We start from the raw sequence: 89,621 nt of genomic DNA on the forward strand, positions 1-89,621 counted from the left end.
ATTATTTGATTATGTAAATTGGTATAACAATCACAGAATACACGGGTCATTAGATTACCTTAGCCCTATAGAATATAGGTTATTGATGTCCGACAAAAAAGTGTCCTAAAAAGTGTTGACAATCCAACTTCTGAAACTCCCTACGGTCAGACACAGAAGTTTTTTGACGTATATTTCAACGTCACAATTTAAGTTCCATAGGAAAAAGTCAACAAAAAAGTAGCTAACATTTAAATAAACTATATTTTTAGTATGGTGTTTAAGAATAGAATAATTAGCTTATTGAAATACAATTATTTATTAAATATTTTATAAAAATATAAGAGGGTGAGATTATGAAAAGAATGAGTAGATTTTTATGTAGTTTGGTAACTGTAATGATTTTAATAACTAATATTGCATTTGCTGATGATTTTGTTAAGAATGAAGAATTTTTTAATGCTGTTAAGAAGTATGTAATGAACAATTATGCTGGTGAGATTACTGAGGATGAGCTTTATGATGCTGCTATTAAGGGTATGTTTGAGAACTTAGATAAGCACAGTATTTATATGGACAAGGAGACTAATGAGAGTTTTAGTGAGTCTGTTAATGGAAAGATGTATGGAATAGGTGCTTTAATAAATGTTAGAGATGGCAAGCTTAATATTGTAGAGCCTATGGAGGATTCACCTGCTCAAAAGTCTGGTCTTATCGCTGGTGATGTTATAGTTGCCATAGGAGATGAAAGACTTGGAGAAATTAAGGATATTAAAGAGGTTATTAATAAGATAAAGGGAGATAAGGGAACTAATGTAAACCTTACTATATCTAGAAGTGGCAAAGAATTTAAAGTAGATATAAAAAGAGATGAGATAAAGATAAAATCTGTTAAGTATAGAGTAATAGAAGGAGATATTGGTTATATTAAGATATCTCAGTTTACAACTGAAGTTGAAGATGAAGTAGAAGTTGCAGTTAATGAGCTTAAGAAGCAAGGTATCAACAAGGCTGTTCTTGATTTAAGAGGGAATCCAGGAGGAAGTTTATCTGCTGTTGTTGAAGTATCTAAGCACTTTGTTCCAAAGGGTAAGGTTGTTATAGTACGTGATGCAAAAGACAAAGTTATCAACCATTATTCAAAGGGTGAGGTTGCATTTGATAAATTAACAGTTCTAGTAGATGAGAATTCAGCATCAGCATCTGAGTTATTATCTGGAGCTATACAAGATACGAAGTCTGGAACTTTAATAGGTAAGACTACATATGGTAAGGGAACTGTTCAAACTGTTCTTCCTTTAAAGAATGGAGAGAGCATTAAGCTGACAATAGCAAAATACTATCTTCCTTCTGATAGAAGTATAGATGGTACAGGTGTTACTCCTGATATAGATTGTGATAGATATGATATAGATATTGATAAGTTTATAGAACTTAATATAGATAATAAGTTGTCTAAAGGGGATGCTGGGCTTGATGTGTTGGCAGTTCAGCAAAGATTAGGTGCCATGGGATATAATATAGATGATCCTAAAGGAGTATATCAAGATTCTACATTTAAGGCTGTAGAGAAGTTCCAAAAGGATACTGGACTTTATGCATATGGATCAGCAGATCTAACAACTTTAAATAAAATTAATGAAGAATTTGCAAAATATATGACTTTAGATAAAATGGACAAACAATTAAAAAAATCTATTGAAATATTGAAAAAGTGATGATACACTAGAATAGTTATTTTAAAAAAGAAAACTTAAAAGCCGGACCCTAAAAGGGTGGTTTCTAATAAATGGTAGGTCGCCCTTTCCTAGGGCGACCTACCCCTTTTTTAAGGAAAAAATTAAAATTCAAATAAATATAAACATATAAGGAGGAACAAAATGGCAACTAAGTATATATTCGTAACTGGTGGGGTTGTATCTTCATTAGGAAAAGGAATAACAGCAGCATCACTTGGAAGACTTTTAAAATCTAGAGGACTTAATGTAACAATTCAAAAGTTCGATCCATACATCAACATAGATCCAGGAACTATGTCACCTTACCAACATGGAGAGGTATTTGTAACTGAAGATGGAGCAGAGACAGATCTTGATCTTGGACACTATGAGAGATTTGTAGATATTAACTTAGGTAAGCATTCAAGTGTTACAACAGGAAAGATATACTGGTCAGTTCTTAACAAGGAAAGAAGAGGAGATTATCTTGGAGCTACAGTTCAAGTTATACCTCATATAACTAATGCAATTAAAGATAGAGCATATAAATTAGGAAAAGAAGGAAACTTCGATGTAGTTATAACTGAAATTGGAGGAACAGTAGGAGATATAGAGTCACTTCCATTCCTTGAAGCTATAAGACAGGTTAAGTATGATGCAGGTGAAGACAATGTTATGTACATCCATGTAACATTAATTCCTTACCTTGCTAAATCAGGAGAGTTAAAGACTAAACCTACACAACACTCAGTTAAAGAGCTTAGAAGTATAGGTATTCAACCAGATTTATTAGTATGTAGATCAGAAAGACCTATATCAGAAGAGATGAAAGAGAAGATAGGATTATTCTGTAATGTAAAGCCAGAGTACGTTATTCAGAACTTAGATGCCGAGACTTTATACAGCATTCCTTTAATGCTTAAAGAAGAAGGACTTGATCAATTAGTAGTAGACAAGCTTAAGCTTGATGCTAAAGATCATGATCTTACTAATTGGATTGAGATAGTTGAGAAAGAAAAACAACTTCAAAAGACTGTTAAGATAGCTTTAGTAGGAAAGTATGTAGAACTTCAAGATGCATATATATCTGTAGCTGAATCTTTAAAGCATGCTGGAATACACAATGATGCTAAGATTGAGATAGATTGGATAAATGCAGAAGATGTAACTGTTGATAATGCAGCTGATATACTTAAGGATGCTGACGGAGTGTTGGTTCCAGGAGGATTCGGAGATAGAGGAGTAGAAGGAAAGATAGCTGCAGCAAAGTATGCTAGAGAGAACAAGGTTCCTTTCTTTGGAATATGTCTTGGAATGCAATTATCAGTAGTAGACTTTGCAAGACATGTTGCAGGTTTAGATGGAGCTCATTCATCAGAGCTTAACCCAGATACTAAATATCCTGTTATAGCTTTAATGGAAGATCAAGAGGATATTGAAGATATGGGTGGAACTATGAGACTTGGAGTTTATCCATGTAAGATATACAAAGGAACTAAAGCTCATGAAGCTTATGGAGAAGATTTAGTTTATGAAAGACATAGACATAGATATGAGTTCAATAATGAGTATAAAGATTTATTAACTAAGGCAGGACTTATAATATCTGGAATATCTCCAGATGAGAGATTGGTTGAAATAGTAGAGCATAAAGATCATCCTTGGTTCGTTGCTGGACAATTCCATCCAGAATTCAAATCAAGACCGACAAGACCACATCCTTTATTTAGAGAGTTTATAAAGGCTGCTGCAAAGTAAGATATATTTAAGAGCTATATATAATAGAGATTAATCTCTATTATATATAGCTCTTTTTTACTCTATTAGGAAACTATAATATTTTTGTTTTGTCGATAACATTGATTAAAGAGCTATACTTACAACTATTTTTGAGCAACGGAGACCGTTAGGGCTCGTTGGCGATATGAGTCACTGCGTTAGCGAGTAGACGAATTTTTTTATGCATAAATATATGATAAATTCACCAAGGAATAAATATCCTCAAAACTAGTAATTACAACCTTCATAAGAAAAATATAACAAATATATTACAAAACAACTCTATTTTGTAATATATTTGTAATGGATTTTTTTCATAAATTAACATATAATTACTGTTGTAAGGTAATAAGAAAATTTATCCATATAAAATACAGTTAAATATTTATAATGTTACAAAAAAGTTACTTATTGTTACAAAATTATTACAAAGTAGCTTTGATTATTGACTGGAAAAATTTACAGTGGTATAATTTTCATGTATAAGATAATTAATACTATTTTTATAAAAAAATAGGAATGATACATAAATTAAGGGAGGAATATAAGAATGAAGAATACTAAAAAAGTTCTTTCAGTAGCATTAGCTGGTGCTTTAGCATTCGGATCTATGGGTGCAGCTTTCGCAGCAGCTCCAGAGATGGATAAAAATACAGATAAGAAGGTTACAGAAGCAGTTGAGAGATTAAATGCTTTTGGAATCGTTAACGGTATGGAAGATGGAAAATACCATGAAGAAATGAAAGTTACAAGAGAGCAATTCGCTAAGATATTAGTTGAAGCTTTAGGTCTTGGTGGAGCAGCTGATGCAGCTAAAGGAGCAACTAAGTTCTCTGATGTTGAAGCTTCAAGATGGTCTGCAGGATACATCAATGTAGCTCAAGGACAAGGATTATTATCTGGATACCCAGATGGAACATTCCAACCAGCTAAAGAAGTTTCTTATGCTGAAGCTGTAACTATGCTTGTTAGAGCATTAGGATACAAAGATGAGTTTTTACCAGGAAGCTGGCCAGGAAACTATGTAGCAAAAGCTGCAGATACTGGAATAACTGATGGAGCTAAATTCTCAGATGCAACTGGAACAGCTGATAGAGGAACAGTAGCTGTACTTGTGGATAACGCTTTAGATTCTAATGTTGTTAAAGTAAGTGAATATGTAAATGGCGAAATTAAGTATGCAGTAGATGAAAATAAAACTTTATTAGATGATAAATTAGATATTACGAAATACGAAGATGTAAGATTAGTTAAGAATGAAAGATTAGATGATGGTTTGAATTCTGAAGAAGCTTCTTTTGTTGCTACAAATGATAACACAGAATTCGTTGGAAACAGTGATTTTGATTTAGCGGATGGAGAAATAAAAGTAGATACAGTTAAAGGTATTAACACAGACGAGTTAATGGGATTAAAAGTAAAAGTATATGTAAATGATGACGATGAAGTAATTTATATGCAAAGAGATGGAAATGAAACAGTTGCTACTGATGTAATAACTAAAGTTACTACAGATAGCGGAAAATTAAAAGAAGTAGAATTATATAAATTAGATGATGAATATTCTTTTGATAAGGATGGAACTACAGCGTATGTAACTGGCTTAAATGACAAAGTTACTGCATATGATAAAACTGAATTAGATGATACAACAGGAGATTTAGGTGGAGACTTAGAAGCTGGAATGTTCGGTAGATTTGTTATAGAAAATAATAAAGTAGTATTTGCTGATATAATGAAAGCTGATGAAGCTAACGGATTAATAGTAACTAAAGTTGATACTGATAGTAAAGAAATTACAGGTATTGAAGGAAATGATGAGGACTCTGTTGTAAACTTAGAAGATGATTATGATAAAGTTATAATAATGGATACTACAGGAAAAACTTTAGAACTTAAAGACATAAAAGCTAATAACGTGGTTTATGTTTCTAAAACTGAAGTAGATGGAGATGATTATGCTGTAGTAACTGTAGTTAAAGATAACGAAATAAAAGGAAAATTCACAAAAGCTAAATCAGACGAAATTGAAATTGCTGATAAATCATATGATTTAGTTAAAAACAATCCAGATAAAGCTGTAGATGGAACAGTTGGTGAAGCTGTTGGAGCTTACTTCTCTGTAAATAAAGGAGAAGATATATATGCATACTCATTAAGTGAGAATAAATTAGAAGATGTTGATGAAGAAGAAGTACTTGCTATAACTGATATGGCAGGAAGAGTATTATACTTCTCAACAGATGTTAAATCAACTTCAGATGATATTTATGGAGTTGTAACTAAGATATATGATGCAGGAGAAAGAGTTAAAGTTTATAACCCAACTACAGATGATGAAATAACTTATACTCTTGAAGAAGATGCAGATGCAACTGGTTTAGTTGTAGGAGACTTCATTAAATTCTCTTTAAACAAAGATGGAGAAATAGCAGATGGAGAATTAGAAAAATCAACTACAACAATAACTACTAGTGGTGAATTTGGAAAAGATTCTATAATAACAGGATCAAAAACTTACTCAGTTTCTAAAGATACAGTAATGATGACTGAAGAAGTAAATAACTCATCAGTTATTAGTATTGACGATTTAGCACCAGTTAAATGGGCTGATATTTCAGAAGATGATATAACAGGAACTATAACTGCTCAAATATTTGCAAATGACAAAGAAGAATTAGATGCTGTATTCTTCTTAGATGATGGAGTTTCTTCGGCTGCTAATGATGAGCAAGCTGCTTACGTAATCGAAGCTTGGAAAAAAGGAAGCGACGATATGGTTAAAGTTGCATTAGATAATGGTGACGTTAAAGAATATGAATTAAATTCAGGAACTGCTAGTGAAGAAAATGCATATGTAGTAAAATTAAAATCTAATGGTAAATTAGAATTAATTTCTAAATCTGTAGGAACAGTTACTGGAACTGATTTTGAAATAGTAACTGGAACTGTTTATGATAAAGATGGAGATTACATCAAGTTATTTACAGATACAGATGGAGACGGAAAATGGGATACAGGAGAAGCTGTTGGTACTATATTCTACAGAACAGATAGCAATACTGTAATCTATGATGAAAAGACTAAGAAGAAAATACACAACGTAACAAAAGGAACAAAAGTTGATATCGTAGTAGAAGACAGCAAAGACGCTAGAGTAATAGAAATTAAATAATTAAATTTCAAATAAAAAAGCTGATGGATACCCATCGGCTTTTTTTATTTTACAAAATCAATTGAATTTAAACCTTGTTTAATATAAAATAAAAATGTATATAATTAGCAGTTGGAGGGGATTACTTTGGAGGCTCAAATGAAAAATGAAAGAAAGATAAATAAAATATTATACATATATGGTTTCGTTTTATTTATGTTACCTTTTTTCAAAGGGTTATACTTTGAAAAAGATATGTATATTGCGGCTTTAATAATAGGAGTATTGTCATTAATATCTTTAATTAGAAATGTAAAAAAAGAAGATGGAATAATATTATTTTCGGGACTTCAGTATTCTTCTATTTCATTTATAACGCTATATATAATAACTTGTTTTTTTGCGTTTAACAAAGATTTAGCTACGTATGAAGCAACTAAGAACTTGACGTATTTTTTACTCTTTATATCAATTAGTTATGAAATAAAAAATACATTTGATATAAGTTTTTTAAGTATTTCATTAATATTGAGTGGAGTAGTTGTAAGTATGATAGGATTTGGATGTGCTTTTGGGTCGTTTACATATGAAGGAGCATTTCAAGCTGGAATGATTAACTCAACTTTTCAGTATCACAATACATTTGGTGCATATATGCTTGGAATATTGTTTTTAACAATGAGTGAAATTTGTGATAAAGAAGGAGTAATAAAGAATATATTAAATGGGATAGGTTATTTAATATTTTTAGGATTTATATTTTCTTATTCAAGAGGAGCATGGGTATTGCTTCCAGTGTGTGGATTCATAATGCTAGTTTTATTAAGAAATAAAGGGTTTAAAAATGTTATATTAAGCACAATATCAATATTAATATCATTTGGAATTACATTTTCCAATATATACAATAATATATCAACACCATCTTCAAAAGGTTGGATATTTATACTTATAGGTATAGTAGTTTCTTTTATAGTATCTTTATTATTGGACAAGTTATTTTCTAATATTGAATTCAACAAAAAAATCATAATATCTATACTGGTATGTATAGCGTTTTTAGGCGCGATATCTTTATTTACTGGAGCTTTAAGCAAGTTCTTACCAGAAAATATATCTCAAAGAATACAGTCTATTAATGCTAAAAGTTTTACAGTTGTGGAAAGAGGAGTATTCTATAAAGACGGATTGAAAATGGTAAAAGAACACCCTGTATTAGGAGCTGGAGGAGGAGCTTGGGCATCTCTGTATAATCAGTATAAGACGTATGAATATACTACACAACAAGCTCATAACTATATAATGCAGGTATGGACTGATATAGGAACCTTAGGGTTGATTTCGTTGATTGGAATATATCTATCTTTGGTTATAGCTACTTATAAATCGTATATAAAAATTGAAGATAGTAGATTGAAGAATAGATTGGTGTGTATATTTACCGCAGCAATAGCCCTTATAGCGCATAGTTTTATAGATTTTGATATGTCTTTGGGAGCTTATGCAGTTATTCTTTGGATAATACTTGGAATAATACTTTCTTTACAAAAGGAATATTGTTATGAAGAACCTAAGAAAAAGAAAGAGATAATTAGTATTCCGAAAGTTTTACTTGTTGTACTTACAGTTATAGTTATGGCATCATCGCTAGGAAATAGGCTTGCATTTGTATATTCACAAAAGGCTATAGACATAGTGAGTAAAGATGAATTAAAAGCTGAAGACTATAGGAAGGTTGCAAAGTATTTTAAAACAGCCTCTACCTTAGACCCATTTAAAGCAACTTACAAATTTGATTTAGGTAACACTCAACTTTATATGGCAGAAGAGGATGAATCTAAAAAAGTGCTCGAAGAATCTAAATTAAATGTAGAGAAATCATTAAAACTTGATGAGACTAATTATAAAGTATTAACCAATGCTGCACAGTACTATTTTAGAATTGGAGAAACAGATAAGGCATTACAAGTAGTTGAAAAATTAGAAGAATACCATCCGTTAAATGATTACACATACACAAATGTTATAGGAGTAAACTATAGTATAGCCGGAGAATATTTAAATAACAAAGAATTTGATAAAGCTAAACCGTATCTTCAAAAAATAGTTGATACAGAAGAAACAGTATTGAGAATAAATAATGAATTAAATAAGAAAAAAGAAGATTTATTAAAAGGAGTAAAAGACCTACCTGAAGGTTATGTAGAAGACAGGTTTAACATAAAACTTACACAAGTCGATATAGATAAAATAAATGCATCTAAAGAGATACTTAATTCTATAGATTAAATAATATAAAAACGCAAAAACTACCTTACATTAATTGGGTGGTTTTTGTGCTTTTATAAGCTATTTCATTGAATATAGTTGAATTTTAATATACAATGTAATAGAATGAAAATTTTATGAATACATAGATTTTTAAATAGATGGAGGTAAATATGAAGGGAATAGTACTGGCGGGAGGGTCAGGTACGAGGCTTTACCCTATAACAAAATCAATATCAAAGCAATTATTACCTATATATGATAAACCTATGATATATTACCCTATATCTGTACTTATGCTTGCAGGTATAAAGGAAATACTTATAATTTCGACACCTAGAGATTTACCTATGTATAAAGAACTTCTAGGTGATGGGTCGAATTTAGGTATGTCATTTGAATATAAGGCTCAAGAAAAGCCAAACGGTTTAGCTGAGGCATTTATAATAGGAGAAGAATTCATAGGAGATGAGAATGTAGCCTTAGTTTTAGGAGACAATATATTCTATGGACAAAGCTTTAGTGAAATACTTAAAAGAGCATCCTCTTTAGAAGATGGTGCTATTATATTTGGATATTATGTTAAAAACCCAACGGCTTTTGGAGTTGTAGATTTTGATGATAAAGGAAATGTATTATCAATAGAAGAAAAACCGGACAAGCCTAAGTCAAATTATGCTGTTCCAGGTCTATATTTTTATGATAATGATGTTATTGAAATAGCTAAGACTGTTAAGCCATCATATAGAGGAGAACTTGAAATAACTAGCATAAATAATGAATATTTAAGAAGAAAAAATCTTAAAGTGGAATTATTTGGTAGAGGAATGGCTTGGCTTGATACAGGGACACATAGTGGACTTTTGGAAGCCAGTAATTTTGTGGAAGCAGTTCAAAAAAGACAAGGCCTATATATAGCATGCCTGGAAGAAATAGGGTACAGAATGGGATATATAGATAAAGATAAGTTACTAGAGCTTTCTAAATCACTTGTAAAAACCGATTACGGTAAGTATTTAGAAGATATAGCTAATGGAGTTTTTTAGGAGAGTTATTATGGGAAAATTTAACTTTATAAAGACAAGCATAGAGAATCTATATATAATAGAACCTAAAGTATTTGGAGATAATAGAGGATACTTCATGGAGACGTACAATAAAAAGGATTTCAATGAAATAGGACTTAATATGGAATTCGTGCAAGATAATGAATCCAAGTCTTCAAAAGGGGTTTTAAGAGGACTTCACTTTCAGACTAAGCATACTCAAGGAAAATTAGTTAGAGTAACTAAAGGAGAGGTTTTTGATGTTGCAGTTGATTTAAGAAAAAGCTCTTCTACATATGGAAAGTGGGAAGGTGTAATTCTGAGTGAAGACAATAAAAGGCAGTTTTATGTTCCTGAAGGGTTTGCGCATGGATTCTTAGTTTTATCAGATGAAGCTGTGTTTAATTATAAATGTACAGACTATTATCATCCAGAATACGAATGTGGGATAATTTGGAATGATGATTTTCTTAATATAAATTGGCCGATTGACAATATAGAATATGTGATACTCTCTGATAAGGATAAAAATTGGAAATCTTTAAAGGAAACTAAAATAGATTTTTAAAGATCGATTTTGGAGGAAAATAAATGAAAAAAATATTAGTTACTGGTGGAGCAGGTTTTATAGGGAGCAATTTTATAAAATACATGTTAGATAAGTATAATGATTATTATATAGTTAATTTAGATTTACTCACTTATGCAGGTAATTTAGACAATCTCAAGGATGTTGAGAACAATCCTAATTATGAATTTGTCAAAGGAGATATATGTGATTTTGAGTTGGTAGACAAGATAGTATCTCAAGATATAGACTATATAATCAACTTTGCAGCAGAGTCTCATGTAGATAATAGTATACTAAATCCTGGAGTATTTGTAAGAACTAATGTTATGGGAACTCAAGTACTTTTAGATGCTGCTAAAAGGTATGATATAGAGAAATATATACAGATATCAACAGATGAAGTTTATGGAAGTTTAGGTGATGAAGGATATTTTACAGAAGAAACGCCGCTTGCGCCTAATAGTCCGTATTCAGCATCAAAGGCAGCATCGGATATGTTAGTGAGGTCTTATTATAAGACTTATAACTTACCCGTTAATATTACAAGATGCTCTAATAACTATGGACCTAATCAACACAAGGAAAAGTTGATACCTAAGATCATACACAATGCTTTAAATGACCAAAAAATTCCTGTATATGGAGATGGACTCAATGTAAGAGATTGGCTTTATGTAGAGGATCATTGTAGTGCAATAGACTTAGTTCTTCATAAAGGCAAAGTTGGACAAGTTTATAATATAGGTGGAAATAATGAAGTTAGAAATATAGATTTAGTAAAGATGATACTAGATAAGCTTGGAAAGAACTATGATTTGATAGAGTTTGTTGAGGATAGATTGGGACATGATAGAAGATACGCTATAGATTCAAGTAAAACACAAAATGACCTTGGATGGTTACCTAAGTATATATTTAAAATAGGAAGTGAAGAAACTATTAATTGCTACTTAAATAATAAATAGTTGTAGAAAATAATCAGTAATAGAGAATACATAGATTTATACAAGACTAAATAATAAATTTAAAAGAAAGGTGAATATATTGAAAGCATACATTCAAAATTTTTTAAAGTATAGATATCTTTTAAAAGAATTAGTAGTAAAAGATGTTAAATTAAAATATAGAAGATCTTTTTTAGGGATAATATGGAGTATACTTAACCCTTTATTAATGATGATAGTACTATCGATAGTATTTTCTACTGTGTTTAAAAGAAATATTCCTAATTTTACAGTATATCTTCTAACTGGAAGAGTATTATTTGAATTTTTTTCACAAGCAACTAATTCCTCTATGAGAGCTGTAATTTCAAATAGTTCTCTTATTAAAAAGGTGTATATTCCAAAGTACATTTTCCCTTTAGCGAGCTGTTTATCTTCTTTTGTTAATCTTCTTTTTTCACTTGTAGCAATAATAATTATGTTAGTGATTACAAAAGTAAAGATTACATGGTCTATTATATTATTTCCTCTGCCTTTAATATATGTGTTACTTTTTTCTACTGGAGTAGGTATGATTCTTTCTGCTTACGGAGTATTTTTTAGAGATATTGTGCATCTTTATGGAGTACTATTAACGGCTTTGATGTATTTTACACCATTGTTTTATCCAGTTGATATTATACCACCTAAATATCAATTTATTATAAAATTAAATCCTTTATATTATAATATTGAGTGTTTTAGGCAAATTGTGTTGTATGGTGTATCTCCGTCATTACAGCTGCATTTAACTTGCTTTTTTATAGGGATTATTACGCTGCTTGTAGGGATGTTTTTATTTTATAGAAAACAAGATAAATTTATTTTGTATTTATAAATGGAGGATTTATTATGTATCAAGAAAATGTAGTTGAAATTAAAAATGTATCTATGAGATTTAATATGAGTAAAGAAAAAGTTGATAGTTTTAAAGAATATTTTATAAAACTTTTAAAAAAAGAACTTCTTTTTGAAGAGTTTATTGCATTAAAGGATGTATCTTTTTCAGTAAAAAAAGGAGAAATATTTGGGCTTATTGGTTTAAATGGTGCAGGAAAAAGTACGCTACTAAAAATTATTGCGGGAGTATTAAAGCCTACTGAAGGAAATGCAAAGGTTAGAGGAAGTATGGCTCCTCTTATTGAATTAGGTGCTGGCTTTGATCAAAATTTAACAGGAAGAGAAAATGTGTTTTTAAATGGAGCAGTCTTAGGATATTCTAAAGAGTTTATGCAACAAAAGTTAGATGAAATCATAGAATTTTCTGAGTTACATAATTTTATGGATACTCCTTTGAAAAATTATTCCTCTGGAATGAAAGCTCGTTTAGGTTTTTCTGTAGCCACATTAATAAATCCAAAGATATTAATAATAGATGAGGTATTAGCAGTAGGAGATTTTAAATTTCAGAAAAAATGTGAAAAGAGAATGCAAGAGTTACTAAGTAATGGAACAACAGTACTTTTTGTATCACATTCTATTGGACAAGTAGAAAAAATGTGTGATAGAGTTTTGTGGTTAGAAAAAGGAAGAGTAAAGATGATTGGAGATACAAAGGAAGTTTGTGAATTGTATAAAAAAAGTTGATAAAACTATATTTCTAGGTTATGAAGAGAGGAATTGCTTAGTATGGAGAAAATATTAGATAGAATTAATGATGCTTATTATGGGGGTATGGGTGAAGTTATGATGAGAAAAACCCATAAAAGAGCTAATTGGATTTGTAAACAAGTACAAGGAAATAAAATATTAGATATTGGATGTAGTCAAGGAATAGTACCTATATTACTTGGTAGAGAAGGATTTGAAGTGACAGGTATAGATATTTCTAAAAAATCAATTGAATATGCTAACGAAGCATTAAAAGAGGAAGAAATTGTAACTCAAAAAAATATTGATTTTATTAATGAAAATTTTATGATGATGGATTTTGAAGATAAAAAATTTGACACAATAATTTTATCTGAAGTAATTGAACATCTTAATCAGCCACAACGTTTTCTTAAAAGAGCATGGGAAGTCCTTGAAGATAATGGGCAAATTATTATTACAGTTCCTTTTGGAATTAATGATTTTATAGATCATAAAAAAACATATTATTTATTAGATTTATTAAAAGAGGTGACCCCTTATTTTAAAGTTGAGAAAGTAGATATTTTAGAAAAGTGGATAGGTGTTATTGGAGTAAAAAAAGAGAAAGTTGAGTCTAATGCTGAAATAAATATTTCATTGACTATGATTAAAGATATAGAGAACGCTTTTTATGATATTGAAAGACAACTGATAGATAGCAATAAAAATATACAAAATAGTATTAATACAGTAAATAAAAAATACAGAGAAGTTACTGATCAAAATATGAATTTAAAAAAACAAGTTAAGTTATTAAAAGAAGTAGAAGAAGAAAAAGAGAAAGCAAGTAAAGAAAAAGAAAAGCTATTAAAAGAAATAGAATCTTTAAGTAAAGAGAATAATAGGAAAAATAATGAATTAAAAGAAGCTATAGAAGCAGTACTTTCTCACATTTCTGATAAAGAAAAGTATTTGAAAGAAATTGAATATTTATTAAATATTAACAAGATGTTAATTAATAAAAATAATAAATTGGAGAAAACGAAAACAGGAAAACTATTTTTAAAATATTGGAAAATAAAAGATAGAATAAGTAAAAGATTAAAAAAATAAGGAGATATATATATGGTAAGTAGAGGTGAGTTAAATACCAAAAAAAAACAGTTAAATATAGATAAAAAGAAATGGGAAGATAAATATTTAAACTTATTAAATGATTTAGATAAAAAACATAATAATATAATAAATAATTGTAGTGTAAAATCTAAAAAAACTATATATGATTTAAATATTGCTTGTATATTTGATGAATTCACAATGGAATGTTTTAAACCTGAATCGAATTTAATTACATTTACACCAGATAATTGGAAGGAAATTTTAACGAAGAAGAAACCAGATATGTTAATTGTTGAATCTGCATGGCAAGGAAATGATGGTACATGGACTAGAAAAGTAGCTAGATATTCTCAAGATGAAAGAAAAGAGATATTCGATTTAATTAAATTCTGTAATGATAATAATATACCTACGATTTTTTGGAATAAAGAAGACCCTGTACATTTTAATGCTTTTATAGATACTGCAGTTTTTTTTGATTATATTTTTACTACAGATGCAGATTCAGTAAAAAAATACAAAAAAATATCGAATAATGACAATATCTATCCGATGCCATTTGCAGCACAACCTAAAATTCATAATCCTATAGAAATATATAAAAGAAAAGAAAAAATTTGTTTTGCAGGTTCTTATTATGCAACTAAATATGAAGAACGAAAAAGAGATTTAAGTATGTTATTTGATGAGTCAATTAAATATGGACTCGATATATTTGATAGACATTATAATGACGATTTAGAACAGTTTATGTTTCCGGAAGAGTATCAAAACTATATTAGAGGAAATTTGAAAGCTACGGAAATTCAGAAAGCATACAAAGGATATAATGTATCGATTAATGTGAATAGTGTTAAGTATTCACCTACAATGTTTTCAAGAAGAGTATTTGAACTATTAGCATCAAATACACCAGTTATAAGTTCATACTCAAAAGGCATTAAAAATATTTTTGGAGGTTTAGTTATATCTAGTGACGATTTTGAAATTATTGAAACAGGTTTATCTAAATTATTTAATGATAAATTATATTACGAAAAATATAGATTATTAGGTTTAAGAGAAGTACTTAGGCATCACACATATAATGAAAGATTAAAATATATTTGTAATATAATTGGTATAAATATAATAGATGATAATGACAAAATATCTGTTATATTTGTTCCTCAAAATCAAGAAGAATTAGATAAAATGATAAAACAATATGAAAAACAAACATATTCTATAAAAGAGTTAGTTATTTTATTAAATCCAGATGTTGATTTTAATAAAACAAGTAATAAAGATATAAGATATTATAATTTACGAGAAAAGACGAATAACAAAATATTAGATATAATCGAGGGCGATTATGTAGCTTTTTTTAATAGTAATGATTTTTATGGTGAAAATTATTTACAAGATCTAATTTTGGCAACTCAATATACTGATTGTCCTATAATTGGTAAAGCAGCTTATTATTCATATCAAAATGATGATATTCAATTAAATAACTCAGAGAATGAATATAAGTTTGTAAAAAAATTAGAATATTATAACTCTTTAATAGATGTAGATATAATAAAAAATCAAAATATAAATGAAATTATTAGTTTATTGAATGATAATTTTGATTTAAGCAAATATGTTAATGATAGTCATTGTATGTTTAGTATAGATAAGTTTAATTACTTTAAAGGATTTGAAAAATTAAATGATAAACAAAAAAATGAAGGACTTAAAAAAGTTGAAGATATAAAAGGGTTGAATATTAATTATAAAATTAATAATTTTAATGAAAAAGAGAATATAAGAGAAATAGAGGTTTCAAAGAATAATATAAACATTAGTTTAAATAAAGATAAGTGGCTAAAAAAACCTTCAAGTATTGTGAAAATTTCAAATGATAAAAATAGCTTATTATTAAATATTGAAGAGAACAAAGAAAATAATTTCGAATATATTAAATATGAACAGATTAAGAGTTTTGAAGTAGCACCTAAAGAATCAGCTTTTGAATTTAACAAGAATAAAGCTTATTTAGTAGAAATTTTAGGTGCATCTAATAAAGTATATGCTCAGCTTTTTATATTAGGATATGCTGAAGATAAAAAAATTCAAGTAGAAAGTTTTAATTTAAACCGTGAAAAAATATTTATTCCAAAATCTAATGTGGACAAAATAAGATTAGCAATTAGATTATCTGGAGATGGAATTTGTAAAATTAATAAGATAATGTTAACTCCTATATCGGATAAAGATAATATGATTGACAATATTACTATTGAAAAATTGGATGGCAAAGAAAAATATTTAGTACTTACAAATATTTATCCAAGTGATACAGATTTATATAGAAACGGATTTGTACATAGTAGAGTTAGAGCATATCAAGAAAAAGGATTAGATGTAGATGTATTTTCATTTAATTTAAATAATAAAAACTTTGAAAAATATATTTTTGAAAATGTTAATGTATATAAGGGTAATAAAAAGCATCTAATTAGTTTTTTGAAAAAAACTAATTATAGAAAAATATTAATTCATTTTGTAAATAGAGATATGATAGAAGCTATTGATGAAGGAGCACCAAATATTCCATTAGTTATATGGGTTCATGGATTTGAGTCAGAGAAATGGTGGAGAAGATGGTTTAATTTTGAGATAAATAAGCATTTATTCAAAAAATTAAGAAATGCAATTAAAGCAAGTAATAAAAGAATTGAATTTATGCAAGAACTATATTCAAGAAATGATAAAGATATAGAGTTCATATTTGTATCAGAATATAAAAAGGGTACAGCAGAAAAAGATGCAAAGACTAATGTGAGTCGATATTCAATAATACCTAATATTATAGATGAAGAAATATTTAAATATACAGAAAAGGATTCGGAAAAAAGAAAAAAAATACTTAGTATAAGACCATATACTGCAAGAAACTATGCAAATGATTTAGCTGTAAAAGCTATTTTAGAGTTGTCAAAAGAAGAATTTTTTAATGACTTAGAGTTTACTTTTTATGGAAAGGGAAGATTGTTCGATAAAACACTAGAACCTCTTAGAAAATTTTCAAATGTTCATATTCATAAAAGTTTCTTAACGCATCATCAGATTGCAAAATTACATCGAGAACATGGAATTTTTTTATGTCCAACTAGATTAGATTCTCAAGGAGTTTCCATAGGAGAAGCTATGTCTAGTGGGTTAGTACCTATTACAAATGGAGTAACAGCTATACCTGAATTTGTAGATGAAAAATGTGGGATTTTGGCTCCTAAAAATTCATATAAAGGATTAGCTGAAGGAATAAAGGAATTGTATTATAACTCAGATAAGTATTTAGAGATGCATAATAATGCATCTAGTAAGAGTCAAAATCAATGTGGAAAAAATATTGTTATTCCTAAGGAAATTGAGGTTATAGAAAGATAAGTAAAACTTAGTTTGGGGAGTGAAATTATAATGAAAATTTGTACAGTGGGATTAGGATATATTGGATTACCAACATCGGCGATGTTTGCTAATTTTGGAGCTGAGGTTGTTGGAGTTGATATTAGCAAACATGTTGTGGATACTATTAATGAAGGAAATATACATATTGAAGAACCCGGTCTTGAAGAAATGGTAAATCAATCTGTAAAAAAAGGAAATTTAAGAGCAAGTTTAAAGCCAGAGAAATCAGATGTTTTTATAATTGCTGTTCCAACTCCAAATCAGGATGATGAGTATAAATCTTGTGATTTAAGTTATGTATTAAGTGCTACAAAAGCTGTATTACCATATATTAGAAAAGAGAATGTTATTATTGTTGAATCAACAATTGAGCCAAGAACAATGGATGATTATATAAAACCATTAGTTGAAGAATATGGATTTAAAATTGGACAAGATGTTTATTTAGCTCACTGTCCTGAGCGTGTATTACCAGGACAAATATTACATGAGTTGATTTATAATAATCGTATAGTTGGAGGAGTTACTCCGGAATGTACTAAGGCAGCAGCCAATGTGTACCGTACATTTGTAAAAGGAGAAATAGTAGAAACAGAAGCTAAGACTGCTGAAATGTCTAAATTGATGGAAAATACATTTAGAGATGTAAATATTGCTTTAGCAAATGAACTTGCAAAAGTTTGTAATCAATTAGAAATTAATGTTCTTGATGTAATTCAAATGGCAAATAAGCATCCACGTGTAAATATACATCAACCAGGCCCAGGAGTAGGTGGACATTGTTTAGCTGTAGATCCGTATTTTATTGTAGCAAAAGCACCAGAATTAGCTGGAATTATTAATTTGAGTCGTCAAACAAATTCAAGTATGCCAAATTATGTTTTAGAAAGTGTGAAGAAATTACTAAAAGGTATAAAAAATCCCAAAATTGCAGCCTTAGGGGTTACTTATAAAGGAAATGTCGATGATATGAGAGAAAGTCCAGCCGTAGAAATTATTGAAATGTTAAAATATGAAGGGTTTGAGGTAGCAGTTCATGATCCTCATGTGAAAAATGAAATATTAGATCATGTTCATGATGAAGTTGCTGTAGAAAGTGAAATGTTAAATTTTATTAGTATAGAAGAAGCGGCTAAAGATGCTGATATATTATTAATTCTAACGGATCATAATGAATTTAAAGAATATGACTATGATAAACTTGCAGATATTATGAGAACTCCACAAATTTTTGATACTAAAAATATAGTTAAGGATATTTGTTATAAAAATAGTGATATGAAAATTATTAATTATGGGAACTTATTTGAATCTATGTAGTTTTAAAGCTAATAAAACATTTTGAAATTCACAAAGAGATTTTCTGATATGAAAAATTTATACATTCATAAGCATTGTTATTAAGAAATAGATTATTTTATAATGTAATCATTAATATCTATAGACTTAATATATAAGGAATATAGTGAATATGTTTAGACATAAATTTTATAAAAGTAAGGGGAAGGAAAATGGTATCTACCAAAAGTGTGGAAAAAATTAAATCTCAATTAAACAAGGTGTCATCACCATCAGATGCTATTGGTATTTTTTGGAAAGGAATAAGCATTATAAGTAAAACTGTATTTTTTGCAGCCATTGTAATAGGTTTATTGTCTCATTTATATTTTTTCGTTCATAAATTTGCAAATGAAGACGATATAGCTCACTTGAATACAGCATTGTTTTATACAAAAACAAGCGGAAGATGGTTTTTAGGATATATAACGCAATTGAGAGGGTTTTATAGTTTACCGGTTATAATTGGAGCAATTTCAATATTTTTCTGTGCAATTTCAGCTGTTTTAACGGCTAAACTACTAAGAACAAAAAAGACAGTAACAGCTTTTATTATTGGTGCATTAATGGCTTCGTTCCCTGTTTTATCATACAGCTTTTGTTATTTATTTATGGCTGATGCATATATGTATGCTTTGTTCTTTGCTGTTTTAGCAGTTTTTCTGACAAATAAATATAAATTTGGATTTATACTTGGAGGTATTTCTCTTTCGTTATCTCTTGGAATATATCAATCTTACATAGGTTATGCAATCGGTCTGGTTCTGATTATTCTGATTAATTTGCTTATTGATAATGAATTAGATTTAAAAAAAATAGGACTTGAAATATTAAAATATTTTACAATGGGCGTTTTAGGGGCAATATTCTACTTTGTGTCTTTGAAAATCAACTTATATTTGACAGGAAGTACATTATTATCATATAAAGGCATTGATAAAATGGGTCATATTGATTTGTATAAACTACCATCGTTAGTTTTACGTTCGTATAAAAACTTTTTTAATTCATTTGCAGGAAAATATTATCCAGTATCTGGTACCCTTCATAGTTTATATATTGTTGAATTGATTATTGGAATAGTCGCAATAATGTTTTTAATATTTAAGAATAATATTTATAAAAAAACATTGCATTTAATATTATTGATTTGTGGAATTGCACTTTTACCTCCTGGATTGAATATCGTAGATGTAATGGCACCTGAAACTCAAAGTGCAACTTTAAATATATATCAATTTGTTCTTATATTTATATTTGTTGCTACTTTAGTAGAAAAAATTGAGTTTAATTTTGCCAATTTAATTAAATGGTGTTCTTTTATTTGTTTAGGTTTAATTATTTTTAACTTTATTTTGTTAAACAATACATATTACCTTAAAGCAGAGATATATTTCAATAGAACGTTTTCTTTAACTTCAAGAATGTTAGATAGAATAGAACAACTACCTGAATTTGAAAAAACAAACAAAGTAGCACTTATAGGGAAGTTACCTAATTCTTTTTATAAAGATAGTAGTATTATGTTTTCAGAAACAGACAATCAAGGATTTTGGGGGCAATATGTAGGTTTTAACTCTTCTAATAATGAAGATAATACTAGGAAATTTATTGCAAATGCTAATATTTTTCACGGAGCAAGATTTATACGAGCAAATAAAGAAGAAATGAAAACGGCAGTAGATGATGCTATTAACATGCCAATTTGGCCACAACAAGGTTCAATTGATTGTAAAAATGGAGTAATAATAGTACATTTAAGTAATGTTTTTAAAGTTGAAACTCATAATATAGGTAAAGATAAATACCACTTTGAGTTTTTAACTACACCAAATAGTAATTATACTTACGCGTGGTATGTTTATAAAGATGACACAAAAGTTGATGTTATATGGTATAAACCAGAAAACTATTTTGATTACACATTCGTAGAAAATGGTAAATATAAAATTCAAGGCTTTTACAAAGATGCCAAAGGCATAGACAAGGGTTCTGCTTTTAGTCAAACAATAACAGTTAAAGGTATAAATTATTAAGGTATTTAACTTTCATAATGGGAAAAGATTAACTTTTCCTGTTGTGATTTCTGTATATTTTTACGTTAAGAGTTTCCTTAGTTATTTAATCTAAATATTTGTAAATCCATTGATTTAAAGGAACGCTAATTTTAAGATTGATAGTTCTAATTTCTTAATTATATTAAAAAATTAGTTATAGTAAAAATAGAGTCATGGGTTTATTTTTATATTTTGTTCTATTTAAAATATAGAGAATTAACTTAAATGTGTGGTTAGGTAGGTGCAGATAATATGAAAAGCATTAATGAGAGTAGTTTACTATCCATTGTTGTTCCTGCATATAATGAAGGTCAGGGATTAACTAATTTCTATAATCATTTAAAAGATATTATTGATCAATTAGAAGTTAGGACAGAAGTAATATTTATAAATGATGGAAGCAAAGATTGTACTTTAGAAGTAATAACAGAATTAAAGGCTTTAGATGATAGGATAGGATGTATTAATTTTAGTCGTAATTTTGGTAAAGAAAGTGCAATGAAAGCTGGTTTAGATTTTGCTAATGGAGATGTCATTATTATAATGGATGCTGACCTTGAACATCCTCCGGAACTTATTCTCGATATGGTTAATGAATGGCAAAAGGGATATGAAGTGGTATATACTAAGAGTGTTAATAGAACAGGACAAAATAGGATTAGAAAATTTTTATCTGCCTCATTTTATAGTGTATTAGATAGACTGGCAGGAAAAGAAGTAGTATTTGAAGATGGACAAAAAGATTATATACTTCTAAGTAGAAAAGCTTTGGATGCGTTATTAACTTTAGGAGAATATAATCGATTTTCGAAAGGACTATTTAAATGGATTGGGTTTAGGAGTACAGAAGTTTTATTTGAAGTTGGAACCCGTTCAGAAGGGGCTAGTAAATGGGGTATAAAAAGCTTATTACGATATTCGTTGGATGCAATAACATCTTTTTCTTTTCTTCCTCTAAGAATTTCGAGCTTTTTAGGGTTGGTAGTTTCAGTTAGTTCATTTATTTATATGATTTATATAATTTTTGATACTTTGGCTAATGGAAGTCCTGTAGCTGGATATCCAACACTGGTTACACTCATTTTATTTTTAGGTGGTCTTAATCTAATATCACTTGGGATTATTGGGGAATATTTAGCAAGAATTTTTATTGAGGTAAAACAGAGACCACTATACATCATTAGTGATTATGAACCAAGTAAAGAGGTAAAGTATGAAAAAGTTTGTTAAAAAATTTAATAATCAGTTTATGCGATTTGTGATTGTTGGAGGAATTAATACTTTTAATTTTTATGTATTATATTATTTATTATTATTAAATATAAATTATAAGATTTCATATATAGTAGCATATATTCTAAGTATGATAGGATCTTACTTTTTAAATACATATTTTGTATATAAGCAAGCACCATCATGGGCGAAATTTTTTCAATTTCCGTTGGTATATATAGTGCAATTAATTTTGAACTTTGTTTTTGTATATGTTTGTGTAGAATGGTTATTTATATCAAAAGAGTGGGCTCCTATTATCTTAATCCCAATTTCGGTACCAATAACTTTTTTCATCTCTAGATATATTATTGCAAGAAATGCCAATGCTAAGGCGTAGGATATTACAAATATAAAAATTATTTAAGATTGACTTTAAATATTAGTTTTATGAAATAAATAATAGATACATATCAATTTAAAATAAAAGTATATGAGAGTGTGTATATTGTACAATATAGGAATATATTAAGTATCTGTAAGGGGGTATAATGAAAAAATTAAAAATTGCATGTATTTTAGATGAGTTTTCTTATAAATGTTTTTCTTATGAAAGTAATTTTATAAATTTAAAAGCTTATAACTGGAAAGAGATTTTAAGAGAATATTCTCCGGATTTTTTATTTGTAGAATCTGTTTGGTTAGGTGCAGATGAAAGTTGGAAGGGAAAGATTGTTACAGATTATGGAAGATTTAACAAAGCGTTTTTTAAGACTTTAGTAAGAAGGCATAAAAAAAGAGAGCTTAGAAAATTAGTCTATTGGTGCAAAAAGCATAATATACCTACTGTATTTTGGAACAAAGAAGACCCTGTACACTTTGATAAATTTATAGATAGTGCTAAGTTATTTGACTATGTTTTTACTACTGATGCAGATATGATTCAAAGATATAAAAAAGAATTAAGTCATGATCGAGTATATTGTTTGCCTTTTGCTGCTCAACCTAAAATGCATAACCCCATAAAACTAGATTTTGATAGGAAAAATAAATTGTGCTTTGCAGGTGCATATTATCAGAGCCATGAAGAACGAAAAAAGGATATGAAAGAGATACTTGACATTGCAGTAGATTATGGAATCGATATTTATGATAGATTCCATAATCTAGACACTAGAAATAAATTTCCTGATAAGTATAAACCTTGTATTGTAGGTAATATAAATTATGATGATATTCATTTGGCATATAAAGGATACAAGGGTTTAATTAACCTTAATACAGTAAAAAAATCCCCAACAATGTTTTCAAGAAGAGTTTTTGAAGTTTTGGTTTCTGGAACTCCTGTAATAAGTAATTATGCAAAAGGAATAAAAGACCTTTTAGGTAACGATATAGTTCTTATGGGAAAGAATAAAGAAGAACATGAAAAAAATATTCAAAGGATTTTAAGTGATGAAGAGTATTGGAATGAAATTTCAGTAAAAGGGGTTAGAAAAGTTTTATCAGAACATACATATAGGCATAGATTATTGTATATTTTACAAAAGATAGGATATGAGATTGAAGAGGAAAAACCAACAGTATCTATTGTTGCATATGCTAATAAAGTAGATGAGGTAAAAAAATCAATTGAATTTTTTAATGATCAAGTTTTTGAAAATAAAGAGTTAAATATAATTGTTTCTAGTAAAGCGTTAAAAGAAGATTTAAGAAATAAAAATATTAAATTTTTTGAAGAAGAAGAAATAAACGAAATAGACATTAAAGATTATATAGGCTATGTTAACGTAAATAGCAATTACGATGAACATTACTTAGTAGATTTAATATTATCATTATATTATACAGATGCTAAAGTAATAGGAAAAAGTAAAGATATTCAATATTCATATGTCCATCAATTAAATACACATTTATGCATTATAAAAAAAGAAGTTTTGTGTGGATTATCGAATAAAGAGATATTAGATACGTTAAAATATGGTTATATTTCATCAATAGATTTTGATCCCAAAATCAAATTATTTTCTGTAAATAAATAGCTTTTAGTAAGTAAAGGTGGTATTGAGTGTGAAGCCTAAAATAAGTATGATATTACCAATTTATAATGTAGAAGAATATATAGAAGAAGCTTTAGAGTCAATCATTAATCAAACTATGGGTATAGAAAATTTAGAAGTTATAATGGTAAACGATGGTTCGGCTGATAATAGTAGATTAATTATAGATGAATATGCTGGAAAATATAAGAATTTTAAAAGCTTTCACTTTGATAAGCCTAGTGGAGCAGCAGGGAGTCCCAGAAATTTTGGAATACAAAAAGCAATAGGTGAATATATAATGTTTCTAGATCCTGATGATTTGTATACATCAAATGCATGTGAGTTATTGTATAATACTGCTAAAAAATATGATAGTGATATTGTAATGGGAACCTTTGAACTTTTTAATTCAAAAAAACAATGGCAACATCCATTATTTATAAAGTCATCAAATAAAATGTTTCCTAATAAATTAATTGAACCAAAAATTAATTTAAAAATAGAAGAAAGTCCAGAGTTATTAATGGCACCGGCAATAGCAGTAACAAAGATATTTAAATCTGATTTTATCAAAGATAAAGATATAAATTTCCCAGAGGGGATGGTTTCTGAGGATGCAGTTTTTGCGGTAGAGAGTTTTTTATTAGCGGAAAAAATAAGCTTTATACCACACACTGTATATAGATATCGTCAAAGAGAAAATGATAGAAATCCATCAATCACACAAAAACCTAAGTTGAAATTTTTTCAAGATTTTAGTGAATCAAGAAAAATAATTATAAGTTTATATGAAGAACACTCAATTTTAAAGTATAAACAAGTTAGATATTTATTAGATTTAGAACATTTAATTTTCAAATTATCACAAACTAATTATCTATCATATGAAAGAAGAGTAGATATTTTAGATACAGTGTATTGGTTTATATACAAAAGTAAAGATTTTGAATTAGCCCCTAATGATATAGGAACAAAATATATATTAGATTTTATTATAGATAAAAAATATAATCGAGCATTCAAATTAATATATATAAAGAGAAGCAAAATGTATCGTATAATAAATAAAATAGTTAATTATTTACCAACTACAAAAAAGTAAAGGTGGAGTAAATAAAAAATATGAAGCAGATATTTAAAGATTTTATTTTAAAATATGTTGGATATGGAGAATCATATATATTTGCTCAAAATATATATGAGAAGCTTAAAAATATTTCTGTTTATTTTAAAAAATATAAAAAAAAGTGTATTAATAGTTTAGATATATTTATAAGAATATTGGTACTATATAAAGAAAATAGTACAAGTGAATGTAATGAAAGCGAGATAAAAACATTAGCTAGAAGAATAGCTGTACCTATTACAAATAAAAATACACCATTAGTGAGTATAATTATACCTAATAAAGATGGATTAAAATATTTGAAGGTATTAATATCTTCTTTAAAAATGAATACTATATATAGGAACTATGAAGTAATCATAGTTAACAATAAGAGTAGTAATAAATTGCAAAAATATTTTAAGAAGGTTAATTTTAATAATTTAAAATGTGTTTATAGTTATGAAAATTTAGATTTTTTTGACAGCATTAATTTAGGAGTTCAAAATTCAAAAGGAGAATATTTGGTTTTTCTTGATAATCGAACTATTCCTCTTTATGGTTGGTTAAGCGAAATGGTTAGGACTTTTGAGAATCAATCAAATTGCGGAATTGTAGGATCTAAGTTAATGTATAATTGCATAGGAAAAAGATGCATACAATATGAAGGTATTAAATTTAACACATATAAAGAAGATATAAATTCTTATAATTTAGAAAACTATACATCTTATTCTCATGATAATTATGATGAATACGAAAAGGAAGTACCAGCTATAAATAGTTATTGTATGTTTACTAATAGAGAAATTTTTAAACAAGTGAATGGTTTTGATACAAGACTTTACTTTGAAAAAGAGGATATAAATTACTGTTTGAAAGTACAAGCTATTAATAAAAAGGTTTTTATAAGTAAGAAATCTTTAGTACTTTGTAAAGGTTTTTTAACCGAAATAAAAACAAATAATAATGAATTAAAAATGAAAAATAATGATAAATATATATACGCTAAAGATTTAGGAAAACAACTTAGACAAGACATTTGGGAAGAAAAATTAAATGGTAAAGAATTTTTCTGGACAGAATCAACTCTAAATATTGGTTTCTTAGTTACAGAGTATTCTCCATATACAACTGCTGGAGATTTATTTTCGGCAAATGGACTCGGAGAAGAGTTAGAAAAAATATTTGGATATAAAACTTTTTATTTTCCAAGAATGCCTATTTATGAATGGGATAAAATTCCTCAATCTATAGATGTAATAATTTCTATGAGACATGATTTTGATATTAGAATTTCTGATATATCTTCTAGAACTCTAAAGCTTGCCTGGATTAGAGGTTCTATTAAAGACTGGTTAAATAAACCATGGATTTACAATTATGATGGTATTATTACTTCATCAAATATTGCTTTGAAAGAAGCAAGAAAAGTAGTTGGAGATGATAAGTGCTGGGGGGTAGTTCCTTTAGCTGTTCCTCCAGATACTTTAAAAGAAAAGATAGATATAGAACGAGATATAGATATAAGTTTTGTAGGAAATATTTTTGAAGTACCTAGAGATATAGTAAGAAATCTTAATTTAGATAAAGGGTTTAATTTTCACTTTTATGGAAGGCTTGAAGGTGGAATGAATCATCCTTGGGAACTTTATCATAAAGGTGTAGTTAAGCATAAAGATTTATATAAAATTTATAGTAGAAGTAAAATTGTTATAGAAGATACAGCATCCTTTAATAAAGGAACTGTAAATCTAAGAGTTTTTGAGGCAGCAGCATGTGGAGCACTTGTAATTGCAAATGAAACTCCTGGAATAGAGGAGTTATTTGGAGAAAATATTATTATATATAAAAATAAAGAAGATTTAACACAAAAAATACAATATTACTTAGAAAATGAAGAAGAGAGAGTAAAACAAGCAGAAAAAGTAAGGGAAATAGTTGTTAATAATCATACTTTTAATCATAGAGCTAAAGAATTTAAAGATATAATTGATTCGGTTGTTTTAAATGAGAAAAAAACTATTTAATTTAGCAAATAATAATCATTGTAATTTGTATAAAATCTATAACAAATTACAATGATTATATAGCTGAATAAAATGCTAAGGAGTGATCTATATTAGAAAAGTGTCAGTAATTGGTTCAGGATATGTAGGACTTGTTGCTGGAACATGTCTTGCTGACTTTGGACTTAATGTAATATGTGTTGATAATGATGAATATAAAATAGAAGGATTAAAAAAAGGAATATTACCTATATATGAACCAGGACTTGATAATTTAGTAAAGAGAAATATGCATTATAAAAGACTTCATTTTACAACTGATATAAAAAAAGCAGTAGAGGAAAGTGAAGTAATATTTATAGCAGTAGGCACTCCTCCAAAAGATGATGGAAGTGCGGACCTTAAATATGTACTTAAGGTGGCTGAAGATATAGCTAAATATATGAATGGATATAAAGTTATAGTGGACAAATCTACAGTACCTATAGGGACTGGTCAAAAAGTTAAAAAAGTAGTCACTGATATTCTTAAGGAAAGAGTAGTAGATTACAAATTTGATGTGGTGTCTAATCCTGAGTTTTTAAGGGAAGGATCAGCTATACATGACTTTACTCATCCAGATAGAGTTGTAATAGGCAGTGATACAAAAAAGGCTGCTAGTATAATGAAAGACGTATATAGAGTACTGTATTTAAATGAAACACCATTTGTAGAAACTAATATAGAAACAGCAGAAATGATAAAATATGCTTCGAATGCATTTTTAGCTATGAAGATAACGTACATAAATGAAGTTGCTAATCTATGTGAAAAAGTAGGAGCCAATGTACAACATGTTGCAAAAGCAATGGGTAGAGATGGTAGAATAAGCCCTAAGTTTTTACATGCAGGTCCTGGATATGGAGGTTCTTGTTTTCCTAAGGATACGAGAGCTTTAGCTAATATAGCAAGAGAATATGGTGAAACAATATCCTTAATAGAAGAAACTGTAAAAGCTAATGAAAGACAAAAGTTTAAAATGGTAGAAAAAATAAGGAGTGCTATAGGAAGTTTAGAAGGAAAAACTTTAGGAATACTAGGTATAACTTTTAAGCCTAAGACTGATGATATGAGAGAATCCCCTTCATTAGTAATATTAACAGAACTTGCAAAACTTGGGGCTAAAATGAAGATATTTGATCCAGAAGCTAAAAAAGAATCTGAATGGAGATTAGAACATATAAAAGATTGCATAGAGTTTTGTGAAGATGAGTATGAAGCAAATATTAATACAGATGCATTAGTTATAATAACAGAGTGGCATCAGTTTAGAAATATGGATTTAGATAGATTAAAAGAAACTATGAAAGATAACTATTTTTTTGATTTAAGAAATATATATGAAAAAGAAATAGTAGAAGAAAAAGGTTTTAAGTATTTTGGAGTAGGAGTTTAATATTAATATGAAAATATCTATAGTCATTCCAAATTATAATGGGAAAAATTATTTAAAAGAGTGCTTAAATTCTTTATTAAAACAATCTTTTGACAAATTTGAAATAATAATAATAGATAATGATTCAAAAGATGGAAGTATAGAATACTTAAAAGATAACTATAAAAATATAATAGTAAAGAAATTAAAAAAAAATTATGGATTTTCTAAGGCTGTAAATGAAGGGATAAAAATATCTAAAGGAGAATATGTTGTACTTTTAAATAACGATACAGAAGTTGATGAATATTGGCTTGAAAATTTATATGGATGTATAAAAAATGATAAGAATATATTTTCTGTTTCATCTAAAATGATTCAATATTATAATAAAAATTTAATAGATGATGCGGGTGATGAGTATACGTTACTTGGATGGACTTTAAAAACTGGGGACGGAAAATCTGCAAATAAATATGATAAAAAAAGAGAAATATTTAGTTCATGTGCAGGCGCTGCTATATATAGGAAAAAAATATTTGATGAAATAGGATATTTTGATGAGAATTTCTTTGCATATATGGAAGATGTTGACATGGGATATAGATCTAAAATTTATGGATATAAAAACATATACTGTCCAGATGCTATAGTTTATCATATAGGAAGTGGAACGACTGGGAGTAGGTATAATGAGTTTAAAGTAAAACTTTCAGCAAGAAATAATATATATGTTCCATATAAAAATATTCCTGTTTTACAACTAATCATTAATTTCCCGTTTTTAATATTAGGTTTTTTGATTAAATATTTATTTTTCACTAAAAAAGGATTTGGAAAAATATACCTAAATGGATTAAAAGAAGGACTTACTACTTTAAATAAAATAGAAAAAATAAAATATAAAAATAAAAACTTTTTGAATTATTTATTAATAGAGTTGAATTTAATAGAAAATACTTCGAAATATTTCATTCAAAAAATATTAAAGTTTTAGATTAATAGGAGGAAGCTGAAAATGATAAAAATAATGACTATATTTGGGACAAGACCAGAAGCAATAAAAATGGCTCCACTTGTTAAAGAATTAGAAAAAAGAGAAGAAATACAATCTATAGTCTGTGTAACTGCACAACATAGAGAAATGCTTGATCAAGTTTTAGAGTTATTTAATATAAGTCCGGATTATGATTTAGATATAATGAAATCAGGGCAAACTATAACAGGAATAACTAATAGAGTGCTATCTGGTCTTGAAGAAGTACTAGTAAAAGAAAAGCCAGATATGGTATTAGTACATGGAGATACTACAACTACTTTTGCAGGATCTTTGGCAGCATTTTATAACCAAATTGAAATAGGTCATGTAGAGGCTGGACTTAGAAGTCATAATATTTACTCTCCGTATCCTGAAGAAATGAATAGAAGTTTAGTGGGAAGAATTACAAACATACATTTTGCACCTACAAAGAAAAATAAATCAAACTTAATATCAGAAAATATAAAAGAAGAAAATATAGTTATGACTGGAAATACAGTTATAGATGCGTTATTAGAAGTTGTTGAAAATAATTATAAATTTAAAGATGAAAATGTACATAAAGTTGATTTTAAAAATAAAAAAGTAATTCTATTAACTTCACATAGAAGAGAAAATCTAGGAAAACCTATGGAAAATATATTTACAGCAGTAAAAAGTTTAGTACAAGAGAATGAAAATATAGAAGTAGTATTTCCGGTACATTTAAATCCAAAGGTTAGAGAAATATCTAATAAAATTCTTTCTGGACATAATAGAATTCATTTAATAGAACCTATGGATTATAAACCTTTTGCTAATTTAATTAATAAAGTAGATATAGTAATGACAGATTCGGGTGGGATTCAAGAAGAAGCTCCAGCGTTGGGAAAACCAGTTGTAGTTTTAAGATCTGAAACAGAGAGACCAGAAGCAGTAGAAGCTGGGACAGTTAAAGTTGTAGGAACAGAAATAGACTGTATATATCAAACTGTAAATAAATTAATAAATAATGAAGAAGAGTATAACAAGATGGCAAATGCAGTAAACCCATATGGAGATGGGAAAGCTTGTAGGAGAATTGTTGATTCAATATTATATAAATTCAATAAATCAAAAATTAAACCTACAGAATTTAATATATAAATATATATTAAAAATAAAAAGAATCCATTTAATATAAAATCATATATTATTTTGTGTTAAAATAATATATGATTTTATATTTTGAGGAGAAATGATATGAAAAATATAGATGTATCTATAATAATAGTAAATTTTAAGACATATGAGCTTACAAAACAGACTGTAAACTCTATATTATCTAAAAATCACTATATTAATTACGAGATAATACTTGTGGATAATAATTCTAGTGATGAAAGTATAGAAAAATTGGAAGTTGATTTTAAACAACAAATAGAAAACAGATTAATAAAGACAATAAAAAACGATTCCAATTTAGGATTTTCGAAGGCTAATAATATAGGTATACGTAAATCAGAAGGAGAGTATGTATTAATACTAAATTCAGATACTGTAGTTGTAGAAGATTGCCTTGATAGATGTATAGAGTACATAAAAAAAGACTCTAATATTGGGGCTTTAGGGAGTAAGGTAGTTTTACCAGATGGTAATTTAGATAAGCCTTGTAAAAGAGGATTTCCAACTCCAAAAGCATCTTTATGTTATATGTTGAAGCTAGATAAGTTATATCCAAATAAAAAAAGTTTTGGAGAATATAACTTAACATATTTATCTGAAGATGACATAAATGAAGTAGATTCTTTAGTTGGTGCATTTATGATAATACCAAGACGAGTTATAGATGAAGTTGGAATGCTAGATGAAGATTTTTTTATGTACGGAGAAGATATAGATTGGTGCTATAGAATAAAAAAAGCTGGATATAAGATAATATATTATCCAAAATCTCAAATAATACATTATAAAGGATCTAGTGCAAAGAAGAAGAGATTTAAGACTATATATGAATTTCATAGAGCTATGTACTTATTTTATAATAAGCATTATAAATCGAAGTATAGTATACTTACTACATTGCTTGTGTATTCAGGTATAAGCTTTAGATTAATTCTTACACTACTTATTAATTTATTCAAAAAATAAGGGACTGATTGATATGATAAAACAAAATCAAAAACATTTAAATATTTTATTGGTATTAATAGATTCTATTTCTATATTTATATCTTTTCTTATATCTTGGTATATAAGATTTCAAAGTGGTTTTATGAAAGTAGCTAGCGGACATTTAACATTAGAAGAGTATATGAAACCTATTTTGATTATAATACCTGTGTATCTTATTATATATAGCATGTTTAGTCTTTACGTTCCACATAGATTTAAGAATATATTTCATGAGTTTTTTAACATATTAAAATCAAATGTATTTGGACTTCTGATACTTATAAACATGCTGTATGTATATAAAGAAGTTCACTATTCAAGATACCTATTACTTATATTCGTAATTACTACTACCACGGTGACTATAGGTGAAAGAGGTTGTATAAGATTAATTCTTAGAAATATGCGTAAAAAAGGATATAACTTGAAACATTCTTTAGTAATAGGTTGTAGTGAGTTGACTACGGAATTTTTAAAAAGAGTTAGAAAAAATAAACATTGGGGATACAATATAATTGGGATATTTGATGATAATAAAGATATAGATTCTAAATTTGAAGAATTAAATGTTATAGGTCGAAATTATGACCTTGAAGGGTATATTGCTACTCATCATATAGATGAGGTGATTATAACTTTAGACATAAGTGAGTATGAAAAATTAAAATGGGTTATAGGAGTATGTGAAAAAAGTGGAGTTAGAACTCAAATCATACCTGGCTATTATAAATATATACCGGCAAGACCATATGTTGAGGAGATAGAAGGTCTTCCTATTATAAACATAAGGCATGTACCACTTGATAATTTAGTGAATAAATTCGTTAAGAGAGTTCTTGATATATTAGGAGCTTCTATAGCTATAATACTATTCTCACCTATAATGATAATAACTGTTATAGGTATAAAGATTACATCTCCAGGGCCTATTATATTTAATCAAGAAAGAATCGGGCTTAACAGAAAAAAATTCAACATGTACAAGTTCAGATCTATGAATGTTCAAAAAGATGAAGAAGAAAAAGTACAGTGGACTACTAAAAATGATCCACGTAAAACAAAATTTGGATCTTTCATAAGAAAGACAAGTATAGATGAACTTCCTCAGTTATTTAATGTTTTAAAAGGGGATATGAGCCTTATAGGACCAAGACCAGAAAGACCTTATTTTGTAGATAAATTTAAGGAAGAAATACCAAAATATATGATAAAGCATCAAGTAAGGCCTGGAATTACGGGTTGGGCTCAAATCAGTGGATGGAGAGGAGATACATCTATTGAAAAGAGAATAGAGTATGATCTTTATTATATAGAAAATTGGAATATTATATTCGATATTAAGATACTTTTTTATACAGTGTTTAAAGGTTTTGTAAATAAGAATGCATATTAAGGGGGATATAGATGGCGATACTAGTTACAGGGGGAGCAGGCTATATAGGAAGTCACGCTATAAAGTATATTTTAGAAGAAAACGAAGAAATAATAGTTGCGGACAATTTTTCAACAGGACATAAAGAAGCTTTATTCGGAGGAAAGCTTTATGAGGGAGATATAAGGGATGAACAGTTCTTAGATAAGGTATTTAAAGAAAATAGCATAGAAGGCGTCATACACTTTGCAGCGAGTTCATTAGTTGGAGAAAGTATGATTGACCCGTATAAGTATTATGATAATAATGTTAGTGGAACACTTTGCTTATTAAAGAAGATGAATGAGTACAATGTAAATAAGATAGTGTTCTCATCGACAGCTGCAACTTATGGAGAGCCTAATAATATACCTATACTTGAAGCAGAGGATACATATCCCACTAATACTTACGGAGAAACTAAGCTATCTATGGAGAAGATGATGAAGTGGTTTGATAAAGCCTATGGGATAAAATACATATCCCTAAGATACTTCAATGCAGCAGGAGCTCATGAAAGTGCAAAAATAGGAGAAAACCACAAAGTAGAAACTCATTTAATACCATTAATACTTCAAGTACCTCTTGGAAAAAGAGAGCATATATATATTTTTGGTGATGATTACAATACGGAAGATGGAACTTGTATAAGAGATTATATACACGTTATGGACTTAGCATCAGCTCATTATTTAGCTTTTGAACATCTAAGAAAAGGAAATGATAGTGATATATTCAACTTAGGAAATGGAAAAGGTTTTTCAGTTAAAGAAGTTATAGAAACAGCTAGAAAAGTTACAAATCATTTAATACCAGCAGTTATTGAAGGAAGAAGAGCAGGAGACCCAGCCGTTTTAATAGCATCTAGCGATAAAGCTAGAAAAGTGCTTGGATGGGAGCCTAAGTACGATGATTTAGAATATATAATAAGGACTGCTTGGAATTGGCATAAAAATTAGAAACTAACCAATGGTTTGAAGGTTATTGTTTTTTGTTCTATCCCCCGATAGTGAAATTTTAAAGTTAAGATACACATTTGAAAATATTTCTATAAAAATATAAACAATTGCTTTTAAATATTTTGCTTAGAAACTTAGTCTTTGACGTTTAATAATAAGTTAAGAAGTTTCGTTGTTTGACCGTAGGGAGTTCAGAAACTTTAGGATTATTAATAAGACAAGGACTTAGTTTCTTCAAAATTTTATGAAATTGTGTTATTTTTCTAGAAATATTTTTCGGAAAGGAGCAAAAATAAAATGAACAAAATACTTGTTACAGGGGCTAAAGGACAGTTAGGTATAGATGTTGTGAATTATCTATCTAAAAGTTACGAGGTTATTGGATTAGATAAGGATGATTTGGATATAACTAACTTAGAAAGTGTTTTAAATTGCATAAATGAAGTAAATCCAGATGTAGTAATCAACTGTGCTGCATATACTAATGTTGATGGGTGTGAGGAGAATCAGGATTTAGCTTATAAGATAAATGGTATAGGTGCTAGGAATTTAGCTATAGCATCTAATCATAATGCTATAAAGCTGGTTCATATATCTACGGATTTTGTATTCGATGGAGAGACTGATAGTGTTTATACTGAGTTTGATGGAACTAATCCTATTAGCGTATATGGAAAGAGTAAGAAAGCTGGGGAGGATTTTATAAAGAAGATGAGTTCTAAGTATTTTATACTTAGAACAGCATGGCTGTACGGTAAGAATGGAAATAATTTTGTAAAAACTATGCTGAGATTAGCAGAAACTAATGATACATTAAAGATAGTAGATGATCAGGTTGGGACGCCTACATTTACGGAGGATTTGGTAGAAGTTATAGCCATGGTTATAAAGACTGAAAAATACGGAACATACCATGTATCTAACGATGGGAAATGCAGTTGGTATGAATTTGCAAAAAAGATATTTGAACTAGCTAATGTAGATATTGAAGTACTATCGATAACAACAGAAGAATTAGGAAGACCAGCAAAACGACCTAAATACTCAGTTATGAGAAACTATATGTTAGAACTAGAATTTGATTATCACATAAGATCGTGGGAATCAGCCCTTGAAAAATATTTTAAATAGAGGAGGTTATTATGGTGTATTTAAAAATATATGAAGAATGGATTAATGACCCTTATTTTAAAGATGTTAAAGATGAACTTCTAAATATAAAAGATGATAATAATGAAATAGAAGATAGATTTTACAAAAATTTAGAGTTTGGAACGGCAGGGCTTAGAGGTATAATAGGTGCTGGTACTAATAGAATGAACAAATACACCGTAAGACGTGCTACTTTTGCTCTTAGTAATAAGATAATCAATGAAGGAGATAGCGCAAAAGATAGAGGAGTAGTAATAGCACACGACAATAGACATAAGTCTAGAGAGTTTTGTATAGAAACTGCTAAGACTTTAGCTGCTTGTGGCATAAAAGCTTACATATTCGATGATTTAAGGACTACGCCTGAGCTTTCTTTCGCTATTAGATATCTAAATGCTATATCTGGTATTGTTATAACTGCAAGCCATAATCCACCTGAATATAACGGATATAAGGTATATTGGGAGGATGGAGCTCAGATACTTCCTGATGTTGCAAAAGAGATAATAAATGAGGTTGAGAAGATACAAGACTATAGTATTATACCTAGTATAGATTATCATGAAGCTATAGACAAAAAACTTATAATAGAGTTATCTGATGAAGTAGATACAGCGTTTATAGAGGCTATTAAAAAACAATCTTTAAGATCAGATGTTATACATAAAGTTTCTGATGATTTTAAGATAGTATTTACACCTCTTCATGGAACCGGAAATATACCTGTTAGAAGAGTTTTAAAGGAACTTGGATTTGAAAATGTAATGGTCGTTAAAGAACAAGAGATGCCGGACGCTGACTTTAGTACCGTTGAATATCCAAATCCTGAGGAAAAAGAGGCTTTAAAGCTTGGAATAGAGCTTGCTAAAAAAGAAAATGCAAATTTAGTTATAGGAACAGACCCTGATTGTGATAGAGTAGGAATAGCTGTTAAAAATAATGATGAATATGTATGTCTTAGTGGAAATCAAGTTGGAGCATTAATGACTAAGTATATTCTAGATAATTTAAGTAAAGACAACAAACTTCCTAACAATAGTGTAATTATAAATACTATAGTTACGTCTGATCTTGGAGAAAAAATAGCTAAATCTTATGGTGTTGAGACTTTAAAAACTTTAACTGGATTCAAATTTATAGGAGAGAAAATAAAGGAATTTGAACAAAATAAAGATAAAAACTTTGTAATAGGATATGAGGAAAGCTATGGATATTTAGTTGGAACTCATGCAAGAGACAAGGATGCAGTTGTAGCATCTATGCTTATATGTGAAATGGCAGCTTATTATTATTCTAAAGGGTTAAATTTATGCGATGAGCTAAAAGAGATATACAAGGAATATGGATATTATAAAGAAGGATTAAAATCCATAACCTTAAAAGGTAAATCTGGAAATGATAAAATACAAAATATAATAAAGTTCTTTAGAGAAAATAGTATGGAAAGCATAGGAAGCTTTAAGATATCTGATATAAAAGATTATCAAAACGGAATAGATAGTTTACCAAAGTCTAATGTATTAAAGTATATACTAGATGATAATTCTTGGTTTACAATAAGACCTTCTGGGACTGAGCCTAAGATTAAATTCTATTTTTCTGTTGATTCAGATTCACAAAAAGAATCAGATGATAAGCTAAATAATTTAATCAAAATTGTAATGAAAAAAATAGAAGAAATATAATATCTTTATATGGAAACAATAATCCTAAGTGAGTTTGCTTAGGATTATTTACTTACTAGGAAATTATATAACTTTCAATTTGAGGATAACGTTGATTGAATTACTAAATTTGCAACTATTTTAAGCAACGGAGACCGTAGGGATTGTTGGCGATATGAGTCAGTGCGTAAGCAACTAGACGAATTTTTGTTTAAAAATAGGTATTAATGCCAAAATAATGAATAATAAACTTTAAAAGTTGAAAAATTAATGATAAAATGGAATTTGTGAAATAATAATGTATAAATGCTACTAGGAGGAAAATGTATGATAGATTTTTTAGGCGGCTTAATAAATCCTCACGATAGAAAAATAAATCAAATTAGAAAAAGAGTAGATAATATATTATCTATGGAAGATAGTCTTTCTAATTTAAGTGATGAAGAATTAAAGAATAAAACTGAAGAGTTTAAAAATAGATTAAGAAATGAAGAGACACTAGACATGATACTAGAAGAGGCTTTTGCTGTAGTTAGAGAAGCATCTCATAGAGCTCTTGGAATGAAGCACTTCCCTGTTCAATTAATGGGAGGAATTGTTCTTCACGAAGGAAACATATCGGAAATGAAAACAGGTGAAGGAAAAACGCTTGTTGCAACTCTTCCAACATATCTTAATGCATTAACAGAAAAAGGCGTATTCGTTATAACTGTAAATGAATATCTTGCTCAAAGAGATAAAGAACAAATGGGTAAAATTCATGAATTTTTAGGTCTATCTGTAGGCTTTATAAAAAGACAAATGGATTTTAAGCAGAAAAAGCAGGCTTATGAGTGTGATATAGTATACGGAACTAACTCAGAGTTTGGATTTGATTATTTAAGAGATAATATGGCTATACTTAAAGAACAAATAGTTCAAAGAGAATTGAACTACGCTATAATAGATGAAATTGATTCTATACTTATAGACGAAGCTAGAACACCGCTTATAATGACAGATGAAGCGGCTAGACCATCTCAATATTATATAACAGTAGATAAATTTGCAAAATCATTAAACAAAGAAGATTATGAAAAAGATAATGAAAAAGGAACTATAAATCTTACTGAAAAGGGAATGGATAAGGCAGAGAGAATATTCTCACTTGAAAATATAGTGGATTCAAAAAATGCAGAATTACTACATCATATAAGACAAGCGCTTAGTGCTAATTATGTAATCGAAAAGGATAAGGATTATGTAGTTGATAATGGAGAAGTAGTAATAGTAGATAAATTTACAGGAAGATTAATGCAAGGAAGAAGATTTAGCAATGGACTGCATCAAGCTCTTGAAGCAAAAGAAAATCTTGAAATAAAAAAAGAATCTAAGACAGTTGCTATGATTACATATCAAAACTATTTTAGAATGTTTAATAAAATATCTGGTATGACTGGAACTGCTTATACTGAAAAGTCAGAGTTCAAAGAAACTTATGGAATGGATGTTGTATGTATACCCACTAATAAGCCAGTTAAAAGAGAAGACAAAGAAGACTTAGTATTTAAAACTAAAGAAGCCAAGTTTAAAGCTTTAGTGGATGAAGTTAAGATGAGAAATAATAATAAACAACCCGTTTTAATAGGGACTATATTTATAGATGAATCAGAAGAAATAGCAGAATTACTTGATAAAAGCGGTTTAAAATACAATCTATTAAATGCTAAACAAGATCAAGACGAGGCCCAAATCATAGAAAATGCTGGACAAATAGGAGCTATAACTATAGCTACCAATATGGCTGGTCGTGGAACGGATATTAAATTAAGTAATGAAGTACAAGAACTTGGAGGTCTTTGTGTAATAGGTACTGAAAGGCATGACTCAAGAAGGATAGATAATCAGTTAAGAGGTCGTTCTGGAAGACAAGGAGATCCTGGAGTGTCTCAATTTTATGTATCTTTAGAGGATTCTCTATTCAATAAAGTAAAGCCTGAAATTATGAATACAGTAAAAAAACTTATAGATAAAATGGGTCTTAAAGATGAAGAAGCAATACAGGATAAGATGGTATCTCAATCTATAGAAGGAGTTCAAAAAAATGTAGAAATAAATAATTATAATGCTAGAAAATCTACACTTGAATTCGACCAAATACTTAACAAACAAAGAGAGACTATATATGCAGAAAGAAACAAAATATTAAATGGTGAAGATATGAGCGAGTTTATAAAGGGTATAATATCTGATTTTATAAATGAGAACGTAGATAATTACACTAATATGAGTGAATATGCTGAAGAGTGGGATCTTGAGAAACTTAAATTATATATACAGAATACCATGCATTTAGATATAGACAATTTAATTCCTAAAGACGAACAAGAACTTCAGGACCTAGATAAAGACGATTTAAAAGAAGATATAATAAAAAGAGCTCTTGAAATTTATTCTCAAAAAGAAGAAGAATTAGGACTAGAACAATTAAGATATCTTGAAAGACTAACGCTTATGAAGTCTATAGATGAAAAATGGACTGATCATTTGGATATAGTAGACCAACTAAGACAGGGTATAGGATTCCAACATATTGGAGGTCAAAATCCTATAAGAGTATTTAATAAAGAGGCATTTGAGTTATTTGAAGCTATGATGAGTCAAGTAAAAGAGCTGACTATAAAATCCCTATTCTTACTGGCAAATATCAATTCAAAAGCTAACAATGAAAAGCAGAATTTAGTTCAATTAGAAGATAAGTATAATATTAATAGAAAAAATATGACGAAAATACCAGCTAATACTCCTAGAATTAAGTTTAATATAGATATAAATGCAAGAGAAGAAGTAGCAGCTAATATAGGGATATATTATATGGAAGATGGAAATGAAGAAAATATAGAGGAGTACAACAAAAGTGTCAATATAAAAGGAATATTCTCCATAGAATTTGAAAAACCTAAAGATAGAGACTGGAAAATGGGGTGGCATCAAGTAAAAGTTTTAGTATCAGGTCAAGAAGCTACCATTGTAAATTTCTTGGTTACAGAAGCTGAGCAAAAGCCTAACAACAACGTTCAAGAAATTAAGTTCTTCTCGGAATTATCAGATGAAGTATCATTCTCATTGTCTCTAAAAGGATATAAAGAAGATACTATAAATGCAGGTCTTATGGTTAATGGAAATAAGGAGAATATAATACCGTTGAAGTTTCCAGTACAGGATGAAAAGGTAAAAGTTGCTATATCAAGACCAGACAAAGGATGGGGAGATTCTATATATGAACTTATATTGTTGTTCGAAAATAATAATATAATACTTCCTTTTATAATGGTTGAAGAATTTAGTCAAGATGAAGAAGAACTGAGAATCAAAGTAGATTTAAACATAAAAACTGAAGAAAACATAGAAATGATAGCTCAGTTGATCTATTTAGAAGAAAATGAAGTTATAAAAGAATTACCAGTGACAATGAGTAAATCCGGAAGTTATTTAATTGGTCTTAAAAAAGATCAAATATGGAAGTGTGGAAGATATGAATTTAGAATGAATGCTTTTAAGCAAGTGGCGTTTAAAAAATATTTATTGATAAGCTAAGGATAAGAAGGGAGACAATTTATGAATAAAGGAATAAATATCACAAAATTGATGCAAGAATATATGTGGTTTAGGTACTTACCAGAGACAACTTATAAAACATATATTATGATAGGTCGTTTGCAAAATGAAGACTTAAGAGGAGAAGAAGCTAGTAAAGAATTGTTGACTAAGCAATTCGATATAGAGCATGAAGTGGGACCTTTAAAAGTAGAAAAAGTAAAGGTATTAGAAAAATTAGGACATAAATATCCTACAAATAGATTAGAAGATTTAGAACTGCTTTTAAGCTACAAACTTGTTAAAGTAGTTAAAGATGAAAATGAGAGTTTAGTTTATTTATATAATCTTCCTATGCCAAAGCCAGAAGAAGTTTTAAATTTAGACGAAGAAGAAAAGCAAATTTTAAATAATATAAAATTTGAAATTAAATATCAAAATGAATTTAATAATATTTTGACATTACTAATAAATAGTAATGGAAATTTATTAACTACATTAGATAATATTAAGAATATAACTAAAGTTAAGCATTCCGATATAAAAGAAGTTTTAAATTATTTAGTAGAAGAAGGCTCTATAAAAATAAAAGCAGATAAAGATGTAAAACAACTTAGAAAAAATGATAAAGTTTATATAAGTATTAATAAAGAAATATTTGAACAAAAAAGATTTGTTATAGATTAAAAAAGACCTAAAATTTAGGTCTTTTTTTATTGTAATCAATTTTTAATATATAATTAAATAATTTGTAACACAATTGTAATTGAAATTGTATCAAAAAATGTATATAATTAAGGTTGTCGAATGATGTTGTCGAAAAAAATAGAAAATAACACAGTTTAAGACAAATCAAGATAAATAAGACAAAAAATGACATCTAATTAAATTTAAACCATTTAATAAAATGGAAATTATTATTTAATTTCAAGGAGGAGTACATAATGAAAAATACTAAAAAAGTTCTTTCTTTAGCATTAGCTGGAGCAGTTGTATTCGGATCAATGGGTACATCTTTTGCAGCAGCGCCAGAAATGGGACAAGATACAGATAAAAAAGTTATAGAGGCTGTAGAAAGATTATCAGCTTTTGGAATAGTTAATGGTATGGATGATGGAAAATACCATGAAGAAATGAAAGTTACAAGAGAGCAATTCGCTAAAATATTAGTTGAAGCTTTAGGCCTTGGAAATGCAGCAGCTGCAGCTAATGGAGCTACTAACTTCAATGATGTTGAATCTTCAAGATGGTCTTCGGGATACATAAACGTAGCTGTAGGACAAGGACTAATCAAAGGATATCCAGATGGAACTTTCCAACCAGCATCAGAAGTATCTTATGCAGAAGCTGTAACAATGTTAGTTAGAGGATTAGGATACAAAGATGAGTTCTTGACAGGAAGCTGGCCAGGAAACTACGTAGCAAAAGCTGCTGACGTAAAGATAACTGATGATGTTAAATTTGCAAGTGCAACAGGAAAAGCTGATAGAGGAGCTGTAGCTTTATTAGTAGATAATACTTTAGATGCTAAAGTAGTTAAAGTTTCAAGTTACGAAGATGGAAATGTTAAGTACTATGAGTCTGATGAGTCTTTATTAGCAGATAAATTAGAGATAAAAGAAAAGAAAGATTTAAGATTAGTAGGAAACCAAACTTTGAATTCGAACATAGATTCTGATGAATTAAGATTTGTAGAAACTGAAGGATCTACTCCTGAAACATTAGATTTAGATATGGTTAATGGAGTTAATTCAGATGAATTAATGGGACTTAAAGTTAAAGTATATGTAAATGATGATGATGAAGTTATGTTCATGCAAAGAGATGGAAATGAAGATGTTGTTGTTGATGCTATATCAGATAAAACTGCAGATGATATCACATTGCTTGAAAAAGACGATACATACAAGACAGCAAATACTACTACATATGTTGTAGGAGATTCGAACGTATTAGCAAACAACTTAGTAGGTAAATTCGTAATTGAAGGAAATGAAGTTGTATTCGCTAATTTAATAAAGCCAGAAACTACAATGGTAGTTAAGTCTATAGATGCTGATACTAAAGAGATTAAAGGATCTATAGAAACATCGGAAGAAGAAACTGTGAACCTAAAAGATGATTTCGATAAGTTCCAAATTAAAGATGTTGATGGAAAAGAATTGAAATTAGAAGATATAAAAGCTAACGATGTTGTTTATGTAGCTAAGACTACAATTGAAGGTGACGATGTAGCTGTTGTGACTGTTGTTCAAAATAACACTGTTAAAGGAAAATTAACTAAAGTTAAGTCTGATAAAATAGAAATAGATGACAAAGAGTACGATTTAGCTGCAGGATATGCTAATGCTACTTTCTCTGTGGATAAAGGAGAAGAAATAAATCTGTATGATATAACGGATACAAAGTTAGAGGATGCAGATGATGCTACTATAGTGGCTGTTAAAGATATGATTGGAAGAGTACTATATTTCTCAACTGATGTTAAATCAACTTCGGATGATATATATGCAGTAGTAACTAGAACGTATACTGATGGAGATAGAGTTAAACTTTATATACCAGCTAAAGATGAAGAGGTAACTTATGTTCCAGAGGAAGAAGCAGATATTGCTTCATTAAGTAATGGAGATTTCATAAAGTTCTCACTAAACTCAGATGGAGAAATAGCAGATGGAACTGTAGACAATTCAGCTGAAGATGTAACACTTAAAGCTGGAGATTTAGGAAAGAGCTCTATCGAATTATCTGATAATACTGTATTATCAGTATCAGACTCATCTATATTAATATCTGAAGAAGATGCTACAGCTGGAATAACTACTGATACAGATGATATATCTATAGTTAAGTGGGAAGATATTAAAGAAGATACAGTTGGAGCAGTAGATGCTAAAGTATTCAAGAATGATAAAGGTGAAATAGAAGCTATAATATTCTTAAACAATGGAATATCAACAGCATCTGATTCTAAAGAAGCAGCTTACGTAATAGATACTTGGAAAAAAGGCGATAAGTCATATGCTGAGGTTGCATTTGCAGGTGGAGAAGTTAAAGAATATGAATTAGATACAGCTGTAACTGATGAGAATGGATATGTTGTAGAAATTAAATCAAACGGAACATTAGCAACTACTACAGATTCTAAATTTGCTTCAGTAGCTGGAAGAGTATATGAAAAAGATGGAGATTATATCAAAGTTTATACAGATTCAGATGGAAATGGAGAGTGGAGTACAGGAGAAACTATAAACTCTATTTACTACAGAGTTAATAATGACACTGTAATCTACGAAGATTCAGATAAGAAGAGATATTCTAACATAACTAAGAATGCTGATATCGAAATGATAGTAGAAAGCGGAAAAGAAGTTAGAGTTATAGAAATAAACTAATTATATAAATTATTGAAACCGATGGATTAATCCATCGGTTTTTTTGTGTGTAATACATTTGTAACGATAGTGTAAACCTTGTGTAATTGTAATTAAGGCTATAGGGCTATATAATGGGTAATGTAGACGAGGCAATATAAAATAACTTAAAAGAAGAAAAAACTCTGAATCATAAAAAAAATGACAACTAAGTTTGAGGAGGAATATATAAATGAATAATACTAAAAAAGTTTTATCAGTAGCTTTAGCAGGAGCGTTAGCTTTTGGATCAATGGGAGCGGCTTTTGCTGCAATGCCAGAGATGAAAGAAGATACAGATAAAAAGGTATCAGAAGCTGTAGAGAGATTATCAGCTTTTGGGATAGTAAATGGTATGGACGATGGAAAATATCATGAAGAAATGAAAGTTACAAGAGAGCAGTTTGCTAAGTTATTAGTAGAGACATTAGGGCTTGGAAATGCAGCAAATGCAGCTAATGGTTCAACTCAATTTGCAGATGTTGAATCTTCAAGATGGTCATCAGGATATATCAATGTAGCAGTAGGACAAGGACTAATTAAAGGATATCCAGACGGAACATTCAAACCAGCTCAAGAAGTATCTTATGCAGAAGCTGCGACAATGTTAGTTAGAGCATTAGGATATAAAGATGAGTATTTGCCAGGAAGCTGGCCAGGAAACTATGTAGCTAAAGCTGCAGCAGTTAAAATAACTGATGATGTTAAATTCTCAAATGTATCAGGAACAGCTGATAGAGGAGAAGTAGCATTACTTGTAGATAACACATTAGATGCAAATGTAATAAAGGTTTCAAGTTATGAAGGCGGAACAGTTAAGTACTATGAATCAGATGAATCTTTATTAAATGACAAACTAGATATAACTGAAAAAACTGATTTAAGATTAGTTGGAGATCAATTATTAGATTCAAGTATAGATAAAGATGAATTAAGATTTAAAGATACAGAAGATAATTCAACAAAAGAATTAGATGTAGCTCAAGATGTTAATGCAGATGCTTTAATGGGACTTAAAGTAAAAGTATATGTAAATGCAGATGATGAAGTAATATTTATGCAAAGAGATGGAAATGAAGATGTAGTTGTTGATGCGGTAGCTAGCAAAACTGCTAACGATGTTACATTAGTTGAAGAAGATGAAACTTATGATACTGATAATGCAACAGTATATACATTGGGAGATAGCTCAAATGAATTAGCTTCAAACATGTTAGGTAGATTCATAATAGAAGGAGACGAAGTTGTATTTGCAAATGTAATAAAGCCAGAAGTAAATGCAATGGTAGTTAAATCAGTAGATAAAGATACTAAAGAAATAACAGGATCTATAGAAACATCTGAAGATGAAACAGTAAACTTAGCAGATGATTATGATAAGTTTGAAATAAAAGATGTAAATGGAAAGAAATTAAGCTTAGAAGATATAAAAGCTAACAACGTAGTATATGTAACTAAAACTACAATAGAAGGTGACGACGTAGCTGTTGTAACAGTAGTTCAAAACAATACTATAGAAGGAAAATTAACTAAAATCAAAAGTGATAAAATAGAAATAACTGACAAAGAATACAAAGTATCTGATGTATATGCAAATGCTACATTCTCAGTAGATAATGGAGATGAAATAAAAGATTATTCAGATGCATACACTAATGGAGATACAGATTTAGAAGATGCAGATGATGCAGATATAGTAGCAGTTAAGGATATGTTAGGAAGAGTATTATACTTTGCAACAGATATAGAGTCTACATCAGATGATATATATGGTGTAGTAACAAGAACTTATGCTGACAATGATAGAGTTAAGATATACGTACCAGCTACTGGAGAAGAAGTAACATACAATCCAGAAGAAGAAGCTGATATAGCTACGCTAGTAGCAGGAGATTTCATTAAGTTCTCATTAAACAAAGATGGAGAAATAGCAGATGGAACTATAGACAAATCAGCTCAAGATGTAACTCTTGCAACAGGTGATTTAGGATCAAGCTCTATTAAACTAGATGATGGAACAGTATTATCAGTATCAGATTCATCTATCTTAATATCAGAAGAAGATGCGGCAGCAGGAATTTCAACAGATACAGACGATATATCTTTAATTAAGTGGGATGATATCAAAGAAGATACAGTTGGAGCAGTAGATGCTAAAGTATTCAAGAATGATAAAGGTGAAATAGAAGCTATAATATTCTTAAACAATGGAATATCAACAGCATCTGATTCAAAAGAAGCAGCATATATAATAGATTCTTGGAAAAAAGGTTCAGACACTTATGTTAAAGTAGCTTTAACAAATGGAGAAATTAAAGAGTATAAATTAGATGGAACTTCTATAGTTGACGAAAAAGGATATGTAGTAGAGTTCAAATCAAATGGAGAAATAGCAGTATCAACTGATACTAAATACACAAGTGTATCAGGAAAAGTATATGAGAAAGATGGAGATTACATCAGACTATACACAGATGCAAATGACAACGGAGTTTACGATGCTGGAGATACTTTAGGAAGCACTTACTACAGAGTAGGTAGCGACACTTTAATATACGATGAGGCAGATAAGAAGAGAATATCTAACGTAACTAAGAACACAGATGTAGAAATAATAGTTGAAGATGGAAAAGAAATAAAAGTAATAGATATGAACTAATTAAATAAAAGTTTAGAGGATAAAGGGGTTATGTATTTTACATAACCCCTTATTTTTTAATTATTAGTAAAATTATAATGATTTGAAACATTATGAAGCAAATTTTTTATATTCAATGAAACTATATAATTTGGAATATGTAGATAACATTGATTAGATATCTATACTTGCAACTAGACAAATTTTATGTAATACATTTGTAACGATAGTGTAAACCTTGTGTAATTGTAATTAAGGCTATAGGGCTATATAATGGGTAATGTAGACGAGGCAATATAAAATAACTTAAAAGAAGAAAAAACTCTGAATCATAAAAAAAATGACAACTAAGTTTGAGGAGGAATATATAAATGAATAATACTAAAAAAGTTTTATCAGTAGCTTTAGCAGGAGCGTTAGCTTTTGGATCAATGGGAGCGGCTTTTGCTGCAATGCCAGAGATGAAAGAAGATACAGATAAAAAGGTATCAGAAGCTGTAGAGAGGCTATCAGCTTTTGGAATAGTAAATGGTATGGACGATGGAAAATACCATGAAGAAATGAAAGTTACAAGAGAGCAGTTTGCTAAGTTATTAGTAGAGACATTAGGGCTTGGAAATGCAGCAAATGCAGCTAATGGTTCAACTCAATTTGCAGATGTTGAATCTTCAAGATGGTCATCAGGATATATCAATGTAGCAGTAGGACAAGGACTAATTAAAGGATATCCAGACGGAACATTCAAACCAGCTCAAGAAGTATCTTATGCAGAAGCTGCGACAATGTTAGTTAGAGCATTAGGATATAAAGATGAGTATTTACCAGGAAGCTGGCCAGGAAACTATGTAGCTAAAGCTGCAGCAGTTAAAATAACTGATGATGTTAAATTCTCAAATGTATCAGGAACAGCTGATAGAGGAGAAGTAGCATTACTTGTAGACAACACATTAGATGCAAATGTAATAAAGGTTTCAAGTTATGAAGGCGGAACAGTTAAGTACTATGAATCAGATGAATCTTTATTAAATGACAAACTAGATATAACTGAAAAAACTGATTTAAGATTAGTTGGAGATCAATTATTAGATTCAAGTATAGATAAAGATGAATTAAGATTTAAAGATACAGAAGATAATTCAACAAAAGAATTAGATGTAGCTCAAGATGTTAATGCAGATGCTTTAATGGGACTTAAAGTAAAAGTATATGTAAATGCAGATGATGAAGTAATATTTATGCAAAGAGATGGAAATGAAGATGTAGTTGTTGATGCGGTAGCTAGCAAAACTGCTAACGATGTTACATTAGTTGAAGAAGATGAAACTTATGATACTGATAATGCAACAGTATATACATTGGGAGATAGCTCAAATGAATTAGCTTCAAACATGTTAGGTAGATTCATAATAGAAGGAGACGAAGTTGTATTTGCAAATGTAATAAAGCCAGAAGTAAATGCAATGGTAGTTAAATCAGTAGATAAAGATACTAAAGAAATAACAGGATCTATAGAAACATCTGAAGATGAAACAGTAAACTTAGCAGATGATTATGATAAGTTTGAAATAAAAGATGTAAATGGAAAGAAATTAAGCTTAGAAGATATAAAAGCTAACAACGTAGTATATGTAACTAAAACTACAATAGAAGGTGACGACGTAGCTGTTGTAACAGTAGTTCAAAACAATACTATAGAAGGAAAATTAACTAAAATCAAAAGTGATAAAATAGAAATAACTGACAAAGAATACAAAGTATCTGATGTATATGCAAATGCTACATTCTCAGTAGATAATGGAGATGAAATAAAAGATTATTCAGATGCATACACTAATGGAGATACAGATTTAGAAGATGCAGATGATGCAGATATAGTAGCAGTTAAGGATATGTTAGGAAGAGTATTATACTTTGCAACAGATATAGAGTCTACATCAGATGATATATATGGTGTAGTAACAAGAACTTATGCTGACAATGATAGAGTTAAGATATACGTACCAGCTACTGGAGAAGAAGTAACATACAATCCAGAAGAAGAAGCTGATATAGCTACGCTAGTAGCAGGAGATTTCATTAAGTTCTCATTAAACAAAGATGGAGAAATAGCAGATGGAACTATAGACAAATCAGCTCAAGATGTAACTCTTGCAACAGGTGATTTAGGATCAAGCTCTATTAAACTAGATGATGGAACAGTATTATCAGTATCAGATTCATCTATCTTAATATCAGAAGAAGATGCGGCAGCAGGAATTTCAACAGATACAGACGATATATCTTTAATTAAGTGGGATGATATCAAAGAAGATACAGTTGGAGCAGTAGATGCTAAAGTATTCAAGAATGATAAAGGTGAAATAGAAGCTATAATATTCTTAAACAATGGAATATCAACAGCATCTGATTCAAAAGAAGCAGCATATATAATAGATTCTTGGAAAAAAGGTTCAGACACTTATGTTAAAGTAGCTTTAACAAATGGAGAAATTAAAGAGTATAAATTAGATGGAACTTCTATAGTTGACGAAAAAGGATATGTAGTAGAGTTCAAATCAAATGGAGAAATAGCAGTATCAACTGATACTAAATACACAAGTGTATCAGGAAAAGTATATGAGAAAGATGGAGATTACATCAGACTATACACAGATGCAAATGACAACGGAGTTTACGATGCTGGAGATACTTTAGGAAGCACTTACTACAGAGTAGGTAGCGACACTTTAATATACGATGAGGCAGATAAGAAGAGAATATCTAACGTAACTAAGAACACAGATGTAGAAATAATAGTTGAAGATGGAAAAGAAATAAAAGTAATAGATATGAACTAATTAAAAGCTTAAAAATAATAGCTGGTACAATTATGTACCAGCTATTATTTTTTTATGTTAATATTTAAATAGAAATATTTTCAATATAATATGTTTTGAATATACACTTCAAAAACTTATACTAAATGCCGATATATAGAACATAATGTAAATATTTTAGAGGGGGGATAATATGAGAAAAATAAGCTTAATGTTAATATTTGCAATAATAATTACTATGATACCTATAGATATATCAAATGCTGTAGGGATTACAGATACTCTTAGTCTTAGAACTAGTAAAGAGACTATAAGTAAAAATCAAGTAGGAGTAAATTATGATACAGAATACATAGAAGTGGTATATGGATCTAGTTATACAAAAGATCCATTAAAAGATATAAATACTAGTATAGATATACTAGTGAATGGAACTACAGATAAAGATAATTATAATTTTAGTGTGAATTTAACGGAGCATAAAATTAGAATATCTTCAAAGGATTCAAGTAGAAAGTTGAACCCTAATTCTTTATATACAGTACATATAGTTGCTGGATTATTTAAGGATAGTTCAAGTATTGCTAATCCAGAAATAAACTATAATTTTGTTACAAAATTTAATAATACAAGTCAAACTGGAATTATAGATAATACAGAGTATAGTGCAGGGACTATAATTTATACTTTTATTGATGATATAGAGTTCAATTTTAATGCTAAAGATAATATTCAAAATTATATAACGCTAACATCTTCTTTAACAGATAATCTAAAGGATGAGACTTATGTGGCTGATAATATATCGAACTATGAATGGAATATAGATTCTACAGATAATAAGAAACTTATAGTTAAAAGAGAAGATTTAGGAGATTTTAAGGATCTTTCAAAATATACAGTTACTTTAAAGCCAAACTGTGTGTACCTTAAAAATGCAACTACTATATATAATCAGCAAAATATTATAAACTTTAGTACGGATAATATGAATGATATAGTAAGTAGTACAGATCCTATTGATGGAGATGATAATATAGGCCTACATCCTATTATAAGTGTGAAGTTCAAAGACAAATATCCTATAGATATTAATATAGACAAAACTAAGCTAAGTCTTATATCAGGAAGTGGAGTCACATATACTAATGTTCAAAATTATGTTTATGTTGATAATACATCTAATTCTTTGAAAATAGATATGAATAATTTATATAATGATACTAAATTTGAACTTTCAAAGAGTGAAGAGTATACTGTTAAATTAGCACCTGGAGCTATTGGATTACAAGGGAAATTGAATTCAAGCAATACTTTATTTAGGTACAATAAGGATATAACTTTTAAATTTCAAACTATAAAAGATAGACCTAAGATAGTAGAGACCTATCCTATTAATAGCTCATCAAATAGATTTGATGAAAATAAGTTACATAAAGAGTCGGATGGAACTTATTATTTAACAGCTAAATTTGAAGATTTAGATAAAGGTATTGAATTATATAATGGAAATAAAACTCCTATTGGATTTACTCTTTATGCTGATGGAAGCAGTGAAAATTTGATAGATGAAACTAAGGAGCTTATCTTAGATACAGAAACATATAGTTCCTCTAAAAAAACTTATATGTACATACCTATAAAAGAAAAACCAGGGGCTAACACTAAATACGATTGGTACGTTCCTGGAAATATAGTAGAAAATGGAGCTTTAAATGAATCAGGAGAAAAACTTTTAAATAATGCACAGTCATTCTCATTCACAACAACTCCAATGCCGATAGTTTCAAAGATTGTAGATGCTACTGTAGGTGAGGATTATGACGAAGATGAACCGATAATATTAGAAGGTGGAATGTTCTATTCAGGTGGAGTTAAGGTATACTTTGAAAATGAATTTGGACATAAAGAAAGAGCTGAAAGAGTAGTTATAAATGGTAAAATAGCTAAGGTATATCTTCCGGATGGAAGTGACAGATTAGAACCTGGAACTTATAAGATAATAGTTGAAAATGATGATAATCATAAAACAGTTGTAGAATTTGATACATTAAGCGTTATTAAAAAAGGTGATTTTGCTCCGCTAGAAGATAAGAAAGTAATTAAAGATGATTCTAAGGGGAAAGTTGAACAAAATATGAAGGTTAGTGAAGATACTTTAATACTTAGTTCTTCGTATAAAAAAAAGAGTAGCTTAGAATTAGATTTAGATGAGATTATGGGAGAAGATAGTGTAGTTAGAAAAATAAAGTATGAGGGAAGTAAAAGTAGCGTACATTCAAATATTAATACAAAGTCGAAGTATGCAAATATAGATATATACAATTTAAGACCTATTGATTATGATAGAGATAAGGATATTGTTGTATCTATTGGGAGAGTTGAACCGATAGTTATAGATAGTATAAAGAACAAGTTAAGATCAGTTCATGTAGTATCTGATTTTATACAGGTTACGGGAGATAATTTTACTTTTGAAAGTGTGAATATTAAAATTCCATATGAGTATGCAGGTGATAATATTAATGTTTTAAGATATGATGAAGAAATGAGAAATTGGTATACAGTTCCATTTAGTATCGATAGAGCAGATAATAATGTATATATTAAATCAAGCAAAAAAGGAATATTTGTAGTTGTAGATTAAGGAGGGGAAATATGAAACGTATTAGTTGGATTAAAAGGGTTACATCTTTTATTCTTGTTTTTATGATGGCTTTTGGGATGATTCCATGGAGTGATATATCATCTTATGCCTATGATGAATCTAGATATTATGTAGATCAAATAACTATAACTAAAATTTATGAAGATGGAGGATACTCAGTTAAACAAACAAAAGTTACTGTAGAAGGAGCTTATCTTCAAGGTGCTTCTGTAGGTACTATGACAATAACTGGGTATAATGAATTTACAAATAGAACAATGAATTCAGATTCAGTACTTGAATTTATAGTTGATGGAAATATAGTAGGAGATGCAATACGTGTGGGAAGTACAAAAATAGATATAGATATGATCACCATTCCTGCTCTTTCCAATATAGATAAAAGGAATGTAATAGCAGGAGAAGAAAAGCTTGTTCTTACTGGACCAAATTTAAAAAAGTTAATAGATGAACCAGATAAATATAAAGCTTTTTATTCAAATGTCGCACAGGCAAACGGTAAGATTGCACTAAGTTTAATCGAAAAAGATGCTGTAAAGCAGGAATATGAAACAACTACAAATTTAACTGGAGTAGCTGGACTTCAAAATATAGTAATAACAAAAGAAGAAACTAAAGCTGGATTAGCTTTCCCAAGCGGAAATAAAGATGTAAAGCTTACCATACAAAATACTTATCTTGAACAATTTAGATTAATAAATAAAATACAACCAGACACTCTTGACATGAACCCAAATAGAGGTAAGGCAGGAGAAGGAAGTGAGATAGGGGATGAAATTTTATTTACGGCTAAAACTGGACTAGATAGATATGATGTATTTTTCTTAAAGGATTTGACTGATAAATTTACTAATGATAAAAAAGGTGTTAATACGGACTTTATTCCAAATGTTGATGGAAAACAAGTACTAAAAACAAATATTCCATATAAAAAGCCTGGAATAATAGAACCTGGAGAATATTTTGTAGTAATTACTAATGAGATACCACCTGGCAAAGATCCTAATAATGAAGTTACAATGCAGTATGTACTTCCTGAAAAGTTTACTATAATAGAAGCAGACCAAAAGATGAAAATAATAAATATAGCTCCTAATAGTGGACCCGATACAGGAATTAATGCTGAAATATCAGGACTTTTCTTTGGAACACTTAATATACCAGACTTAAATCCAAACGCTGGATCAAATTCTGGTATAGATGTAAAAAAACCAATTGCAGGTTCATCGGATGAAGTAATGGATATATCATATCCAGATTATGTTGATGGAAAGTACAAAGGAAAAGATATAGCTACAGTAGAAAGACAAGTTAAGGTAATAATTGGTGATGTTGCAAAATTTGCAAGAAAGCCAAGTGATAATACTTCTTATGATTATAGTTTTTCAAATGTACTAGATAGGATACAAATAATAACACCTCAAGTCTCGGATGCAGAAAAAAATCCTGTAAAAGATGTAATTGTTGAGACTGTAACTACTATAACACTTAAATCAGGAGATAAAGTAACATTAAAGGATAGATCAGAATTGAAAAATGGATTTACATATAATGCAAGTAAAATAACTCCAAGAATTGATAAAGTTATTCCAGAGAAAATACAAGTTACAAAAGAGAATAACACTAAATATACATTAAGTGAAGATCGACTAATATCAATAGAAGGAGAGAATTTTTTAATAAATAAATATACAAAGCCAGATGGAACTGAAGAGGTTAGATACCCAATAATAGAACTTGGAAATGATATAAGGCTTAATAAAAATAGTACTGGAACTAAATCAAATCCAGATTTATATTTAAAAATATTTGATAAAAGTGGGAATGAACTTGATGGAAGTAAAGGAAACGAGGTAGGAAGCAAGATAATAGTTATAATTCCAAAACATTATAACTATAAGAATATAGATAAAGATGGAACGGTAATAAGTGAAGGTGAAGAAGATACATTCACTACAAACATTGGAAAAACACATGTGAAAGTGATAAATCCTATAAGAAATAGCAGCGAGGAAGGGCTTTCAGACAAAAAATTTGATGCTGTAGAATTTGTGGATGTAAACGATGATCCAGTAGTCAAAAGTGTAACGCCAAATATAGTTACTGTAGCTGGTGGAGAAGAAATAAAAATAGAGGGTAGCAACTTTAAAGATGGAGTTAAAGTTTTTATAGATGGTGTGGAAGTTAAAACGATAAAACGTGAAGGTGATGGTCAAAAGATTACATTCACAGCACCTAAAGGAAGAGAAGGGACTACTCAGATTCAGGTTATGAATCCAAGTGGAGCAATAGCAATAGCTGATTTTACTTATGTTAAGACTTATACAGAGCCTAAACTTACTTCTTTTTCACCTAATAAAGGAAGTAATGGAATATTAGTTGTTGTAAATGGAGATAATTTTTTAAAGCCAGATCCGTCTACAACAGATACGAGTGGAGCAAACATATTCAAACTAACAGGAACAAGAATACTATTAAGTGGAAGAGATATAAATGATTATTACAAGGATTCTAATAATAAAATAAGTCTTCAAGATTTTAAATCAAAGGATGAAAAGATAATAAAGCCAACACAGGATGATTTAGTTGAAGTTGGAAGCTATTATCAAAGTGTGTTACTACAAGAAAAAGATAAAGCTAATAGTTTTTACACAATAGATACAAATACCAAAGGTGAGGTAACTTTATCTAATGGTAAAGATGAGAGTTATACAATAACAAAACCAGTAACCCCAGGATCTACCACTGAATTTTATGCATTATCAGGAAAAGGAGTGCAATACAAGGTAGAATTATCCAGTGATGTAGATAAAGATATATTAACTATAAAATATGCAAGTAATAACAGCGTAAAAACTGAGCTATACACAAAAACACCATATGTTATAGATGATGGAAAAATAGTAGGGCATAGAGTAAAAGTAATAAGTAAAAATGAAATTCACTTTATAGTACCAATACTAGATGTTGAAAAATGGTACGATCTTACGGTGAAAAATCCAGATACAAAATCAGATACAAAAAGAGGAGAACAAGGATTTTACTACTTCAAAACTCCTAAGAAAAATCCTACTATAACAAAAATAGTTCCAAATCAAGGTTCTGTAGAAGGTGGATATACAATAGATATTTACGGATCTGACTTTGAAGCTAATGGAGATATAAAAAGCCGTGTGTTCATAGGCGGAGTAGAAGTATTAGGTGATGATATTATAGTAAATACAGGTAAAACAAAAATGACAATAGTAGTACCTAAATATCCAGGAGATTTAAAACAAGAAATAGAGGGAGATAGAAAATCAGTACCTGTTGTAGTTTTAAACTCTGATGGAGGTAATGCTAAAGAAGAAAAAGGATTTACTTATGTTATACCAACAAGTAATCCTAAAATAACAAAAATACTTCCGGATTCGGGAAATGCTGCAGGTGGAGAAAATGTACAGATATGGGGATCTGACTTTAGATACTTTGAACCATATGTAGATACAAATGGAGATGCAGAATATGATGCTGGAGAAAAATATCAAGATCTAAATAATAATGGACAGTGGGATAATTTAGAAGATCAAAGTGTATATGACACTTTAAAACAAGAATATGAAGAATTACTTAAAGATCCTAATGTAAGTGATGATGAAAAGGCTAAAAAAGACTATAGAAATATACTTCCAAAAGTGTACTTTGGAAAAGAAATAGCTGAGATAATAGATTTTTCAGATGGGTATATATCAGTGAAAACACCAGTTGGACAAAGTCAAAGTGTAGATGTTCAAGTGGTGAATAATGATTATGGAACATCTAATAAATTTAAATTTAATTATAAATCATCTTCTCCTCAAATAACAAGTATAATACCTAATGTTGGTAAAAAACAGGGAAGAGATAATGTTGAAATTCATGGTAAAGAATTTTCTAATAGTACAATTAAAGTTGTAGATTCAAATGACTCAACTAAAATAGAAGACAAAAATATGCCATTAGTAAGATTTGGGGATATAAACGATAAGAATATATCTAATATAACAATAAACCCAGGAGAATTAAACGCAGGAACTATAGTTGGTTCAAAAGGAAATACTAATGTAGGAAACTTAACTGTAGAATATAATGCTAATGATTCTAACAATAAAGTATTATCATTAACTATAAAAGAAGAAGATAAGGAATATAAAACTGTTATTACAAATTATGATGATGAAACAATATATGTACCTGTAGAATTATTAGAGCATACAGATACTGATGGTGGTAAAGAAAAATATGCAAAATATGAATTAGTTAAAATAAGTATAGATACATATGAAAGAAGAATTATAGTTGAAAGAGGATATTCTCCTCAAACCAATCTTTTAAATAGCGGACAAGTAGAAGTTAAAACTCCTTCTTATTACACAATAGGTCAAGTTCCTATAACTATAATAAATCCAGATAAAGGTGAGGCGAGTGGAACTTTTGAATATAAAAATCCAGACAGTATCCCTGCAATTACAGAAATAACTAGGGATGGGCAACCTTCTGTACTTGATACCACAAGCTATGGAAAAGACGTTAAAGTAGTCAAAGTAAACTATAAAGGCGGAAGTATAATAAGTGTAATTGGATCTGATTTTAGAGAGAATGCAAAGATATCTATAGGAAATATAATGGAAATTCCTTATGCAAATATGACTCCAAATCTTCCTAGTAAGCTTACATTTAAAATAGACGCTGTAGATGAAAGCGAAGTAGGAAAGCTTCATAAAGTAGTAGTTCAAAATGAGGACGGAGCATTTGCAAGCTCGGACGAATCAACAATACCTATATATATAGTGTTTACAAAAGGAGAGACTACTCCTAAAATAGATAAAATAACTCCAAATAAAGGTCTATCAAAAGGAGGAGAAAAGGTAGTTATAAAAGGTCTTGATTTTAGAGAGACTATGGAGGGCTATGAGCCTAAGAAAATAGCTGTATACTTTGGAGAAATAAGAGTTCCAGATAAAGACATTACGTTTATAGATTATAAAACTATAGAAGTAATAACTCCTAAACATGATCCAAAAACTGTAGATGTTAAGATAGAAAATCCTGATGGAGAAATTTCAAATTCGGTTGAATATACATATTTGAGTGATCCTAATATAACTCAGATAGTAGATGCAAAGGATAATTCTATAAACATATCTACTATATATGTAGATGGAGGACAAGAAATACAGATAAAAGGAAATGACTTTATGTCTGGGGCTAGAGTTGTATTCAGTCCTGTTCTTAAAGAAGCTACAGATTCTGATACAGATACAATAACTATTGATGGTAAAAACTATGTTTTAGTATCTGGAACTGATGGCAGCGCTGAGTTTATGGATTCTCAGAATCTAAAAGTTACAACTCCTGCTGGAAAATTAGGATCTAAAGGGGTTATGATAATTAATCCAGATAAAGCTGGAAGTAATATATATGATATAGTTTATATAATAGATCAAATAGATGCCCCGACAGGTGTAAAGGCAGAGCTTATATACGATAAGTATATAAAAATAGATTGGAATGAAGTAAAGGATGCAACGTCTTATGAAATATATGCAGTAGAAGATGATAAAGAAATGTATCTTGTTGGGACTACTGATTTGACTACATTTATATACAGAGATGTAAAATCAAAGACTGACTATAGATTCATAATAAAGGCTATAGGAGAATTTGGATTATCAAAAGGGTCATCAAAAAGTAATGAAGTAACTACTAAATCAGGATCAGGATATGAAGATAAAGATGGAGAAATAAATGAAAAAACAGTTGTAAATAGATCTGGTGATACTGTTAACGTGCTAATTGGAACGGATGATTATGATGAGAAGGAAACTATTATAGATCTTACAAAAGGAGAATATGCAGGAGCAAAGGAAGTTGTTATAAGTATACCAGCAAGGGTTGCTACAAGTTATTTAGCAAAGGATATAAAAGTAGTTTTAAGTGACATGTATGTTAAGTTCAACCCTACTGCATTTAATGTATCAAAGCTTTATGAAAGTAAAGATAAGGATAAATCAGGGGTTAAATTCAAAATAGGAATTAATCAAAAGAATGATACAACTTCTTTATCTAATGAGTATGAATTAAAAGCTGATGTATTTATTGGAGCAGATATTACTAGCATAGATTATCTGAAGAACAATATGGAGATATCTCTTGATTATGACTCTTCAAAAGCAGATCTTAGAAGAATGAGAAATATTTCTCTTAGAAGATATGATGAATACAAAAATGAATGGACTTATGTAAAGCAGAGAATGGACAATTATTCTACTTCTATTAACTCTCCAGTAAATAGACTTGGAAGATATTCAATTATAGGTAGTAGGAGGTAGATTATGAGAAAAATATTATCTTTAACAATTATATTTGTATTGAGTTTTTGCACATTGGTTCAAGCAGATCAATTCTCTCCGTATATAGATAATTATATAGAGGGTTATATAAAGGATGTATTAGATGGAACAGTTCAAATTGAAGAGTACGATGGTACTCTTCATACATTGAACTTTACAGAAGATGTAGTATATATAATAGATAATAGAGATGCTATGCTTGTAGATTTTAAACCTGGAATGGAAGTTTATGCTACTCTTAAAGGGAAAAGGATAGACTATATAGAGAGTTATTCAACTCAAAATACAGGATACATACCTCAAGGATCTAAAGTTAGAAATGGAACAATTCAAAAAATAGATAGAAACCAGATGACTTTAAAGTATATAACTGGAGATGAAGAAATATTCTATACAACACCGGCAACACAAGTAACTAAGAATGGACAAATTACATCGTTAAATACGTTATATGTAGGAGATAAGGTAAAATTTTTATTTGATAAAATAGATTCAAATACAGTAAATAAGATACAAATAGATGACAAATATACTAGTATAAAGAGTTTATATAAAGCTACAATGAAATCAACGGATGATTTATCAGAAAATATAACGCTTTTTAATGTACAAACTTTAAAAAATGGGAAATGGGAAAAAGCAAATAATTATACTACTATACCTTACAATAATGAAGTTCCTGTATACTCAAATGGATCTAAAATAGAATACAGTGATTTAAAGTATTACGCAGGAAAAAATGTTTATTTGGTAGTAAAAGACTTTTTTGGAACTGAAAAGATAGAGAGAATGGTCGTAAAGGATTCTTATGAATATAATTTTTCTGATAAAATAGAGGATATAAACTTCTATAGTGATAAATTTGAGCTTGCAAATAAGAAAAATATATCTCTTAATGATGGAACTATAATAATAAAGAATTCAAGACTTGTAGATAAATATTCTATAAATTCGAAATCAGATGCATTTATAGTAGCTGAAGGAAGAAATAATTCTATATCAGCAGATGTAGTTTATATATACAATGAAGATATTAATAACTCTAGTATAGGTCAGAACTATATATATGCATCGAAAATTGATGAAATAGATACTTACTCGGTTAAAATAGATGATTTTAACATCTTGAATGAGAATGAATGGGAATCATTTAATTCTGAAAAAGATTTATATTATGATGAAGATACATATATATACGATTTGATAAACGATAAGAAACTTACAATAAATGAATTTTCATCACTAGATGCAGATCATAAAAACTATTATGGATATATATATACTGATGGAGATAGAATAAGCTCTATTTATGTAAATGACAAAATGGATTCTTTATCAAGACAAAGAACTACTATAGGTACAGTTGAATCGCTTGAAAATAATTCTAAAATAGGATGGGCTATAAAGATTCAAGATGCAAAAGATTGGAGCGAAAGAAAAGAATCGTGGATGTTAAAGAAAGTATCTATAAATGTAAGTATAGATAAGAGTGTGATTATTAAGGATGGAAAACATATAAGTTATGAAGAGCTACAGGTTGGAGATAGGGTCTATATGGTTAGGGATGATATATACTCTAAAGTTCTTATAGTTAAATAGTGACGAAATTTAAAATTTATATTAAATTCTCGCTACGGCAAATTATAGTTTCCTTATTAAGAACATATAAGGAGGAAACGATATATTTGAAACGAGCTCTAATTCAATATAAATTCCAAATTTATGATTTGTGCTGATACACGAAATTTAAAATTTATATTAAATTCTCGCTACGGCAAATTATTGTTTCCTTATTTGAAAAATATATAAGGAGGAAACAATATATTTGAAACGAGCTCCAATTCAATATAAATTCCAAATTTCTGATTTGTATTGATATACGAAATTAAGGATTTATATTAATTTCTTGCATCGGCAAATTATAGTTTCCTCATTAAGAACATATAAGGAGGAAACAATATATTTGAAACGAGCTCTAATTTAATATAAATTCTAAATTTCTGGTTAGTTGTTTAAATTGAAAGGAGGAGAAAGATGAGAAGAATTTTGACATTTTTATTTGTTATGAGCATGGCGCTTAGTCCTATTAACATTTGGGCTGCTCCTCCTGAATTTTCGGGCGGTGTTAATAATGAGTATGAGTATGAAGAGGTTGTATTTGTAAGTGGGGAGCCTGTTAGGTTAAAAGGTGAGATAAAGGTTTCTGAGAGAGTTAAGGATACTGAAATGAGTGTTAGTTATTCTTTCAAACTTGAGAATAAGGATAAGGATGCTAAGCTTGATAGGAAGATTACGGTTGAGACTCTTCTTGATAAGAGGGATGACAAAGGTCAGACTATAGCGCAAAGTTCTATATCAAAGTACAGTGAAAAAATTACAATTGGTGCTGATAAGTATGAACTTGAGGATTTTCAGTTCTCAAAGTCGGATGTTATAGACAATAGACCTGCGGCTGATTTTTATAATGGAAATATGCAGGGAAGAAAGTATTATAAAGTAAATAAAGATCAAGGTGAGGTTATAGTAGATATTTCTGGACAAGATGTAGGGTATAAAAATTTCTGGGGAAATAGTGAAACTCAGATTATAAATTATTCTATAAAAAACATAAAACAAGATGATTCAGAAGGATCTTGGCAAGGGAATGTGAAAGCATCTGTATCAGATAGCACTACTAAGGTACTAAAATACTCTGATAACGAAGCAAATTTTTCTAGTTTTAATGGAGGACATATGAGGGTTACTAATCAGCAGATGGTATCAAGATATGAGTATGATCTCCCAAAAATAAATAATGGTAAAGTAGATGATAAAAGAGATAAAGGTACTATAAAGATGAATAAGAGTATGGTTCCAAAAGTTGAAAGACTTATAGTGCCTAAGTTTAGAGACTTAGGAGGACATTGGGCTCAAAGTTATATAGAAAAATTATATTCTCTTGATGTTTTCGATGAAAATGGTGAGTTTTTTTCTCCTGATTTACCTATGAATAGAATGGAATTTACAAAGGCTGTAATAAAGTCTTGTGACATAAGGTCTTATATAGAAGAGCCTAAAAAGAGATCTAGAAAAGCGCCTCCAGAAGAACCGGTATTTAATGATTTAGATACTAAAGATGATGATTATAAATATGTAAAAAGCGGATATGATAAAGGAATAATACATGGTGAAAATAACAAGTTTAATCCAAATAGAAATTTAACTAGGGCACAAGCTATAACTATAATGGTAAGAGCTTTAGGATTTGAAAATAAGGCACCAACACCAGGATATTATACTAGTTTTTCTGATGATAGGGAAATACCTTATTGGGCAAAAGATAGTATATATATGGCAAAAGAGATAGGTCTTATTCAAGGAGATAAGTTTAATAAAATAAATCCAAATAAGATTATGTCAAGAGCGGAAGCGTCTACAATGTTGGTTAGATTTTTGGAGTTTCTTGAGAGGGATTTACAAAGAGATTATAGAGAAAATATAATATATTTTAATTAGGTACTATTTTAGAGTATAGTATTTAAGCGAAAAATGAAGGTTATTAAAATAACGCTAATTAAAATCGAGTATACATGTACTTAATTGCAAAATAAAGGGTATTAAAATACCGGTCATGTGTTAAATATTTTTAATAAAACTAAGAATTACACCTTATTGAATAGCCTAAAAGTTCTAAACTCCCTAACGGTCAGACAACGAACTTTCTTAACGGATATTCAAACTGTGTAATATAAGTTTTATACAAAAACATTTAAATCATGACCTAACATTTTAATACCCTTTATTTTTTAGTATGTTTTTAAATGTTATAAAGCTTTGATAACCCGAATAAAAGTAAAAATATCTAACATTTCAAGCAATACAACTCATTTTTAGTAAACCGTCAATTTCGAACAGATATATACATAGAAGTAATTAAAATAATAGTAATTGAGTAGAAATGCATGTCGTATTTCCGAGGAAATAATTATATATTTGGTCAAAAAGTAGGAAATAAGAGAATATGAATTATGCATTTGTATTTCATAGATTTTAATGTAAAATATATGTAATAGTTCATGAAAGGTAGGGGGAATATATGATAGATATACATTGTCATATTGTTTCGGGTTTAGATGATGGTTCAAAATCTCTTGAGCAATCTATAGAAATGGCAAAGATAGCGTCAAATGATGGAATAAAAAAAATAATAAATACGTCTCATTATCATTTAGATTCTAAGTTTGTAATTGGAAAAGAGATTGAGATAAAGGTTGATGATTTTAATAAGATATTAAAAGAGCAGGGGATAGATTTAGAGATACTAATTGGAAATGAGCTTTATTATACTAATGAATTAATGAATAGAATAGATGAATTAGATTTTTATTCTTTAAATAACTCTAGATATATTCTTATAGAGTTTAGCCCATCTAATTTTCCAGATAATATAGAGGACATAATATATGAGTTTAAGATTAGAAATTATATACCTATACTTGCGCATGTAGAGAGATATCAAAAAATAGTAACAAATCCCAATAAGATATATGAATATATAAAGTCTGGAGCGTTGATTCAAATAAATTCAAACAGCATAACAGGGAAGTCTGGAAAAGAAATTCAAAACATATGCGATATACTTATCAGAAACAATATGGTTCACTTTGCTGCAACTGATGCTCATTCTTCAAATTCAAGAAAACCAGTTTTAAATAAAGCTTATAAATATGTTGAAGGTAGATTAGGAAAAGAAAAGGCTAAACAGATATTCTATGAAAATCCTGAAAAGCTAATATCGGATGAACATATATTGATTAAAGAACCTATAAGATACAAGCAAAATAAATTTAAAAACCTTATCCGAAATATATTTAGAAAGTCTAGTTAACTATTAACTAGACTTTTTTGTATATAAGTAAACTATATAACTTTTCACTTATGGATAACATTGATAAGTGAGCTTAAGTTACAACTATTTTGAGCAACGCAGACCTATAGGAATCGTTAGCGACATGAGACATACGATAGCATGAAACAAATTTTCGTATTTCTTTTTCATTGAAAGATTGCTTTGAATAATGTAAAATAGAGTGTGTTGTTAACATTAATATCCATAAAAGAATATTATTTACAACAAATTTCGACAAGGGGATGAGGAATATTATGGAAGAAACTATAGACTTGAGAGAGTATTTTGATATTATAAGGAAAAGATTTCTAATTATAATGATTATAACAGCAACAACTACTTTTATAAGTGCCATAGTTAGTTTTTTTGCATTAGATCCTTTATATGAAACTAGTACAACTCTTATGGTAAACAAAGCTAAAAATGAAGAGAGCTCTATTATAAATTATCAAGATGTTATGTTAAATCAAAAACTAGTTGTTACATATGGAGAAATATCAAAATCGAGAGCTGTGTTAGGTAAGGTAATAGATGATCTAGGACTAGATATGGAATATGAAGAACTATATGAAAAGATAACGGTATCTCCTGTTAAGGATACTGAAATTATGAAAATAAAGGTTCAAGATACAGATTCTAATTTGGCTAAGAAAATAGCTAATAAAATACCTCAGGTATTTACACAAGAAGTAATAAGAATAACTAAGGCAGATAGTGTTCAAGTAATAGACTATGCCAAGGTTCCTAAAAACCCTATAAAACCTAAAAAAATGTTAAATATAGCTATAGCTTTTGTTTTAGGAATAATGATAGGACTATTCGTAGTATTCCTTATTGAATATATGGACAACACAATAAAAACTGCTCAAGACATAGAAAGACATCTTGAACTCCCTGTTATGGGAGTAATACCAGAGTTTCAAGAAGAAGCTAAATAGGGGGATAAAATAATGCGAAATGACAGTAGAAGACTTATGATACGAGAAAATACAAAATCGCCAGTATCAGAAGCATATAGAAATATAAGGACTAATATACAGTTTAGCAATATAGATAAAAATATAAAAACTATAATGATAACTAGTGCTGGACAAAGTGAGGGAAAGACTACAACTATATCTAATATAGCAGCAGCTTTTTCAGACACATCAAAGAAGGTAATAATAATAGACTGCGATCTTAGAAAACCTAAGGTTCATAAGGTATTTAATATAAGTAACAACAAAGGTGTTACTGATTGTCTATTAAACGATAACTCTTACAAGGAATACATACATAAGGGTGAAGAAGAAAACCTCCATATACTTACAGCTGGACAAACACCTCCAAATCCAGCCGAAATGCTAAGTTCTAATAAAATGAAAAAGCTTATAGAAGACATAAAAAAGGATTACGACTATATATTAATAGATGCACCTCCTATATGTATAGTTACAGATGCTGCAATATTATCTACACTTGCTGATGGAGTGGTACTTTTATGTGCATCAGGTGAAGCTGAAATTGATATGGCAAAAAGAGCTAAAGAAAACTTGGAAAAAGTAAATGCAAACATATTAGGAGTTATATTAAATAAACTTCCTATTGATACAAGATCTTATCAGTATTATTCATATTACTATGGCTCAAGTGAAGCTACACCAAAGAAAAAAAGTATACTTTCCAAAGTATTTGGATAATATTTTAAAATATTAAAAATATTTCCAAACAATACAGAATGATATATAATATACTTTATAAATAAAGTAAAAAGGAGAGATAATTTTGAAGAAAAGAATCGTAGGCTTACTTGTGATATCTCTATTATCTTTTAATGCATCTTATGCACAAATGAAAGACAAAGATATAAATGCATTGTTAGAAAAAATGGCTACAACAGAAAATAAAACTATTAAAGCTGGTGCATTAGGGATATTAAACAAAAATGAAATACATACAGATAATCCTGATATAGAAAAGTTAAAGGATGACATAAGAGATTATGGGCAAGGATACAAATCTAAATTAGAAGAAAAGGGATATGACTTTGAAGAGTGTATAGACTCTCTAGATATACTAAAAGAGATGAGTACAGATGATAGAAAGACGATAATAAAATCTATAGAGAATAATAATGTAGATGACATAAAAGAAGTACTTGATAAGTACGATGAAAAAGAAGAAACAAAAGTGCCATCTGGTTCAGGTGGTACTACAGAGACTAAATCTGAAGAAGTAAAGAACGAAGAAACGCAAGTTTTAAATAAAATACAATTTGATGATTTAAAAGACCATTGGGCAAAAGAAGATATAGAGTTTTTAGCTAATAAAGGCATTATAAATGGACAAACAGATATTGTATTTAGTCCAGATACTAATATAACAAGAGCACAGTTTGTATCACTTATAGTTAGATTATTTGAATTAAAGCAACAAGATGTGTTCTATGGAATGAAATTTAAAGATATAAATGCAGATGATTGGTATTATGATAGTGTTAAAATAGCAAGCGAATACAATTTAGTAAATGGAAGTGATGAACATATATTTGCTCCTAATGATAAAGTTACAAGAGAAGAAATGGTGACTATAATACTAAGAGCAATTGAAAAGCAGAATATAAAAAATGAAACTCAATCTAATATAACTATAGATAAATTCGAGGACAAATCAGATATATCAGCTTGGTCAAAGCAATATATTGATAAAGCGCTTCAAATGAACATTATAAATGGAGTAACTGATACTAAGTTTTGTCCAAAAGGAGATGCAACTAGAGCACAGGCATCAGTTATTATTAAAAGGGTTTATGATTTAATAAAATAAAGGGGGAATAAGAATGAAATTAAAAAAGTTAATGTCAATAGTACTTACATTAGTTATGGTACTAGCGTTAATACCAGCAAACTTTGCATCTTATGCACAAGAACAAAGTCCATTTGATGAACTTGTGAATATAATGGATCAAAAGATTAGTGGCTTATTTACTAAAGATGGGGAAATAGACTTAAAATCACTTACAGCTATGATATCTTTATATGACTATTTAACAGAGGACGGGATAGAGAAATACATAAATGAAGAATTTGTTAAATTAGATAAGGAAACTCAAGCTAAATTAAATGACAATGGATTTACTCAACAATTTATAATTGATTCAGTAAAAGAAATTATATCAAAAGATGATTTAAATAAACTTAAGAATATAGTAGAAAGTAAGGACAAAACAGCTCTTAAAGAGTATGTTAAAACTAAGTATAATAATGTGCATAAATTAATTGAAAAAACTACTTTCTATAAGAATCATCAACAATACGAAAATATAGACATAGCAGAGCAAAAATTCGCAGTATCTTTATTGAAAAAGTTATATGATGGACAAAAACTTGTAACAAGAATAAGTTCTGATGAAAATGCAAATATACAAATATTATTTGAAGACAAATATATAGATGATGTAAACAATGAAATTAAAAATGAATATGACGGCAGACAATTTACAGCAAATGAAATAAAAGTAATTAAAGATGTTAAAAACGTAGCTGTTAAAGCATTTGAAAATAAGATAAATTCAACTAATACTCAAAAGGATAATATAGAGCTTATAGCTACTAAGCTTGATATATGGAAAACTCCTGCTACTAAACCAGACAATGGTGGAGGATCAGGTGGCGCAGGTGGTGGAGGTGGAGGATCTTCTTCAGAAGATAACTCTGATATCTCTATACCAAAGGATTCAATAGAAATGAAAACTGACGGAGATAAAACTATAGCATCTGTTAAAACAGAAGATTTAGAAAAACTAGTTAAAAAAGCTTTAAATGAAAAAGAAGTAACTATAAATATAGACTTATCAAAAGTTGATAAGGATGTTGAAATATCTCTTCCGATTAAGAGCTTAAAAGAATTAAAAGGAAAAGATGTAAAAGTAGTTATCAATACTAAGTCAGTAGAAGTTAATATACCTCTTGAAAATTTAGACTTAAACAATGATTCTGATATGAAATTAGAGGTTAAACAAGTTAAAGCTGATGAAGTAAAAGAATCTATGGACAATTCAGTTACTAAGGTATTAAAGGTTGTAGATATGAACTTGTTCCAAGGGGATACTAATATAGGCAAGAGCTTCGCTAAAAAAGTGAGGGTTGGTATAAATATATCTGATTTAGATATAAACAAAGACAAATCTGTAGTTGTTAGAATTAACAATAACAACACTGAAATAGTTGGTGGAAAGATTGAGAACAACAAGATATATGCGAATCTTGAGCATTTCAGTAAGTATGCAGTAGTTGAAAGAAATGTATCATTTGAAGATTGCAAAGATCACTGGGCTAAACAAAACATAGAATCTATGTCAGCAAAAGGTATTATAAATGGATATGAAGATGGCTCATTTAAGCCTTCAAACAATATAACTAGAGCAGAATTTGCTAAGTTATTAGTTAATGAATTAGAGCTTGATATAGTTAATACAAAATCAGAATTCAAGGATATGCAAGGACATTGGGCTAATGATTATGTAAATACAGCTTACAAAGCTGGACTTATAACAGGGTATGATGGGAACTTCAATCCAAACGATAATATAACAAGAGCTCAAATGGCGGCTATGATAGGAAGAGCTATAGATACTGATAAAGCATCAGATGTAAGTAACTTTAATGATAGCTTAAATATACCAACTTGGGCAAGAAAAGATTTATCAAAGGCTGTAGCAGAAGGACTTATCAAAGGGGATAATGGAATGTTTAGATCTGATGATAATACAACAAGAGCAGAGGCTACTACTGTAATATACAGAATGTACAATAAGTAGAATTTAATATAAATCAATGTATTGTAGGTAAGCAAAAATGAGAATAATTTAAATAACGCTACTTAATCAATCTTTTGATACAACTATAGATTGTACCTTATTAAATATCCTAAAACTTCTTAAACTCCCTTATGGTCAGACAAAGAAGTTTTTGAACAGATATTTAAACACTACAATCTAAGTTGCATAGCAAAAGATTAATCAAAAGTAGCTAACATTTAAATTATCCTCATTTCTAGAATTAAATAGAAAACAAAAGGTCTAGCTTTTAAGCTAGACCTTTTTTAAGAAGGGGTGGGTAAAATCAAGAACATAATTAAGGTGATATTGATAGTTGTAGTAGGTACAACTATGTCTCTTGCTATGTGCACTTATAAAAACTATGTTTTAGAGCCAGAGCCTGATGTTGTGTATATAAAGGATTCTAATAATGAGCAGGTTGAGGTGAGTATAAAGACGGAGGAAGAACTTGAAGAAACTATTAAAAAGGTTTTAGAAGAAAATATTATGTATTCAAATGATATAGACAATATTATAAATACAGATAAATCTAAGGATAATAACAAAACTAAAGAAAATGATAGAAAGACAGAGAAAGAGATAATAGATAAGTACAAGTCTAGATTCTATTCTATGCAGGGAAGCTATTCTTCTAAAATATCTAGTATGGTAGCAACAGCTAAGAAGGAATACTATGGTATACCAGAAGATGAGAGAACAAGTTCTGCTAAGGTAAAGATTGGACTTAAATATTATGATAAAGCTAGGGCTCTTGAAAAAGAATGCGATAGTAAAGTGGATGGTCTATTAAACTCTATGGAAAAGGAACTAGTTGATAATAATTACTCTACAAAAACAATAGAACTTATAAAGAATTACTATAAAAATCAAAAGTCGTCTCAAAAACAACTTTACATGTCACAAATAAAATAAATCCTCGAGTCATTCGACAAAAGGATTTTTTTATTGCAAAAAAATATAAAAATAAAATATATAAATAAAACACATTTTAATAATCAAATTCAAATGGCAGAATAATTAATGAAAGTCGAAAAATAGGACAAAAAGACGAGCGAAAGTAAGGCTTAAGCAATTGTATGGGTAGGTCTAAAGTAATAAAATATATATGGTAAGCAACGAGATAGAAATTTTATGTAAGAAGGGGACAATATGGAAAATGTGATGAGCAAAGTGAAAATTAGACAGATTATATTAGTAATTGTAGATAGTGTACTAATCAGTCTATGTGCATATATATCTATGTGTTTAATTTTCGATTTTAATACTCCCAATAAATATATATACATAATTAAATCTTATATGATCGCATATATTTTTGCTACGTTAATAGTATTTTATTTATTCAAGTTCTACAGTAGTTTATGGAGGTATGCGAGTATAGAGGAAATGCTATCAGTAGTTATAGCATGTGTAATATCTACATCTATATGGAGAACCGTATTTTATATGTATGAAGAAAGTATTCCTATAGGGTTTTATATAGTTAATGCACTTATACTGACTATATCTACAGGTGGAGTGAGATTTACATATAGAGTTATAAGACGTATAAAAGGTAAGCTTGGAGTAACTGAAGAATGGAATCGTGTTCTTGTTATAGGTGGGGGATCAGCAGGGGCCATGGTTATCAAGGAGATACGTAACAATCCACAGATAAAAAAGACTCCTGTAGCTGTAATCGATGATGATATCAATAAAAAGGGGAGAAGAATACACGGGGTATTAGTATATGGAACTAGAAAAGATATTGAAAAAGCTATAGAAGATAAAAACATCGATGAAATAGTATTTGCAATGCCATCCATAAGTACGTTAGAAAAGAAAGAGTTGATAGATATATGTAAAAATACAAAATGCAAGTTAAAGACACTTCCTGGAATGTATGAGCTCATAGATGGAAGAGTAGACATAAAGAAGATAAGAGACATTCAGATAGAGGATTTGTTAGGAAGAGATTCTGTGAAAGTCGACTTAGATGAAGTGTCAGATTATTTGGAAAATGAGGTTGTTCTTGTAACTGGAGGAGGAGGATCTATTGGATCTGAGCTTTGCAGGCAGATATCAAGATTTAAACCAAAGGAATTAATAATTTTAGATATATATGAGAACAATGCTTATGAAATACAGCAAGAACTTAAAAGAAAATATAAAAATGAGCTAAATTTGAAAGTAATTATAGCATCTGTAAGAGACAATAACAGAATGGAGGAAATATTAAAGAAGTATAAACCAAATGTAGTATTTCATGCAGCAGCTCACAAGCATGTTCCCTTGATGGAGGATAGCCCGACTGAGGCTATTAAGAACAATGTTTTTGGAACTATGAATGTGGCCAAGCTTTCTGATAAGTACAAGGTTAAAAAATTCGTACTCATATCTACTGATAAGGCTGTTAACCCAACCAACATAATGGGAGCTACTAAAAGAACAGCAGAACTTATAATACAAACTCTTGATAAATGCAGTGAAACAGAATTTGCAGCAGTTAGGTTTGGAAATGTACTTGGAAGTAATGGAAGTGTAGTACCACTTTTTAAGAGACAAATTCTTGAAGGTGGACCTGTAACAGTCACTCATCCAGATATTATAAGATATTTTATGACTATACCTGAGGCTGTGCAGCTTGTTATTCAGGCAGGGGCTATGGCTAATGGTGGAGAAATATTTGTGCTAGATATGGGAGAGCCAGTAAAGATTGCAGATCTTGCAAAAGATATTATAAGACTTTCTGGATTTGAACCTGATGTAGATATAAAGATTAATTATACAGGATTAAGACCAGGAGAGAAGTTATATGAAGAACTTTTAATGGCAGAAGAAGGGCTTACAAGTACAAAGCACGAGAAGATATTTATAGGACAGCCTATTGATACTGATATAAATGCTTTGAGAAAAGAACTTGAGATGCTTGAGAAGATTGTTAGAAGTGAAGAAGAAGAGCTTCTTAATGTAATTATTAAAAAGCTTGTGCCAACTTATAGGGAGGTTGCTGTTACAACAGCTTAAAATCTTTGTATCTGCTTATAAGGCGAAATTCTAATTATATTAATTTTTTACTCGGCTAATATTGCAATTTCAGGACAAACATACAAGGTAGAAATTGCAATATAAACTCGTTAAAACTTAATATAATTAGAATTTCTTGGTTGAGTAGCATGATTGAGATGTGCAGCGATTTTATAGAAATGAAAATATAAATATTAGTAAGAGAGGGTTACTATGTATCAATATGTTAAAAGAATAATTGATTTAATACTATCGTTGATAGGATTAATAGTACTTAGTCCAGCATTTTTGGTTTTAATTATATTAATTAAGCTTGATTCAAAAGGACCTGTACTCTTTAAACAAAAGAGAGTGGGTATTCATAAAATGCATTTCAATATATTAAAATTCCGTACCATGAAAATTGATACACCAAAAGATATGCCAACACATTTATTGGAGAATCCAGAGCAGTATATAACAAAGATGGGTAAATTTATGAGAAAGACAAGCCTTGATGAGTTGCCTCAGATTATAAACATCCTAAAAGGTGATATGAGTATTATAGGTCCAAGACCAGCACTATGGAATCAGTATGATTTGATAGCTGAGAGGGAGAAGTATGGTGCTAATGATGTACCAGCTGGGCTAACTGGATGGGCTCAGATTAATGGTAGAGATGAACTTCCTATTGAGGTTAAAGCAAAGTTAGATGGAGAGTATGTTAAGAGGATAGGTTTTGGGATGGATATTAAGTGTTTCTTTGGGACTATTGTGAGTGTTTTAAAAAGTGATGGAGTTGTTGAAGGGGGGACTGGAAAGATAGAACACAAAGAAACTGTTAACAAGGGGAGTATATAAAAATAGATAGTAGGTGAGGACTAGTATGGGAAAGAAAATATTGATTTTATCAAATCATTTTATAACATTATATAATTTTAGAAAAGAACTAATTAAAAAGCTTGTTGAGGATGGGAATGATATTTTTATTTCTATGCCAGAAGCAGGTGAGAACAATTTCTTTAAAAATATGGGATGTAAGATTATTGAAACTCCTGTTGATCGTAGAGGCGTTAACCCTATTAGAGACTTTGGACTAATTTTAAACTATATTAAAATAATGAAAAAATTGAAACCAGATATTATTTTCTCATATACTATTAAACCCAATATTTATGGATGTATAGCATCTAATCTGACGAAAAATAAACAAGTTAGTAATATAACAGGAACAGGTGCTACATTTTTAAATAAGAATTTTGTTAGTATGATTGCAAAAATGTTATACAAGATTTCGCTGAAAAGGTCATATAAGGTATTCTTTCAGAATAGTGGTGATAAGGAGTTCTTTGTTAATAATAAAATGGTAAAAAATAATTTTTCCATGCTTCCTGGATCCGGAGTTAATTTAGAACAGTATGAAGTGTGTGATTTTCCGTCTGACGATGAAATTAATTTTATTTTTATTGGAAGAGTTATGGAATTAAAAGGTATAGATCAGTATCTAGAGTGCGCCAAGATAATAAAAGAGAGATATTCCAATATAAACTTTTATATTGCTGGTTTTATTGAAGAAGACATATATAAAGAAATAATTGATGATTATCATTCAAGAGGAATTGTTAATTATATAGGTTTTCAAAAGGATATTAAATCATGGATACAAAAATGTCATTGTACTATATTACCGTCTCATGGAGGGGAGGGAGTACCAAATGTGCTGTTAGAGTCAGCAGCAATGGGGAGAATTTGTATTGCTTCAAACATTAATGGCTCTAAGGATGCTATTGATGATGGTGTGACTGGCTATTTGTTTGAGACTGGGAACGCTCAAGATTTGATAAATAAAGTTGATAAGTTTTTAAAATTAAATTATGAAGAGAAAAAGCAGATGGGGTTAGTTGGTAGGAAGAAAGTTGAAAGAGTGTTTGATAGAGGTATTGTAATTGGAACTTATTTAAAGGAAGTAATGAAAGATGGCGAAAGGAAAAAGCATTTAATCAAGACGAATGAAAAATCTGAGTTAAATGATTATTTTGGAGGATAACAAATAATCAATATAGTAAATTCCCAAAAGAAATTAATAGGAGATTGAAATGAAAAGATATATTAGAGCAGGAATATGTTTAATATATTCACTTATAAAATTTAGTTTAATAAAACTATTTCATATGAAAAACTTCAGATTTACCGTTTTGAATTTAATTTCTCCTTTTACTGAAATTGAAATTGGTAAAAGAGCAAAGCTTTTATTAGGAAAAATGGTACGTGCAAGAAGTGGAGTAAAAATAAAAGTAAGAAATGGTGCTGAGGTGCAAATTGGTGATAATACATCATTAAATCATGGTTGTATGATTATAAGTCATGAAAACATAATCATTGGTAAAAATGTACAATTTGGACCTGGTGTATTGATTTATGATCATGATCATGATTTTAGAGCGAAGAATGGATTAAAAGAGTTAAAGTACAAAACTTCGCCTGTTGAAATTGGTGATAATGTATGGATTGGTGCTAACACTGTTATTTTGAGAGGTACAAGGATAGGACATAATTGTGTTGTTGGGGCTGGGAGTGTTATAAACGGCGAATTTGCTGACCACATGGTTATTTTACAAAAAAGAAAAACTATAGAGCAAAGAATAGATGGTGATAGATTGTGATTAGAGTATTGCAAGTAATAGGAAGTTTAAACAATGGCGGATCTCAAGCTATGATTATGAATCTTTATAGAAATATTGATCGTTCAAAAATTCAGTTTGATTTTATAATTGATAGAGAAAATGAACTTTTTTTTGCCCAAGAAATAAAAGCACTAGGAGGTAAAATATATATTCTACCCACATTTAACTTTAAGAATATTTTAGAGTATCCTAAAGCCTGGAATAAATTCTTTAAAGAACATCCAGAATATAATATAATTCATGGTCATGTTAGAAGTACTGCTTCAATTTATCTTAGAATAGCAAAAAAATATGGTCTTACTGCTATTGCTCATAGTCATAGTACTTCATCTGGTACAGGATTTTCAGCAATAGTAAAAAATATATTACAATATAAAATTAGGTATATTGCAGACTATTTTTTTGCATGTTCTAAATCAGCAGGGATATGGCTATTTGGAGAAAAAGTATTCAAAGAAGATAATTTTTATATTTTGAAAAATGCGATAGATATTAACAGTTTTATTTATGATGAGAAGAAAAGAATAGAGAAAAGAAAAGAATTAAATATTGAGGGTAAATTTGTAATAGGGCATATTGGAAGATTTAGTAGTTCTAAAAATCATAATTTTTTAATTGATGTTTTTAAAGAAATACATCAAAGAGAGTCAAATGCAGTTCTGATACTTGTAGGAGATGGTAAATTGCGATATTCAATAGAGAATAAAGTTGATGATTTAGGATTAGGTAATAATGTGATTTTTACTGGAGTAAGTTCAGATATTCCAGAATTGTTACAAGCAATGGATGTATTTGTTTTTCCATCTTTATATGAAGGGTTAGGAATTGTAGCTATAGAAGCTCAAGCAGCAGGGCTTCAATGTATTGTATCTGATGAAGTTCCTCAAATGGCTACTGTGACAAATATGATTAAAAGAATATCATTAAAAGACGGAGAAAAGATATGGGCAAATCATATATTACATTATAAGAATAGATACAATAGAAAAGATAATTCTAAATATATATTAGAATGTGGTTATGATATTAAATCAACATCTCAGTGGCTAGAAAAATTTTATATAGACTCATTATAGTAAGGAGGAATATAATGAAAAGAATACTTCATTATGGATTAAGTAATTCTTTAGGAGGAATAGAAACTTATTTGCTTAAGATTAGTCAATATATTGACAAAAAAATATATAAATTTGCATTTATAATAAATGGAGATAAGAAGCCGTGTTTTTATAAGGAGCTTAGTGAGTTAGGATGTGAATTTTATTTTATTACACCTAGAGGGAAAAATTATAATAAAAATATACAAGAATTAAATGCATTATTTAGAACAATAGATTTTGACATTTTACATTGCCATCTTAATTCATTAAGTTACATCACACCAATTAATATAGCTTTAAAACATGGGAAAAAAGTTATTGTTCATAGTAGGAATGCAGGATGCCTAAAAAGTTTTAAATCTAAAATATTACATAAGATTAATTATAATAGATTGCCCAAAGAAAAAATCAAATTAACAGCAGTTTCAGACTTAGCTGGTGAGTGGATGTTTGGAAAAAATTCAGAGGTAACAGTATTGAATAACGGATTAGATACTAAACAATATTGTTTTTCAAATGAATTAAGAGAAAAAATTAGAACTGAACTTAATGTAGGGAATAAAACTATAATTATTCATGTGGGTGCATTTAGAGCACAGAAAAATCATGTGAAAGTAGTTGAAATTTTTAGTGAATATTTAAAATTAAATCCGGAATCAATACTTATTCTTATTGGAGCAGGAGAATTGCAAAATGAAGTTAAAGAACTAGTTGAATCATTAAAACTATCATCTAAAGTCCTTTTTTTAGGAAAAAGAAGTGATATATCTGCAATTTTATCAGCTGGAGACTATTACTTATTTCCATCATTTTATGAAGGATTTCCGAATGCATTGTTAGAAGCAGAAACTTCAGGATTATTTTGCTTTGCATCAGATACTATAACAAAAGAAGCAATTATAGACGATTTGTGCATTTCACTCCCTTTGGATTTATCTGCAAATGAATGGGCAAATGAAATAATTAAGAAATCCAAAATTAGTGATCGAGAAAAGTGCCCACAAATTATAGAAAAACATGGTTTAGGTATTGAGCAGGAAATTCATAATTTATGTGAGTTATATGAGAAATACTAAAAATTTTTTATGACAATGAACTAAAGAAAATACTAATGATTTAGGAGCGAACATGAGAATAAAAAGGTATAAGATAAATATAATTTTTATTACAATTTCAGTTTATAGTTTATATGCTCTTCTTATAGGAGTAAATAGTTATACTAATAGGCACACATATATAATAACATTACTATCCTGGATTGGTATAATTTCCTACATATCTTTAATTATTACGTGGGAAAAAGTAACAGGAAAACTATTTACTTTATACAATATATTTATGACATTTTTTATGGTTTTTAACTTCGGACAATGTTTATTATGGGCTTTTAATATTCATGTTGAAGGTGAAATAGGTACAATAAGTTTATTTGGCAAAACTCCAATTTCAGATATTGATATAATTCATGCACAATTGTTATATATAGTATGCTTTTTTACTTTGAATTGTGGAGCAATAATAGCCTATAAGATAAGAGGAGAAGAGGGTTCTATAGATGACAATAATAGTTATAGACATAATAAACTTTATATTACATCTGTAATATTATCAATTATCGTAATTCCTATTACATATTATATTGCAATATATAATTTAAAGTTATCACAAGTAGCTGGATATCGATCATTATATTATGGAGAATATGCTAATAGATATGGCCCTATTTTAAATATTCTTAGTACACTGTTTTTACCATGTTTATTAGGATTGCTATTAGGTAGTAGATATAGAAGGAGTGTTAGAAAATTTGTATATGGAATTTTTGGAGGATATGCTATTGTTACACTGCTATGTGGTGACCGCGGAGAATGGATAATGAAATTATTAGTTTTGTTATGGGCTGAACATAAATTTTATAGAAAGAAACTAATTAAAGACGTACTTAAATTCGGTATTGTAGGATATATAGGAGTTCATATAATGAATGCCATTGTATCATTAAGAAATATTGGACTTTCAATGAGTAATTTTATGAGTCAGTTGTTTTCAACAGATGTCAGTCCTATTGTAAGTCTTTTAAAAGAATTTGGAAACTCAATGACTATTAATATTGTTATTATGGAAAATATAGTTCGATTTCCATATGGAAATTCATACTTAATGTCTATTTTAACAATGCCAACAACCGGTTTGGTGAAAATTTTTGGTGTGAATTATGTACAGTTGAATACATGGTTTTCAGGAACATATTTAGGGATTTCATATGGAATAGATTTTACAATCATTGCTGAGGCTGTATTAAACCATGGAAAATATATTGCACCACTTGTTATCTTAATTATTGGATTTATTGTTTCAAAAATCGATTTAGCATGTGGAACCACATATAATAAAAATCCATTGAAGACATGTTTAATGATTACTGCAATGGCCTATATATTTAAATGGCCAAGAACAACAACTTGGTATGTATTAAACTCGTGTTTTTATAGTATGACTATTTTTATATCTTTGTATTGTATATTACCGATTAAAAGAAGGAATAGATTATAAATTATAGATGAGTTAAAATAAATAAGTTTATATGATTATTATTTATAATCTTATTATATGAGGAGAAATTAAGATAGTGAAAGAAAATAAAGTTCAAAATAAATTTACAAATGCAGCTAAGTGGTCAATTATTACAGAGATAGTTGCAAAATTAGTAAGTCCTATTACAAATATGACTTTGGCTAGAATAATTTTACCAGAAGCATTTGGAGTGGTTGCAACAGTAACTATGATTATGAGTTTCGTAGATATGTTTACGGATGCAGGATTTCAAAAATATTTAGTACAGCATCAATTTAAGAATGAGGATGAAAAATTAAAAAATGCTAATGTAGCATTTTGGACAAACTTTTTAATATCAATTTTTTTATGGGTAATTATAATAATATTTCGTGAGAAGATTGCTACATTGGTTGGTAACCCAGGGTTAGGTAATGTAATCGCTATAGCTTGTGTACAACTAGTATTTACATCTTTTTCAAGTATACAGATGGCTCTTTATAGACGAAATTTTGATTTTAAAACTCTTTTTTTAATTCGAATGATATCTGTTTGTATACCTTTTCTTATTACAATACCACTAGCTCTTTTAGGATTAAGTTATTGGGCTCTTATTATTGGGAGTATAGTTATGCAATTTTTAAATGCAGTCATAATGACTATAAAATCAAAGTGGAAACCGAGCTTATTTTATAAAATAGAAATATTAAAAGAAATGATATCATTTAGTATTTGGTCATTAATTGAAGCTATTTCAATTTGGCTTAGTGTATGGGCAGATGTATTTATTATCGGAAGTTTTTTTAATCAATATTATTTAGGATTATATAAAACATCAACAGGTATGGTAAATATGCTTATGTCATTAATAACATCAGCAATATTACCAGTATTTTTTTCTGCTTTGTCGCGATTTCAAGATGATACTGAAAAATTCAATATGATGTATTTTAAAACTCAAAGACTTATTGCAACTGTTTTGTTGCCTCTATGTATAGGAGTATATTTATATAGAGATTTAGCTACAAAAATAATATTAGGAAACAAGTGGATGGAAGCAAGTAGGATAATAGGAGTATGGGCTTTGACAAGTGGAATAAAGATAATTTTAGGTGATCTTTGTAGCGAAGTATATAGGGCTAAAGGAAGACCAAAAGTTTCATTCATAGCTCAGGTGTTGCATTTAGTTTTTCTTGTTCCCGTTTGCATAATAAGTTCAAAATATGGATTTTTATGTTTAGTTTATGCTAGGTCTTGGATACGTATGCAATTTGTATTAGTTCATTTTATTATGATGAAAGTTGCAATTAAATTTCCGGTAGGCAAAATACTTAAAAATGTTATGCCAATAGTAGTTTCGGCATTTACTATGGGAGTGTTGGGTCTTTTACTACAACAAATAAGTAAAGGATTACTATGGAGTTTTACATCAATAATAATATGTTCTTTGTTTTATTTTGGGATGCTGTGTTTATTCCCAAATATGCGTGAAGAGATGAATGGAATAGTAGGAAAGTTAAAGTCAAAATTGTTAAAAAGTAAATATACGTCAGTTTATTACAAAGAAAACTAGATTTTATCTATATGATAAGATTGGGTATCTCATATTAACTTATTTGAATATTCTGATGGATTAAAATATGGTATTAGCGTTAGGGGGAAAAATAAATGTACAAAATAGCAGTAGCAGGGACAGGTTATGTAGGTCTTGTGGCAGGAGTTTGTTTTGCTGAAGTAGGTCATCATGTTACCTGTGTAGATATTGATGAAAAGAAAGTTAAGTTAATGGAGAGTGGAGTTTCACCAATTTATGAAGCGGATTTGGAAGGTTTAATGCAAAAGAATTATGCAGCTGGTAGACTTCATTATACTACAGATTATAAATCAGCTTATAGAGATGCTGATGCTGTATTTATAGGAGTTGGAACTCCAGAACAGCCAGATGGTTCTGCAAACTTAAGCTATATAGCAACAGTTGCAAGACAGATAGCTGAAAATGTAGAAAAAGATTGTCTTGTAGTAGTAAAATCAACAGTACCAGTTGGAACTAATGATAAGGTGGAGCAATTTATAAAAGATTTTTTAGTTAATGATGTTAAAGTAGAAGTAGCATCAAATCCAGAGTTCTTAGCACAAGGTACTGCAGTGCATGATACACTTCAGGCTGCAAGAATAATAATTGGAACTGAAAGCAGATGGGCAGAAGAAATGCTTATGAAGATATATGAGCCTTTTAATCTTCCAATAGTATCTGTAAATAGAAGATCAGCAGAGATGATTAAGTATGCATCAAATGATTTCCTTGCCCTTAAAATATCATATATGAATGATATAGCTAATCTTTGTGAGCTTGTTAGAGCTAATGTTCAAGATGTAGCTAAAGGTATGAGTTATGATGAGCGTATTGGAAGTAAGTTCTTAAACTCTGGTATTGGTTATGGTGGTTCATGTTTTCCTAAAGATACAAAGGCTCTTGAATATCTTGCAAGACAAAATGGTTATGAACTTAGAACTATTAAAGCTGCAATTGATGTAAATAAAGATCAAAAAACTATGTTATATAATAAGGCTTGCAGACGTCTAATTACTTTTAATGGTTTAAAAGTAGCAGTTCTTGGACTTACATTTAAACCAGGAACAGATGACTTAAGAGAAGCACCATCTCTTGAAAATGTACCCTTGTTATTAGAAGCTGGAGCAGAGATTTATGCTTATGATCCAGCTGGTAAGGATAACTTTAGAAAAGTATATCCAGAAGGAAAAATAGGACAAGGTTCTATAAAGTATGTTGAAAATGCTGAACGCGCTTTAGAAGGTGCTAATATTTGCTTTATATTTACTGAGTGGGGTGAAATCAAAGCGGTATCTCCTGAGGATTATAAGAAGCTTATGAAAACACCTTTAGTATATGACGGAAGAAACTTATATAATGTTGAAGATATGAAAGCAGAAGGAGTAGAGTATTATTCTATTGGAAGACCGTACATGCCAATTCCTAATGCGATTGATGAAGTGGCGGCAACTAAGAATTAATTCATAAATGTTTATAATTGTTAGACATAAAAGAAGTAGAGTATTATTCTATAAAAAGAATAGTACTCATCTTTTTAAGGAGGAAAAACTATGAGTTACAAAACATTAGATACAACTAAAATATATTTAGTTACTGGAGCAGCAGGTTTTATTGGATTTTACTTATCAAAGAAGCTTTTAGAAAAAGGCTGCAAAGTAATTGGTATTGATAATATAAATGATTATTATGATGTAAATCTTAAGTATGCAAGATTAGATAAACTTAAGCCTTTTGAGAATTTTACATTTATCAAAGGAGACATCTCAGATAAGGCTATGATAATGGAAATCTTTGAAGAGTATAAACCTAATGTTGTAGTAAACTTAGCAGCACAAGCTGGTGTAAGATATTCTATTGAAAATCCAGATGTGTATATAGGAAGTAATATCGTAGGTTTTTTTAATATCCTTGAAGCTTGTAGATATAATCCTGTAGACCACCTTGTTTATGCATCTTCAAGTTCAGTATATGGTTCTAATAAAAAAGTACCTTTTGAAGAAACAGATTTTGTAGACAATCCAGTATCATTATATGCAGCTACTAAGAAATCTAATGAATTGATGGCCCATACTTATAGCCATCTTTATAATATTCCAGCTACAGGATTAAGATTCTTTACAGTTTATGGACCTATGGGAAGACCAGATATGGCTTATTTTGGATTTACTGATAAGTATTTTAAAGGAAAAAGTATTAAGATATTTAACAATGGTGATTTTGAAAATGATTTATACAGAGATTTTACATATGTAGATGATATAGTAGAAGGAATTGAAAGACTTCTAAGTAATCCATCTGTAGATGAAGTTCTTCATAAAGTATTTAACATAGGGAATAATAGTCCTGAAAAGCTAATGACATTTATAACAACATTAGAGAAATGTTTAAGTAAGGCATTAGGAAGAAATGTAGAATTTAAAAAAATATTTGAACCATTAAAGGCAGGAGATGTGCCTGCAACATATGCTTCTACTGATAAACTACAAAAAGCAGTAGGGTTTAAACCTTCAACTAGTATAGAGGAAGGATTACAGAATTTTGCTGACTGGTATGTTAAGTATTATGGTGTGAAATAAGTAATAGTAAATATTTATAATAGATTATTAATTGAGAAAAATGGGGGAACAAATTATGAAAGTACGTAAAGCCATAATCCCAGCGGCAGGCTTGGGAACTCGCTTCTTACCAGCTACAAAAGCTCAACCAAAAGAGATGCTTCCTATAGTGGACAGACCTACACTTCAATATATAATTGAAGAAGCTGTTGAGTCTGGTATAGAAGAAATACTTATAATTACAGGCCGTAACAAAAAGTCCATAGAGGATCATTTTGATAAGTCTGTAGAATTAGAACTTGCACTTGAAGAAAAGGGTAAAAAAGAACTTCTTGATATAGTAAAGAACATATCGAATATGATAAATATTCACTATATAAGACAAAAAGAACCTAAAGGACTTGGACATGCTATATCTTGTGCTAAGCATTTTATAGGAAATGAGCCTTTTGCTGTTATGCTTGGGGATGATATTGTTGATGCTGATACTCCTTGTCTTAAGCAGCTTATGGATGCTTATGAAGAGTACAGAACTACAATTCTTGGAGTTCAAGAAGTTGCTAAAGAAAATACGAATAAGTATGGAATAGTTGGAGGAAAGCATATAGAAGATAGAGTTTACAAGGTTAAGGATCTTGTTGAAAAACCAGATCCAGAGGAAGCTCCTTCTAATATCGCTATACTTGGAAGATATATAATAAGTCCTACTATATTTGAAATATTAGAGAATTTACCTGCAGGAAAAGGTGGAGAGATTCAGCTTACAGACGGACTTAAAGAACTCTCTAAAAAAGAAGCTATGTATGCTTATAATTTTGAAGGTAGAAGATATGATGTAGGTGATAAATTAGGATTCTTAGAAGCTACTGTTGATTTTGCTTTAAAAAGAGAAAATTTAAGAGATGGCTTTTTAAATTATCTTTTAAATGTTACTGAGAAGGAAAGAAAAGATATTGCTTTTGATGAGGTTGCGATTACAGAAAGTCTTTAAAAAAGTTTTTTAAGGACTTTTTTCATGGGAAATTATATGGAGGTTTTAATGAAACTATTAAATAGAAAGAAACTTATAACAATCCTATCTTGTATAGTAGCCATACTTTGGATGGCACTTATTTTTAATCTATCATCACAAGTAGCTCAGGAGTCTAACAAATTAAGTAAGGGAGTAACAAAGATAGTTATAGAAACAGTAGAGAAGGTTGCTCCTAAGGCGGATTTTGATATAAAGAAGTTCAATCATATTGTTAGAAAGAATGCTCATTTCTTTGCTTATCTTGCACTTGGTATATTTGTTATTAATGCTATTAGAAGGAGAAAGATATATGGTTATAAGAGCATAGGTTTAGCTATATTAATTTGTGTCCTATATGCAATAAGTGATGAAGTGCATCAAATGTTTGTTCCAGGTAGAGGGCCTCAGATTAAGGATGTATGGATTGATAGTGCTGGGGCCTGTGTTGGAATTTTGGTGTATTTAGGGTTTAGCAGAATAAAGAAAAAGGTAATGAAGGTTACAAAATAAATGGCATTAAAATGTTAGCGAATGATTTAACTATTTTTGTATAAAACTTGGATTACAGCGTTTGAATATACGTTAAGAAAGTTCGTTGTCTGAACGTAGTGAGTTTAGAACTTTTAGGATATTCAATAAGATGTAATACTTAGTTTTATTAAAAATAGTTACAACATTAGGGGTATTTTAATGCCATTTATTTTGGGTATATACCAAATTGTTTTTAAATATATACAATTTTTAGTTAATATGTTATTATACGGTATGAAATATAAATCTTAACTGGGAGGGTTATTAATGAATAAAAGAATTTTGAAAAAGCTTACAAGCTTGATTTTGAGCTTTGTATTTATAACTACTATGACACCTTTGTATGGGGTATCTAATGCTAATGAAAAGGAAAACATTAGTATAACTATACTAGGTACTTCTGATGTGCATGGTAGATTCATGCCGTGGGATTATGCTTCTGATACAGAAAATAAATCAGGAAGTTTAACTCAAATATATAGTGCTGTTCAGGAATTAAAGAAAGAAAATCCTAACACTATATTGGTTGATTGTGGAGATTCTATTCAGGATAACTTCGTAGAGACATTTAATAGTTATGATGAAAATCCTATGGTTATAGGTATGAATGAGATGGGTTATGATACTTGGACAATGGGTAATCATGAGTTTAACTTTGGAACTGATATTTTAGATAAAACAATATCTAAGTTCAAAGGAACTGCTCTTGCAGGAAATATTTATAAGGAAGATGGTTCAAGATATTTAGATGGATACAAGATAATTGAAAAAGATGGAGTAAAGGTTGGTATTATAGGTATGACTACTCCTATGATAGTTGAGTTTGAAGATGATACTGATCATTTAAATGGTTTAGTTGTTAAGCAACCAATTGATGAAACTAAAAAGATAATAGATGAGCTTAAAGGAAAAGTTGATGTTCTAGTTGGTGTTATGCATATGGGAGAAGCTAACGAAAATAATATTTCAGGAACAGGTGTTATTGATATGGCTAATGCTTGTCCAGAGCTAGATGTTATAATAGCAGGTCATATGCATAAGAATGTAAGTAGTAATACTGTAAATAAAGTTTTAATTACAGAGCCATATAAATATGGTATGGATATATCAAAGGTTGATTTGACTTTTGAAAAAGGTAATGATGGAGTTAAATTAGTAGACAAAAAAGCTGGAACTGTAAATGTTAAGAAATATCCTTCTAATAAGGATTTGGAGAAAAAATTCGAGAAATTTCACAATATACTTAGAGAAAATGCTAATGAGGTTATAGGTCAGCTAAAAGGAATGAATATGGTTGAGAAGGATGAGATAAAAGGTATTCCAACTGTTCAAGTTGAACCTACACCACTTGTTAATTTCTTTCATGAGGTTGAGCTTTATTATAGTAAGGCTGATGCTGTAGCAATAAGTATAGACAATGATAAGGCTAAGCTTGATATGGGAGATATTAAGAAAAAGGATATAGCTTATAATTATCAGTATACTGGTGGAGAAGTTACTGTTTATGAAGTTACAGGCAAGGATTTAAAGGATTATATGGAGTGGTCAGCAGATTACTTTAATACTTTAAAAGAAGGTGACGTTACTGTTAGCTTTAATCCGAAGAGAAGAGCTTCAAAGTATAGTACTAATGATATATTTGGTGGAGTTACATATAAGATAGATTTAACTAAGGAAAAGGGAAATAGAATAGTAGGTTTAAAGTTAGCAAATGGAACTAATATAGAGAATGATACTAAAATAAAGTTAGGTATGAACTCGTATAGAATGGCTAGCTTAATAAGAGAAGGTGGACCATTAGAAGGAAGAAGCTTCCCTGTTCTTTGGGATTCAAAAACTGCTTTTGGAGAAGAAGCAGGAACTATAAGAAATCTTTCTATAAAATATATTAAGGAAGTTAAAAATGGTGTAATTGAGCCTAAATTAAATAATAATTGGGAAATAATAGGTTTAGATAAAAACTCTAAAGAAAGAGAAGTTGTTAAAAGATTTGTTAATGAAGGAATAATAGAGATTCCTAAAACAGAAGATAAAAAATATACTAATACAGCGTCTATTAATGTAAAAGGTAAAATTAATCTTAGTGATGAAGAGTATATATCTAAAATTAAAGAGCAAAAACAAATATATGAAAATGCAAAGACTGAAGATGAGAAAAAAGCAGCTCATATAGAAGCTGAACTTATAAGAGCACTTAATAATGATGATTATACTTCAAGTATAGATGGAGCTTTAGATAAAAGATATAAATAGTATTATTTAGACCTGCCCATGGCAGGTCTTTATTTTTTGTATATATTCTTCAGATTTATGATAAGGATAATCCAATTGTTAATAGGGTAGGTCTATCAGTAAGAGAAGATAGTTTTATAATAAAAATTAAGATATAATACAAATAAGGAATTAATTCTAAAATAAATACATATCAGAATAAACTTTAAAGGAGTTGATGGATATGGATAAAATATATCAAGAAATAAGAAAAATAGTAGTTGAATATCCGGAGATAAAAAAAGTAGTTTTGTTTGGCTCAAGAGCAAGGAATGATAATAATGAAAGAAGCGATATTGATATTGCTGTTTATACCGAAAAATATCCTTTTATAAATGAAGCTAAATTTTGGCTTGATATTGAAGACATAGATACATTATTACAATTTGATATTGTAGTTATAGATGAGGAAACCGATGAAAAACTTATTGAAAATATTAATAGAGATGGGGTGGTTATATATGGATCGAATTCTACAAAAGTATGAAAATACTTCAAGAGCTTTGAAAAAGTTATGTGAACTTGATAATAAAGAAACATTAGACTCAGATATTTTTAGAGATGCTCTTATACAAAGATTTGAGTTTACATTTGAATTGACATGGAAGTTTCTAAAAGTATATCTAGAAGATCAAGGTATAAACGACATAAATTCACCAAAATCTGTGTTAAAAGCTGCCTATGCCGAAAGGTTAATAAATGAGGAAATGGTATGGATTAATATGTTAAGAAGTAGAAATTTAACTTCTCATATCTATAGTGAAAAAACAGCTATAGAAATAAGTGAAAGTATTCTAAAGGATTATATACCTCAGTTAAAAAAATTAGTAGAGACTATGGAAGGGGTAGTGTAAAATAATACCTGATAATTGCAGGTAGGATAAGGAGACATGGGGGATGTATTTATCTAAAGAAGATAAAACTATAATAGTTAATTTTTTAAAAGAGAGATTAGAACTTAAATTCATCTATCTTTTCGGCTCTTTTGCGAAGGGGGAGGGGCGAGAAGATAGTGATATTGACTTAGCTATTTATAGTGATGAGAATGTAAGTGGATATGATACTTTTATAATTGCCAATGATTTAGCTTTTGAAGTGAAAAGGGATGTTCAGATTATAAATCTAAAAAAAGCTAGTACTGTATTCGCTGCTCAGATTGTAGGGACAAGGGAAGTTTTATACTGTAAGGATAAAGATTTTATGGAGAATTATAATGTTAGAATATTTAAAGATTATGTAAAGTTAAATGAGGAGAGAAAGGATATTTTGGATTCTATAAAAAAGGATGGTAAAATATATGGTTAACGATGTTTTATATAATAAGATCAGTATTATAGAGAGATGTCTGATTCGAATTAGAGAAGTTTATGATAATAATCCTAATAATTTAGAAGATTATACTAAACAGGACTCTATAGTATTAAATATACAAAGGGCAGTAGAGGCAACTATTGATATATCCATGCATATTGTTTCTAATAAAAAATTGGGAATACCTCAAAATAGTAGAGATGCCTTTGAGGTGCTTAATACTAATAATATAATTGATGATGAAATGTTAAAAAAACTAAAAGCAATGATTGGATTTAGAAATATAGCTGTTCATAACTATCAAAAGTTAAATTTAGAAGTTTTGAGACAGATTGTGGAAAATCATTTGAAGGATTTTGAGGACTTTGTGTATGTTATTAATAGGAAATTTATATAAAGAAAATTTTAATAATAAGCATGTCCATTTATACATTCAGCCTCCATATATAGATATGAGATTTATATATGGGGGTTTTGTTATGAGAAATTTGCCACTTATACCGTATGAAAATTTAAGAACTTTAATAAATGGAAGCTTCACATCTAAGCAGATAGATTATTATATTAACTTATGTAGGATATGTGATAGCAATGGAGTTATAAAAGAAAAGAGTATGAACTCAGTTATAAATAAGATAGATATTTATACATCTTCTAGAGCTACAGGATATAGAGCTGTTAATAAATTTATAAAAGAGAATCTTTTATTTATAAATGAAGAAGGGGATATAGAGATAAAAGGATATAAATCTGGCTTTAAGAAAGGCTCTAAAGGGATTGTAGTTATACCTATGTTTTGTTTTAGCATGGAATTTAAAAAGCTTGGCAAGTTACAAAAAAGAGTTGCGCTTTATTTGATTGGCCAGATTAGAAAGCTTAATAAGATAAAGTATTTCACAGTTAATATAAATAAGATGGTTGATTTATTTGGAATTTGTTTTTCTTATGTTCATAATACTCTTGAGAGTATTAAGTGTTTTTTTGATTTTTCTTTTTTTCATAATCAAACTGTATGTAGGACAAATTATAAAGAAGAATATCTTTTAAGTGAGTTTATGTTAGAAGATATGACTGCTAATTTTAAAGAAAATCATGAGCATAGTGAAAAGGGAGAAGATATAATAAGTCTTATATATTCAAAGGATATAGATAAGCTTCTTTTAGATAGAAAGAAAGCTTTATATGTAGAAGAATTAAATAAATATATTGTAAGCAAAAAAGAAGTAGATGTAGAGAGTAATATAGGTGTTATATTAAGCAATCTTTGTAGATATAGTTATAAAAAAATATCACATATATTAGATCAACTTGCATCTAAGTTAAGACAGTTCTCAGATCCGATTATGCACTTTAATGCTTATTTAAAGACTTTGACTAAAGAGAGTGTATAGATATCTGATATTAATGAGAAGTGGATATCCTATTTGTGTAATTAAAATAGAAGATAGAGATGAGTACATGAATGCTTTATAAAAAGCAGTAGATAGTACATTACATATGTATCTTTATATTGTTGGATAATATGAGAACAACCTAAAAAAGTGAGATTCTTTAGGTTGTTTTTTTATACAGAAAAATAATAAACAATGTTTGTCTCAAAATTTTAAATATAAACAAGATATCAACATTATTGTGTATCATTATTTAAGTTATCAACATAATCTTGTCTTAATATTAGAATTATCAAATAATTTTGTTTTATTTTTTTAGTTATACACAGAAATTTGTACTATTTTTATATTCTGATAGTTATATAAGTGTTGGAATTACTAAGTTATAAGTATGTGTATAGACTCTAGATTGTTATGCTTTTTTGATTAATATATTTATGGTAGTTATATTTTTGAAAGAATATATAATCATTATTAGGATTAAAAATCAAACCAACTCATATAAATAACGGCATATATTATATGTTGTAAAAAAAAGCATATTTAAGGAGGAATTTTAAATAATATGTAGAATAAACCATTTATACAAAATATATTGTTGTAATTCAATAAGTTGAGTTGTATAAAAATAAAAGTCTAATCATTGTTGGACATAAAGGGGTTGTATATATGCAAAAAAAGAAAAAAATTTTTATTTTGGTTACAGCTATTATTTTTTTAGTTCTTGCAGGAACACTTGGGAGTTATGGAGTGAGTACATTTAAAAAAACGAAGGCATTAGAACAAGCAGATGCTTTAGTTTCTATGGAAAAGTACAAAGATGGAATTATAATGTATGAAAATATACTTAGTAAGAAATATAATAAGGTTATTGCAGATAAAAGGGATTTAGCAATAGAGCTAATGGAATCTAAGGAAAATTATAAAAAGGCTATGGAGTTTTTCGATGCAGGTGAATATCAAAAAGCAATAACATTCTTTTCTAGGATATCTAAAAATGATAAAAAAAGATATGGAGAAACTTCAAAGACATTGAGTAGCATTGAAGAGAATATATTCCAGGAAATCAAGGATGAATTTGAATTAGGAAATGAAAAAGAGGCTATAGACAGATTGAATGAGTATTTAAAAGCAGTTCCAACAAGTGTAGAAGCAAAGAATTGGATAGGCTACACTTAATTAGACAATAAATACTCGGACATGATAATATTAATTAAATAAAATCGGAGGAGATATCATGTCTAATAAACATAAAAGATATACAGATGAATTTAAGCAACAAATAGTAAACTTAGCTAACA

At 29.0% G+C, this 89,621-nt stretch carries 61 protein-coding genes; all 61 read left to right on the forward strand.

Features of this window, described 5'->3' with window-relative positions:
* The coding region (locus tag Tmeso_RS09345; protein WP_145993146.1) for an IS3 family transposase at window positions 1–109 on the forward strand (109 nt) is incomplete at its 5' end.
* 226 nt (window positions 110–335) lie between these two features.
* Complete coding sequence (locus Tmeso_RS09350; protein WP_099190516.1) at window positions 336–1,697, forward strand: S41 family peptidase; 1,362 nt, start codon at window positions 336–338, stop codon at window positions 1,695–1,697.
* A 162-nt stretch (window positions 1,698–1,859) separates the two neighbouring features.
* On the forward strand, window positions 1,860–3,455 hold the full coding sequence (locus Tmeso_RS09355) for a CTP synthase (RefSeq protein WP_099190518.1): 1,596 nt from the start codon (window positions 1,860–1,862) through the stop codon (window positions 3,453–3,455).
* A gap of 571 nt (window positions 3,456–4,026) precedes the next feature.
* Window positions 4,027–6,651 (forward strand): S-layer homology domain-containing protein, encoded by a 2,625-nt coding sequence (locus tag Tmeso_RS09360; protein WP_099190520.1) that lies wholly within the window; start codon window positions 4,027–4,029, stop codon window positions 6,649–6,651.
* A gap of 138 nt (window positions 6,652–6,789) precedes the next feature.
* Window positions 6,790–8,919 carry an O-antigen ligase family protein gene (locus Tmeso_RS09365; protein ID WP_145993147.1) on the forward strand — a complete coding sequence of 710 codons (2,130 nt, stop codon included), beginning with the start codon at window positions 6,790–6,792 and terminating at the stop codon, window positions 8,917–8,919.
* A 152-nt stretch (window positions 8,920–9,071) separates the two neighbouring features.
* On the forward strand, window positions 9,072–9,944 hold the full coding sequence (rfbA, locus tag Tmeso_RS09370; protein ID WP_099190524.1) for a glucose-1-phosphate thymidylyltransferase RfbA: 873 nt from the start codon (window positions 9,072–9,074) through the stop codon (window positions 9,942–9,944).
* Between the two features lie 10 nt (window positions 9,945–9,954).
* A complete protein-coding gene (rfbC, locus tag Tmeso_RS09375; protein WP_099190526.1) occupies window positions 9,955–10,512 on the forward strand; it encodes a dTDP-4-dehydrorhamnose 3,5-epimerase in 558 nt (185 codons plus the stop codon).
* A gap of 23 nt (window positions 10,513–10,535) precedes the next feature.
* A complete protein-coding gene (gene rfbB, locus Tmeso_RS09380; RefSeq protein ID WP_099190528.1) occupies window positions 10,536–11,480 on the forward strand; it encodes a dTDP-glucose 4,6-dehydratase in 945 nt (314 codons plus the stop codon).
* 70 nt (window positions 11,481–11,550) lie between these two features.
* The gene (locus Tmeso_RS09385) at window positions 11,551–12,336 is read left to right on the forward strand and encodes an ABC transporter permease (RefSeq protein WP_242967904.1); all 786 of its coding nucleotides are present in this window, start codon (window positions 11,551–11,553) and stop codon (window positions 12,334–12,336) included.
* A gap of 14 nt (window positions 12,337–12,350) precedes the next feature.
* The gene (locus tag Tmeso_RS09390) at window positions 12,351–13,085 is read left to right on the forward strand and encodes an ABC transporter ATP-binding protein (protein ID WP_099190532.1); all 735 of its coding nucleotides are present in this window, start codon (window positions 12,351–12,353) and stop codon (window positions 13,083–13,085) included.
* Window positions 13,086–13,127: 42 nt separating this feature from the next.
* On the forward strand, window positions 13,128–14,183 hold the full coding sequence (locus tag Tmeso_RS09395) for a class I SAM-dependent methyltransferase (RefSeq protein ID WP_099190534.1): 1,056 nt from the start codon (window positions 13,128–13,130) through the stop codon (window positions 14,181–14,183).
* A 12-nt stretch (window positions 14,184–14,195) separates the two neighbouring features.
* Window positions 14,196–17,606: a glycosyltransferase gene (locus Tmeso_RS09400; protein WP_099190536.1), complete on the forward strand. Its 3,411-nt coding sequence runs from the start codon at window positions 14,196–14,198 to the stop codon at window positions 17,604–17,606.
* A gap of 30 nt (window positions 17,607–17,636) precedes the next feature.
* On the forward strand, window positions 17,637–18,947 hold the full coding sequence (locus tag Tmeso_RS09405; protein WP_099190538.1) for a nucleotide sugar dehydrogenase: 1,311 nt from the start codon (window positions 17,637–17,639) through the stop codon (window positions 18,945–18,947).
* A gap of 191 nt (window positions 18,948–19,138) precedes the next feature.
* A complete protein-coding gene (locus Tmeso_RS09410) occupies window positions 19,139–21,001 on the forward strand; it encodes a glucosyltransferase domain-containing protein (protein ID WP_099190540.1) in 1,863 nt (620 codons plus the stop codon).
* Window positions 21,002–21,274: 273 nt separating this feature from the next.
* Window positions 21,275–22,252, forward strand: coding sequence for a glycosyltransferase family 2 protein (locus tag Tmeso_RS09415; protein WP_099190542.1), 978 nt, complete (start codon window positions 21,275–21,277; stop codon window positions 22,250–22,252).
* Window positions 22,236–22,634, forward strand: a complete 399-nt coding sequence (locus tag Tmeso_RS09420) for a GtrA family protein (protein WP_099190544.1) — start codon at window positions 22,236–22,238, stop codon at window positions 22,632–22,634. The genes Tmeso_RS09415 and Tmeso_RS09420 overlap by 17 nt, the downstream gene beginning before the upstream one ends.
* 151 nt (window positions 22,635–22,785) lie before the next feature.
* Window positions 22,786–24,279, forward strand: coding sequence for a CgeB family protein (locus Tmeso_RS09425; RefSeq protein WP_099190546.1), 1,494 nt, complete (start codon window positions 22,786–22,788; stop codon window positions 24,277–24,279).
* 28 nt (window positions 24,280–24,307) lie between these two features.
* A complete protein-coding gene (locus tag Tmeso_RS09430) occupies window positions 24,308–25,381 on the forward strand; it encodes a glycosyltransferase family 2 protein (RefSeq protein WP_099190548.1) in 1,074 nt (357 codons plus the stop codon).
* 20 nt (window positions 25,382–25,401) lie between these two features.
* Window positions 25,402–27,414 carry a glycosyltransferase family protein gene (locus Tmeso_RS09435; protein WP_099190550.1) on the forward strand — a complete coding sequence of 671 codons (2,013 nt, stop codon included), beginning with the start codon at window positions 25,402–25,404 and terminating at the stop codon, window positions 27,412–27,414.
* Window positions 27,415–27,496: 82 nt separating this feature from the next.
* Window positions 27,497–28,828, forward strand: a complete 1,332-nt coding sequence (locus tag Tmeso_RS09440) for a UDP-glucose dehydrogenase family protein (protein ID WP_330400337.1) — start codon at window positions 27,497–27,499, stop codon at window positions 28,826–28,828.
* 7 nt (window positions 28,829–28,835) lie between these two features.
* The gene (locus tag Tmeso_RS09445; RefSeq protein ID WP_099190552.1) at window positions 28,836–29,804 is read left to right on the forward strand and encodes a glycosyltransferase family 2 protein; all 969 of its coding nucleotides are present in this window, start codon (window positions 28,836–28,838) and stop codon (window positions 29,802–29,804) included.
* A gap of 15 nt (window positions 29,805–29,819) precedes the next feature.
* The gene (gene wecB, locus Tmeso_RS09450; protein ID WP_099190554.1) at window positions 29,820–30,971 is read left to right on the forward strand and encodes a non-hydrolyzing UDP-N-acetylglucosamine 2-epimerase; all 1,152 of its coding nucleotides are present in this window, start codon (window positions 29,820–29,822) and stop codon (window positions 30,969–30,971) included.
* Window positions 30,972–31,067: 96 nt separating this feature from the next.
* A complete protein-coding gene (locus Tmeso_RS09455; protein WP_242967905.1) occupies window positions 31,068–31,955 on the forward strand; it encodes a glycosyltransferase family 2 protein in 888 nt (295 codons plus the stop codon).
* A gap of 13 nt (window positions 31,956–31,968) precedes the next feature.
* Window positions 31,969–33,372, forward strand: coding sequence for an undecaprenyl-phosphate glucose phosphotransferase (locus Tmeso_RS09460; protein WP_099190556.1), 1,404 nt, complete (start codon window positions 31,969–31,971; stop codon window positions 33,370–33,372).
* An 11-nt stretch (window positions 33,373–33,383) separates the two neighbouring features.
* Window positions 33,384–34,349 carry a UDP-glucose 4-epimerase GalE gene (gene galE, locus Tmeso_RS09465; protein ID WP_099190558.1) on the forward strand — a complete coding sequence of 322 codons (966 nt, stop codon included), beginning with the start codon at window positions 33,384–33,386 and terminating at the stop codon, window positions 34,347–34,349.
* Between the two features lie 297 nt (window positions 34,350–34,646).
* Window positions 34,647–35,480 (forward strand): dTDP-4-dehydrorhamnose reductase, encoded by an 834-nt coding sequence (rfbD, locus tag Tmeso_RS09470; protein WP_099190560.1) that lies wholly within the window; start codon window positions 34,647–34,649, stop codon window positions 35,478–35,480.
* An 11-nt stretch (window positions 35,481–35,491) separates the two neighbouring features.
* Window positions 35,492–37,186 (forward strand): phospho-sugar mutase, encoded by a 1,695-nt coding sequence (locus Tmeso_RS09475; RefSeq protein WP_099190562.1) that lies wholly within the window; start codon window positions 35,492–35,494, stop codon window positions 37,184–37,186.
* 306 nt (window positions 37,187–37,492) lie between these two features.
* Window positions 37,493–40,741, forward strand: a complete 3,249-nt coding sequence (gene secA, locus Tmeso_RS09480) for a preprotein translocase subunit SecA (protein WP_187296295.1) — start codon at window positions 37,493–37,495, stop codon at window positions 40,739–40,741.
* Between the two features lie 21 nt (window positions 40,742–40,762).
* The gene (locus Tmeso_RS09485; protein ID WP_099190566.1) at window positions 40,763–41,428 is read left to right on the forward strand and encodes a DUF6042 family protein; all 666 of its coding nucleotides are present in this window, start codon (window positions 40,763–40,765) and stop codon (window positions 41,426–41,428) included.
* 257 nt (window positions 41,429–41,685) lie between these two features.
* Window positions 41,686–44,136 carry an S-layer homology domain-containing protein gene (locus tag Tmeso_RS09490; RefSeq protein ID WP_099190568.1) on the forward strand — a complete coding sequence of 817 codons (2,451 nt, stop codon included), beginning with the start codon at window positions 41,686–41,688 and terminating at the stop codon, window positions 44,134–44,136.
* Window positions 44,137–44,347: 211 nt separating this feature from the next.
* Window positions 44,348–46,813: an S-layer homology domain-containing protein gene (locus Tmeso_RS09495; protein ID WP_099190570.1), complete on the forward strand. Its 2,466-nt coding sequence runs from the start codon at window positions 44,348–44,350 to the stop codon at window positions 46,811–46,813.
* A 350-nt stretch (window positions 46,814–47,163) separates the two neighbouring features.
* Window positions 47,164–49,629: an S-layer homology domain-containing protein gene (locus Tmeso_RS09500; RefSeq protein ID WP_099190570.1), complete on the forward strand. Its 2,466-nt coding sequence runs from the start codon at window positions 47,164–47,166 to the stop codon at window positions 49,627–49,629.
* 172 nt (window positions 49,630–49,801) lie between these two features.
* Window positions 49,802–52,255, forward strand: a complete 2,454-nt coding sequence (locus tag Tmeso_RS09505; protein WP_099190572.1) for a hypothetical protein — start codon at window positions 49,802–49,804, stop codon at window positions 52,253–52,255.
* 11 nt (window positions 52,256–52,266) lie between these two features.
* Entirely contained in the window at window positions 52,267–58,626 is a 6,360-nt protein-coding gene (locus tag Tmeso_RS09510) for an IPT/TIG domain-containing protein (protein ID WP_099190574.1), read from the forward strand.
* Window positions 58,627–58,629: 3 nt separating this feature from the next.
* A complete protein-coding gene (locus tag Tmeso_RS09515; protein WP_099190575.1) occupies window positions 58,630–60,246 on the forward strand; it encodes a hypothetical protein in 1,617 nt (538 codons plus the stop codon).
* A gap of 435 nt (window positions 60,247–60,681) precedes the next feature.
* Window positions 60,682–62,142 carry an S-layer homology domain-containing protein gene (locus Tmeso_RS09520; RefSeq protein WP_099190577.1) on the forward strand — a complete coding sequence of 487 codons (1,461 nt, stop codon included), beginning with the start codon at window positions 60,682–60,684 and terminating at the stop codon, window positions 62,140–62,142.
* 580 nt (window positions 62,143–62,722) lie between these two features.
* The gene (locus tag Tmeso_RS09525) at window positions 62,723–63,514 is read left to right on the forward strand and encodes a tyrosine-protein phosphatase (RefSeq protein WP_099190579.1); all 792 of its coding nucleotides are present in this window, start codon (window positions 62,723–62,725) and stop codon (window positions 63,512–63,514) included.
* 275 nt (window positions 63,515–63,789) lie between these two features.
* Window positions 63,790–64,473, forward strand: a complete 684-nt coding sequence (locus tag Tmeso_RS09530; protein ID WP_187296296.1) for a YveK family protein — start codon at window positions 63,790–63,792, stop codon at window positions 64,471–64,473.
* A gap of 12 nt (window positions 64,474–64,485) precedes the next feature.
* Window positions 64,486–65,214 (forward strand): CpsD/CapB family tyrosine-protein kinase, encoded by a 729-nt coding sequence (locus Tmeso_RS09535; protein ID WP_099190583.1) that lies wholly within the window; start codon window positions 64,486–64,488, stop codon window positions 65,212–65,214.
* Window positions 65,215–65,299: 85 nt separating this feature from the next.
* A complete protein-coding gene (locus Tmeso_RS09540) occupies window positions 65,300–66,340 on the forward strand; it encodes an S-layer homology domain-containing protein (RefSeq protein WP_099190585.1) in 1,041 nt (346 codons plus the stop codon).
* A 13-nt stretch (window positions 66,341–66,353) separates the two neighbouring features.
* Window positions 66,354–68,333 (forward strand): S-layer homology domain-containing protein, encoded by a 1,980-nt coding sequence (locus Tmeso_RS09545; protein WP_099190587.1) that lies wholly within the window; start codon window positions 66,354–66,356, stop codon window positions 68,331–68,333.
* A gap of 294 nt (window positions 68,334–68,627) precedes the next feature.
* A complete protein-coding gene (locus Tmeso_RS09550) occupies window positions 68,628–69,266 on the forward strand; it encodes a hypothetical protein (protein ID WP_145993148.1) in 639 nt (212 codons plus the stop codon).
* A 249-nt stretch (window positions 69,267–69,515) separates the two neighbouring features.
* A complete protein-coding gene (locus Tmeso_RS09555) occupies window positions 69,516–71,360 on the forward strand; it encodes a polysaccharide biosynthesis protein (RefSeq protein WP_099190628.1) in 1,845 nt (614 codons plus the stop codon).
* 213 nt (window positions 71,361–71,573) lie between these two features.
* Window positions 71,574–72,200, forward strand: coding sequence for a sugar transferase (locus Tmeso_RS09560; protein ID WP_099190591.1), 627 nt, complete (start codon window positions 71,574–71,576; stop codon window positions 72,198–72,200).
* A gap of 25 nt (window positions 72,201–72,225) precedes the next feature.
* Window positions 72,226–73,386 carry a glycosyltransferase family 4 protein gene (locus Tmeso_RS09565; RefSeq protein ID WP_099190593.1) on the forward strand — a complete coding sequence of 387 codons (1,161 nt, stop codon included), beginning with the start codon at window positions 72,226–72,228 and terminating at the stop codon, window positions 73,384–73,386.
* Between the two features lie 49 nt (window positions 73,387–73,435).
* On the forward strand, window positions 73,436–74,002 hold the full coding sequence (locus tag Tmeso_RS09570) for an acyltransferase (RefSeq protein ID WP_099190595.1): 567 nt from the start codon (window positions 73,436–73,438) through the stop codon (window positions 74,000–74,002).
* A complete protein-coding gene (locus Tmeso_RS09575; protein WP_207653845.1) occupies window positions 73,999–75,099 on the forward strand; it encodes a glycosyltransferase family 1 protein in 1,101 nt (366 codons plus the stop codon). The genes Tmeso_RS09570 and Tmeso_RS09575 overlap by 4 nt, the downstream gene beginning before the upstream one ends.
* A 14-nt stretch (window positions 75,100–75,113) precedes the next feature.
* Window positions 75,114–76,199, forward strand: a complete 1,086-nt coding sequence (locus Tmeso_RS09580; RefSeq protein ID WP_099190597.1) for a glycosyltransferase — start codon at window positions 75,114–75,116, stop codon at window positions 76,197–76,199.
* A 52-nt stretch (window positions 76,200–76,251) separates the two neighbouring features.
* Entirely contained in the window at window positions 76,252–77,676 is a 1,425-nt protein-coding gene (gene wzy, locus Tmeso_RS09585) for an O-antigen polysaccharide polymerase Wzy (protein WP_099190599.1), read from the forward strand.
* Between the two features lie 76 nt (window positions 77,677–77,752).
* On the forward strand, window positions 77,753–79,249 hold the full coding sequence (locus Tmeso_RS09590) for a lipopolysaccharide biosynthesis protein (protein ID WP_099190601.1): 1,497 nt from the start codon (window positions 77,753–77,755) through the stop codon (window positions 79,247–79,249).
* Window positions 79,250–79,344: 95 nt separating this feature from the next.
* Window positions 79,345–80,709 carry a UDP-glucose dehydrogenase family protein gene (locus Tmeso_RS09595; RefSeq protein WP_099190604.1) on the forward strand — a complete coding sequence of 455 codons (1,365 nt, stop codon included), beginning with the start codon at window positions 79,345–79,347 and terminating at the stop codon, window positions 80,707–80,709.
* A 90-nt stretch (window positions 80,710–80,799) separates the two neighbouring features.
* Window positions 80,800–81,825, forward strand: coding sequence for a GDP-mannose 4,6-dehydratase (locus Tmeso_RS09600; RefSeq protein ID WP_099190606.1), 1,026 nt, complete (start codon window positions 80,800–80,802; stop codon window positions 81,823–81,825).
* Between the two features lie 55 nt (window positions 81,826–81,880).
* Window positions 81,881–82,795, forward strand: a complete 915-nt coding sequence (galU, locus tag Tmeso_RS09605) for a UTP--glucose-1-phosphate uridylyltransferase GalU (protein ID WP_099190608.1) — start codon at window positions 81,881–81,883, stop codon at window positions 82,793–82,795.
* Between the two features lie 48 nt (window positions 82,796–82,843).
* Entirely contained in the window at window positions 82,844–83,326 is a 483-nt protein-coding gene (locus Tmeso_RS09610; RefSeq protein ID WP_099190610.1) for a VanZ family protein, read from the forward strand.
* 288 nt (window positions 83,327–83,614) lie between these two features.
* On the forward strand, window positions 83,615–85,600 hold the full coding sequence (locus Tmeso_RS09615) for a bifunctional metallophosphatase/5'-nucleotidase (RefSeq protein WP_099190612.1): 1,986 nt from the start codon (window positions 83,615–83,617) through the stop codon (window positions 85,598–85,600).
* Between the two features lie 202 nt (window positions 85,601–85,802).
* Window positions 85,803–86,105, forward strand: a complete 303-nt coding sequence (locus tag Tmeso_RS09620; RefSeq protein ID WP_242967906.1) for a nucleotidyltransferase domain-containing protein — start codon at window positions 85,803–85,805, stop codon at window positions 86,103–86,105.
* The gene (locus Tmeso_RS09625; protein ID WP_187296297.1) at window positions 86,080–86,472 is read left to right on the forward strand and encodes a nucleotidyltransferase substrate binding protein; all 393 of its coding nucleotides are present in this window, start codon (window positions 86,080–86,082) and stop codon (window positions 86,470–86,472) included. Before Tmeso_RS09620 ends, Tmeso_RS09625 begins: the two co-directional genes overlap by 26 nt.
* Window positions 86,473–86,515: 43 nt before the next feature.
* Window positions 86,516–86,923 (forward strand): type VII toxin-antitoxin system MntA family adenylyltransferase antitoxin, encoded by a 408-nt coding sequence (gene mntA, locus Tmeso_RS09630; RefSeq protein WP_099190618.1) that lies wholly within the window; start codon window positions 86,516–86,518, stop codon window positions 86,921–86,923.
* On the forward strand, window positions 86,916–87,326 hold the full coding sequence (gene hepT, locus Tmeso_RS09635) for a type VII toxin-antitoxin system HepT family RNase toxin (RefSeq protein ID WP_099190632.1): 411 nt from the start codon (window positions 86,916–86,918) through the stop codon (window positions 87,324–87,326). Before mntA ends, hepT begins: the two co-directional genes overlap by 8 nt.
* Window positions 87,327–87,408: 82 nt before the next feature.
* The gene (locus Tmeso_RS09640) at window positions 87,409–88,320 is read left to right on the forward strand and encodes a hypothetical protein (RefSeq protein ID WP_145993149.1); all 912 of its coding nucleotides are present in this window, start codon (window positions 87,409–87,411) and stop codon (window positions 88,318–88,320) included.
* A 669-nt stretch (window positions 88,321–88,989) separates the two neighbouring features.
* Window positions 88,990–89,499 carry a hypothetical protein gene (locus Tmeso_RS09650; protein WP_099190622.1) on the forward strand — a complete coding sequence of 170 codons (510 nt, stop codon included), beginning with the start codon at window positions 88,990–88,992 and terminating at the stop codon, window positions 89,497–89,499.
* Window positions 89,500–89,621: the final 122 nt, after the last annotated feature.

The sequence above is a fragment of the Tepidibacter mesophilus genome (assembly GCF_002724055.1).
Classification (GTDB): domain Bacteria; phylum Bacillota; class Clostridia; order Peptostreptococcales; family Peptostreptococcaceae; genus Tepidibacter_A; species Tepidibacter_A mesophilus.

Excerpts from the sequence above, each read along its gene's own strand:
- wzy (WP_099190599.1), top strand. The coding sequence starts at position 76,252 with ATGAGAATAAAAAGGTATAAGATAAATATAATTTTTATTACAATTTCA.
- Tmeso_RS09365 (WP_145993147.1), top strand. The coding sequence starts at position 6,790 with ATGAAAAATGAAAGAAAGATAAATAAAATATTATACATATATGGTTTC.
- Tmeso_RS09595 (WP_099190604.1), top strand. The coding sequence starts at position 79,345 with ATGTACAAAATAGCAGTAGCAGGGACAGGTTATGTAGGTCTTGTGGCA.
- hepT (WP_099190632.1), top strand. The coding sequence starts at position 86,916 with ATGGTTAACGATGTTTTATATAATAAGATCAGTATTATAGAGAGATGT.
- mntA (WP_099190618.1), top strand. The coding sequence starts at position 86,516 with ATGTATTTATCTAAAGAAGATAAAACTATAATAGTTAATTTTTTAAAA.
- Tmeso_RS09460 (WP_099190556.1), top strand. The coding sequence starts at position 31,969 with ATGATAAAACAAAATCAAAAACATTTAAATATTTTATTGGTATTAATA.
- Tmeso_RS09410 (WP_099190540.1), top strand. The coding sequence starts at position 19,139 with ATGGTATCTACCAAAAGTGTGGAAAAAATTAAATCTCAATTAAACAAG.
- Tmeso_RS09560 (WP_099190591.1), top strand. The coding sequence starts at position 71,574 with ATGTATCAATATGTTAAAAGAATAATTGATTTAATACTATCGTTGATA.
- Tmeso_RS09555 (WP_099190628.1), top strand. The coding sequence starts at position 69,516 with ATGAGCAAAGTGAAAATTAGACAGATTATATTAGTAATTGTAGATAGT.
- Tmeso_RS09610 (WP_099190610.1), top strand. The coding sequence starts at position 82,844 with ATGAAACTATTAAATAGAAAGAAACTTATAACAATCCTATCTTGTATA.
- Tmeso_RS09580 (WP_099190597.1), top strand. The coding sequence starts at position 75,114 with ATGAAAAGAATACTTCATTATGGATTAAGTAATTCTTTAGGAGGAATA.
- galU (WP_099190608.1), top strand. The coding sequence starts at position 81,881 with ATGAAAGTACGTAAAGCCATAATCCCAGCGGCAGGCTTGGGAACTCGC.
- Tmeso_RS09455 (WP_242967905.1), top strand. The coding sequence starts at position 31,068 with ATGAAAAATATAGATGTATCTATAATAATAGTAAATTTTAAGACATAT.
- Tmeso_RS09425 (WP_099190546.1), top strand. The coding sequence starts at position 22,786 with ATGAAAAAATTAAAAATTGCATGTATTTTAGATGAGTTTTCTTATAAA.
- Tmeso_RS09565 (WP_099190593.1), top strand. The coding sequence starts at position 72,226 with ATGGGAAAGAAAATATTGATTTTATCAAATCATTTTATAACATTATAT.
- Tmeso_RS09445 (WP_099190552.1), top strand. The coding sequence starts at position 28,836 with ATGAAAATATCTATAGTCATTCCAAATTATAATGGGAAAAATTATTTA.
- Tmeso_RS09625 (WP_187296297.1), top strand. The coding sequence starts at position 86,080 with ATGGATCGAATTCTACAAAAGTATGAAAATACTTCAAGAGCTTTGAAA.
- rfbB (WP_099190528.1), top strand. The coding sequence starts at position 10,536 with ATGAAAAAAATATTAGTTACTGGTGGAGCAGGTTTTATAGGGAGCAAT.
- rfbA (WP_099190524.1), top strand. The coding sequence starts at position 9,072 with ATGAAGGGAATAGTACTGGCGGGAGGGTCAGGTACGAGGCTTTACCCT.
- Tmeso_RS09405 (WP_099190538.1), top strand. The coding sequence starts at position 17,637 with ATGAAAATTTGTACAGTGGGATTAGGATATATTGGATTACCAACATCG.
- Tmeso_RS09360 (WP_099190520.1), top strand. The coding sequence starts at position 4,027 with ATGAAGAATACTAAAAAAGTTCTTTCAGTAGCATTAGCTGGTGCTTTA.
- secA (WP_187296295.1), top strand. The coding sequence starts at position 37,493 with ATGATAGATTTTTTAGGCGGCTTAATAAATCCTCACGATAGAAAAATA.
- Tmeso_RS09350 (WP_099190516.1), top strand. The coding sequence starts at position 336 with ATGAAAAGAATGAGTAGATTTTTATGTAGTTTGGTAACTGTAATGATT.
- Tmeso_RS09500 (WP_099190570.1), top strand. The coding sequence starts at position 47,164 with ATGAATAATACTAAAAAAGTTTTATCAGTAGCTTTAGCAGGAGCGTTA.
- Tmeso_RS09415 (WP_099190542.1), top strand. The coding sequence starts at position 21,275 with ATGAAAAGCATTAATGAGAGTAGTTTACTATCCATTGTTGTTCCTGCA.
- Tmeso_RS09390 (WP_099190532.1), top strand. The coding sequence starts at position 12,351 with ATGTATCAAGAAAATGTAGTTGAAATTAAAAATGTATCTATGAGATTT.
- Tmeso_RS09510 (WP_099190574.1), top strand. The coding sequence starts at position 52,267 with ATGAAACGTATTAGTTGGATTAAAAGGGTTACATCTTTTATTCTTGTT.
- Tmeso_RS09355 (WP_099190518.1), top strand. The coding sequence starts at position 1,860 with ATGGCAACTAAGTATATATTCGTAACTGGTGGGGTTGTATCTTCATTA.
- Tmeso_RS09600 (WP_099190606.1), top strand. The coding sequence starts at position 80,800 with ATGAGTTACAAAACATTAGATACAACTAAAATATATTTAGTTACTGGA.
- Tmeso_RS09400 (WP_099190536.1), top strand. The coding sequence starts at position 14,196 with ATGGTAAGTAGAGGTGAGTTAAATACCAAAAAAAAACAGTTAAATATA.
- Tmeso_RS09485 (WP_099190566.1), top strand. The coding sequence starts at position 40,763 with ATGAATAAAGGAATAAATATCACAAAATTGATGCAAGAATATATGTGG.
- Tmeso_RS09435 (WP_099190550.1), top strand. The coding sequence starts at position 25,402 with ATGAAGCAGATATTTAAAGATTTTATTTTAAAATATGTTGGATATGGA.
- Tmeso_RS09505 (WP_099190572.1), top strand. The coding sequence starts at position 49,802 with ATGAGAAAAATAAGCTTAATGTTAATATTTGCAATAATAATTACTATG.
- rfbD (WP_099190560.1), top strand. The coding sequence starts at position 34,647 with ATGAACAAAATACTTGTTACAGGGGCTAAAGGACAGTTAGGTATAGAT.
- Tmeso_RS09495 (WP_099190570.1), top strand. The coding sequence starts at position 44,348 with ATGAATAATACTAAAAAAGTTTTATCAGTAGCTTTAGCAGGAGCGTTA.
- Tmeso_RS09475 (WP_099190562.1), top strand. The coding sequence starts at position 35,492 with ATGGTGTATTTAAAAATATATGAAGAATGGATTAATGACCCTTATTTT.
- Tmeso_RS09535 (WP_099190583.1), top strand. The coding sequence starts at position 64,486 with ATGCGAAATGACAGTAGAAGACTTATGATACGAGAAAATACAAAATCG.
- Tmeso_RS09420 (WP_099190544.1), top strand. The coding sequence starts at position 22,236 with ATGAAAAAGTTTGTTAAAAAATTTAATAATCAGTTTATGCGATTTGTG.
- Tmeso_RS09515 (WP_099190575.1), top strand. The coding sequence starts at position 58,630 with ATGAGAAAAATATTATCTTTAACAATTATATTTGTATTGAGTTTTTGC.
- rfbC (WP_099190526.1), top strand. The coding sequence starts at position 9,955 with ATGGGAAAATTTAACTTTATAAAGACAAGCATAGAGAATCTATATATA.
- galE (WP_099190558.1), top strand. The coding sequence starts at position 33,384 with ATGGCGATACTAGTTACAGGGGGAGCAGGCTATATAGGAAGTCACGCT.
- Tmeso_RS09545 (WP_099190587.1), top strand. The coding sequence starts at position 66,354 with ATGAAATTAAAAAAGTTAATGTCAATAGTACTTACATTAGTTATGGTA.
- Tmeso_RS09570 (WP_099190595.1), top strand. The coding sequence starts at position 73,436 with ATGAAAAGATATATTAGAGCAGGAATATGTTTAATATATTCACTTATA.
- Tmeso_RS09525 (WP_099190579.1), top strand. The coding sequence starts at position 62,723 with ATGATAGATATACATTGTCATATTGTTTCGGGTTTAGATGATGGTTCA.
- Tmeso_RS09615 (WP_099190612.1), top strand. The coding sequence starts at position 83,615 with ATGAATAAAAGAATTTTGAAAAAGCTTACAAGCTTGATTTTGAGCTTT.
- Tmeso_RS09620 (WP_242967906.1), top strand. The coding sequence starts at position 85,803 with ATGGATAAAATATATCAAGAAATAAGAAAAATAGTAGTTGAATATCCG.
- Tmeso_RS09650 (WP_099190622.1), top strand. The coding sequence starts at position 88,990 with ATGCAAAAAAAGAAAAAAATTTTTATTTTGGTTACAGCTATTATTTTT.
- Tmeso_RS09490 (WP_099190568.1), top strand. The coding sequence starts at position 41,686 with ATGAAAAATACTAAAAAAGTTCTTTCTTTAGCATTAGCTGGAGCAGTT.
- Tmeso_RS09520 (WP_099190577.1), top strand. The coding sequence starts at position 60,682 with ATGAGAAGAATTTTGACATTTTTATTTGTTATGAGCATGGCGCTTAGT.
- Tmeso_RS09395 (WP_099190534.1), top strand. The coding sequence starts at position 13,128 with ATGGAGAAAATATTAGATAGAATTAATGATGCTTATTATGGGGGTATG.
- Tmeso_RS09530 (WP_187296296.1), top strand. The coding sequence starts at position 63,790 with ATGGAAGAAACTATAGACTTGAGAGAGTATTTTGATATTATAAGGAAA.
- Tmeso_RS09640 (WP_145993149.1), top strand. The coding sequence starts at position 87,409 with ATGAGAAATTTGCCACTTATACCGTATGAAAATTTAAGAACTTTAATA.